This window comes from Devosia chinhatensis, assembly GCF_000969445.1.
GTDB classification, from domain to species: domain Bacteria; phylum Pseudomonadota; class Alphaproteobacteria; order Rhizobiales; family Devosiaceae; genus Devosia; species Devosia chinhatensis.
This window is the reverse complement of the sequence record NZ_JZEY01000061.1, coordinates 716,588-826,275: the sequence shown is the minus strand read 5'-3', so window position 1 is coordinate 826,275 and position 109,688 is coordinate 716,588. Positions and strand designations below refer to the sequence as shown.

The window sequence follows — 109,688 nt, the reverse complement described above, 5'->3', positions numbered from 1 at the left end:
CGGCGGCGCCGATCTCGTCGGGCTTGATATCGCGCTCGTTCAGTTCGTGGCAGGCACCGAGATAGGTATTCATCGTCCGCTCGCCATCGGGAGAGACGAAAATCATCGACCGTGCGGTCAGCGCGCCATTCTTGAGGCGGGACGTGGCATAATGGACGCCGATCTCGGCCAGATCGGTTTCGAAGACATCGCCGAGCGGATCATCGGCCACCTTGCCGATAAAGGCCGCGCGGCCGCCCAGGGAGGCCACGCCGGCTGCCGTGTTGCCGGCCGAGCCACCCGACACCTGCTGGCGGGACAGGGGCATCTTGCCATAGAGATCTTCAGCCCGGGTGCTGTCGATCAGGTGCATGATGCCTTCCTGCATGCCTTCGCGCTCGATGAAACCGGGTTCGACCGGAGCGATGATGTCGACGATGGCATTGCCGATGGTCAACACGTCGAAGCGGGTCTGGGTCATGGCGGGCAGGTCCGGCACTGATGGAAGGGGCGTGGCCGGTTTAGAGCAAGACGACAGGCCGGGCAATCATTTCGGGGGGCTAGAGCGAGCCGATGATCTCGGCCACCAGGGCCTCGCTGTCCTCGCCTGCCTGGATGGCGATCTGCCCGTCGAGCAAGAGCACGGCAAGCCCATGGACCTTGGCCCAGGCCGCCAGCGCCCGGATGCGCTGCCGAGAGCCCACGCCATCAATGGCCTGGCGCAGGGCGTCGAACGCCGTGTCGGCGGCGATGCGCAGGCCGGGGCGCGCCTCCTTTTTCAGCTGGGGCGAGAACATGAGCCGGAAGAGATTGGGATTGTGGAGGGCAAAAACCACGTAGGTCTTGCCCGTGGCGGCAAGCGGATCCTCGGGCCGACCGGCCATGACCGCCTGCATGCGCGCGGTCAATCGGGTGAAGCCGGTGACGGCCAGAGCTTCGAGCAGGGCGGCTCGGCTGTCGAAGTGACGATAGGGCGCGGCAGGGGACACGCCGATCGCGCGGGCCAGATCGCGGAGGCCAAGCCCGGCCTCACCCTGCTTTTCGAGCAGGATCAGCGCAGTTTCCAGCAGGGCCTGGCGCAGATTGCCATGATGATAGGGCGCGTTCTGAGGTGATGTAGACATTGCTTACTTGTGCAATCGCTATGTGATCGATGTCAACATCGAGGATTGCCACCCGCCGGGAGCAGGGTCTGCGCGGCGGAGCGATCGTCTAGACGTGCTTGGGCAAAAGGGTGTTGGGCGGGGGCGTCTTGGGTTCGAACCGGCACCATTGCGCGATCGGACAGCGCCAGCATTCGGGCTTGCGGGCCTTGCAGATATAGCGCCCATGCAGGATCAGCCAGTGATGCGCGTGCAGCATGAAGCGGGCCGGCACCTTCTTGTGCAGCGCCTTTTCCACCTCCAGCGGGGTCTTGCCGGGGGCAAGGCCGGTGCGATTGCCGACGCGGAAGAGATGGGTATCGACCGCGATGGTGGGCTGCTTGAACCAGATATTGAGCACCACATTGGCGGTCTTGCGGCCCACGCCGGGCAGGGCTTCGAGGGCGTCACGCGCCTCGGGCACCTCGCCACCATGCTGGTCGATCAGGATCTGGCTGAGCGCGAAGACGTTGCGGGCCTTGCCGCGAAACAGGCCGATGGTCTTGATATGGTCCTCGATGCCCTCGACGCCCAAAGCCACCATGGCGGCGGGCGAAGGCGCCAGCGCAAAGAGCTTTTTGGTCGCCTTGTTGACCCCGGCATCGGTGGCCTGTGCCGAGAGCACGACGGCCACCAGAAGGGTGAAGGCATTGACGTAGTCGAGCTCGCCCCGGGGCTCGGGCTCGATCTCGTGAAAGCGGGAAAAGATCGCCTCCGCGTCTGCCCGGCTGAGAGCCTTCACTTTTTTTGGCGGCACCATTCTCTCGCTCTCGATTCTCTGCCAGTATTTCGACCAAGAGAGTCCGTGATGCAAGCCACCAAGACCACACCATTGTTTGCGGCCACGCTGCGGCCCGACCGATCGCTTCGCGCGGCCGGCGGCTGGATCGGGCTCGTCGTGGCGGGCTTGCTGGGCGCACCCCTCCTTGTGGCTATGCCCGAATTCGTCGTGCCGGGCCTGGCGGCCTATGGCATGGCAGGCGGCGGGCTCGTAGCCTTCGGCCTGCGCCAGCGCCGCCGCGGCAGCCAGTTCCAGCAGGTGACGCTCTGGACCGACCAGCTCGAAATCACCGCAGCATTGCCGGGCAAGGACAAGGTGCTCCAGCGCTTCGAACCCGCAACAGTGCGGCTGCGGCTCAGCCGGGATGGCTTCGAACGCACGACCGGAATTTTCCTGCGCCACGAGACCGGCGAGATCGAATTGGGCAGCTTCCTGTCCCGGGATGACAAATCCAGTTTCGCGCGTGCCTTCGGCGCCGCCTTGCGCAAGGCGCGCCGCAGCGCCTGATCGGCGTCAAATCCGGGTCGTCCGCGCCCGCCTTGCCGGGCTAAGAAGAGCGCGATCAAGAGAAGGGAAGATCCGGACATGAACCAGCGTCCCATGCTCGCGCCCGAAAGCGATTACGACATTGTCCGCGCCGCCATCCGCTATCTCAGCGAGACCGGACCGGACCATACCGACCTTGCCGCCTTCGCGCGGGCCATGGGCCTCAGCGAGCGGCAATTGACCGATCTCTTCCGGCGCTGGTGCGGTCTGTCGCCCAAAAGCTTCTCCCAGGCCGTGGCGCTCGATCACGCCAAGAGCCTTTTGCGTGACCAGGCCAGCGTGCTCGAGGCGACCTATGAGGTGGGCCTGTCCTCGACATCGCGGCTGCACGACCTGTTCGTCACCTATGAGGCCATGCCCCCGGGCGCCTTTCGCGCCGGCGGGGCCGGCATGGACATGGTCTGGGGGGTGGCGCCCTCGCCGTTCGGCACCGCCGTGGCGACGGCAACCGAATATGGTATTTCGGGGCTGGGTTTTGCCGATGCCGAGACCAGCGTCGAGGCGGCACTGGCGGACCTTGCCAATCGCTGGCCGCAGGCACGCTTCAGTCGCGACGATGCCCGCATCGCCCCCCTTGTCCAGCCGATCTTCGATCCGGCGCGATGGTCGGCCGAAAGGCCGGTGCGGGTGGTTCTGATCGGCACCGATTTCGAGGTCAAGGTCTGGGAAACGCTGCTCAAGATCCCGGTGGGCCGGGCCACCACCTATGCCAGCGTGGCCCGCCATATCGGACGACCCTCGGCCTCGCGCGCCGTGGGGGCCGCGGTGGGCAAGAACCCGATCAGCTTCGTCGTTCCCTGCCACCGCGTCGTGGGCGCGTCCGGGGCGTTGACGGGCTATCACTGGGGCGTGCCGCGCAAGCGCGCCATTCTGGGCTGGGAAGCGGGCGTGATCTCCACGGCGACATGAGGCGACGGCATTTGGCTCTGGCATGGAACCCTCCGCCCATGCGAAGCTTTCGCATGGGCCATTAAAGCAGTGGAGGGCATATGCCGGCAGATACACGCGCCATCGTCACCGGAATCGTTCTGGCCGCTGGCCTCATTCTGGCCTGGTACCTGTCCCACACCCTGCTGATCATCTTTGCCGGTGTTTTGATCGCCTGCGTATTGGACGCGGCCGTGCGCGGATTGCGGCTGATCCTGCCGGCGCCGCGGCCGGTGCTCCTGGCCATTGTCAGCATCCTCGTCCTGGTCGTGGTGCTGGTCGCCCTGTCGCTGGGCGGGGTGAGCCTCATCCTCAGCCTCCAGGACCTCTGGCGCATGCTGGTGCGCGAGGTGAGCCGGCTTTATGGCCTCGCCGTCGAAAGCGGGGTGGTGGACGAACTCGACCGCAGCCAGATCGAGGCGATGCTGCAGAATTTCTTCCCCGATCCGGGCGGCATCTTCAACGAAGCCCGCTCGTTCTTCGGCAGCACGATCGGGGTGGTGGGCGACGTCGTGGTCATCCTGTTCCTCGCGCTGTTCTTTGCCATCAATCCCACCGCCTATCGCGATGGCTTCCTGCTGCTCATGCCGCAAAAGCACCGTCCGCGCCTTCTCGAGGCTCTGGGCGCCACCGGCGAGGCGTTGCGCGGCTGGATGGTGACGCAATTGGCGATGATGGTGCTGATCGGCTCACTGATGGGGCTGCTGCTCTGGGCGCTGGGCGTGCCCAATGCCCCGATCCTGGCGCTGCTCTCGGGTGCGCTCAACTTCATCCCGTTCCTGGGGCCGATCTTTTCGGCTGTACCGGTGCTGCTGACGCTGGCCGCGCAGGATACCAATACGCTGATCCTGGGCGCGATCGGCCTGCTGCTGATCCAGAATCTTGAGGGCTATATCCTGACCCCGATGCTGCAGCAGCGCATCATCAAGCTGTCTCCGGCCTGGTCGCTGAGCATCATGGCGATCATGGGGAGCCTGTTCGGCATTGTCGGCATCGCCTTGGCGACGCCGGTCTATGCGGTGTTGCGCGTGCTGACGCTCAAGCTCTATGTCGAGCCGCGCGAGGGCAGGGCGGTGCTGTTCGAGGACAAAAGCCCCGCCCCGCGCCTCGAAGGCTAGAGCGTGACGGTTTCGGCCAGGGCGCCGTCGGCACCGATCCGGTAGACGGTGGGTTCGCCGGTGGCGATCTCGCGGGCGAGGATCTGCTCGGGGGTAAGGCCCTCGATGGCCATGACCAGAGCGCGCAGCGAATTGCCATGGGCGGCGACAAGCACGGTCTTGCCGGCCTTGAGCTGGGGCAGGATCTCGGCCTCGTAATACGGCAGCGTGCGGGCCGCAGTGTCCTTGAGCGATTCCCCGCCCGGAGGCGGCACATCATAGGACCGGCGCCAAATCAGCACCTGGTCTTCGCCCCATTTGGCGCGGGCGTCGTCCTTGTTGAGGCCGGAGAGATCGCCGTAATCGCGCTCGTTGAGCGCCACGTTGCGGGTGATGGTGACGTTCTGAATCCCCATTTCCTCGAGCATCAGGTCGAGCGTGTGCTGGGCACGGCGCAGGCCGGACGTGTAATAGAGATCGGGCACGATGCCGGCGGCCTTGAGCGCCTTGCCGGTGGCACGGGCCTCGCCCTCACCCTTTTCCGTCAGGTTGGGATTGCGCCAGCCGGTGAAGAGATTTTCGAGGTTCCATTCGCTCTGGCCGTGGCGAACGAGAATGAGCGTGCCGGTCATGTCTTTGTCCTGTGGTTCAATCGGAAAGGCCGAGCACATCGGCCATGGAATAAAGGCCCGGCTTTTGCCGGTGGGCCCAGAGCACCGCCAGGACGGCGCCATTGGCATAGATGGTGCGATCCTGGGCACGATGGGTCAATTCGATCCGCTCGGAGGGTCCGGCCAGGATCACGCTGTGGTCGCCGATGACATTGCCGCCGCGCAGGGTGGCAAAGCCGATCGTGCCGGCCTCGCGCGGGCCGGTATGGCCGTCGCGGACGCGCACCGCATTATCCTTGAGCGAAATCTGGCGACCCCGGGCGGCCGCTTCGCCGAGCATCAGCGCCGTGCCCGAAGGGGCATCGACCTTGAGATTGTGATGCATTTCAAGAATTTCGACGTCATAGGACGAGAGGGCCGCGGCAGCCTTTTCGACAAGGACCGCCAGAGCGACCATGCCGGGCGAGAAATTGCCCGACTTGACGATTCGGGCGCCATCGCGGCCGGCCTGGGCGATGGCTTCGTCCTCCGCCTCGAGGCACCCGGTGGTGCCGATGACATGGACGAGCCCGCGCGAAGCGGCTTGGCGCGCCAGGGCCACGCTGGCGACGGGAGCGGAAAAATCGATGATCGCGTCTGCCTGGTCGAGCAGGGGGACCACATTGTCGGTCAAGACAACGCCCAGCGCCTCGATGCCGGCCAGCGTGCCGGCGTCACAACCCAGCGTGTCAGCGCCGGACCGATCCAGGGCCCCAACCAGTTCAAGCCCGGGATGGGCCGCCACGGCCCGGATATTGGCCGCACCCATGCGCCCGCCGGCACCGGCAATGATGATGCGCAACTGGGTCATGACACAAACTCCCTCGACATGCCCCCGCCTATAGCAGTGCAGGGGCCTTCCGCCAACAGGACTGGCCACGGCGACCCACTGTGTTACTCTCGATCAAAAGCAAGAAGAGAAAGTGGACCTGTCCATGACCCTCACGAACGTGCTGGCCGGGATCGCCGTCGAAGATCTCGGCAATTCCCTGGTCTGGTATGAATATCTGTTCGGGCGCACCGCCGATGCGCGCACCATGACCGACGTGGCCGAATGGAAACTGCCCGGTGGTGGCTGGGTGCATGTGATGAGCGACGAGGACCGGGCCGGCGCCAGCGTGATCATGCTCATCGTCGACGATATCGCCGAAGAGCTGGCCCGGCTCGAAATGCACGGCATCAAGCCGGTGGCCAAGGCTTTCGGGGATTTCTTCAAGACCGCCAAGCTGCGCGATCCGGACGGCAACCTGATCATCCTGAGCCAGCCACAGCCGGGGACATATTAGCAGAAAGGCGAGGACGCTATTGCCGGCCCAGCCGAGCAATGACGGTGGTCTTGAAGCACGGCCTCCATTTGAGCCTCGCACATCCTTGTGGTCGAACGCCTATAGTCTGCGGAGCTTGACGTCCTCGACGCGGTGATCCTTGCCCTTCTTGAGGATGAGGTCGGCCCGGCCACGGGTGGGCAGGACGTTTTGGAGCAGGTTGGGGAGGTTGATGGTCTGCCAGATATTGCGGCCGAAGGCACCGGCCTCTTCCTCGCTCATTTCGGAGAATTTGCGGAAGAAGGACGTGGGATCGCGAAAAGCGGTTTCGCGCAGCCGGAAAAAGCGGATGACGTACCAGTCGCGCAGGTCCTCGACATCGGCGTCGATGTAGATGGAAAAATCGATGAAATCGGAGGCGAAGAGGATGGGGGTGCCATCACGTGGAAGATCGCCCGGCTGCAGGATATTGAGCCCTTCGACGATCAGAATGTCCGGCCGGTCGATGAGCACTTCCTCGCCTGGAACCACGTCATAGACGAGGTGGGAATAAACTGGCACCGACACCTTCGCCTTGCCGGACTTGATATCGGCGAGAAACTTGACGAAGCGGGCGCGATCGTAGCTTTCGGGAAAGCCCTTGCGCTGCATGAGCCCGCGCTCTTCGAGCACGCGATTGGGATGCAAAAAGCCGTCGGTGGTGACGAGGTCCACCTTGGGGCTGGAGGGCCAGCGCGACAACAGCGCCTGCAGGATGCGCGAGGTGGTGGACTTGCCCACCGCAACCGACCCGGCGACGCCGATGATGAAGGGCACCTTGTCGCCCGGCGTATTGAGAAAGCGCGTCGCGACCTGGTTGAGGCCCTGGATGGCCTCGACATAATAGGACAGGAGCCGGGAGAGGGGCAGATAGATTTCCTCGGCTTCCGCCAGGGAGATCGGATCGGTCAGGGCGCGCAGGCGCTTGATGTCGTCCTCGTTCAGGGTCATCAGCTGGCCGTCGCGCAGCTTGGCCCATTCGGCCTTGGTGAAGTGACGATAGGCGTCGGGGGCGGGAGCGCGCTTGGCCATCATTGTTCCTTGCGGGCAGCTTTTTCGGCCAGGCCCGACTGGGCGGTGCGGGTATCGAGTTCGGCCATAATTTCGGCAAGGGGCACATCGGCCGCCCGCAGCACGACCAGGAGGTGATAGAGCAGGTCAGCGCTTTCCTTGACCAGCTCGGCGCGGTCATTGCTGACCGCGGCAATGACCGCTTCGGTCGCTTCTTCGCCCAGCTTTTGTGCCGTCTTGGCGATACCGCGCGCAATCAGCCTGGCCGTATAGCTCTCTTCGGGGGACGCAGCCGCGCGCAGCGCGATACGGGCTTCAAGGTCTTCGAGTGTCATTGTCGTCCCACCCTCTGGGCGTACCCCGGCATGAGCCGGGGCCCAACTTGTCTTGTCACGGCTTAGAGCAAAAAAACCGGGCGGCGTCACTCAGACTTAAGCGGCCGGCCATTCGTTAGTTGAGCGGACCGTCCGCGAAGTCCATGCGCATGGCAATGCCATGGTCGGCCATATAGGTCTTGGCCTGGGGAATCGTGAAGGTACCGAAATGAAAGATGGACGCGGCCAGAACCGCGCTGGCGTGGCCCTGGGTGACGCCCTCGACCAGATGCTGCAGGGTGCCGACGCCACCGGAGGCGATGACCGGGACTTCGACGCTGTCGGCAATGGTTCGGGTCAATTCGAGATCGAAGCCCGACTTGGTGCCGTCGCGGTCCATCGAGGTCACCAGCAATTCCCCGGCCCCCCGCTCGACCATGCGGGCGGCGAATTCCACCGCATCGATGCCGGTGGGCTTGCGGCCGCCATGGGTGTGGATTTCCCAGCCATTGGCGCCATTCGCACGCCGCTTGGCGTCGACCGAGACGACGATGCATTGATTGCCGAACTTGTCGGCGGCGCGCGCGATGAAATCGGGGTCGTTCACGGCAGCGGAATTGATCGCCACCTTGTCGGCTCCAGCCAGCAGCAGCTTGCGAATGTCCTCGACGGTGCGGACACCGCCGCCCACCGTGACCGGCATGAAGCAGTGCTCGGCCGTGCGGGCGACCACGTCGAATATGGTGTCGCGTCCCTCATGGCTGGCAGTGATATCGAGAAAGGTCAATTCATCGGCGCCGGCCGCGTCATAAGCCATTGCCGCCTCGACCGGATCGCCGGCATCGACGAGATCGACGAAATTGACGCCTTTGACCACACGGCCGCCGGCGACGTCCAGACAGGGAATGATGCGGGTCTTGAGGCTCACCGGCGGCTTCCTTTTGCGTTGTGCGCGTCCTCGCTGCGCTCCGGGCGACGCGGGCGGGGAACGTCCAGACGGGGAGTGATGCGGATCTTGAGGCTCATGGCGTTCGGGCTTTCTGCCGCCAGGCGAAATAGTGAATGAGGAGCATAACCAGCCAGACGATCAGCGCACCGCCGCCAAGCGGAATGGTGGCAAGCATGAACCAGCCGAAGACGCCGGTTGTATAGAGCAGACCACCCCAATCCATGCCCAGAACCATGCATGTATGGATGGTCGCCTCATTGACGGTGCAGCCATTGGCGTCTGCCACCAGATAGGTGAAATAGACCGAGATCAGCGGCGCCAGGGTGAAGAGCACGATCAGGGTGAAAAGGACGACATAAAGGCGCCAGGGAAAGGGCTTGGCGTTCATGGGCGCTCCCCCTTGCGGCGAAAATAGACCAGGAGATGGATGGCAAAGATCGCCGTCCAGAAGAGGAAGAGCAGCGGGCCGAGCGCGACCGGCGCCATGACCAGCCAACCCATCACACCCCAGCCGGCCATGAGATCGGTCAGACCGATCTGGGCGCCCGGCTGCTGCGCATTGGCCAAAGCAACCCAGATGACCGGCGACATGGCGAACAACCCGATCAGGCAGAAGACGACGATGTGTCCCAGCAAGGGAAACCGCTTCTGCCGCTCGCGCATCAGGCAGCGGCCCTCAGCATGGCCAATGCTTCACGTGAATCAATGCGCCCGTCATAGAGGGCCCGGCCGGATATGGCGCCCTCGAGCACCTGATAATCGGGCCGCGTCATGCGCTCGATGTCCTCCATCGACGCCAAGCCTCCAGAGGCGATGACCGGGATCGACGTGGCGCGCGCCAGCTCGAGGGTCGAATCCCAGTTGATGCCGGCCAGGACCCCGTCGCGATCGATATCGGTATAGATGATGGCAGCGACGCCGGCGCCTTCGAAGCGCTTGGCCAGTTCAATGACCGACAGCTCGGAGGTTTCCGCCCAGCCCTCGACGGCCACCATGCCGCCCTTGGCATCGGTGCCGACGGCGACCTGCCCGGGCCATTTGCGCGCCGCTTCCTTGACCAGGTCCGGATCGCGCACCGCCACGGTACCCAGGATGACGCGGGCCAGGCCCCGCTCGAGCCAGGATTCGATATGGGCGAGGGTGCGGATCCCGCCGCCAAGCTGCACCGGGAATGTCACGCTTTTGAGAATGGCCTCCACAGCCGCGCCATTGACGCTTTCGCCGGCAAATGCGCCGTTGAGATCGACGACGTGGAGATAGTCAAAACCCTCGTCCTCGAAGCTCTTTGCCTGGGCGGCAGGATCGTCGTTGAAGACGGTGGCCTGCTCCATGTCGCCCAGCTTGAGGCGCACGCACTGGCCGTCCTTGAGGTCGATGGCGGGAAAAAGGATCATGGAGACCATCCCAGAAAGTTTTCGATCAGCTTCAATCCCAAAGCCTGGCTTTTTTCAGGGTGGAACTGGGTGCCGAAGATGTTGTCGCGGCCGACACAGGCGGTCAGAGCCCCGCCATAATCCGTGGTGGCCACGAGGTGGGCGGGATCGGCGGTCCTGAGGTGATAGGAATGGACGAAATAGGCATGGAGCCCGTCGGGACCATCGGCAATGCCGGCCATGAGGGCATGGGGGCGGGTCACGGCAATATTGTTCCAGCCCATATGCGGGATCTTGAGCGCCGGATCGGCCGGGGCGATCTTCTCGACGGCACCGGGAACCCAGCCAAGGCCTTTGGTCACCGTCTTTTCGCGGCCCTCGCTGGCCAGAAGCTGCATGCCGACGCAGACCCCCAGGAACGGCGTGCCACCCTTGATCACCTTTTCATCGAGCATGTCGATCATGCCGGGCACCGCGTTCAGCCCCGCCATGCAATCGGCGAAGGCCCCGACGCCGGGCAGCATGATGCGATCGGCGTTGCGGACCATTTCGGGATCGGCGGTGACAACAATCTTGTCGCCCTTGCCGCGCTCATGGGCCACGCGCTCGAAAGCCTTGGCGGCTGAACGCAGATTGCCCGCGCCGTAATCGATGATGGCTATGGTGCTCATGGCATATTCTCCACGACCCCGATGTCATCCCAGCCCGCGCCGGGGTGACGATCCAGTTCCCGGCTGACTTAGTGCAAAAGCACGTCCAGTGAAAGCCTTAGAGCGTACCCTTGGTGCTGGGCACCGCGTCGCTCATGCGCGGATCGATCTCGATGGCGTCGCGCAGGGCGCGGGCCACGGCCTTGAACATGGACTCGGCCAGATGGTGGTTGTTGTCGAAGTAGAAGTTTTCGATGTGGAGCGTGATCCCGGCATTGACCGCGAAAGCCTGGAAGAATTCGCGGAACAGCTCGGTGTCGATATCGCCGATCTTGCCCTGGCTGAACTCGGCCCGGAAGACGAGGAAGGCGCGGCCCGATACGTCCAGCGCCGCGCGGGTCAGTGTGCCGTCCATGGGCAGGTCCGAGGAGGCATAGCGGCGGATGCCCTTCTTGTCGCCCAGCGCTTCCCTGATGGCCTGGCCGAGCGCGATGCCGACATCCTCGACCGTGTGGTGGCTGTCGATGTGCAGGTCGCCCTTGCAGGTGACCTTCATGTTGATCAGCGAATGACGGGCGAGCTGGTCCAGCATGTGGTCGAAAAAGCCAACGCCGGTCTTCATCTCGTGCTTGCCGGTGCCGTCGAGATCGATCGAGACGGCAATCTCGGTCTCGTTGGTCTTGCGGGCGATGGTGCTCTTGCGCATGGCTTTGTCTCCGGCGGTCGGCGGGTGACTAGCAGATAGGCACGACGGCGTGAAGATTGGGTTAGGGCGCACTTGGTTGCAATCGTGGGCCGGGCCCCTAAATATCACTCAACAGTTCGGAGTACTTCCCCCAATGAGTGAACACACAAATCCCGGGTGGCACGGGACGACGATCGTTTCCGTACGCAAGGGCAACAAGGTCGTGGTGGCCGGCGATGGCCAGGTTTCCATGGGCCCTACGGTCATGAAGCACGGCGCCAAGAAGGTGCGTCGCCTGGCCGATGGCAAGGTGATCGGCGGCTTTGCCGGCTCCACTGCTGACGCCTTTACGCTGTTCGAGCGGCTCGAAGCCAAGCTGGTGCAATATCCCGACCAGCTGATGCGCGCCGCGGTCGAACTGGCCAAGGACTGGCGCACCGACCGCTATCTGCGCAAGCTCGAAGCCATGATGATCGTGGCCGACAAAAAGGACACCTTGGTCCTGACCGGCAATGGCGACGTGCTGACGCCGGACCATGGCGTCATCGCCATCGGCTCGGGCGGCAATTACGCCCATTCGGCAGCACTTGCCCTGCACCAGGCGACCGAACTCGATGCCGAAGAGATCGCCCGCCGGGCCATGAAGATCGCCGAGGAAATCTGCGTCTATACCAATGGCAATGTGACGGTCGAAACCATCGAGCTCAGCTAAGGAACGGCGTGCCGGCCAATTGGCGGCACCCAGAAGGACCGGCTCGATGAGCGGTCCGGAAAGACGAATAATGACTGAAACCAATTTTTCCCCGCGCGAGATCGTTTCCGAGCTCGACCGCCATATTGTCGGCCAGGCCGACGCCAAGCGCGCCGTCGCCGTGGCGCTGCGCAATCGCTGGCGCCGCCAGCAATTGCCGCCCGAATTGCGGCGTGAGGTCAGCCCCAAGAACATCCTGATGATCGGACCGACGGGCGTCGGCAAGACCGAGATTTCACGCCGCCTCGCCCGCCTGGCCCAGGCACCTTTCGTAAAGGTGGAAGCGACCAAGTTTACCGAGGTCGGCTATGTCGGCCGCGACGTCGAGCAGATCGTGCGGGACCTCGTGGAAGCCGGCATCACCGTCCTGCGCGACAAGCGTCGCCGGGACGTGCAGGCGCAGGCTCACCATAATGCCGAAGAGCGGGTGCTCGATGCGCTGGTGGGCACTTCGGCCACGCCGTCGACCCGCGACAGCTTCCGCAGGAAGCTGCGGGAAAACGAGCTCGACGACAAGGAAATCGAGATCGAGATGCAGCCGGCGGCCAATACCGGGGGCTTTGACATTCCCGGCATGCCCAATGGCGGCATCGGCATGATCAACCTTTCCGACATGTTCAAGCAGGCCATGGGCGGGCGCGGGGTCAAGCGCAAGATCAAGGTCAAGGACGCCTATGAGCCGCTGGTGGCCGAGGAGGCCGACAAGCTGCTCGACCAGGATCAGCTCAAGAGCGAAGCCATCGAGCTGGTGGAAAACCACGGCATCGTCTTCATCGACGAAATCGACAAGGTGGCGGCCCGCGAGGGCGGCGTGCAGGGCGGGCCCTCGCGCGAGGGCGTGCAGCGAGACCTGCTGCCACTGATCGAAGGCACGACAGTTGCCACCAAATACGGACCGGTCAAGACCGACCATATCCTCTTCATCGCCTCCGGCGCCTTCCATGTGAGCAAGCCAAGCGACCTGCTGCCCGAATTGCAGGGCCGCCTGCCCATCCGGGTAGAGCTCAAAGCGCTGACACGCGAGGATTTCATCGGCATTCTCAATGACACAGAAGCCAGCCTCATCAAGCAATATGTGGCGCTGATGGGCACTGAAGGGCTGACGCTCGAGATCACGCAGGATGCGATCGAAGCAATCGCCGACGCGGCGGTGACGGTCAATTCCAGTGTCGAGAACATCGGTGCCCGGCGTCTGCAGACGGTGATGGAGCGGCTGGTGGAAGAAATTTCCTTCGATGCGCCGGACCGGGCCGGCCAGACCGTCAAGATCGACGCTGCCTTCGTGCGCGAGAAGGTCGGCGTCCTGGCCGGAGATACCGATCTCAGCAAGTTCGTGCTCTAGGCTGACGCAATGCACCCGGCCCCCCTTCTCCCCCTTGTGGGCGAAGGCGGGCCGGGCACGACGCAAGACGGATGAAGCGTGGCTTACCGGCGGCGGCCGGCGCGTTTGACCAGTTCGTCGCGCAGGAATTTGAGATCTTCCGCTTCAAGGCGGTTGATGCCGTCGCGCAGGCGATTGGCGAGTTCGGTGGCTTCGGGGGTCAACCCGCCGGTATCGATCGTGACCTTGGGGTCCGAAATTTCCGCCAGGCGCTGGAGTTCTTCGGCCTCGTCCCAGATGACATTGAAGAACGCGATGATGCGATGCAGGAGGAAGCTTGTCGGCTGCCCGCGCTTGCCGTGTTCGAGGGCGGAAAGATAGGCGCTCGAAACGTTGAGCGCCGCCGCCATTTCCTTGAGCGAGATGCCGCGCGCTTCCCGCATGGCCCGCAGCTTGGCGCCGAGTGGGGTCATGCGCGTCGCAGGCGTACGTAATACGCCCCCTCGCCACCATGGCCGCGCGCCGCCGGGCTCCAGCCGGAGACCAGATGCGCCAGCCCCGGCTCGGACAGCCAGATGGGCAGCATGGTACGCAGGATGCCCCGCTCGGTCATGGCCGCAATATAATCATTGTCGGTCTTAAGGCCCTTGCCGGTGATGACAAGGAGCGTGCGTGCGCCGCTCGCGGCGCGGGTCGTGACATAGCGGTGCAATGCCTCGCGCGCCTCGATCTGGGTCATGCCGTGCAGATCGATGCGGCCATCGATCTCGATCCTGCCGCGGCGGACTTTTTTGTGGATGGCCGGATCCACCGCTTTTTCCGGAACCCGGGCCATGGGCTTTGGTGCCTGATAGGGGGGCAGGAAAGGCTTGGCGGCAGAGAGCTTTTTTGGCGGGGCCTTGATCTGCGGCGCCGGCTCGGCGACCGGCACAGGCAGGGTGCCGCTCCCCAGCGTCAACAAGGGCTTGCGCCGCAGGGGCTCCACGCTCTCGGTGACATGCGTCCAGAGATGGAAATCGGGCGGCAGGCGCTTGGGGTCGCGCTTGGACATGGAACAAGGGCCTGCCGCAGGGTCTTAATCGAGCTGGGAGGTGCTGACGACCTTCCAATTGGGATCGCGGGACTTGGGATTGCGCGCGAAGGTCCATTCGTCGGCAATGGTCTGGACCTGATCGGCATTGCCCTCGACCAGATTGCCTTCGGCGTCCCGGGTGGCGGACACCACCTCGGCATGGAAGTCGACCGTGACGTTGACGTTCTTCTTGTCATAATCGGCGTAGACGATGGCGATCTTGGGCAGGCCGACAAAGGTGAAATCCACCTTCTGTCCGGCAGCTTCGCGATCGGCGATGGCGCGCTGGAAACCTTCGAACACATCCTTTTCGAGAAGGTTGCGCAGGGTCTGGCGATCGCCCTCGGCAAAAGCGGTGACGATCATCTCGTAAGCCTGCTTGGCGCCTTCGAGGAAGGACTTGGGTGTAAAGGTGGGGTCCGCTTCCGCTACGGCGCGCAGACCAGCGGCAAGCTCGGCATTGCCGGCGGAAGCCTGCTCGATTTCGGCCTCCAGCTTGCGGGCGCGCCGCTCGTCATCCAGTTCGGGCTGGGCGACGCTGGGCCGGGGCCGCAGCGGGACGACGGTTTCATCGGAATTATTGGTGCTTTTCTCGGCCGGCGTGGAGCGGGTGCGATCCACCGGAGGGCGCTCGTTACCCGTCCGTGTCCCCAGCACCGAGCGGAGCCGGAACAGCACGAACACGGCCACGACAATGGCAATCAGGGTTGGCAGGTCGAGAAATTCGTCCATGAATGGGGCACCTTGCGCGGGAGGCGTCGACAAAAAAGGGCGTTACGGCGCTCGTCTGGCGCCAATCCGGTCCTATATATAGGGAAAGCTTTAGCTCAAAACCAGTTCACGATGGGGCGAGTTGCATTTTGCCGCGCCTGCCATCCGCCTAACCCGAGAAGGACCTGCCCTTGGCCCGCTTTTTCGCTCTTGGTTTCTTCCTGCTGCCGCTGGTGGAAATCGCGCTGTTTATCCTCGTGGGTCGCGCCATCGGATTGCTGCCGACGCTTGGCCTGGTCGTCCTGGGCGGCGTGGCCGGGGCCATGCTGTTGCGCCAGCAAGGGCTGGGCGTGGTGGCGCGGCTGCGGTCCAATGTCAGTGCCGGCACATTGCCGGGCAAAACCATGTTCGACACCATGCTGATCGGGCTGGCGGGCGTGCTGCTGATCCTGCCCGGATTTTTCAGCGATGCGATCGCGCTGATCCTGCTGATACCTGCCGTACGCAATCGCTTGTTCGGCGCACTGGCCGGTCGTGTGCGGGTGGTGCAGACCACCACAACCTATCGCCGCCATGACCCTGCAGGCGAAGAAAATGGCGACGAGTCACCGCCCCTGATCATCGATGCCAGCAACGACGACTGGCGCAAGGACGGCAAATAAACGGCCCGTGCTTGTTCGGCAGGGGCAAAAATGGTAGCCACCCCGCCAGAATTCTTTGAAATTCCGCATCGAAAAGGACCAATCAATGGCCGATGATACTCAGGGCGCGGCAGCGCCGCAGCCTGCAGCCGCACCGAGCATGAACCTGGTGGGCCAGTATATCCGTGATCTCTCGTTCGAGAATCCGGGTGCTCCCTCTGCCCTGCTGGCCGGCGGCGGCAACCCGGCCTTCAACGTTTCCATCGCCGTCGGCGTCAAGAAGCAGAATGACGAAATCTACGCGGTCGAGCTGACGCTCAACGCCAAGGCCAATCGCGACGAGACCGTCCTGTTCAACGTCGAACTGGTCTATGGCGGCATCTTCCGCCTCAAGAACGTTCCCGAGGCCCAGCTCTCGCCGCTGCTGATGATCGAATGCCCGCGCCTGGTGTTCCCGTTCGCGCGTCAGGTGCTGGCCAGCGTGACCCAGCAGGGCGGCTTCCCGCCGCTGATGATGGAGCCGGTCGATTTCTCCGCCATCTATCGCCAGAACCTGGCCAAGCTCGCCGCTCAGGGCAATGCGCCCGGCGCCCCGGCGGCTCCGGCCAATGCCGAAGGCGAAAAGCTCAACTGAGCCTTGGACCGAACCGAATAAAGAAAGCCCCGGTCGATCCGGGGCTTTTTCGTTTCTACCCGGCGGCCTGGGACGGGGCGTAACGCCCCCAGATGGCGCTGTCGCCCATTTTGGCGATGAAGGCGGCATGCGCATCGGCTTCCGCCGCGGTAATCCGATTGGGCAGGGGAGCAGGCCGGGGCCTGACGGGAATGCGATCGGCCACGATCGAGCCGGCATTGGCGCCTTCATCGGCCATCAGTGCCAGGCTAACCTGCTTGCCGCCGATGAGCTCAAGGTAAACTTCGGCCAGGATCTCGCTATCGAGCAAGGCGCCGTGAAGGGTGCGGCGGGAATTGTCGATGCCATAATGCTTGCAGAGCGCGTCGAGGCTGACCCGGGCGCCAGGATGTTTCTGGCGTGCCACCATGACGGTATCGATCACCGGATTGGCGAGCGCCGTGCGGCCGGCATTGATCAATTGGGCGTTGAGAAAGCCCATATCGAAGGGCGCATTGTGGATGACCAGGGTCGCGTCGCCGATAAAAGCGAGGAAATCATCGATGATGGCGGCAAAGAGCGGTTTGTCGGACAGAAACTCTTCGCTCAATCCATGCACGCGAAACGCCTCTTCGGGCATGGAGCGCTGGGGATTGATGTAGACGTGGAAATGCTTGCCGGTCGGGATGTGATTGATCAACTCGACGCAGCCGATTTCCACCAGCCGATCCCCGCCCTGGGGGGACAGGCCGGTCGTTTCGGTGTCGAGCACGATTTCCCTGATCATTGCACCTCAGCCCTTATGCCGGCGACCAAAGCGGCGATGTCGCGGTCGATGTCATCCTGGGGTCTGGCCGTATCGAAATGCCAGGTGGCCCGCTTGATCTTTTCGGCCTGCGGCATCTGCCGGGCAAGCAAAGTCTGCATCTTTTCCACGCTCATGCCCGGTCGCGCCAGAATACGCTGCCTCTGGATGGCCTCGTCGACATGGGTCACGGCGATGCCGTCGAAGCCGTAATCGTGGCCACTTTCGAACAGAAGCGGCACTTCAACGGCAGCGAGCGCTGCGCCTGCACGCTCGGCATCGTCAAGGAAATCGGCGATGCGTTGACGGACAAGCGGATGCACGATGGCTTCGAGCTTGGGGAAAAGACCTGGATCGGCTGCAAGGCGTTGCGCCAATGCCTGACGGTCAACGACGCCATTGGGGGCAATGCCGGGAACAAGCGCTTCGAGCGGACCGACGGCCGGACCTGCGTAAAGCGCCGCGACCGCCTCGTCGGCGGAAAGGACCGGCACACCACATTTGGCGAAAGCCGCCAGAAGGGTCGACTTTCCGGTGGCGATGGAGCCGGTGATGCCGACGCGACGCATGCTCAATGATCCAATGTGGCTTCGATACGCGCGCGCAAATGCGGTGTCACATCCGGCTGGACGCCGAACCAGGCGGAAAAACCAGGCACGGCTTGGTGCAGTAGCATGCCCAGACCATCGACCGTCCGCAGGCCACGCGCCTGCGCCGCGGCAAGGAGCGGGGTGACGAGCGGAGTATAAACAATATCGGTCACGAGCGCCGTTTGCGGCAGCAGGCCCAGATCAAGCCCCTCGAACCGGGTGCCATGCATGCCTACCGCGCTGGTATTGACCAGGAGGGCGGCTCCGGGGGCAAGGGTCGCGAAAGCGTCCAGCCCATGTGCCGCGAACGGCCCCTCGATTTCAGCAATCAGGGCCTCGGCATTGGCGGGGGTGCGGTTGAGGACATGGATCGTGCCCGGAAAGCGCTCGCGCAGGGCGACAAGGATGGCGCGGGCAGCGCCGCCGGCACCGATCACCACAGCGTCGCCGGGAATTTCCGCCCAGGACGGCAAACCGGCGTCAAGATTGCCGAGGAACCCCAGATAGTCGCTGTTGCTGCCCTCTACCCGGCCATCGCGCACCACAAGGGTGTTGACTGCCCCGATAGTGCGGGCCAGGGCGTCGACGCTGTCGCAGAGGGCAAAGACCGCCTCCTTGTGCGGAATGGTGACATTGCCGCCCACGAACGCGCCGCCGCGCAGGCGGTCAAAGAATTCCGGCAAGGCATCGGGCGCGACGTCGATCGCCTCGTAGGTGCCGTCGATCTTGTGCTCGCGCAGCCAGGTACCATGGATAAGCGGGGAGCGCGAATGGGCGATGGGGTGCCCGATGACGAAGGCCTTTTGGGTCACGATCTCAGTTTCCGGGAGACAGAAGTTGGGGGGCATGATCGCGCAGCGCCTCCAGGAGGGGCAGGAGCGGCAGGCCCAGAATGGTGAAATAGTCGCCATTGACCGTCTGGAACAGCCGGATGGAGGGGCCTTCGAGCCGGTAGGACCCGACCGAAGACAGGATGGCATCGCCCTCGAGATCCAGAACCTCATCCCGCTCGGACGGGGTAAAGGCGCGCATGGTCAATTCGGCCGTTTCGATTGTCGACCAGATGGCCTGCCCGTTTCGGGCCAGAGCGACCGCTGCGTGAAGGCGGTGGGTCTTGCCACGCAGGCGCTCAAGCTGGGCTCGGGCGGCGTCGCGACCAGCAGGCTTGTGCAAAAGGTCCCGCCCCAGGGCCAGGGTCTGGTCGGCGCCGATCACAACATCGTCCGGGCGCTGACGCGAACCGGCTTCTGCCTTGGCCTGCGCAAGGAGCAAGGCCAAATCCCGTCCATCGGCGCCGGCAGCCAGCGCATCGGCTTGCAGCCCGCGTTCATCGAGACGGGGCGAGACGATGTCAAACCGCAATCCGGCCTTGTCCAGCAAGGCTTTACGGGTGGCGCTGGTCGAGGCGAGAACGAGCATGGGCTCATGTTTTCCACACACTCATCCCCAGCTCAAGGCCGATCTGTGCGTAAGACTCGCAAGTTTTGCCCGACGCCGAGTTTGTTCGACATAGCTAATAAATCATTAACAGCTTGAGCCCGGGGGTCCCCTCGCAGGGGCAGGGGACAGCTCTGGGGATAACCGGATTTGGCCACGTGAGGTTATTGAGCGCGCCATCCACAGCCGGAATCGAATCATTGACTCGGCAAGTGCCCGGTTAAGCTTTTGTTAATGATTTGGGCAGAGGGACGGCAGGAGGTCGGCCGGTGCGAGTTCACACATCATTAACCAAGCTGCTGCGCGCAAGTGTCACCGAGGGCGGCGATTGTTAACGGCCGTGAATTGCAGCTAAACACCGCTATGAAGATAAAGATACTAAGACAGAAAGACTCCTTTAGGGGTTTGGAAGGGTCGAAACCATGAGCCCGGTGGCACAACGTAAACTTTTGGCGACAGTGCTCGGCGACCGTCAGGATCGCCCCCCTGTCTGGATCATGCGCCAGGCCGGACGCTACCTTCCCGAGTATCGCGAAACCCGGAAACAAGCCGGGACCTTTCTCGACCTCTGCTACACGCCCGAGCTGGCGGTGGAAGTGACGATGCAGCCGCTCCGCCGTTTCGACCTCGATGCGGCAATCCTGTTTTCCGACATTTTGGTCATTCCCGATGCGCTGGGACAATCAGTTCGCTTCGAAGTGGGCGAAGGCCCGATCCTTGAACCGCTCGATGTTGCCGGGATCGACCGTCTCGATCGCAGCCGCGCCTTAGAGCATCTCCAGCCGGTGCTGGAAACCGTGCGCCGGTTAAGGGCTGCTCTGCCCATGGACAAGACCCTGATTGGCTTCTGCGGCGCCCCCTGGACAGTTGCGACCTATATGCTCAATGGACGGGGATCGTCCGACCAATGGACGGCGCGTCGATTTGCGCTCGAACATCCGGAGGCTTTCGACAAGCTGATCGACATTCTGGTCGAGACCAGCATCGATTATCTTGCGGCCCAGTTCGAAGCCGGTGCGGACGTGGTGCAGCTTTTCGAAAGCTGGGCGCTCAATCTCGATGAAACCTCCTTTGGCCGCCAGGTGATCGAACCCAATCGGCGGATCGTGGAGGGATTGCGCAAACGCATCCCCAATGCCCCCATTATCGGGTTTCCGCGCGGGGCTGCAGGCAATCTCGAGCGCTTTGCCAGGATCACCGGTGTCAATGCACTGGGGATCGACTATTCGACGCCGCGGGACTTCGTGACTGCCAACCTGCCCCGCACGTTGCCGGTGCAGGGCAATCTCGACCCGCTGCGGCTGGTGGTGGGTGGCGAAGGCATGGAAAAAGAAGTGCGGCAGATCATCGAGGCCTGGTCGGATCGCCCTCATATCTTCAACCTCGGGCATGGTATCGTGCCGGACACGCCCATTGCCCATGTGGAACGGCTGATCGAACTGGTCAAAAGGGGCTAGGAGCAAGACGATGATCGAATGGTTCAAGGCATTGCACGTGATCTCGGTGATCGCCTGGATGGCCGGCATGCTCTATCTGCCACGGCTTTTTGTCTATCACAGCGTGGCCGAGACAGGTTCGGTGCAGTCCGAGACCTTCAAGATCATGGAACGCCGGCTGTTTCGCGCCATTACGACGCCCGCGATGATCGCAACCTGGGTGTTCGGCCTGGCCATGGTAGGCCACGGTATCGTCGATTGGGGTTCGATCTGGCCCTGGGTGAAAGCGGCCTTCGTGATCGCGCTGTCCGGCGTCCATGGACTTTATGCCCGCCACCTCAAGGCGTTCGCCCAAGATCGAAACGACAAGCCGCAGAAATATTTCCGCATGCTCAACGAGGTGCCGACGGTGATGATGATCGTCATCGTCATCATGGTGATCGTCAAACCGTTCTAGCGGTTCCGGTTTCACGTGAATCCGTCGCCGGGTCTCGAGACGTCACAATTGCGGCGAGACAGAAACAGGCGGGGCCGGCGATAAAAATGCCTGCTGGCACCGCTCTTTCCGCGTTTCAATCTTGAACAGTCGCGCGGATCAGGCTACATGAAGGCAAGGACACCCCTGTTTTGCGCGACCGCCCGGTTGCAGCGCGGTTCCGAACCTTCCCCACCTAGACGTTCTTATTTCGATATTCCCTCAAGGGTCCGTCGCATACATGCAGAATATCAAGCTCAGCGAGCTCAAGGCCAAATCGCCGGCCGAACTCTTGGCCTTTGCCGAGGAATCGGAGGTCGAAAATGCCTCCACGATGCGCAAGCAGGAATTGATGTTTGCCATTCTCAAGGAATTGGCGGCACAGGACATCAACATCGTCGGCGAAGGTGTCGTCGAGGTCCTGCCTGACGGTTTCGGTTTTCTGCGGTCGCCGGACGCCAATTATCTGCCCGGTCCGGATGATATCTATGTCAGCCCCAGCCAGATCCGTCGTTTCGGGCTGCGCACGGGCGACACGGTCGAGGGGGAAATCCGCTCGCCCAAGGAAGGCGAGCGCTATTTCGCGCTGCTCAAGGTCTCGACGATCAATTTCGAGGATCCTGAAGCGGTTCGCCACAAGGTCAACTTTGACAATTTGACGCCGCTTTATCCCGAAGAGCGGCTGCGCATGGAGCTGCCCGATCCCACCCTCAAGGATCGCTCCGCACGGCTGCTTGATCTCGTGGCGCCGCTGGGCAAGGGTCAGCGCGCCTTGATTGTTGCGCCGCCTCGTACCGGTAAGACGGTATTATTGCAGAATATCGCACAATCGATCGCGACGAACCATCCGGAATGCTACCTGATCGTCCTGCTGATCGACGAGCGGCCCGAAGAAGTGACCGACATGCAGCGCTCCGTGCGCGGCGAGGTCATTTCATCCACGTTCGACGAACCGGCCTCACGTCACGTGCAGGTGGCCGAAATGGTCATCGAAAAAGCCAAGCGCCTTGTCGAACACAAGCGCGACGTGGTGATCCTGCTCGATTCCATCACCCGCCTTGGCCGTGCCTACAATACCGTCGTTCCGAGCTCCGGTAAGGTGTTGACCGGCGGTGTGGATGCCAACGCGCTGCAACGCCCCAAGCGTTTCTTCGGCGCTGCCCGCAATATCGAGGACGGCGGCTCGCTGACCATCATTTCGACGGCGCTGATCGATACCGGTTCGCGCATGGATGAAGTGATCTTTGAAGAATTCAAGGGCACCGGCAATTCTGAAATCATTCTCGACCGCAAGGTTGCAGACAAGCGCATCTTCCCCGCGCTCGACATTACCAAGTCCGGTACCCGCAAAGAAGAATTGCTGGTGGAAAGCGACATCCTCAAGAAGATGTATGTGCTCCGCCGCATCCTCAATCCGATGGGCACGATCGATGCCATGGAATTCCTCATGGACAAGGTTCGCCAGACCAAGACCAATTCGGATTTCTTCGACTCGATGAATACCTGATCGAGCGGGCAGGGCGTCTTCATGCAGGTGGGCGACACTATCATGGCGCTCTCTTCGGGCGCCCTACCCGCCGGCGTGGCGGTCATCCGGTTATCCGGCCCCTTGGTTCGTGCGGTGCTGCCCAAGCTCGTCGGCCCCCTCCCAAAGCCTCGCACCATGGCCCTTCGCCATATCGGGCAGGACAAAAGGCTTGATCAAGGGCTCGTGGCATTTTTCCCCGCGCCGCACTCCTTCACCGGCGAGGACTGCGCCGAGCTGCATGTCCATGGCTCGGTCGCGGGCGTCAAAGCCATTCTGGCAAAGCTGAGCCAGGACGGGCTGCGTCTCGCGGAACCTGGCGAATTCACAAGGCGCGCCTTCGAGAATGGCAAGCTCGATCTTCTCGCCGTCGAGGGGCTGGGTGATCTTCTCCTCGCGGACACCGAAAAACAGCGCCAGCAGGCCCTCGCCCGCTATGATGGCGGCCTCACAAGGCAAATCGACACTTGGCGAGACACCCTTCTCAACCTCCGAGCTGAAATCGAGGCGCGCCTTGATTTTTCCGATGAAGGCGATGTCTCCGACGCCTTGCCGGAAACCTGGCATCACGATCTAGCGGACCTGGAAATTGCGCTTGCCGCGACGCTGGCTACTTTCGAAAGCGGACGGATCGTTCGTGAAGGTATTCGGGTGGCGCTGGCTGGCCCACCCAATGTCGGTAAGTCCAGCCTCATCAACGCCCTGGCACGATCGGAGATAGCCATCGTCTCCGATGAAGCCGGCACGACCCGCGATGTCCGGGAGGTCCCGCTCGATATCGGTGGGCAGCTTTTCATCTTGCTCGATCTGGCAGGTCTCAGAGAGACGGAAAGCCGGGCGGAAGCAGAAGGCATTCGCCGCGCCACGGAAGCTATCAAGCATGCCGATATCCTGCTCTGGTTACGCGCACCTGACGTGACCGACATGGCGCTGCCGCAGACACACGCAAGGATCATTACAATCGGAACGAAAGCGGATTTATCGCTTGTCCCCGATACTGACCTGTCCGTGTCGGTGGAGCATTCATCGGGGATCAAGGACCTGATCCAGATACTGCAGGCCGCCGGCGAAAGTTTTGCTACGGGGGAGCCCGTACTGGTCAGCCATGAACGGGATCGGAACGCGTTAACACAGGCGCTTGAAGCGCTTGTCGAAACCCGAGAAGCGCTGCGCGATTGGGAACTAGCGGCGGAATCACTGCGCCGGGCATCGGCCGGGCTCGAGCGAATGATTGGCCGGCTAGACTCCGAAAAGATTCTGGATCGTCTGTTTTCAGGCTTTTGCATCGGCAAGTGATTCACGTGAAACGCGCAAGGCGCCCGACAGGGATCTCAATTGATTCACGTGAAACATTGGCCTATGGGAACAGCCATGGAGTCCTATCATGAGTGATTACGCTGTCATCGTCGTGGGTGGCGGACATGCGGGCACGGAAGCCGCAGCGGCGGCCGCACGTCTCGGCGTTCCCACTGCGCTGATTACCCACCAATTCGCCACGATTGGCGAGATGAGCTGCAATCCGGCTATCGGGGGCCTGGGCAAAGGCCATCTCGTGCGTGAGATTGACGCTCTCGACGGCTTGATGGGCTGCGTCGCCGATGCTGCAGGCATCCAGTTTCGAGTTCTCAACCGCCGCAAGGGCCCGGCTGTCAGGGGGCCGCGCGCGCAGGCCGACCGCAAACTCTATCGCCAGGCCATGCAGGCCGCCATCAAGGCCCAAACCAATCTGGAGGTCATCGAAGGCGAGGTTGACGATCTCGAGGTGACCGCGGGCGCCATTACTGGTGTGCGTCTCCTGGACGGCCGTCGGTTCGGGACCAAGGCCGTCGTCTTGACCACTGGCACATTCCTGCGTGGCCTCATTCATCGGGGCGACGAAACGATCCCAGCCGGGCGGCTGGGCGAAAAGCCGGTGCTGGGCCTCTCCACCCGACTGGAAGGCCTTGGCTTGCAGCTTGGACGGTTAAAGACCGGCACTCCGGCGCGCCTTAATGGCAAAACCATCAATTATAGCGTGCTTGAAGAGCAGCAGGGCGATGATCCGCCGGAACCATTCTCCGCCCTGACCCGCGCCATCACGACTCCGCAGATTTCATGCCACATCACGCGGACCATGGCGGAAACGCATCGCATCATCAGCGATAATCTGCATCGCTCGGCCATGTATTCCGGTCGCATCCAGTCGCGGGGCCCCCGCTATTGTCCATCGATCGAGGACAAGATCGTGCGGTTCGCAGACCGCGACAGCCACCAGATTTTCCTCGAGCCCGAGGGCCTGGATGATCATACGGTCTATCCCAATGGGCTTTCCACATCGTTGCCGGAAGAGGTGCAGGCGCAGTTTCTGCGATCTATGCCCGGGCTCGAGCAAGTCGACATCATCCGGCCTGGCTACGCCATCGAATACGATTACGTTGACCCGCGGGAACTTCGGCCGACACTTGAGGTAAAAAGGCAGCCCGGTCTGTACCTGGCGGGCCAGATCAATGGCACGACCGGATATGAAGAGGCTGGGGCGCAAGGCCTGTTGGCAGGCGCCAATGCCGCTTTGTCGACCACGGGAGCCAAGCCGCTGATCCTGTCGCGGACCGACAGCTATCTCGGTGTGATGATCGATGATCTGGTGACGCGGGGGGTGAGTGAGCCCTATCGCATGTTCACGTCACGCGCCGAATTTCGGTTGCACCTGCGTGCTGACAACGCGGACCAGCGACTGACCCCGATCGGGCTGGAATGCGGATTGGTCGCGCGGGAGCGTGCGGCGCTTTATCGAGAGAAATCGGCCAAGGTGGCCCATGCGCGTAGCCTGCTCGACACCCTGACCACATCACCGAGCGAAGCCCGCAAAGCTGGTCTCGCTGTCAATGAAGACGGTCGCCGCCGCACAGCATTCGAGCTATTGTCATACCCTGAGTTGGGCGCCAAGGATCTCCATACGCTCTGGCCTGAACTTGCCGAAATCGATTCGGCGGTGTTTGAGCAAGTTGGCATTGACGCGCAATATGCGGTCTACCTCGACCGACAGAAATCCGATATCGACAGCATGCGACGGGATGAGCAACGCGCGATACCCGATGATCTGGACTATGCTGCTATCCCCGGTCTTTCGATGGAATTGCGCAATAAGTTGTCGCAGCACCGGCCGCAGACCATTGCGCAAGCGCAGGCCATCGATGGGATGACACCAGCCGCGATCACCCTATTGCTGGCTATCCTGCGGCGTGGAACGCTGCGCAAGGCTGGGTGATGGCTGTCGCTGACGTTATCAAACCCTATAGCCCGTATTTCAGCCGTCCCTATGAAGACGTGGCAGCGGACTTGGAATCCTATGCCAAACTGCTCGAAAAATGGCAGAGCGTTCAGAATCTTGTTTCACGTGAAACATTGAAGGATGTCTGGAGCCGGCATTTCGCCGACAGCTTGCAGTTGTTGACCCTTACACAAGCGAGCGACCGGCTTTTTCTCGATCTCGGCAGCGGTGGGGGCTTCCCGGCATTGCCGTTGGCCATAGCGTCAAAGGGTTCAGACAGGAAGTTTGTCCTGGTCGAACCAATTGCGCGCAAGGTCAGCTTTCTACGGACTGTGGCTCGCGAACTTGATCTCAATGTCAGCGTGATCGGGCGCCGCAGCGACCAAATTGATTCACGTGAAACAGGCGTCCCTGACGTGATCACCTCCCGTGCCCTGGCGGCATTGCCGCAATTATGCGCCTGGATGGAACCGTTCTTCGCCGCACATACGCGCGCCTTGCTACACAAAGGCGCGGAACATGTTGATGAGCTCTCCGAATCGGGTGCGCATTGGCTTTATGATGTGTTAATACAGCCCAGTGACACCGACGTGCGCGGCGTGATGCTAACCCTCACGAATCTGCGGCGCAAATCAGTGAGTTAGCGGCACACGGAGGCCAATTTGGCACCCCGGATTTTGACTTTGGCCAATCAGAAGGGCGGCGTTGGCAAGACCACGACCGCCATCAACCTTGCCACGGCACTTGCTGCCATCGGCGAGCGGGTTCTGATTGTGGACCTCGATCCTCAAGGCAATGCTTCGACGGGATTGGGAATCTCCCGAACGGATCGCAGCGTATCGGCCTATGACGTGCTGGTGGGGGAATCCGATGTTCCGTCAGCGGCAATCATGACCAGTGTACCAAATGTAGCCATCGTGCCATCCACCATGGATCTTCTGGGTGTCGAACTGACCATTGCCGGCCAGCAGGATCGCGCCTTCAAGCTGCGCAACGCGTTCAAGGATTTAAGTGGTCTGCTGATCAATGATCAGGCGGTGAGCTATATCCTGATCGACTGCCCACCATCCCTCAATCTGTTGACGGTTAATTCGCTGGTGGCGGCCGACGCGGTGCTCGTGCCCTTGCAATGCGAATTCTTTGCCCTCGAAGGATTAAGCCAGCTGTTGCAGACGATCGAGCAGATCCGCTCGACGCTCAATCCGCGCTTGTCGATACAGGGCGTCGTGATGACCATGTTCGACAAGCGCAACAATCTCAGCGAGCAGGTTCTGGCGGATGTGCGCAGCGAAATGGGAGAGCTGGTCTATGAGACCGTCATCCCCAGAAATGTGCGACTGAGCGAAGCGCCATCCTATGGCAAGCCTGCTCTGCTCTATGATCTCAAATGTGCCGGCAGCCAGGCTTATCTGCGTCTCGCCACCGAAGTGATCCGCCGTGAGCGGCGGCTCAATGCAGCTTAGGAGCCTGACATGACCGATAAACCAGCACGCCTTGGGCGGGGCCTTGCGGCATTGATCGGCGACATGGCCGTTATGGAAGGTGCGCGCGTCACCGAATCGGCTTCTGGCAGCAAACGTCTGCCAGTCGACTTCATCATCGCCAATCGCGCCAACCCGCGGCGAACCTTCGATCCAGATCAATTGGAAGAACTGACCAATTCGATCCGGGAGAAGGGGGTGATGTCGCCGCTTCTCGTGCGGCCTACGGATGACCCCAACATCTTCGAGCTCATCGCCGGAGAGCGGCGCTGGCGGGCAGCGCAGAGAGCCGGCCTGCACGATGTGCCGGTGATCGTCCGTGAGGTCGATGACAAGGAAGCCCTGGAACTTGCAATTATCGAAAACGTTCAGCGTGCCGATCTCAACCCACTTGAAGAAGCGATGGGATATGGGCAGCTGATCGAGCAGTTCGATTACACACAGCAGGACTTAGCCCAGGTCATCGGTAAGAGCCGGTCGCATGTCGCCAACACACTGCGGCTGCTGCGTCTGCCCGAGGATGTTCGCGGCATGGTGGCGAGCGGCACACTCACGGCGGGCCATGCCCGCACCCTCATCACCGTAGAGGATCCTGCGGGGCTGGCTCAGCAGATTGTCGACAAGGGCCTTTCTGTGCGCGAAGCCGAAGCGTTGAGCCAGCAAAGGGATTTGCCCAAGCGCAAGCCGACTATTGGCAGCAGTGAGTCGCGGGACGCCGACACGGTCGCACTCGAGCGTCGTTTGTCGGATGCCTTGGGGCTGAGCGTCGCACTTAATCATTCAGAGCGCGGGGGCAGGCTCGAGATACGGTACAAAACCCTTGAGCAATTGGACGATATTTGTGTTCGCCTGACCGGACGCAGCAATTAGGGCCATGATCGAACAAGTGTTCCACGTGAAACCGCCCCGGTAAGCAAGTCAGCTTGCCGCAGCCATCATGCAGAGAGCGAGGGTCGTGCGACGTAGTACGGCTTCGGCCAGGACTGGCCGCCGCCGTGTATCCGACGTCGCCTGGAGAAGCCGGTCGCTAGCTGTTCCCAAGGCGCGATCGCCCCATAGTCGCAATTGCTGCTCAAGAGATGCCATTCGTGAAAAATGCGGCCGCGGCTTGGTCGCCTCAAGAACCGCGCGAGCGCTTCTGCCCGCATCCACATCCGTGCGCCAACGCCGCAGATTGGCAAAATGGTTAGTCAGCATGGCCAGCAGCTGCTGCGGATTGACATTGGCGGCCAAAGCCCGATTAAGCGCCAATTCGAGCTTTTCGGCATGCCCATTCCCTGTTGCGTCCAAGATGGCATCGATCGCCAGCACGCCATTATCCGCACACAGCAGCAGAACGTCATCGCGCGTCAGGAGTTTAGTATTCGCTGCATAAAGGGTAAGCTTTTCGAGCTCCCTGCGGGTGATTTCACGGTCATTACCCAATATTTCCCGCAGTGTGGGAACAACATCATTATCGATGCGAATAGCGGCCTGATTGAAGGTTTCGCGCATCAGCGCCATCAGCGTTTCATCACTGTCCGGATAGCACGGGAGGGCGCGGCCGAACTTTGCTGCTTCTACCAAAGCCCGCAAGGCATCCCGCGGCGCCAGGTTGTCGGCTTCCAGAACAATCGCAGCGCCGCCCGGGTCATCCCGCAGCTCGGTGAGCGGCATGACCAGAGCCTTGGTGGCGTTACGCACACGAATGATTCGCTTACCGGCGAAAAGCGACCCGGAGCGCGCCTCGACCAGCAATTGCGACGGATCTGAGGACAGGTCCGCCCCCTCCAGCACAGAAATATTGGCGGATGCGGGATCGTCTCCGCTCAGGTGGCGGATCAAGCGTTGGGCGGTCTCGCGTACAAGACCGCCATCCGGGCCATAGGCCAGAAAAATGCCCTCGTCGAGATCGGGGCGCACCAAGAAGCGCGCCACCTCGTGAGCCTTGAGCGCCGTCACTGGCTAGACGACCACATTGACGATGCGGTCAGGAACAACCACGATCTTCTTGGGAGCCTTACCATCGAGCGCTTTTTGCACCTCTTCCAGCGCCAGAACGAGCGTTTCGACTTCGGCAGCGGCCTTGCCTTTGGCTACGACAATCTCTGCCCGACGCTTGCCATTGATCTGAATGGGCAAGGTAACGTCGTCGTCCACGAGGAGCGTTGCATCGACGTCGGGCCAAGGGGCATCGGCGGCAAGGCCTTGTTTGCCCAGAAGCTCCCAGCAGCTTTCAGCGAGATGGGGCATCATCGGGTTGATCAGCAGCACCAGTTTTTCCGCGCCTTCGACAAGAGCGTCGCGGAGTGCCGGTCCCTTTGCCACATCCCTTGCCTTGGCGAGGGCATTGGTCAGTTCATAGATCCGCGCCACGGCACGATTGAAGCCCAGCCCTTCGATGTCCTGGGCGATGCCGGCAACGGTTCGATGAATAATCTTGCGCAGCGCCAGCGCGTCCGCGTCATCTGATTGAACAGAATTTTCTGATTGTTCGGTGATTGCGACTGTGTCCTGAACGAGGCGCCAGACGCGTTGCTGAAAACGGCTTGCGCCTTCAACCCCGGCTTCAGTCCATTGCACGTCACGTTCGGGCGGAGAGTCCGACAGCATGAACCAGCGTGCCGTATCGGCCCCATAGCCGGCGACGATCTCGTCAGGGTCAACGACGTTCTTCTTGGACTTGCTCATCTTCTCGACGGAGCCGATCTGAATCGGCGCGCCAGTCCTGGCATGGCGGGCGGTGCGCTGGTCACCATCGGTATCGAAGACAATGTCGGTCGGCGGCACCCATTCGCCGGTCTGCGACCGATAGGTCTCGTGCGTGACCATGCCTTGGGTGAAAAGGCCCTTGAACGGTTCGTCCAGCCCGACATGGCCGGTGGCCTTCATGGCGCGGGTGAAGTAGCGCGAGTAAAGCAGATGCAGGATCGCGTGTTCGATACCGCCAATGTACTGGTCGACGGGTAACCAGCGATCCGCAATGGCCGGAATGGTCGGCGTGTCGGCATCCGGCGCGGTGAAACGGGCAAAATACCAGGACGAGTCCACGAACGTATCCATCGTATCCGTCTCGCGGCGCGCCGCGCCGCCACATAGCGGGCAATTGACGTGCTTCCAGGTCGGGTGATGGTCGAGGGCGTTCCCGGGCTTGTCGAAGGTGACATCCTCGGGCAGCACAACGGGCAGGTCCTTCTTGGGGACGGGGAGGGTGCCACAGACCTCGCAGTGAATGACCGGGATCGGACAGCCCCAATAGCGCTGGCGGGAAATACCCCAATCGCGCAGGCGGTAATTGACCTCCACCTTGCCCTGAACCTGGCCATCGACCGAACGAGCGCCGAAATGCTCGGCGATCCTGGCCTTGGCCTCGTCGATGGACAGACCATCAAGGAAGCCCGAGTTGAAGATGCTGCCAGCATCGACATAGGCATCGTCGCCAATCTCAAAGTTCGCTGCATCGGCGCCGGGCGGCAGAACGACCGGCTTGACCGGGAGATCGTATTTGTGAGCGAAATCGAGATCGCGCTGGTCGTGGGCCGGGCAGCCGAAGACGGCGCCGGTCCCGTAGTCCATCAGGACGAAATTGGCGACATAGACGGGCAGGGTCTCGCCCTTGAGTACCGGATGTTTCACGCGAAGCCCGGTGAAAATGCCTTTCTTTTCGGCCTTTTCGAGCGTCTCGGTCGCAGTGCCCTGACGATGAAATTCGGCGACGAAGTCAGCCAGTTCCGCATTGTTTGCGGCCAGGCCCGCGGTCAGCGGGTGATCGGGCGAAAGGGCAATAAAGGACGCCCCGAAGATCGTATCGGGCCGAGTGGTGAATACTTCGACGGCGGTCGCGTTGGTCACGTCGCTGGGAACCAGTTCGAACAAGAGGCGCAGGCCTTCAGACTTTCCGATCCAGTTGCGCTGCATGACGCGTACTTTTTCCGGCCAATCCTTGAGGCCATCAAGGGCACCCAGCAGGTCCTCGGCAAAGTCGGAAATCTTGAAGAACCATTGCGTGAGCTCGCGCTGCTCGACGGGCGCGCCGGAGCGCCAGCCCTTGCCGTCGATTACCTGCTCGTTGGCCAGCACGGTCATGTCGACCGGGTCCCAATTGACCTTGGAGGATTTGCGCGTGACTAGACCGGCGGCAAGCATGTCGATGAACATGGCCTGCTGATGCCGGTAGTAATCGGGCGAGCAGGTGGCGATCTCGCGCGTCCAGTCGATGGACAGGCCCATCGACTTGAGCTGCTTCTTCATCGCTTCGATATTGGCATAGGTCCAGGTGCCGGGATGGGTCTTGCGCTCGATGGCAGCATTTTCTGCCGGCAGGCCAAAGGCGTCCCAGCCCATGGGGTGCAGCACGTTCTTGCCGCGGGCGCGGTGATAGCGCGCCACGACGTCGCCCATGGAATAGTTGCGCACATGGCCCATATGGATGCGGCCGGAGGGATAGGGGAACATTTCAAGGACGTAGTAGGGCTCGCGCGGATCCTCGTTGGACGTCACGAAGCTCTGGCGCTCGTCCCAGACCTTCTGCCATTTCGGTTCGCTTTCGCGCGGATTGTAGCGTTCACCGCTCACTTTGATCGTCCTTGCAAGATTAACGCAGGCACCAGCGCAACAGGCGGCGCAGCTTGCGTTTTCAGGGGTTTTTGGCTACCGGACCATCACCAGAAATCCCCCATCAGGTCAACAGCAACGGGGCCGACACATGGCCAACAGCGCCGCCAATGCGCAAACAGCGCTCGACTATATCCGCTCGCGCATGGAAAAGGCGCGCCGCCGCTTCGGGGCGCCGCCCGAGGACGTGGAACTGGTCGCGGTCTCCAAGACATTTTCGGCGAGTGACATCGAGCCGTTTCTCGAGGCTGGCCAGACAGTGTTCGGTGAGAACCGGGTGCAGGAGGCCAAGGATAAATGGCCTGAGCTTCGCCAGCGCTATCCGGATGTTCAGCTGCACCTGATCGGGCCTTTGCAGACCAACAAGGTCCGGGACGCCGTGGCGCTGTTCGATGTGATCGAAAGCGTGGATCGCGACAAGCTGGCGGGTGTTCTGGCCCAGGAAATGCACCGGCTCGGCCGATCGCTCCCCTGCTTCGTACAGGTCAATATCGGCGCCGAGCCGCAAAAGGCAGGCATTGCCGTGGACGAGACGGCCGACTTCGTCGCGCGGTGTCGGGACGTGCACGGGCTCGATGTCGTGGGGCTCATGTGCATACCCCCGGACGGGCAACCGGCGGGGCCCTATTTTGCGCTGCTCTCGGCTCTGGCAAAGGCTGCCTCTGTCGAGAACCTCTCCATGGGCATGAGTGGGGATTTCGAAACCGCTATTGCCATGGGCGCTACCCATGTGCGCGTCGGATCGGCACTTTTCGGTCGTCGCCCGGCGGCCTCGGCCTAGCGTCATTGCAACTTTTGCCCATTTCTTGCGTTCCCTGACGTTGAATGACGCCGATGTGATTTTTTGACCAAATTGGGGTCGCAATATCGTGATCTTGGTCGATGTCGGAGCCAAAAGACCGGAGAAAACAATGAACAAGCGACGCATCCTGGTCGTGGACGACGACGCGGATCTGCGCCAGACCCTGGTTGATCAGCTCAAGAACGAGCCGGACTTCGATGTGCTGCAGGCCTCGACGGCCAATGATGCGCTGCAGGCCGTTCGCGACAACAATATCGAACTGACCATTCTAGATGTGGGCCTGCCGGACATGGACGGCCGGGAAGCGGTCAAGGTGATGCGCCAGGAGGGCTACAAGAGCCCTGTGTTGATGCTCACTGGCCACGATACCGATGCCGATGAAATCAAGGGGCTCGAGGCCGGCGCAAACGATTACCTGACCAAGCCGTTCCGCTATCCGGTGCTTCTGGCGCGCATCAATGCGGCGCTGCGCCAGCGCGACCAGAGTGAGGACGCTGTCTTCACGATCGGTCAGTACAGCTTCCAGCCAGCCGCCAAGGTGCTTGAGACCAATGATGGGATCAAGGTAAGGCTGACGGACAAGGAAACCTCGATCCTCAAATTCCTTTACCGGCAGGGACCCAAGACAATCACCCGCGACATCCTGCTCAAGGAAGTGTGGGGCTATAATAATCGCGTAACCACCCATACGCTCGAGACCCACATCTATCGCCTGCGCCAAAAGATTGAGCGTGATCCCTCCAATGCGCGACTGCTCGTGACCGAGGATGGTGGATATCGGCTTGTCCCCTGATTATGGGATGATCCTGTTCATTTTCGTTGCGAACTCACTTATAGAATCCTGAAGCTGCTCGCATGATGCGGGTGGCTTTGGCGCATTGGGTCGGGTTCTGATGAGAATGGATGATGCGGCCGGGGTGCTGACCCGGGCCGATTTCTTCGACATCTGCGATGACGAACAATTGCGCATGCTCGGATTTGCCGGAGACCGGCAGTATTTCGAGGTTGGATCGGTCATCTACAAGGCTGGCGACATTCCGCTTGGCGCACATGTGCTGGTGTCGGGCAAAGTCAAAGCGCGGCACGAGGGGCCGGAAGCCGGAGAGCCCTATACGCTCACAGAGCCCGGAAGCGTCATTTCTCCCACGGCTCTTATCCTCGACAAGCCGCGACCGGTTACGTTTATGGCAATCAGCGACTGCGAAACGCTGTTCGTGCCGCGCAATGCCTTCCTCAAGCTCGTTCGACAGAATCCCGACCTTGCCGCACGGGCGATCAGCCGGATCGAGGAGGATCTGGGGCGGTATATGCATGCGCTCGAGCCGTTGCGCACGCGAATGAAGGGCAATTAGGGCAGCCGAAAACGCGCGATCACCGGGACGTGGTCCGAGGGTTTGTCGGTCCAGCCACGGGCCGGGCGAATGATTTCGGCACCCACAGAGCGCTCGGCGATGTCGGCGGTGGACCAGATATGATCGAGCCGGCGGCCCTTGTCCGAATTGTCCCAATCGGGGCTGCGATAGCTCCACCAGGAATATAGCTTCTGATCAAGGGGTACGTGCTTGCGCACCAGGTCCACCCAGCCGTGGCCACCTGAAAGCAGGGCGTTGAGGGCTTCGGTTTCAACGGGCGTGTGGCTGACCACCTTGAGCAATTGCTTGTGGCTCCAGACATCGTTTTCATGCGGAGCGATGTTGAAATCACCGGCGATCAGGTGGCCGCGCTGGAAGATGGGGTCGCCGAACCAAGTCCTCAGCTCATCGAGAAAGCCCAGCTTGTGCTTGAACTTGGGATTGATCTCCGGATCGGGCTCGTCACCGCCGGCGGGAATGTAGAAATTGTGGAGAGTGAAGGGGCCATGTCCAAGATCGACCAGCGCCGAGATGTGACGCGATTCGGGGATTTCGCAGAACACGCGGCTCGATATGTCGGTGAGGGGAAACTTCGAGACGATGGCAACGCCGTGATAACCCTTCTGACCATGAACGGCCTGATGCGGATATCCGGCCTCGGTAAAAGCGTTGCGGGGAAATTGATCATTGGTGCATTTGATCTCCTGCAGCATCAGCACGTCAGGCTGATATTGCGCGAGAAAATCGAGCACCATGGGGAGGCGCAGACGAACCGAGTTGATGTTCCAGGTGACGATGGAATGGGTCATGGCGAACGTCCGGTGAATCGGCAGGCGGGAGGCCTGTTATCGCCAAGCTGGGGGCAGGGGTAAAGCCGGAAATGTCGGCGGCGCGACGGTGTCCGAGAGGACGCTCCAACTGGCGCTGCGCGCTTGCTTTACCCTCGTCTCCCTCGCCCGAAGAATTGTCGGACGCGAAAGCGCAAATAGCCAGGTTTCACGTGAATCCCTCATCTCCGCTGCCAACAAAAAGCCCGGCGCGATGGCCGGGCTTTTCAATTCAGGGCTTGCGCAGAGCTTATTCGCTCTTGGCTTCGCCTTCAGCAGCTGCGGCCTGTTCGGCTGCCTTGGCAGCGGCAGCGGCTTCAGCATCCTTGGCGGCCTGTTCGGCAGCAAAGGCCTCTGCGGCAGCGATCTTTTCGGCTTCGCGGGCTTCACGAGCGGCCTGAGCGGCTTCGCGCTCGCCAGCTTCGATCTTGCGGGTACGGGCGCTGGTCGATTCGAAGATACGAGCCGATTTACCGCGACGATCGCGCAGGTAGTAAAGCTTGGCGCGACGGACCTTACCGCGCTTGATCACTTCGATGGACGCAATGTTGGGCGAGTAGATGGGGAACACGCGTTCTACGCCTTCGCCGTACGAGATCTTGCGCACGGTGAAGTTTTCCATCAGGCCGCCGCCGGAGCGGGCGATCACGACGCCTTCATAGGCCTGAAGACGTTCCTTGTCGCCTTCGCGGATCTTGACCCACACCTTGACGGTGTCGCCATGGGTGAAATCGGGGAGTTCGCGCTTTGCGGCAAGCGCGGCAACCTGCTCGGCTTCGAGCTGTTCAATAATGCTGCTCATATTCGATCCGTTCGATCTTTTCATAGGGGCAATTCATTGGGCCTTATGGCCCCTCGCCCGGTCTTGGTTGGTAACGGAGGGTCGTCTTCTTGGTCTTGTCGCGCATGGGTCCGATACGCCCGACGCGCAGATGGGCGGCTCATAGGGGAAAATGACCGCAGAGTCCAGAGGAAAGGGGCCTTTGGCATTCCCGCGATCCAGATAGTCTGGGCTAGTCCAGGAGATCGGGTCGCCGGGCTTTGGTGAGGGCGAGGGACTGTTCATGTCGCCAACGGGCGATGCGTCCATGATCGCCCGAGGTCAACACGGCGGGAATATCCTGGCCCTCGAAATGCTGGGGACGGGTATAATGGGGATATTCGAGCAGGCCGTTCTCGAAGCTTTCCTCGTCGCGACTGTCGAGTGCTCCAAGCACCCCCGGGATCAGGCGGACGACCGCCTCGAGCAGAACCATCGCCGCCACTTCACCACCGGCGAGCACGTAATCGCCAATGGAGATTTCCTCGAGATTACGCGTGTCGATCACCCGCTGATCCACACCTTCGAAGCGACCGCAAATGATGACGGCGCCCGGCCCCTGGGCCAATTCGTGGGCCCGAGCCTGGGTCAGCGGGCGTCCGCGGGGCGACATCAGAATGCGGGGGCGCGGGTCAGCCGGCGGGGCGATCGTATCGACCGCCTTGGCCAGGATATCGGGCTTGAGCACCATGCCGGCGCCGCCGCCCGAAGGAGTGTCGTCCACGGTGCGGTGGCGATCGGTGGCGAAATCCCGCAATTGGGTGGCCCGCAATTGCCAGCGGCCCTCGCTCATGCCTCGACCGAGGACGGAGGCTCCGAGCGGGCCGGGAAAAAGGTCCGGGAACAGGGTGATGATATCAGCGGAAAAGGTCAATCTGGGTCTTCCTCGCCCGGCTCGGCATCGAGCGGCGGCGCGATGGTCAGATAGCCTTCTGCAATCCGGATATGGGGCACGACGGCCTTGGTGAAGGGATAAAGGAACGTGTCGCCAGAACGCGGATCCTGGATTTCGATCAGATCGCCCGCCCCGTAATTGTGCAGTGCGATGACCGCGCCGATGCTAACCCCCGTTTCCTCGACCCGGGCATCGAGACCGATCAGGTCGGTGTGATAGAAATCGTCTTCGTCTTCAGTCTGGGGCAAGCGGTCGCGCTCTATGTAGAGAGCGGTGCCGTTGAGGGCTTCGGCAGCATTCCGGTCGGCGATGCCTTTGATCCGGGCAATCAGCACTGTCTTGCTGAGACGGGCGGCCTCAATGGTGACAGTGAAGCCTGCCCGGCTGGTCAGAAGTGGCCCATAGGAAGCAATGGCCTCGGGGTCCTGGGTATGAGAGGCGATTCGCACCTCGCCCTTGATCCCATGTGCGGCCCCGATCGTGCCCAAAAGAATGAGATTGGTCTTGTCTGACATGGACATGTCCCGAATTGGCTTCTGGCTCCATAGCAGGACGGCGCTCTCACGCAAATGGTCAGTCGCGCGCGACGAGCTCGATCACGTCGTGGGTCGATTCAAATTGGGGGCGCGGCAATTCGAGGCGGTAATGGCCGGGAATGCCGTCTTCGATCTGGTAGAGACATCCGACCTGGTCTCGTTCCCTGTCCGCACCATAGACTATCGACCCCTCGTTTCCGTAGTGAAGGGCGCCGCGGTAAAACAGGGCGCTGCCGGTGGCCGCGAGCGTGCCTGAAAAGCGCTGGGAGCCGCTGATCTTGTCTATTTTCGTACCATCCTCGGAAATCCGGCACTGGAAGAAATCATAGACAATGAGCGGCAGGTTGCCGCCGAGCTTGATGGTGCGGCAGCGATAATCGCCATCGGAGATAGCATTGGCGGCACCATCCGGCCGGTCGAAAAGACCGCTGACGATGGATCTGTCGCTGTTGGACGTGGCCATCAATGCCTCGGCGAGCCCCTGGCTGCGTGATGTCGGGAAAATGGCCATGCGCGCCTGATCAGCGGCGCTGATTTCCGCTGCCGCCGGAGCCTCGCATGCTAAAGCGGAAAGGGGATGGAAGGCCACAAGGCCTGCAAGGACAAGGCTGGCGAGGTGCAGAGGGCGATGGGGCATGGCGAGACGTCTCTTGTTTTGGATCAAGGAACCTTGGTCCGCAAATGTGCTTTCTCAAAGACAATTGAACCGGAGGTTTTCATGTCCCAAACACTCACCGACCGCGATGCGATCCGCCAATGGGCCATTGCCCGGGGTGGCAATCCCGTTCTCATGGAGGTGCCCGATGGCAGCAGGAGCCGCACGGTATTGCAATTGTCCTTCGGGCAGGACAGCCTGAATGCCGATGGCAATGAAGGGCCCGACCGCATCGGCGGTTTCGAGCTGGTCAGCTGGGAAGACTGGTTCGCCGCGCTCGAAGCCAACAAACTGGCCCTGATGGTGTCGGACGACCCCGCCGGCGGCAACGAGGCCGAATTCAGCTTCGTCGAACGCGCGTAAAGAGGTCCGGGACGAAACGCCGGGCTTGGGCCCGGCTTGTCTCGATCCCGGTCTAGTCGATCAGTTCGACGGCGCCGGCAATGAATTGATGCCGGCTTCGTAGAGGCGCATGGTGGCCTCGATGTCTTCGATATGCATGTTGAGGCCCTGTTCGACAGCGTCGGCCTGACGGCGCATCAGGTCGCGGCGCGAGATCAGCTCAAACCGCTCGCTTTCCAGTTCCTTGATGGCCAGGTCGATGCGGTCGCGATGGGTGGCCAGGCGTTGCACCATGGGCGCGGTCTGCTTGGCAGCCTGTTGGATGACCTGTTCCAGTTCTTCAAGTTGCTCGACTTCGGGCTTCACGATCTTGAGCGAAGTCTTCGCCCGGGTTGTCATTTCGGGATCTCCTAATTGCTGCCCTGTGGAAGCCTCATGCTTCCTGCCAGAGTGCTAATGTCTTAGGATATTTCCGTAATTCCCCCCAGCTTTACCACTTGTTTACCTTAACCGCTAAGCACGTTGGCGGCGCGGCGGTCACTCTTCCCCATCGGCGGCAGCCTCGATGGCTTCCATGTCTTCGTCGGAAAATCCGAAATGATGACCCAGTTCGTGGATGAGCACATGGGTGACGATTTCACCCAGAGTGTTGTCGTCATGCTCGGCCCAATAGTCCAGAATGGCGCGGCGATAGAGAAAGACGGTATTGGGCATCTGTCCGGTTTGTGGCACGGCGCCGTCCTCGGTCAATCCGATGCCGTGGAACAGCCCCATCAGTTCGAAGGGGCTTTCCATGCCAAAGCCTTCGAGAACGTCGTCTTCGGCATATTCCGCAACCGAACAGGTGACGTCAGCAGCCAGAGAGCGAAACGGCTCCGGCAGGTTGGCAAGCGCATGGCTTGCCAACGCCTCTAAATCATCAAGGGTCGGGGCACGATATTCCGACCAGTCGGTGCCGCTTACTGCCACTCGCGGATATCGACGAAGTGGCCGGCGATTGCGGCTGCGGTGGCCATGGCGGGCGACACCAGGTGGGTACGCCCCTTGAAGCCCTGGCGGCCCTCGAAATTGCGATTGGACGTCGAGGCGCACCGTTCGCCGGGGGCCAGCTTGTCGGGATTCATGGCCAGGCACATCGAGCAACCGGGCTCGCGCCACTCGAAGCCGGCATTCTTGAAGATGACATCGAGGCCTTCTTCCTCGGCCTGAGCCTTTACGAGCCCCGAGCCAGGCACGACCATGGCCGAGACGTGGCTGGCCACCCTGCGGTCCTTGATCACCGCTGCGGCAGCGCGCAGGTCTTCGATGCGGCCGTTGGTGCAGGATCCGACAAAGACCCGGTCGAGCTTGATGTCGGTGATGGGGGTGCCGGGCTTGAGGCCCATATAGTCGAGTGCCCGCCACTTGGACGCGCGCTTAGTTTCGTCGGCAATATCATCAGGGTTAGGGACCACGCCCTGGACGGAAATGACGTCCTCGGGCGAGGAGCCCCAGGAGACGATGGGCGGGAGCTTGGCGGCGTCCAGGATCACCACCTTGTCGTAATGGGCGCCCTCGTCGGTATAGAGGGTCTTCCAATAGTCCAGCGCCATGTCCCAGGCTTTGCCCTGGGGAGCGCGAGGACGACCCTGGACATAGGCGAAAGTCTTTTCGTCGGGGGCGATCAGGCCGGCGCGGGCGCCGCCTTCGATGGTCATGTTGCAGACCGTCATGCGGCCTTCCATGGACAGCGAGCGGATGGCCTCACCGGCGAACTCGATCACATGGCCATTGCCGCCGGCCGTGCCGATCTCGCCGATGATGGCAAGGATGATGTCCTTGGCCGTGACACCCTCGGGCAATTGGCCATCGACACGCACCAGCATGTTCTTGGCCTTTTGCTGGATCAGCGTCTGCGTCGCCAGGACATGCTCAACTTCGGACGTGCCGATGCCGTGGGCCAGTGCGCCAAAGGCGCCATGGGTCGAGGTGTGGCTATCGCCGCAGACGATGGTCATACCCGGCAGGGTAAAGCCCTGCTCCGGGCCCACGATGTGAACGATGCCCTGACGATGATCGAACGGGTCATAGTATTCGATGCCGAAATCCTTGGTGTTTTCGGCCAGGGCCGCAATCTGGATGGCGCTTTCCGGATCGGGATTGGGAAGGGAACGATCGGTCGTGGGCACATTGTGGTCAACTACCGCCAAAGTGCGCTCGGGATGACGCACCTTACGGTTGTTCATGCGCAGGCCTTCGAAGGCCTGGGGGCTGGTCACTTCATGCACCAGATGACGGTCGATATAGAGCAGGCTCGTGCCGTCCTCGTTGTTCTGGACCAGATGGTCGTCCCAGATCTTGTCGTAGAGCGTGCGGGCCTTGGTCATTTCCGTGCTTCCGAAGGATGAAATTTGGATCGGTTCTAATGCCAAGCCGGGCCGAGGGTCAAGCATAACCGTACTCGTGGGTACGGTTCAGGCGGGTAGGCGTCGCAATGCCAGGAGGCCGATCAGGCTGGTATCGAGACCGATGCGGTAGCGGCACCAGAAAGCGATCGCCATCTGCGCCAGGATCCGTGCGCCCATATTGACCAGGGCGGCGCCCAAAATGCCGTAGATGGGGATGAGCGCGACCTGAAGCGCAACGCCCGCGAGGGTAATGGCGCCATAAATGGCCACATAGGCTCGCTCGTGCCCGGTCATCATCATGACGATCTTGGATGGGCCGGTGGCAGCGTCGAACAAAAGCCCGAAGGCGAGGAGGATGAGGATGAGCCATCCCTGCTCGTAGCTCGGGCCGAATAGGCTCAAGACGAGATCACCGAAGAAAGCGAAGCCGGCAAAGATCAGGAGCGAGAATATAAAGCCTGCCCAGGCGCAAAGCGTCGTCACGGCCTGCGCCTTGCGCATATTGCCGGCGTAATAATGCTCGGCCACCATGGGCGCGATAACCAGCTCGATGGCAAAGGTGAAAAGCGTCATCAGCCCGGCGGTGCGAAAGGCGTTGAAGTAGAGCCCGGCGCTTTCGAGGTCGAGCATCAGCCCGACAAGGATGACATCGATATTGAGTGCCAGCGTTTCGATCAGGGCGCCCATGAGCAGCCAGAAGCTCAGCCGTCCCCAGCGGCGCAGATGCGATCGTACAGGGGCCATCGCGGGCCAGATTGCGTAGCGGCGGCCACCAACCTGCATCTGCAGGGCCAACATCAGCATCAGAATCCCGGCCGACAGCACCAATGCATCGGGGCCGCTCAGCACATGCCCCTGAAGGAAAAGCAGAATGACGGCTACGGGCAGGAGAAGGCGCCAGAAAATATCGCGCGGCAGGAGCGCCGTCCACAGAGAACCCTGGGCGCGAAGGGCCGCAGAATTATATTCGGACAGGGCCAGCGGCAAGATGAGGATGGCCGCAGCATAGATGTGGTTGGCCGTATCTCCTGGCGCCAGGAAGGGCAGATAGGCCAAGGTCAGAAGACAGAGAACAACACCCAGGGCGATGCTGGCCAAGAAAGTGATGGTCGATCCCGCCGCAATGGTTTCGCGCGCTGCTGCTGCATCGCCGTTGCCGCGCTGCTCGGCCCATAGACGCATGGCAGCCAGGGGTTGACCGACACCGGCAACGATCGCCAGCACCGTGGCGAGGGCAAGGCCGAAGGCAAAGTGGCCATATTCGTCCGGCGTCTGCGTCCGCGACAGCACAACATAGGTGAGATAGGTCAGCCCCGCCGTCCCCACCTTGATGCCCAAGGAGGCGAGCGAGCGCCACATTCCGGCTTGCAACAGGCTGGAGAGATCACGAGGAATAGGGACGCGCATGAGCCTGCCTTGCCGCCACACGATTGGGTTCGGCGGCGGCTAAACTGGCATGGCGGGGGTCAAAAAGCCCTTAAATTCCCGATGCGTAGAAATTACAATTTCGTAATGTGGCTATCGAGGATTAGTGCCGGAAGTGGCGCATTCCGGTCATGACCATGGCAATGCCTGCGGCATCCGCGGCCGCGATCACTTCGTCGTCGCGCATGGACCCACCGGGCTGAATGACCGCTGTGGCGCCGGCAGCGACGAGGGCCTCAAGGCCGTCGGCAAACGGGAAGAAGGCGTCCGAAGCGACCACCGAACCCTCGGTCAGTGCGCCTTCCAATCCAGCGGCCTGGGCAGCGTCGATCGATTTACGGTGGGCAACGCGCGCCGAATCCACGCGGGACATCTGTCCGGCGCCGATGCCGGCCGTCGCGCCGTCCTTAACGTAGATGATGGCGTTGGACTTGACGTGTTTTGCGACCTTGGCGGCCAGTTTCAAGTCGATGAGCTCCTGCGCGCTGGGCTGGCGCCGGGTGACGACCCTGAGGTCGCAATCATCGACATTCTTGTTGTCGCGACCCTGTACCAGAAGACCGCCGGCCACCGACTTGACCAGGAGGCCATCGGCCTTGGGGTCGGCCATGCCGCCGGTCAGCAGCAGGCGCAGGTTCTTCTTGGCAGCGATGATGTCCTGCGCTTCCTGGGTGGCCGACGGGGCGACGATGACTTCGGTGAATACCTTGACGATCTCGGTGGCGGTTTCAGCGTCGATCTCCCGGTTGGTGGCGACGATGCCGCCAAAGGCGGATACAGGATCGGTGCGCAATGCCTTGAGATAGGCGGTCTTCAGATCGCCCGCCACGGCGACGCCGCAGGGATTGGCGTGCTTTATGATGGCAACGGCCGCCGTTTCTGCGGAATCGAATTCGGAGACCAACTCGAAGGCCGCGTCGGTATCATTGATATTGTTATAGCTGAGCGTCTTGCCCTGCACCTGGGTGGCGGTGGCAACGCCTGGGCGATTATCGCCATTTTTGTAGAACGCCGCCCATTGATGCGGATTTTCGCCATAGCGCATCACTTCGCTCAGCGTGCCGGCGAAGCTGCGATAGCTCACATCGGCAAAGTCGATTTCCCTGGCAAACCAGGTCGAGATGGCGCTGTCATAGGCGGCGGTTCGGGCATAGGCCTTGGCGGCCAGCTTCTGGCGCATCTCGAAGGGAATACCGCCAGCCTTCATGGCCTCAAGGATCGCGGGATAGTCTGCTGGATCGACGACGACCGTCACGAAAGCATGGTTTTTGGCGGCGGAGCGCACCATGGCCGGTCCGCCGATATCGATGTTTTCGATGATCTCATCATAGGAGGCGCCGGAGGCGACGGTCTTTTCGAACGGGTAGAGATTGACGGCAACGAGATCGATAGGGCCGATTTCGTGCAGGTCCATGGCGGCCTTGTGTTCCGGATTGTCGCGCACCGCCAGAAGCCCGCCATGGACCTTGGGATGGAGCGTCTTGACCCGGCCATCCATCATTTCGGGAAAGCCGGTCAGGTCAGCAATTTCCCGCACCGGCAGACCGGCTTCGGCGATCAGACGCTGCGTGCCACCGGTCGAGACCAGCTCAACACCAGCGGCGGAGAGATCCCGCGCGAAATCGGCCATGCCGGATTTGTCGAATACCGAAAGCAGTGCCCGCCCGACCTGTACCGTCTTGCCCATGGAATGTGTCTCGCCGTCAATTGATGAGGATTGAGCGGCTCGCTAGCACGAAGAGGGCGAGAGGCCAATGGGGTATGGACTAGGCGAGCCTATCGAGCAGGCCGCAAAGTCATGGCTCCGGCGGTCCTATTGTTGCTCGAGCGTGAAGATCCAGGCGACTTCCGCGCCGGGCGTCACATCGGTTTCGAGAACCAATTGAGTGGTGCGGTGAAACCCGAGATAGGACGATTGACGCACGCTGTCTTCCTCATGGACGCTCGCCCCTTCCCAAAGAAAACTCCAGACCATGCCGTTGGGCAGGATCAGACGGGCCATGCCTTCGCCGCCGCTGCGCCGGACCTTGATGCCGGGGGCAAGATGGAAGCGTATGGCCATGCGGCCGGTCTGTGTCTGGCCGGTGGCAAGGATGCGGTCCTGGCCGACAAGGGTCGTGCCATCGGCGAGCAAGGTCAGACGGCGCTCGATCTCGGCGCCGAAGGCCGGGCCGTATCCCACCGAGGTCAGCGACAGCATATGTTGCGCAGTATCGAGCGCGAGGGCAGGCGTGGCCTTGCCCCGTGGGGCGTGGTCTTCGTCGTCTATGGTCGGCGCCGAATGAGCGATGGTCTGGCGGAACAGGTCGCGGCTCTCAGGCATATCGGAGGGAGCGGGGCCACAGGAGCCCACGATCAGTTCGCTGCCATGAGAAAATTCGAAGGCAAGGCCGCCGGCATGACTCTCCTGATCAAAACCGGGGGGCGGGCGCAGTCCGGAATCGGCGATCACCACGCTTGCGCCGGCCCGCACGATCCCATAGCCGCCCAAAAGGGCGGAATGGCGTGAAGCGGTGGGACCGTTGGACTGCACTGCCACAAGGACATCGTGCGGCACCTGACCACAGCCATTGAAATAGACCGGCTCGCCACTCGATAGCGTCAAGGCATCGAGGGCCTCATGCATGCGGTCGATGCGGTTCGACAATTCGGCCGTGTTGGCATTGCCATGCCGTCCCAAAGCCCGCTTGAGGCTGGTCAGCTCGGTCAGAAGCGACAATTGCAACCTGGGGTTGCGCGAGAGATGAAGGCCCTCAGCGTCCAGCTGGCGGGCCAACAGCGTATCCAGCCGGGTGACGGCCGCATCGATATCGGGCAAGTCGAGGGTGATGCACAGTTCTGCGCCCAGAAGTCCGATGGCCGCAAAGAGCGTTTCCACCGGATCGGCTGCCAAAGATCCACGGACCTTGAGGCTTTGTACCTGCGTTCCCAGGCTGCGCTGGATGGTCCGGGCCTGGTCGGGCGTCGCCCCGTCAAGCAGGAATGTCAGGTGTCGCAGCCAATTGAGCACACGCTGGGTGGTCAGGGTCAGCGTCCAGCTGTCGCGCTCGAACTGGCCCTCACGACCAATCCAGTCCAGCACCAGCGTACGCGCGAAGAGGCGTTCTCCGGTGTCGCGCACGTCACGGAAATGACGGAGCCAGGAAAAGGAATGCAGATTGTTCCACCAGTCGGGGTGATCGACATCGAGGGAAAATGGCGATGCGCCGCCGGTTTCGAAAAGTTTGGAGGCCAGCAGGTACCGACCCGACATCATCTCGCGGACCGCCTCGCGGTCGGCCGGCCGGAAATCGGGCAGGTCTCCCGCAAACGCTGTTTCGCCCTGTCCGCGCCATGTCCAGCGCAGCAGCGGCATTGTCACCAGCGAATCGGCCAAGCCCAAAGCAAGCTGGCGACCGCTATCGATCAGCCGCCCGCTCAACTCGCCTGTCCCAGGGTGATTGCCTTCTTGGTCACTACGCGTCCTCGCCGGTGCCTTCCCCGCATCGGCTTCACGCTTTCTTTACCGTGTTCGGCGGAATCGCGCCACGAAGAACCCGTCCATTCCTGGTTTTCCACCGCCCGGATTCATCCCGGGATGGGTGCGCACCAGACCATCGGCTGTCACGGCCTGTTCCAGACCAACCAGTTCGGCGGGTGCTATCGGCGCGAGCTCCAGGCCCGGCAAGGCATGCAAAGCCCAATCCACCTGCGCCTCGCCCTCTTCAGGCTCAAGCGAACAGGTGCAATAAATCAACGTGCCTCCGATTTCGAGGCAGCGGAAGGCGTTGGTCAGCAACGCCTGTTGCAGTCTGACGCGGCCGGCAATGTCATGGGCGCTGCGATGGCGCAGGACTTCGGGGTGGCGACGAAACGTGCCCGTGGCCGAACAGGGTGCATCGAGCAGGATGCCCTGGAAAGGCGTGCCCGGCGCAAAGGTCGCGGCATCAGCCTCGACGACGTAGGGCGTGTAGCCTAGCCGCGCCATATTGGTGTTGAGCCGTTCAAGCCGCGCACCGTCATTGTCGAGCGCGGTGACCGCATAACCGGCCTTGAGCAATTGCGCTGTCTTGCCGCCTGGAGCCGCACAAAGATCAAGAATCGTGCTTCCGGCTGGCAATCCGAAGAGGCGGGCCGGGATGGCGGAAGCGGCGTCCTGCACCCAGAACCTGCCAGTGTCGTAGCCGGGAAGAGCCTCGACGGGGCGATCCCGGCTTTCAATGCGCGCGCTGTCGGCCAGCAGGTGGTCCGCGCCCAGCGCCTCGACCAATTCGGGATCGTCATCGCGCAAGGTCAGGTCGAGCGGCGCTCCATCCACCAAGGCGTGGGCAAATTGCGTGACAGTTTCGGCCCCATAGGCTCGGGTCCAGCGGTCACGGACCGTCTCGGGCAGGAGCAGATCGTCATCCATCAGGCCATAGCGCGCCGAATTGGACTGCGCCTTGCGCAAGACGGCGTTCATCAGCCCGGACAGGTGTCGGGCCTTGTTGTCGCGCTTGATGGCTTCGACGGCGAGAAACAAAGCCGAATGGGCGCCGAGCTCGGGCATAAAGACCAGTTGCACCAGAGACAGGCGCAGAACCGCCTCGAATGTGCCGGCGCGTGGTGGCAATCCCTTTTCCAGCAATTCGCTGATCATGGCATCGATCTGGCCGTGCCGACGCAAGGCCATCGTGATCAACCGATTGGCGAGCGCGCGGTCGCGCCCGTCCGGAAGGTCGAAGCTGGAGAGCGGCACAAAATGTTCACCGCCCAGAACGGCCTTCAACCGTTGGGCGGCAATGAGACGGAGCTTGAGGCCCGCCGGATCGGGTTTATACGCCACTTATCAATTCTATCCCCAAGGACCGCGCGCACCGCCATCGTCTTCGGTGCGCCCCACGGTCGGCACGCGCCAACCGCCACCGTTGTCGCGGCCGCTCGAGGCGGGGCGGGGACGGGGCTGTGGGCGGCGCCCCTTATCGTCCAGGCTCATCTCACCTGCAAGCTTTTGCAGCGCGGCAATACGGTTGCCCGTGTCAGGATGCGTGGAAAACAGATTGTCCATGCGGGCGCCGTTGAGAGGGTTGACGATATACATGTGCGCCATGGCCGGGTTGCGCTCGGCCGCAACATTGACCTGGCGGCCAGCCAGCGTGGCGATCTTGTTGAGCGCGGAGGCCAAGGCGAGCGGATCGCCGGAAATGGCGGCGCCATCCTTGTCGGCTTCGTATTCGCGAGTCCGGCTCACCGCCATCTGGACGATCATGGCCGCGAGAGGGGCGAGAAAAACCATGAGCAGTGCGCCGATACCGCCAAGCGGGTTTTCGCGATTATTGCCGCCGCCGAAGAAGAGACCAAACTGCGCCAAAGCCGAAATGGCACCCGCAAGCGTGGCCGTTATGGTCATGGTCAGCGTGTCGCGGTTCTTGATATGGGCCAGTTCGTGAGCCACGACGCCCGCCACTTCGCGCGTATCGAGCTGGCGGAGCAGCCCGGAGGAGACGGCAACAGCGGCGTTTTTCGGATCGCGACCAGTCGCAAAGGCGTTGGGCTGGTCGGTTTCGATCACATAGACGGCTGGGGTCGGAATGCCGGCGCGCCTGGAGAGCGTGTCGACCATGTCGTAAAGTTCAGGCGCGCGGGAGCGTTCGACGGGGACGGCATTCTGCATCCGCAGCACCATCTTGTCGGAGTTCCAATAGGCGAAGAGATTGGTGCCGGCGGCAAAGACCAGCGCCATCATCATGCCGCCCGTGCCACCGATGAAATACCCCACCACCATGAAGAGGGCGGTCATGCCTGCGAGCAGGACAAAGGTGCGGAAGGCATTGAACATGGGTCGAACCCCTTGGGTTGGATCTTTCGAGCAACTATGTTGTGTGTCAGCCGGTTCCGCGCAAGCAGGTGAACAAAGCGTAATGTCCGATTCCGACGAAACTTCCGAACCACAACCTTTGGCCAGAGTGCGCAGCCCTGCCGCCAAGCGGGCTCTGGCCGAGGCCGAGGAACGACGCGACGCTATCGACAAGGCGACGGCAATGGCGCCGCGCGAAAAAGGGGGACGAGGGGGGCTTGAACCCGGCCGTTATGGTGATTGGGAGATCAAGGGTCTGACGAGCGACTTCTGAAGTGAGCGATGCTTACTTGACTTGTCGTAAAGTAAACGTCGTTCACTTAAGCGAATGCGCCTTGGTCTGGGGCGCTTTATGGACATTCAAAACCGCAAATTCGATGCGGCCATCACCCCAGAAGGTCAGTGATGTTATAGCCAGCTGCCGATACCGCGAAGGTCATCGCGACGGTGACGATGGCAGCGATGAGCCCATATTCGATGGCGCTGATACCCTTCTGGTCGATGAAGAATTTCCGGATCAGACGCAAAACGCAACTCGTCACTTATGGGCCAACGGAAGCAAAATGCCCAACCAAAGCTGAACGCACGCTGAATGGCTCAGCTTTGCAGCCTTTCGATGGCAGGCTTGAGCTCGGCTTCGATCGCTGCCGGTGTCAGCGGGCCGACATGCTTGTAGACGATGACCCCCTCGCTATCGACCAGGAAGGTTTCCGGCACGCCATAGACGCCCCAGTCGATTGAGGCGCGCCGGTCGCGGTCGGCGCCGATGGCGTCGTAGGGATTGCCCAATTCAGCCAGAAACGCGCGCGCATTTTCCGGAGCATCCGAATGATTGATGCCAAACATGCGGATGCCGGTCTGGGCCTTGAGCTGTTCGAGCAAGGGGTGCTCGTCCCGGCAGGGGATGCACCAGGAGGCAAAGACGTTGACGATGCTGGGCGCTCCTGAAAGGGCATCTGTGTCGAAACCGGGCACGTCGAGGCCTTCAACCGCAGCAAGCGTAAAATCGGGGGCGGGCCGGTCGATCAGCACGGACCGCACGAGACTGGCGTCACGGTCTATCGAAAAGGCAAAGACACCGACCAAGCCTACAAGCAGCAGAAGGGGCAGCGCGAAAAACAGGTAACGCATCAGCCGCGCTTGTCCCCGAGGGCGGCGAGCCGCTGCCTTACCCGGCGGCTATCGAAGATCGCCCATCCAATAAGCGCCAGAAGGCCCGAAAAAACCCCGATATAGGCGGCGGCAATGAAGCCGGCATGCTGTCCAAGTTCAATCATGCACCGGCCTCCCGGGCGGCTTTGCGTTCCAGCGTTGCTACGCGACGGCGGCGCACTTCGGTGCGCATGGATACGACCTGCAGGGTGATGAAGAGGAGGGTGAAGGCGAAGAACATGGCAAAGAGAGGCGCCAGCAGAGAGCCCGGCATGGTGGGCCCGTCGGCCCTGAACACGCTGGCCGGCTGGTGCAGGGTCGACCACCAATCCACCGAGAACTTGATGATTGGCACATTGACCGCGCCGACAAGGGTGAAGATGGCAATCACACGGGCGGCGCGCAGCTGGTCATCGAAGGCGCGCCAGAGCGCAACGATACCCAGATAGATGAAGAGCAGGATTAGCGTGGACGTCATGCGTCCATCCCATTCCCAGAAGGTGCCCCAGGTGGGCCGGCCCCACATTGAACCGGTGAAGAGCGCCATGGCGGTAAAAGCGGCGCCCAGAGGCGCGGCGGCCTTCATCGATACATCAGCCATGGGGTGCCGCCAGACCAGGGTCCCAAGGGCTGAGACCGCCATGGCGCCATAGACGAATTGGCTGAGCCAGGCGGTCGGCACGTGCACATACATGATGCGGACCGTGTCACCCATCTGGTAGTCGGGAGGAGAGTTGAAGAAGGCAAACCAAAGTCCGAGCGCAAACAGCGCGCCGGTGACGATCGTCAGAGGCCAGACGATGTAGCCGGTCCAGGCCATGAACTGGCCGGGATGGGCCAGCCGGTCCCACCAGCGCATTTTGGGTGTGGTGTCGATTGTCATGGTGCGGCTCTACTCTTCCCCCCAATCTATCGCAAGTGAAGCCGCAAAGGGAGCCAGGCTCACCGAGATGAGACTGAGTGCCGCAAGGAAGAGCAGGGCGGCGCCGGCCTGATCGGGCCCGCCCATCGGCGAAATCGCGCCGACGCCGAAGATCAGAACCGGCACGCAGAGCGGCGCGATGAGGATCGGTGCAAGCAGCCCGCCGCGCCGGATCGCTACGGTTACCGCCGCGCCGAAGGTGCCGAAGGCGGCCAGCGCGGGGGTGCCGAGCAGCAGCGACAACAAGGTTCTCCAAAAGCTCTCCATGTCCATGGCGAGGATCAATGCAAGAAAGGGCGTTGCGAGCAGGAGGGGAAGGGCAGTGGTGAGCCAATGCACGATCACTTTTGCGGCAATGACAGCCCAGAGCGGGAGCTCGCCGAGGCGGTAGAGCGCCAGGGTGCCGTCCTCACGGTCAGGTCGAAACAGCTTTTCAAGTCCCATCAGCATGGAGAGGAATGCGGCAATCCAGACAATGCCGGGCGCAATCCGGGCGAGCAGGACCTTATCGGGTCCGATGGCGAAGGGCACCAGGGCGCCGGTAATGACGAAAAACAGCAGCAAGGTGAGGATTTCCCCGCTGCCCGCCAAGGCCAGCCTCAATTCGCGGTGCAGCGTTCCCGAAAAGCCATTCATTGCCGGGCTCCCAGCATCAGTGTCGCCAGTCCGGGAACGGCGATCTCATCGTGGGTGGCGATGATGGCAAGGCCCCCGTCTTCCAGATGCTCGGAAAGTAGGCTTGCCAGTACCGCCTGGCCTTGGTTGTCAAGCGCGGCGCTGGGCTCGTCGAGAAGCCATATCGGTCGGCGTGACACCAATAGCCTGGCAAGTGCGAGGCGCCTTTGCTGGCCTGCCGAGAGATATCCGGCATCGAGCAGAGCCGTGCTTTCCAGACCGACCCGCGCCAAGGCCGCCGCAGGAGCCAGGCCCGTACGTCCGTTGAGTGCGGCCCAGAAGTCGAGGGTTTCGATCACCCCAAGCCGCGGGCGGACGCCGTTGCGGTGGCCGCAATAATGCTGCACGGGTCCGGTTTCGGGATCATGGCCTTCGTAGGAAACAGCGCCCTCCAAGGGGGGCAGGAGACCTGCGAGGGTAAGCAGCAGTGTGGATTTGCCTGCGCCATTGGGGCCCCGCAGCAAAAGCCCGGTGCCGGGCCGGACATTGAGCGCGAGCGCGGGGGCCAGAACCTGCTCGCCGCGACCGACGCACAGGGCTCGGGTCGTGAGGGAAATTGCTGGAAAGACTTGCCGTAGTGTCATGGCCCCTTCTCGTATTGAACCCATGGTCGTACTGGCAAGGGCCTGTTCGATTGACTATAAGCCCAAGGGAATTGGACTCATTCCAGAAAACGCGCAAATTCGGCGGCCCCAAACGCCCGGATCACCGCGTCAGCAGCAAGAAGGGCGGAGCATCGTGACACAGATAGACAGCTTCAAATCCAAATCGACGCTCACTGTCGGTGGCAAGACCTACACCTATTATTCCATTGTCGAAGCGGAAAAGAATGGCCTTGCCGGTGTTTCCCGGCTGCCCAGCTCGATGAAGGTGGTGCTCGAGAACCTTCTGCGCTTCGAGGATAACCGGACGGTCAAGAAGGAAGACATCCAGGCGATCGCCGAATGGCTGGTTTCCCGCACGTCCGAATATGAAATCCAGTATCGCCCCGCGCGCGTGCTGATGCAGGATTTCACCGGCGTTCCCGCCGTGGTCGACCTTGCCGCCATGCGCGACGCAACGGCCAAGCTCGGCGCCAATCCGCAGAAAATCAATCCGTTGGTTCCGGTCGATCTGGTCATTGACCACTCGGTGATGGTCGACAATTTCGGCACGCCGATGGCCTTCAACCAGAATGTCGAGCTCGAATATGAGCGCAATGGCGAGCGCTATGAATTCCTGCGCTGGGGCCAGTCGGCCTTCGACAATTTCCGTGTCGTGCCCCCGGGCACCGGCATCTGCCACCAGGTGAACCTGGAATACCTGGCCCAGACCGTCTGGACCAAGGAAGAGAACGGCGAGATTGTCGCCTATCCCGATACGCTGGTGGGCACCGACTCGCACACCACCATGGTCAACGGCATGGCCGTTCTGGGCTGGGGCGTGGGCGGCATCGAGGCCGAGGCGGCCATGCTCGGCCAGCCGGTCACCATGCTGATTCCCGAAGTCGTCGGCTTCAAGCTCACCGGCAAGATCAACGAAGGCATCACTGCCACCGATCTCGTGCTGACCGTCACCGAAATGCTGCGCAAGAAGGGCGTTGTCGGCAAGTTCGTCGAATTCTACGGTCCGGGCCTCGACTATCTCAGCCTCGAAGACCAGGCGACCATTGCCAACATGGCCCCCGAATATGGTGCCACCTGCGGCTATTTCCCCGTCGATGCCGATACGCTGAAATTCCTGGCCACTACAGGTCGCGACGCCGATCGCGTAGCACTGGTGGAAGCCTATTCCAAGGCGCAGGGCATGTTCCGCACCTCCGACAGCGAGGACCCGGTCTTCACCTCGACGCTCGAACTCGATCTTTCCACCGTCGTACCGTCGCTCTCGGGCCCCAAGCGTCCCCAGGACCGTGTCGCGCTCAAGGACGTGACCCGCGCCTTCGATGCGGCATTGCCCGAGCTGAGCGGCGGGCGCATCGAGCGTACCCGCCTGCCCACCGACAAGCAGGAAAGCCGCTTCGTGGATGAAGGCGCCAACGGCGTGCACGATATTCCCGAAGAGGCGGCCTATATTGTCAAAGGGGCCGACTATCACATCACCGATGGCTCGGTGGTGATCGCCGCCATCACCTCGTGCACCAACACGTCCAATCCCTCCGTGCTGGTCGCTGCCGGTCTTGTGGCTCGCAAGGCCCGCGCCCTCGGCCTCACTTCCAAGCCCTGGGTCAAGACTTCGCTCGCGCCCGGCTCGCAGGTCGTCACCGATTACCTCACTGCCGCCGGTCTCCAGGACGATCTCGACGCCATCGGCTTCAATCTCGTGGGCTATGGCTGCACGACGTGTATCGGCAATTCCGGCCCGCTGCCGCAGGCCATTTCCGACACCATCAACGAGAACAAGCTGGTTGCTGCATCGGTGCTGTCGGGCAACCGCAATTTCGAAGGCCGCGTGAACCCGGACGTGCGGGCAAACTATCTTGCTTCCCCGCCGCTGGTCGTGGCCTATGCGCTGCTCGGCACGCTCAATGTCGACATCACCACCCAGCCGCTGGGCACGGGCAAGGATGGCAAGCCGGTCTATCTGAAGGACATCTGGCCGACCAACCATGAGGTTGCAGAGATCGTGCGTCAGCACGTGACGGCCGAGATGTTCCGCTCGCGCTATTCGGACGTGTTCAAGGGCGACGAGCACTGGCAGGGTATCGCAGTAGAGGGCAGCGAGACCTATGGCTGGAACTCCTCGTCTACCTATGTACAGAACCCGCCCTATTTCGAAGACCTGACCATCGAGCCCAAGCCTGTGACCGACGTGGTCTCGGCACGCGTCCTGGCCTTGTTCCTCGATTCCATCACCACTGACCACATCTCGCCGGCTGGTTCGTTCAAGGCCGGCACTCCAGCAGGCCAGTATCTGACCGAACGTCAGGTTGCGCCCAAGGACTTCAACTCCTACGGCGCCCGCCGCGGCAATCATGAAGTGATGATGCGCGGCACCTTCGCCAATATCCGCATCAAGAACATGATGCTTGATGGAGTCGAAGGCGGCTTCACCAAGGGTCCGTCGGGCGAGCAGATGCCGATCTACGATGCGGCGATGGCTTACCAGGCGCAGAATACCCCGCTGGTGATCTTTGCCGGCAAGGAATATGGCACCGGCTCCAGTCGCGACTGGGCAGCGAAGGGTACGAACCTGCTCGGCGTAAAAGCCGTCATCGCGCAGAGCTTCGAACGCATCCACCGCTCCAATCTGGTGGGCATGGGCGTCATCCCGCTGCAGTTCAAGGATGGCGAGAGCTGGCAGAGCCTGGGCCTGGACGGCACCGAGACGATCGATATTTCGGGCGTCGAGACCATCGAGCCGCGCGCCATGGTTACCGTCAAGATCACCCGCGCCGATGGCTCGGTGCTCAATGTCGAAACCCGCTGCCGCATCGATACGGCCAACGAACTCGATTATTTCCGCAATGGTGGCATCCTGCATTATGTGCTGCGGAGCCTGGTCGCCGCATAAGGGCTCGCGTCCTACGGAAAATACCAATGGCGGCCTCCGGGCCGCCATTTTTCTTTGGCCGACAGCGTTTTTACCCTCTCACCCGGTTTTGACTAGGCAGGCGGGGAGTGTGCGGCTTACAACCATGACCATGTTTTTTCGCCTTGCCCTCGGTTTCCTGTCCAGCCTTTCGATCTCCCTAGCCCTTGCCGGGGCGCCTGGTGCCGAGTCACGTCCGGCGCCGGCCCGGGCGGTGGTCGAGCTGTTCACGAGCCAAGGCTGTTCGCAATGCCCTCCGGCCGATGCCCTCCTCAACAGCCTTGCCGAGCGCGACGATGTGGTGGCTCTGGCCTATCACGTCGATTACTGGGACTATATCGGCTGGGAAGACACATTCGGCGACAAAGCCTTTTCCGACCGGCAGCGGTCCTATGCCAAAAGCTGGGGATCGACGCGCATTTATACGCCGCAGATGGTGGTGAACGGCTCCGAAGGCGTCGTGGGATCGAAGCGCGATGCCGTTCAGGATGCGATGGCATCCGCGCAATTGCCGCTGGAAGTGGCCTTGCAGCGACATGGCGACATGCTGGCTGTGACGATCCCGCCCGATGCTGACCTGGGGGACGCCAATATCTGGCTGGTGCGCTATCTCGTTCGCGCCGACGTGGCCATCGATGCGGGTGAAAATGCGGGCAAAAAGATGGCCTATACCCAGGTCGTGACCGATCGGCAGATCCTGGGCATGTGGGAAGCCGAGACCGGTGCCCAGATCAAGCTGCCCCTTACCGCCCTGCCCAATACGAGGCCTGGCAATACCGGCTTCGCGGTTCTGGTGCAGAACGAGCGCAACGGCCTTCCCGGACCGATCCTGGGCGCGGGCGTCTACGAGTTCTGATCGCATCATACCTGCTACAATCACAAAAAAACCCGCTCCTCGGGGGAAGGAGCGGGTATATGACTCTGGTCAACTCAATATCAAACGGCCAGCAGAAGACATCAGGTTTGGAAGCTCATTTTTGTCTGCCTGCCGACCATGGGAGGCAATGATTGAAATCCTACCGAGGTATTCAGGCGTCAAGAGGGAGGGTGTATGGCGAAAGTGGGGTTATTTGCACCCCTTGCCAGCCTCAGGAAATGGGTCGATCATGACAGGGTGACGACGAAACGATTGAGGCCGCGTGCCAGGTCCCGGTAACGATATTCGCAATTCCCTTTCGGTGGTGCATGGAGGCCAGTCAGCTGCGCATCCTCAAGGCCCCGCGCCATTGGTCATCGCTTTTGACCGTCGCGAGCTTACGCAGATTCTGGCGGTCTATGGGCGCAAGGTGGGCTGCGGCGAATGGCGCGACTACGCCATGGATTTCCTCAAGGACAGAGCGCTGTTTTCGATCTATGCCCGCGTGTCGGAACGTCCGCTCTATGTGGTCGAGAAGAATCCCAAGCTGCGGAACAAGCAGGGCATGTACATGGTGACCAACCAGCAAGGAATGATCCTCAAGCGTGGGCATGATCTTGCTCAGGTGCTGCGCGTGCTCGATCCAGATCTGGTGGTGGTGAGTTGAGCTTTTTCGCTCGTCCGCGACACGGATGTAGCGCTAGAAATTGCCTGCCAATTCCCGGTCATCTGGGGCTTCGAACAGCTTTGCCCAGTCCCGCAGGTTTTCGAGCGGAATGACGAAATGGCCTTCTTGCATGGCCTGGTTGCGGGCGAGAACCCGTCGCTCCAGTTCGGCCAGCGATGTGGCTTCATAATCGATCCGGCATTGCGCGCCCAAAGCGGCGGCCCGCTGCGCGAAGTTCTGCCGCTCGGCCCGGCTCCAGAAGCCGAAATCGAGAATGACCTCGCCGCCCTGCTTGAGCACGATTGCCGCCACGTCCCACATCAGCGCCTCGATGGCATCGTGACGCCTGTCATGGTCTGGATGGTGCATGTCGTCGTCGAACAGCCGGGTTTGCCATTCGTCCGGCGTCAGCCGCAGGGCGCCGGTCTGTTCGGCCAGGGCCTTGGCCCGCGTCGTCTTGCCCGAGCCGGGCAATCCCACCATGAGGTGGAGAACGGCCATCAGAGCGCCTTTTGCAGGTGCACGATGTCATGCCAGCGGTCGAACTTGTAGCCGACGGCGGAATAATAGCCGACGCGCTCGAAGCCGAATTTTTCGTGAATTGCGATGGAATTGGCGGTGTCGGCAGTGATGACGGCCAGCATCTGCTTGAAGCCGAAGGCCTTGGACTGGACCAGCAGCTCGGTCAGCATGACCCGTCCGAGGCCTTTGCCCGTCTCTTGGGGGTCGAGATAGATCGAATCTTCGCAGGTGAAGCGATAAGCGGCGCGGGGGCGGTAGAAGCTGGCATAGGCGTAGCCGATCACCTTGTTGTCGCGCTCGGCGATGATCAGGGGATGGCCCAGCTTCTGCAGGCCGGCATATTTCTCGGCTATCGCTTCTTCGCCAGGGGCTTCGGTGTCGAAGGTGATGGCGGTGTTATCGACATAGTGCCGATAAATGCGGGTGATTGCCGGAATATCGGACCAGGAGAAGGCGCGCAGAATGGTGTCGGACATGAATCGCGTCGGGCAAAAGAAAGGACCGCAGCTCTTGTAAGCTGCGGTCCCAAAGATCGTCCAACCAAATTGTTTGATCGGACCATCAAGCCTTCTTGCATATTACTCGCGGTTGCCGAAAAGGCGCAGGAGCATCATGAACAGGTTGATGAAGTTCAGGTAGAGGCTCAGCGCGCCCATGATGGCGTTCTTGGCCATGACGTCAGCACCATAATGGTCAGCATAGCTTTCCTTGATGCGCTGCGTGTCATAGGCGGTGAGGCCAGTGAAGATCAGCACGCCGACCACCGAGATGACGAATTCCATCATCGAGGACTGCATGAAGATGTTGACGATCGAGGCAATGATGATGCCGATCAGGCCCATCATCAGGAAGCTGCCCATGCCCGAAAGGTCGCGCTTGGTGGTGTAGCCGTAGAGGCTCATCGTGCCGAAGGTCGCGGCAGTGATGAAGAACACCTTGGCGATGGAGGCGCCGGTATAGACTAGAAAGATCGAGCTGAGCGACAGGCCCATGATGGCCGCAAACGCCCAGAACACACCTTGTGCAGCCGGGACGGAGAGCTTGTTAATGCCGAAGCTGAGCACCAGCACGAAGGCAAGCGGGGCGAGCATGACGACCCAGGACAGCGGGCTGCCGAAGAGCAGGACGCCCCATTGCGTCAGGTAGGTGCCACCATCCAGCTGCGCGACGGCAGCGGACGGATCGGAGGTAACGGCAGCCTGGGCAGCGAAAAAGGCCACGAGGCCCGTGATCACCAGGCCAAGGCCCATGTAATTGTAAACGCGCAGCATGTAACTGCGCAGGCCCTCATCGATGGCCGCGGCCGAGCCGGCCCGCGCATTGAGGGTCTGACGGTCATATTCAGCCATTCTCAGGTTTCCTTTCCCAATAGAAACTGCGGTCTTTGCACCGCCGGGGGCAATTGGCTCTTGCCACTTGGCAGGGAATATGGGGACACAATGGTTGAATGACAAGGATAAATGGCCGCCTGCGGCAACAGGACTGGCCCGATAAATAGATTGTGTTACGCTCAAGACCAGAATCGCGCCGTCCTTGCCTCGTCTCCAGCCAGGGAGAACGCCATGCCCCGGCTTTTTACCGGTCTCGAAGTGCCGCGGGATGTGGCCTTTAAACTCGCACTCAAGCGCGGAGGTCTTGCCGGCGCGCGCTGGATTGATCCGGACAACTATCACATCACGCTGCGCTTCATCGGCGACGTGGATCGTCCTACAGCCGACGACGTGGCCGACAGCCTCGATAAGCTTGCCAATTCGTTGCAATTTCCAGTGCGGTTGACCCACTTGGGCAGTTTTGGCGGCGACAAGCCGCGGGCGCTGTTTGCGGGTGTCGAGCCCTCCGAGGCATTGAGCCGCCTGCAGGCTGCGCAGGAGAGAGTGCTGCAACGGGTGGGCCTCCCCCCGGAGGGCCGCAAATTCGTGCCACATGTGACACTGGCGCGGCTGCGCGGTGCGGGGGCAGGAGAGATTGCGCGGTTCCTGGCCGAAGCGAGCCGGTTCGAGCCACTTACATTCGTCCCGGCGCGCTTCGTTCTCTATTCGAGCCGCGACTCCGTGGGGGGTGGGCCGTACCTGGTCGAGCAGGCCTACCCTCTGGCCGCCTGAACTTCACGATCACTCAAGTGTTAGCTTCCTCTTAACCCTTGCCGCGCAAACCGGGCCGGGCGGACCCGTTCCGCCAAAATGCCGCCGCGATTGGCTTTCATTTGAGGCAAATGCAGTCAAATGCAGGCGGGTTTGACACCTTGGTAACCATGTTCGGGGCATGCTCAGCGGGACGTGCAATGCCTCCGACGGCAGCAAGACAAGAGGAAGAATTGGCGATGACGATGAAAACCGGTGGGCTGAAGCTCGGGCTCGCGGTCGCAGCGTTCATGGCTCTGGCGCCGGCCGCCGCTCAGGCGCAGCAGGCGACGGAGCTTGGCACTTTCAATGCCTGGTCGGCCTATACGGCGACCGATGCCAGCGGGGCCATGTGCTTCATCATCGGTGAACCGACGCGCAGCGAGCCCGCTGGCGCCAATCGCGACCCGATCAAGTTCCTGATCGTGCACCGCAAGGGCATGGGCTCCAAGAACGAAGTACAAACCCAGATCGGTTATCCCTACAACACCACAGACGCAAAGGCTTCGGTCAGCGTGGATGGCAAGAGTTATGTAATGGGTGCCCGCGGTTCCACTGCCTGGCTGGCGTCGGCGGGCGACGAAGCGGGCTTTGTGCAGGCGTTCAAGGCCGGCAACCAGATGGTGGTTCGCGGCACCAGCCAACGGGGTACCGATACGGTGGATACCTATTCGCTGGCCGGCGCAACAGCAGCGATGAACGCCATCGACAGCGCCTGCCAATAGGCTTGCCCCGCAGCGCGAAAATACCATAACTGGGCGCCGGGCCTTTGGGGGCCTGTCGCCCTTTGCCTTTTTTGAAGAGCAGAATCCGATGATCCGATCCGCCTCCCTTGCTATCGCCATGCTGGTCGCTGCCACCGCCGTTCCTGCGCAGGCCCAGTCGGCTCGGGTCCTGGGCGATTTCCGCGACTGGTCGAGCTATGCCGCCGATGACGGCACCGGCACGGTCTGCTTTGCCATGAGCCGCCCGAAGAGCACCGAACCTGCTGGCGCGGCCGGTGGCGACGCCTACGTTTATGTCAGCAACCGGCCAGCCGAGGACGTGACTGCCGAGTTCAACGTGGTGGCTGGCTACACTTTCCAGACAGGCTCTATGGCCAGCGTAACGATCGGTGGCCAAAGCTTCCCGCTCTTCACCCAAGGCGACGCTGCCTGGCTGGACGACAGCGGCCAGGCCGCCAACCTTGCCGCGGCCATTCGCGCCGGCTCGACGCTTGTGGTGACCGGCACCTCCGCGAATGGTACGCAGGTGACCCAGTCCTATTCCCTCTCCGGCGCCACCGCCGCCCAGCAGGCTGTCGGCGCGGAGTGCTGAGAAATCTTCCGCTGACCAGCGGGGAGAATTCGGACGGCGATGCACTGCAACGCTGCCTCCCGCCAGCGTGACTTTGATAAATGCGTGTCTATATGCTAGAGGCCGCACACTTCCCCTATCTTCCGAGCCCCCGTGCCTGCCATGAGCATTGCGCTGAACCTTGACCATTCCAGTGCCGTCCGTCCCACCGGGACGACGCGGCCTTCGCTGATCGGCCTGTCCAAGACAGGTCTCGCCGAGATGCTGGTCAATCACGACGTTGTGTCCGAAAAAGAGGGCAGGATGCGCGCCAGCCAGTTGTGGAACTGGCTTTATGTCAACGGCGTCACCGATTTCGATGCCATGACCAATGTGGCCAAGCCAGTGCGGCAGAAGCTAAGCGATACGTTCAATCTCGATCGTCCGGAAATTGTTTCCGAGCAGGTCTCGGTCGATGGTACGCGCAAATGGCTGTTCCGTTTCCGTGATCCGCAAAATCCCAACATGCCGCCGGTCGAGGTGGAAACCGTCTATATTCCCGAAAGCGATCGTGGGACGCTGTGCGTGTCGTCTCAGGTCGGGTGCACCCTCACCTGTTCGTTCTGCCATACCGGCACCCAAAAACTGGTGCGCAACCTCACGGCCGGCGAAATTCTCGGGCAGATCCTCATGGCCCGTGAGCGCCTGGGCGATTTTCCCGGCGGCTCGCGCCCGGATGACGGTGGTCTCGTACCAGGCGGCGACAGCCGCGCCATCACCAATATCGTGATGATGGGCATGGGCGAACCGCTTTATAATTATGACAACGTCAAGCAGGCCCTACTGATTGCATCGGCGGGCGACGGCATGTCCATTTCCAAGCGCCGCATCACGCTTTCGACTTCGGGCGTCGTGCCCTATATCGAGCCGACTGGCCGCGAAATCGACGTCATGCTGGCCATCTCGCTCCATGCCGTGCGCGACGACTTGCGCGACGTGCTGGTGCCGATCAACAAGAAATGGCCGCTGAAGGAACTGCTTGAAGCCTGCAAGAACTATCCTGGCCTTTCCAATGCCCGCCGCATCACCTTTGAATATGTGATGCTCGACGGGATCAATGACAGCGATGCCGAAGCCAAGGAACTGGTGCGGCTCCTGGCCGGCATTCCGGCCAAGATCAACCTGATCCCGTTCAATCCCTGGCCGGGAAGCAATTACGGGACGTCGCCGTCCAGCCGGATCGAGCGCTTCGCCGATATCGTCAATAAGGCCGGTTATGCCAGCCCGGTGCGGACGCCGCGCGGCCGTGACATCTTTGCGGCCTGCGGGCAATTGAAGAGCGAGAGCGAGCGGCTGTCCAAAAAGGATAGGGACGCGCTCGCCGGGGTCTGATGAAGCCATCGGCCCGCCGGGTCGAGATGGCGATCGCGGCTGCCGAGGCCGCGGCCGCCTCACGCCAGCCGGTAATTTGCCCGCTTTGCGAGCGGCCGATTCCACCTCACGCCAAATCGAGCCGTCATCATCTCGTGCCTCGTCTCAAAGGCGGCACGAACAAAGGCACTGTGCGCCTGCACCAGATTTGCCACAGCGCCATCCATGCCCGGTTTTCCGAGGCCGAGCTGGCTCGTCACCTAGCCGATGTTGAGATCCTGCGCGCAGATCCGGAACTTGCCGCTTTCATCGATTGGGTGAGAACCAAGCCGGCAGATTTCCATGCGCCGACCCGGTTGACCAAAGAGCGACGGCAAAGCCGCAAGAATCGTGACTGAACAGGACGCTCACCGCTCGTGGGTCCACGGGCTCTATTTGCGCAGGATGACCCAGATCGCGTGAATCAGGCCGGGAAAATAGCCCAGCAGCGTCAACAGGATATTGAGCCAGAAGTGAAGGCCGAGCCCCACCTGCAGGAAAACACCGACCGGCGGGATAATGACTGAAAGAATGATGCGGATGATATCCATCTGGGGCCCCTGATTGGTGAGCCGGACAACGCCGTCCATGCCGGGATCGTTCCTCTATTCGCCAGCGACCCAATCGAGGCGCCAACGTCCGCGTTTTTCACGGCCGAGCAAATCGGCCAATACAGGCAGCACTGTCCGCATTTCCTCTTCCAGCACATAGGGAGGGTTGACGACGATCATGCCGGTTCCGTGCAGTCGCGGTGGCGTGGAGGGATTGTCGATATTCAGCTCGATGCGCAGAATCTTGGGGATGGCGGTGGCTTTGAGCGCCTTGACATAGGTGTCGACGTCGCGCGCCTCCTTGATCGGATACCAATAGGCATAGGTGCCACCAGGCCAGCGGGCGTAAGCCTTTTCAAGGCTCTGAGCCATGCGGGTAAATTCGCCTTTTTCTTCAAAAGGGGGATCGACCAGGACAAGGCCACGCTTCTCCTTGGGCGGCAGGTGCGTGCCCATGGCGGCCCAGCCGTCGAGCGTGGTGACACGCACCTGAAAATCGTCGGCGAAGTTCTTGCGCAAGGCCCAGGCATCGGAGGGATGCAATTCGAGCGCAATCAGCCGGTCCTGCGGCCGCAGCATGTGGCGGGTGATCATCGGCGAGCCGGGGTAAAACCGGAGCTTGCCATCGGGATTTTGCCCTTGCACTATGTCCAGGTAGGGGCCCAGCAGGTCTGAAACGGGCGCGGGAAGTTTCACGTGAATCAGCCGGCCGATTCCGGCTTGCCACTCGCCCGTGCGTTCGGCCTCGTTGCCCAGCAAATCATAGAGCCCGATACCGGCATGAGTGTCGATCACCCGAAAGGCGGCATCCTTGCGCATCAGATAGGCAAGGATACGGGTGAGAACGATGTGCTTGACCACGTCGGCGAAGTTGCCCGCGTGAAAAGCGTGGCGATAATTCATTGGACCGTCACGATCATGTTTATTTGCGGCCTTCGGCAAGAAGAATGGTGGCAGCAAATGCCAGAAAAACGGCGGCAAAGCTCCAATTCAGCGCCTTTCCCACCCAAGCCTTTTCCTTGAGCGTACGCGTCAGCCATTCGGCGAAAAGGACGATGGCAATGACGACGGGCAGGGAGACAATGACGAATTCGAGTCCCAGGAACATGAGTTTTCCGGGCGCCGCCGGGTCGGAGGCTGAGACGAACTGGGGCAGGAAGGTCACGAAAAACAGGGCAACCTTGGGATTGGTTAGGTTGATACCCAATCCGGTGAGATAGGACTGGCCCCAGCTGGGCTGTTTGCCGGCGGCGCGGGTGACGAGAATGCCGCCGCCATCGCGAATAGCCTGGATGGCCAGCCAGACCAGATAGAGCGCGCCGACAAGCTTAAGGGCCCAGAAGGCGGCGGGGGCGGTCACGATCAGTACCGAAATCCCGAACGCCACCAATGTGGTATGTACGGCTATGCCGGTGATGGCGCCGAGGACCGTCGCGAAGCCATGACTGCGCCCCCAGTTCATGGTACGCGAGATGAACAGCGCCATATCCGGCCCGGGCGTTACGGCCAGCACAAAGGCAGCCAGCGCGAAGGCGAGGATGACGGGCAGGTCGGGAATGAAGGCGGGCATGGCGGGCTCGATTGGTTCAGCCGGACAATCGCATTATTCGCCCCTTGGGGGTAGGGGCGCCAGAACCCGTTCATCGACGGGCCCTGACCTCACACCGGTAATTCCCGTCCCGCCTTGATCGTCTCCATGGGCACATCGGTTTTGACGCTTTGTACCGAGGGGATTCGCATCAGGTGGTCGGATTGAAACCGCCAATAGGCGTGCAGGTCCGTCGTGACGATGCGCAGCAGCGCGTCGCATTCCCCGGTTGTGAGGTAACACTCTGCCACTTCCGGAAATTTTTGGATGGTCTGGGCGAACAGGTTGGTCGTCTCGGCATCCTGGGTCTTGAACCAGATGCGGGCAAACACCGTCAGGCCGAGGCCGAGGCTGGGGCCGTTGAGCACCGCGACATAGCCCTCGATAACGCCCTTTTCCTCCAACAGCTTAACCCGCCGCAGGCAGGGGGAGGGGGACAGGCCCACCGCACTAGCCAATTCGACATTGGACATACGGCCATTGCGCTGCAATGCTCGCAGAATACGGCGATCGATGGCGTCGAGGGTTTCTGACACGTTATGCGCTCAAAACTACAACAGTTGGCAGATTGTGCCAAATTGTGCGCCAAGCCTGCGATAATCGCAAGTTTATTGCGCTTTGGCTGACTTATCCTGTCACCATCACATTTTAGGATCCTACGCACATGGCGAAAGACATCAAGAAAGTCGTGCTGGCCTATTCGGGCGGGCTCGACACCTCCATCATCCTCAAATGGCTCAAGGAAACCTATGATTGCGAGGTGGTGACCTTCACCGCCGATCTGGGCCAGGGCGAGGAACTGGAGCCAGCGCGCAAGAAGGCCGAGATGTTTGGCATCAAAGACATCTATATCGAGGATCTGCGGGAGGAATTCGTGCGCGACTTCGTCTTCCCGATGTTCCGCGCCAATACGGTCTATGAGGGCCAATACCTGCTCGGCACGTCCATCGCCCGCCCGCTAATCGCCAAGCGCCTTGTCGAGATCGCCCATGAAACCGGGGCCGACGCCATTTCCCATGGCGCCACAGGCAAGGGCAATGACCAGGTGCGGTTCGAACTGACCGCAAATGCGCTCGATCCGTCCATCAAGGTGATTGCACCCTGGCGCGAATGGGATCTGCGTAGCCGCACTGCGCTTCTGGCCTATGCCGAAGCCAACCAGATCCCGATTGCCAAGGACAAGCGCGGCGAAGCCCCGTTCTCCGTTGATGCAAACCTGCTCCATACCTCGTCCGAAGGCATGGTGCTGGAAGATCCTGCCGTTCCCTTCCCCGATTATGTGCCGCAGCGCACCACTGATCCTGAAAAGGCGCCGGACCAGCCCGAAATCATTCGCATCGGCTACGAAAAGGGCGATCCCGTCTCGATCGATGGCGAAAAGCTTTCGCCGGCGGCGCTCCTCACCAAACTCAATGAGCTGGGCGGCAAGCATGGCGTTGGCCGTCTCGACCTGGTCGAGAACCGTTTCGTCGGCATGAAGTCGCGCGGGCTCTATGAAACTCCCGGCGGCACAATCCTGCTGGTGGCGCATCGCGGCATCGAATCGATCACGCTCGACCGCGGCGAGGCTCACCTCAAGGATGAGCTGATGCCCAAATATGCCGAGCTGATCTACAATGGCTTCTGGTATGCGCCCGAGCGCGAAATGCTGCAGGCCCTGATCGACAAGAGCCAGGAATTCGTCACCGGCGAGGTCAGTGTTAAGCTCTACAAGGGCAGCGCCAGCGTCATCGCCCGCACCTCGCCCTATAGCCTCTATTCGATGGACCTCGTGACCTTTGAAGAAGGCGCCGTGGCCTATGACCACAAGGACGCGGCCGGCTTCATTCGCCTCAATGGCCTGCGCCTCAAGACCTATGCGGCCCGCAACAAAAAGGCGCGCAGCTGATCTCTAGAGGGGCGGGCCGGCGTCCGCCCCTCTTGCCGAGCGACAGAGCATGCCTGGACGTATCATTATCCTCAATGGCGCACCGCGCTCGGGAAAATCCAGCCTCGCCCGGGCGGTGCAGCTTCAGGTGCCCGGGCGGTGGATCAATTGGGGGGTCGACGCCTTCAATGCCGGCCTGCCGCCTGCCCTGCTCCCCGGCATCGGACTGAGACCCGGTGGCGAGCGCGCTGATCTCGAAGAAGCGGTCAGGTCCTTGTACCGAGCGTTTTTCGCGCATGCAGCGAAGCTTTCGCGGGCCGGTTTCGACGTGGTGGCGGATCTTGGCCTTCATGCCGACTATGCCGCGCCGTTCGATCCCATGGATGTCCTTGCCATCGAATTGGCCAGCCTGCCGCTCCTGCTGGTCGGTATCGATTGTGACATCGATACGATCATGGCCCGGCGTAATGCCGATCCCCAAGGCGGGCTCTATGAGGGCGGCGCGCATGTGCCGGCTGCCGTGGCGCGCTGGCAGCAGGCGGTCCATATGCGCAAAAGCTATGATCTCAGGCTCGATATGGGTATCATCTCGCCCGAAGCCGGAGCGGAAAGGATTGCCCTGGCGCTTGCTGATCGTGCAATCGATTGCGACCCGGTTTAATCGAGCGTTAAGTGGCGCTGACTAGCTTCTGCGCCTGCGTCGGATAAAATGTAGCGGAACAAGGGGGTTCGATGCGTTCTGACGATGCGGGGAATGTTGCGGATGTAGCCGAGGCGCTGCTGCTCGATGCGGCGCTGGAAAGTATCCCCTATGGATTCTGCGTCTGGTCGCCGCAATTCCGCCTGCTGATGTGGAACAAGCATTACCGGGACTTCTACGGCTTCGCTCCCGATGCCATCCACCGCGGCATGACGCTTGAAGACGTGGTGCATCTGTCGGCGCGCCTAGGCAACCACGCCGGACAGAGCCCCGAAGTCTTTTACGAACATTATACCAGCGACCTGCTCGCCAATCGCAATGGCGCGCGCCACAAAAGCCAGGAAGTGGTCAGCGGCGGCCGCATCATCGAGACGGCGCATATCTATTCTCCCAAGCTGGGTTGGGTTGTTACCCATGAGGACATTACCGACGAGATCGCCAAGGCCGAGAGCCAGCAGAAGCGGAAGCTTGAGCTTGAGCGGCAGAATATCCGGCTCGATGCGGCAGTGAACAACATTTCCATCGGCCTCTGCATGATGGATGCGCGCGGCCGGCTGGTGATCTGCAATGAGCCTTATGCCCGCATCTACAACCTGCCGGTGCAGCTTTTGCGACCCGGGACCCAGCTCGAGGACATCCTGGGGCATCTTTTCGACATGGGCATGTCGACCGGCGGCAGCAGGGACGAATATATCGCCTGGCGGCGCGAGGTGATCGCCAAGCGCGAATATGGCAAGAATGTCCACGAGCTCAATGGGCGGACCATCATGATGCAGCATCATCCGATGAAGGATGGTGGCTGGGTCTCCACCCATGAGGACATCACCGAGCAGCGCCAGGCAGAAGCACGCATCCAGCACCTGGCGCGCCACGACGCTCTGACGGACCTGCCCAACCGCATCGAGTTCCTCGAGCAGATGGCGCGGACGCAGGCCGCACTCAAGCGCGGGGAAATGGCCGCGGTGCTCTATATCGATCTCGATCACTTCAAGGCGGTCAACGATACGCTCGGCCATGCCGTAGGCGACGAGGTGATCAAGCAGGCCGCAGTGCGTCTCTGGGGCACGACGCGCGAGACCGATCTTCTGGCCCGGCTGGGTGGGGACGAGTTCGCCCTTCTCCTCCGACCTATTGACGGCGTGGACATGGCCGCTCGAGTGGCCGACCGCATTGTCAAGGCTATGCGGGCACCGATGAACATTGGCGGACAACAGATCGAGATCGGCGCCTCCGTGGGCATCGCAGTTGGGCCAGGCGACGGCATCACCACCGATCAACTGGTCAAGAATGCCGACCTGGCGCTCTACAAGGCCAAGTCCGAAGGCCGTTCGACCTACCATTTCTTCGAGACCGGCATGGATGCCGAATTGCAGCAACGCCGCTCCATCGAGGCGGGCCTGCGCATGGCCATGCAGCGCGAGGAATTGCGGCTGATGTATCAGCCCCTGCTGGGCCTCGAGAATAACCGCGTCACCTGCGTCGAGGCCCTGCTGCGCTGGGATCACGATGAGCGCACAATTCCCCCCAATGAGTTCGTGCCGGTGGCCGAGGATACAGGCCTCATCGTACCCATCGGAGAATGGGTGCTGCACGAGGCCTGCCGGGCCGCCGCATCCTGGCCCAATGGCGTGCGGGTGGCCGTCAATCTCTCGCCGGTCCAGTTCCGGCAAAAGGATCTGGTGGGGCAGGTGCGCTCGGCACTTGCCGAAGCGCGGCTCGAGCCGACCCGGCTCGAACTTGAGATCACCGAAAGCCTGCTCCTTACCGATAGCGAGGCCACGATCGCGGCGCTGCATGAGCTGCGGGGCATGGGCGTGCGCATCTGCATGGACGATTTCGGCACCGGCTATTCGTCCCTGTCCTATCTCCGCAGCTTTCCCTTCGACAAAATAAAGATCGACCGCTCCTTCATGGCCGACCTCACGAGCCGCGACGACAGCCGGGCCATTATCAAGGCCGTGATCGGACTTGGGCAATCGCTGGGCATGGTAACGACGGCCGAAGGCGTGGAAACCGAAGAGCAATTGAGCCTCGTACGCGATTTCGGCGTGTCGGAAGTGCAGGGTTTCCTGTTCTCCCCACCGCTGCAATCCTCGACCCTTGCCAATCTTCTTCATTCCGAAGCGGTCAAGACCCAGGCCAAGCAGAAGGCGTCATGAGGGTGAGGGCCGGGCTGCACAGGCAGCTTCTCGCCCTGGCCTCCAGACGGGCCCGCCCAGCCGATGCCGAAGATATCGTTCAAGATGCCCTGCTGATTGCCATCGAGGCCGGCCGGCATGATCTCGAAGATCCGGCCAACTTGGCCTGGCTGCGCGGCGTGGTGCGCAATCGCGCGCGGCTGCATGCGCGTGGTGCGTTGCGCCGGCTGGGCCGCGAGACGAAATGGCAATCCGGTCCGCCACCAGAGACGGTGAGCGAGACGCCACCGGCTTCCGAAATGCTGGCCGGCCTGCCTCCCGCGCTCAGGACCTTTGCGGCTCTGGTCCTGACAGGCCATAATCGGCGTGAAATCGCCTATCTGCTCGATCTCCCCAACACGGCTCTGAGGCAAAGGATAAGCGCGCTCAAGCGGCACCTGCGGCGCAAGGGCTTCGCGGCACCTCACGAATTGAGCGGTCTCAGTCTCAATCTTGCGTATGGGAGGATCCGCGATGTGCTGCTGCCTGCCCTCAGGCGTCACGGAGGCCTCTTTGCCGGTCACGATCCCGACGGCCATCTTTTTATCGTGCGGCGCTCACAAACGGGGCTGGCGCGGCAATAGGATCGTGTCACCAAGCAAGGAGGGCTCGCTATGAGCTTCAAGCCGAAAAGCGCCAGCATCGTCTTCTATGTCGCGGACATTGCCCGCACGGAGGCCTTTTACAACGACACGTTCAATCTCGGCCTCATGCGGATGGAAGGGGCCGACCCGTTCTGGCTGCAGGGGCGCCTCGAAAGCGGACTCGACCTCATTTTCTTCGAAATGGAGGGGCGGCGCGGCAATACGCCGGCGGTGGTCTTCGACGTCACCGAGGGCGGCATTGACGATATCGTCGCCAATCTGGCTGAAAAGGGTATCACCATCGTCACTCCGGTGTCCGAAGCCCCCGGCGGCTGGAGCGCCGATTTTCTGGACCCGGATGGCTTTGGCCTGGGGCTTTGGCAATCGGGGGAATTGCCGCGTTCCCTGAAATAGCGGGGCGCAGGGCCATGGATGCAAACCCGCCTTGCATATTGGAACCTTGTGAAATCGAGCCTCTTGCGTTATGGACGCCGCGACCCTGCCGGAGTTCCATTTGATTTTGAGCCCGGCGCCATCATATCGCATGGTTTGTTCTGGCCAGCCCACAAGAGGATGACTCCCGTGGGGCGGTTTCGCGGATCGTGCCAACAAGGCGGACCCTCATGGCCCTGCGCAATATCGCCATCATCGCTCACGTTGACCATGGAAAGACCACGCTGATCGACGTGTTGCTCAAGCAATCCGGTTCGTTCCGCGAGAATGAGCGCGTCGAGGAACGCGCCATGGACAGCAATGACATCGAGCGCGAGCGCGGTATCACCATCCTGGCCAAGGTGACCTCGCTGATGTGGAACGAGACGCGCATCAATATCGTGGACACGCCTGGCCACGCCGATTTCGGTGGTGAAGTCGAGCGTATCCTCTCCATGGTCGACGGCGTTGTGATCCTTGTCGACGCGGCCGAGGGCCCGATGCCGCAGACCAAGTTCGTGCTGGGCAAGGCGCTTGCCCAAGGCCTGCGGCCTATCGTTGCGATCAACAAGATCGACAAGTCCGACGAGCGGCATCTCGAAGTGCTCGAGGAAATCTTCGACCTTTTCATCGCCCTCGACGCATCGCCCGAGCAGCTGGATTTCCCGGTGCTCTACGGTTCGGCCAAGCAGGGCTGGATGGCACTCGAGCCGGAAGGCCCCAAGGAAAGCCTGGCGCCGCTGCTCGACAAGGTTGTCGAACACGTGCCCCAGCCCAGCGTCGAAGAGGGCGCGTTCCGCATGCTGGTCACCACCATCGAGCGCAATCCGTTCCTGGGTCGCATCCTCACCGGCCGCATCACGTCAGGTTCCGTCAAGGCCAACGATCCTATCCACACGCTCAATCGTGAAGGCAAGGAAGTCGAAAAGGGCCGCGTCTCAAAGGTCCTGGCATTCCGCGGTCTTGAGCGTACTCCGGTCGATATCGGCGAAGCCGGCGACATCGTCGCCATTGCCGGCCTGGTAACGTCAACCGTGGCCGATACGCTTTGCGCGACCACGGTGACCAAGCCGCTCGAAGCCAAGCCGATCGATCCTCCGACCCTGTCGGTCACTTTCCGCATCAATGACGGCCCGCTGGCCGGTCGCGAAGGCGACAAGGTGCAGTCCCGCGTCATTCGCGAACGCCTGATGCGCGAAGCCGAAGGCAATGTCGCCATCAAGGTGACCCCCGGCGATGACAATGACAGCTATGACGTGGCCGGCCGCGGCGAATTGCAGCTGGCCGTGCTGATCGAAAACATGCGTCGCGAAGGCTTCGAGCTGACCATCGGCCGCCCCAAGGTGCTGATGCAGGAAATCGATGGTGTTCGTCATGAGCCGATCGAGGAAGTCATCATCGACGTCGATGACGAGCATACCGGCACGGTTGTGCAGAAGCTGACCGAGCGCAAGGGCGAGCTGACCGACATGCGTCCGTCCGGCGTTGGGCGCACCCGCATCCAGTTGCTGGTGCCCACCCGCTCGCTGATCGGCTACCAGCCCGAACTGCTCTCAGATACCCGTGGTACGGCCATCTTCAACCGCCTGTTCCACTCTTTCGTGCCCTTTAAGGGCGAGTTGCCGACCCGACGCACGGGCGTTCTCATCTCGAACGGCACCGGCCAGTCCGTGGCTTTCGCGCTTTGGAACCTCGAAGACCGTGGCCCGATCATGATCGATGCCGGCGTGGATATCTATGAAGGCATGATCATCGGCGAGCATTCCCGCGAGAACGACCTCGAGGTCAATGCGCTCAAGGGCAAGCAGCTCACCAATATCCGCACTACGTCCAAGGACGAAGCGGTGCGCCTGACGACGCCCAAGAAACTGACGCTCGAACAGAGCTTGGGCTATATTGCCGAAGACGAGTATGTCGAGGTGACCCCCAAGTCGATCCGCCTGCGCAAGATCTGGCTCGATCCGAACGATCGCAAGCGCATGAGCCGCGCAGCCAAGTCGGCCTGATCGGGTAAGGCCCTGTTAGGCGCCCTTCTCTAGAATGATGTCACACCATTGCCCGGCTTGTCCGGGCAATGTCGTTTTCAGCAAGCCTTGCAGGAGCACCGCATGACAGACTGGATCATCCAGACCATCACCGAACTGGGATATGTCGGGATTTTCCTCGTCATGCTGGCCGAAAGCTTGTTTCCGCCCATACCGTCAGAGCTCATCATTCCCTTTGCGGGCTTTGCGGCGGCCAATGGCGATCTCAACCTTGCCGGGGTCCTGGCTACGGCCACGATCGGTGCGGTGGTGGGCATGTTGCCCTGGTATTTCGCGGGCCGGTTTTTCGGACTGACCCGGGTGCGCTGGCTGGCCGACCGGTTCGGACGCTTCATGGCCATGAATTCGGACGAGATCGACGTGGCGGTGCGCTGGTTCAAGCGCTATGGCCCGATCATCGTGTTGTTCGGGCGCTTGGTGCCGCTGATCCGCACGCTGATATCCATCCCTGCCGGCCTGTCGCGCATGCCGCTGCCGCTGTTTCTCGTCGCTTCGACCCTTGGCGCGTTGATCTGGAACACTTTCCTGACCATGGCGGGCTTCTTCCTGCACGAACACTACCATGTCATCGAAGTGGTGCTCGATCCTATGAGCTATATCGTGCTTGCCTTGGTGGTGCTGATCTATCTCTTCCGCGTCGTCACCTGGAAGCCCAATCGCCCGGTTTCCGACAAGCCAGCTGAATAACACTCGTTGCATTTTGCATCCGGCTCGCATTCTGCATGGCAAGTAAGCGGTGCAGAATGCGAATATTCAGAACACCTTAACATCCGGCCCCCGTTTTGCGGGACCGGCAAACTGGCACGGTTCATGCATTTGAGTTGATGCCTGGATGAAGTGTGCTGCGTACCGGGCAAGTCAGTCATTTGGGGTCCTGCATCGCGTATTCTGATGCAGGACCCCGAAGCTTTTCTGCCGCACGGTGTCCATGCCACCAAAGGGGCCGGACTTGCCGGTTGGCGCGGCAGTGACTAGATATGCGCCAATTCATTTCCGGAGACGCCCATGCGCGCCGTGCTCGACATCATCCTCATCCTGCTGCAGCTCTATTGGTGGGTGCTGCTGATCATGATCAGCATGAGCTGGCTGATTTCGTTCAACGTCATCAACACGCGCAATCAGTTCGTCGCCGCAGTCTGGCGGGTTCTCAACCAGCTGACCGAACCGGTGCTGGGGCCGATCCGACGTTTCATGCCCAGTTTCTCGGGTCTTGATCTGTCGCCGCTGATCGCATTTCTCCTCATCTTCTTCCTGCAGTCGATCATCGGCTATTACCTCTACCCAGCCGTTGTCCGCGCAGGGATCTAGCTGGTTCCGCGCCAGCGAAACCCGAATTCTTCTCTGTTTGCGCGTCACGCCAAATGCAGGGCGCGACACGATCGGGCCTGCCGAGACGCGGGCCGACGGCTCCTCAGTTTTGCGGGTTCGCCTCGTGGCGGTGCCCGACAAGGGGCAAGCCAATGCGGCCGTTATTGCCCTGATCGCTAAAGCGCTCGGTGTGCCGAAATCTGCGGTTTCCCTGGCCAGTGGCCAGACCAGCCGCATCAAGGTGCTGTCCGTTTCGGGGGATGTAGCGCAACTCTGCGGTAAGGCCCATGCGCTGGAATCCAGCGCTATGTGATCCAGTATGGAGCCCCGCTGCCGAAGGGGTCTGATCATCCCTGGATAAGCCGGGATCGGGCGTCCGCAGCAGGGCCGCGACAAAATAGCGCAATCTCCATTGCTTAAGTCCCCAATCCGGCTAATCTCGACAGCGGGAGGAGCCCGTTGGAGGGCTGGCTGCGGACCGGGCGCAAGACCCGGACGGAACAGCGCGGGTGCCTCGGAGGAGACATTTTAGGGACTGTTCCTATGGATCTGGCACTCTGGCTGATCGTCGCCTGTGGCGGTCTGTCTATCGTTTATGGCGTCGTGACAACCCAAGGCCTGATGCGGGCCGATGCGGGTTCGGTGCGGATGCAGGAAATTTCCGCAGCCGTGCGGGAGGGCGCCTCGGCCTATCTCAAGCGCCAATACACCACTATCGCCATTGTGGGCGTCGTCATCCTGATCGCTGCATTCCTGCTGCTCGGCATCTATGCGGCCATCGGCTTCCTGATCGGCGCCATCCTGTCCGGTGCGGCGGGCTTTATCGGGATGAACGTTTCTGTCCGCGCCAATGTGCGCGTCGCCCAGGCCGCCGTCGGCTCTCTTGCCCGAGGCCTCGATCTGGCGTTCAAGTCCGGGGCGGTCACCGGCATGCTGGTAGCGGGCCTGGGGCTGCTCGGCGTCACGCTCTATTTCCTGATTCTGACCCTTATGGGTTTTGCGCCCACCAGCCGCACGGTCATCGACGCGCTGGTGGCGCTCAGCTTCGGCGCTTCGCTGATTTCCATTTTTGCCCGCCTGGGCGGCGGCATCTTCACGAAAGGCGCCGATGTGGGCGGTGACATGGTGGGCAAGGTCGAAGCCGGCATCCCTGAGGACGATCCGCGCAACCCCGCCACCATTGCCGACAATGTGGGCGACAATGTCGGGGACTGCGCCGGCATGGCCGCAGACCTGTTCGAGACCTATGTGGTGACCATCGTCGCCACCATGGTGCTGGCTGCCATCATCCTGCCCGAGCCGTTCAAGCTGGTCGGCATGGTGCTGCCATTGGCCATTGGCGGCGCGTGCGTCGTGACATCGATTATCGGCACGTTTTTCGTCAAGCTTGGCGCCGACAACAACATCATGGGCGCCCTCTACAAGGGCGTCATCGCCTCGGGCGTGCTGTCGCTGGTGGCACTGCTTCCAGTTTTATGGCTGCTGTTCGGCGACATGAACGTGGCCATCGAGACCGCCGACAAGGTCTTCACGCCCTGGTCGCTGTTCTGGTGTGGCGCGACGGGCCTCGCCATTACCGGGCTCATCATCGTCATTACCGAATATTATACCGGCACCAACCGCCGCCCGGTCAATTCGATTGCCGAAGCCTCGGTGACCGGCCATGGTACCAATGTCATCCAGGGCCTTGCCGTCTCGCTGGAATCGACGGCACTGCCGGCGCTCGTCATCATTGCCGGCATCATCGTCACCTATAGTCTGGCCGGGCTCTTCGGTATCGCGGTTGCCGTCGCAACCATGCTTGCCCTGGCAGGCATCATTGTGGCGCTCGATGCCTTCGGGCCGGTGACCGACAATGCTGGCGGCATTGCCGAGATGGCTGGCCTGGACAAGGAAGTGCGCCACAATACCGATGCGCTCGATGCAGTGGGCAATACGACCAAGGCCGTCACCAAGGGCTATGCCATCGGCTCGGCCGGACTTGGCGCCCTGGTGCTGTTCGCGGCCTATACGGAGGATCTCAAGCACTACTTTACCGACATCAGTGTCAATTTCGACCTCGCCAATCCCTATGTTGTCGTCGGCCTGCTGTTCGGCGGGTTGCTGCCCTTCCTTTTTGGCGGCATGAGCATGACAGCGGTGGGCCGCGCCGCCCAATCGGTGGTGGTGGAAGTGCGCCGCCAGTTCAAGGCCGATCCGGGTATCATGGCGGGCACGTCAAAGCCCGATTATGCGCGGGCCGTCGACATGCTCACCCGGGCCGCGATCAAGGAAATGATCGTGCCTTCGCTCCTGCCGGTGCTTAGCCCCATCGTCGTCTATTTCGTGATCCTGTGGATCGCCGGTCAGGCCAATGCCTTCTCTTCACTTGGCGCCATGCTCATGGGTGTCATCGTCACCGGGCTTTTCGTCGCCATTTCCATGACGGCGGGTGGCGGCGCCTGGGATAATGCCAAGAAGAGCTTCGAAGACGGCTTTACCGACAGCCACGGCGTCACCCACCACAAGGGAAGCGATGCGCACAAGGCTTCAGTCACCGGCGACACGGTCGGCGACCCCTACAAGGACACGGCGGGCCCAGCCGTTAACCCGATGATCAAGATCACCAATATCGTGGCATTGCTGCTGCTCGCCGTGCTGGCGAATAACGGAATGTAATGCAGACGCAGTCTGCACTGGATGGAGCGGGCCCGGTGCGAAAGCTCCGGGCTTTTTTCTATGACCATGTCGAACAGACCGGTTACCGTTCGCTGTCATGTTGTCCAACAAGGAGAGTACAGTATGAGTAAGTCCATCACTGTTCAGGGGATCTATGCCTGCCTTGCCGTGGCCGATTTCGAACGTGGCGTCATTTTTTACACAAGGCTCATGGGCCGGGCGCCCGATGACCAGCCCATGCCCGGCATGGCGCAGTGGCGGAACATGAATGGCGCGGGCCTCCAGCTCTGGCATGAGCCGGAAAATGCGGGCCATGGTCGCACGACCATTGTTGTCCCCGTCATGGACGATGAGCGGCGCCGACTGGCCAATGCCGGTCTGGCGCTCAGTGCAGACATGGTTGGTGATTGGGGAGTGGTCGCCCAGATTGCCGATCCCGATGGCAATCAGATCACGCTAGCCGAGCCACCAAAGGGCTTTGTGGGCTAGGCGCCTGACCGCGGCGCGATCATCTCGGCCAGCCGCGCCAGTACTTTTTCCCTCTCGCGTGTCAGTCCCTTGTAATCGAGCTGTTCGGGCGTCAGCGCTGTCACCTGTTCGATGAGGGCGGTGGCGATCCGGCCTGCCTTGGGGTGGCGCTCAAGCGTATCGAGACCATGCAGCCCGATGCGGATGGTGAAAGCCATGGCTCCGGTCTCAGGCAGCTTGCGCAGGGTCTGCCGTTCGACCCGCAGGAAGACGGGACCGGGGCGGCCGCTATGTCCGAACCGTGCGGTATCGGGGCCTGACACATCGGGATGAAACAGTCTGTCGTCGCCATAGAGCGAGAAATTCCAGCGGATCATCGGCGTTTCCGGCCGCGCCGCGTCGAACATGCGGGCCATGATCTGCGCGGATCTGGTGCCCGGCCCGAAGCCTGGTACCGGCTCGTGGATGGCGTCGAGAACATGCCCCATCTTTTCGGCCAGTATCCATGAGGACGGAAAAGCCAGCGCGCCCGCCGTCAGGCGCCAGCCCTCGGCATTGCGCTCAAGCAGCAGCAGATCGTCCTGCACCAGCCGCGCGGCGGCCAGCAAAGGGCTCTCGTCGGCGCCAAGCGCCACAGTCTGGCCCGTTGGACCAACCTGCATCTCCTGACCATGGCGTTGCCAGTGGGCGGGAAAGCGCTGCGGCAGGTAGTCGGCCAGCAGCGCCAGCAATTCGGCCTGGGCGGGGCGGCTGGCCGGAATTTCGGCAAAGACGGCATCGTGATTGTCGCGCCATAGCCGGGCTTTCTCGATCAGCTGCGCCTCCATGGCGGCATCCGGTTCCAGCCAGTCGGCGGGATCGAGAGGCCTCGTTCCGATCTGGAACAGGCGCGTGGACAGGTCATAGGGCGGTTTGGTCATGACGTCATTGAGACCATGGGGCCCGGATTTGACAAGGGGCAGGGCCTTGACTTGCGACCGGCCTTGCCTGACTGGCTCACACTGTCTGTCGGGGAGAATTTCATGCGTCAGTCCATTGCACGTCTCGTTGCCACGCCGGCCTGGGAGCGGGTTATCGTCGGCATCATCATCGCCAATTCGATCATCCTCGGTCTTGAAACCGATGCCGGCATCATGGCCGCCTATGGGCCGCTACTGCACGGCCTCGATACCATCATCCTGGGGATTTTCGTCGTCGAGATCGTGCTGCGGATCATCGCCTTCGGCCCGCGCTTCTTCCGCGATCCCTGGAGCCTGTTCGACTTCGCCGTGGTGGTCATCGCGCTGATCCCGGCCAGCGGCCCCTTCCAGGTGCTGCGGGCGCTGCGCATCCTGCGCGTGTTGCGGCTGGTCTCGGCCATGCCGGCGCTGCGGCGCGTGGTGGGCGGGCTGATCGCGGCGCTGCCGGGCATGAGTTCGATCATCGTGCTCATGGCCATGCTGTTCTATGTCGCGGCGGTCATTGCCACCAATCTGTTCAGCGCCAGCTTTCCGGACTGGTTCGGCTCGCTGGGGGCGTCGCTCTATACCCTGTTCCAGGTGATGACGCTGGAGAGCTGGTCCATGGGCATCGTGCGCCCGGTCATGGAAGCCTATCCACTCGCCTGGATGTTCTTCGTGCCCTTCATCCTGCTGTCGACCTATGCAGTGCTGAACCTGTTTATCGGCGTCATTGTCTCTGCCATGCAGGAAGAGACAGAGGCCAGCGCTTCGGCCGACCGGCAGGCGCTGCATGACGATACTGCCAACGTCCTGACCGAGATCAGGGCGCTGAGGGCTGAAGTGAGCGCGCTGCGAGAAAAGCTAGACCGATAAGGGTCGCAATAGAGCCCGACCGGCTCCTCTGGCAATCCGCCCGAAGCCAGCCGGACCGGTGCTATTCAACCACCTTGAGACCGGGCAGGTTCTGGCCATTCTGGTGCAGGACCAGCGACTTCACGTCGCCCTCCGTCACGTCGAAGGTAATCTGGGCGTCGACGATCTTGTAAAAGAACTGCGTGTCGCCTTCTGGAAAGATTTCATAGGCGCCCTGTCCGGTGAGCTGAGCAAAAAGTTGCCCATCCTGCTCGGTAACGCTGAGCACCACGCCCGGGGCGAGCACATAGTCGCCGACATAGTCGTCAAAAAGGGCGGGGTCGATTTCCACCGCGGTGCGCAACTGGGGCTGTTCGTTGAGCGGAATGGCGGGATTGAGCAGGTGCATGCCGATATCGTTGACGCCCCGTTGCGCCGCCATATTGGTCAAGACAACCACGCCATTGCCGCTGGCGCGGTCGAAGCCGGCGAAACTGGTATAGCCCCCGGTCATGCCATTGTGCCAGACGATTTCGCTCTGCCCGGTGGTGGTGATGAACCAGCCCAGCCCGATGCTGGTGCCTTGCTCGACCGGCATGGTGCGCGCCAGCATGGTCTCGAAGGCAGGGGCGAGCGACGTCTGCGTCTGACCGCTGGCGGCGGCGACGAACTTGATCAGGTCGGTGCTAGAAATGATCAAGGCCCCGGCGGGCGCAAAAACCTCGAAATCCCAATTGGGTGTGGCCTCGCGGGCGGTGTTGTGCCCGGTCGCCATGGCGGGTAGCTCCTGGCCGGTCATTTCGAGGCTCGATGCATCCATGCCCAGGGGCTCGAGAACACTGGTGGTCAAAAGGGTGACGAAATCGCTCCCTTCGACAGTCTCAAGCGCCAGTCCGAGCAGGGCCGTGCCCAGATTGGAATATTCGAATTGCTCGCCAACCGGCCTGGCGAGTTCAGCGTCGGCAAACCAGACCGCAAGCGCGTCGGCGCCAAAGCCCGAATAAGGGTTGTCGATGCCACGGGAAAGGATTTCCTCAGGCAGGCCGGTCAGGCCGGCATGATGAGTGGCCAGATCGAAGGCGGTGATGGCACGATTTCCGGTCTCCGGCACGGCGAAACCGTCCGGCAGATAATCGGTAATGGGCGCGTCGAGGTCAATCTTGCCGTCGTTTACGGCTTGAGCCAGCAGGAGATTGGTGAAGACCTTGGTGATCGAACCAGCTTCGAACAGCGTCTCTTCGGTCACTGGGTCGGTGCCGTCGACTTCAAGCGTTCCGTGGGAAATGAAGCGGGTCTCGCCGTTTTCGATGATCGCGACGGCAATCCCGACATTGGCCTGGTCGCGGCCGATGCGGTCCCCCAGGATCTTGGCGATATCGGCATCGGATGGCATGGCAGCCTCCTGAGCGGTGGCAGGGAGCACCATCAGGCTTGCAGCAACGAGGGCAACGAAATGCTTCATGAAAATGGCCTCCGGCAGACGATCTGTTGACCGTACAACGCCGAAGGCCGCGATTGGATCGAAAGATCAGGCCTTTGAGGCCATTTCCATCGACTTGCGGATCACATCGCGGGCCTCGTCGATGCCGCCAATCCGGTCGATCCGGGCCCATTTGCCTGGTTCGAGATCCTTGTAATGGGTGAAGAAGTGCTTGACCCGCTCCAGCTGGATTTCCGGCATGTCGCCGATATCCTGGATATTGTCATACATGCGCGTCAGCTTTGAAACGGGCACGGCGATGATCTTTTCGTCCTGGCCGCCATCGTCTTCCATGAACAGCACGCCGACCGGCCGCGAGCGCACGACGGCACCGGGCACCAGGGGGCGCGAGTTCATCACGATGACGTCAAGCGGGTCGCCATCGCCGCACAGGGTATGCGGAACGAAGCCGTAATTGCCCGGATAACGCATCGGCGTATAGAGAAAACGGTCGACGAACAACGCGCCCGAATCCTTGTCGATTTCGTACTTGATCGGTTCGCCGCCAAGGGGAACTTCGATGATGACGTTGAGATCGTCGGGGGGGTTCTTGCCGGTGGGGATGGCGTCGATATTCATGTCTTGCCTTGTCTCGCCGTGGGGAGGGACGGAATGGGGGTGGTTCTGCCCACAATGGTCTGCAAAGGCAAGCCACAAATCAAGAGCGACCGCCCGCTGGCACGGCCCAATCTCCCGGATTAACTGCCCAGCCTCTTACTTGACGATCAGGACTGGAATGGGCGAACGGGCCAACACTTCCGCGGCCTGGCTACCCAGCAGCAAGCGTGCCAGGCCGCGCCGTCCATGCGACCCCATGACGATGGTGTCTATGCCGCGATCGACAGCGGTGGACAGGATGGCTTCGGCCGGTCTCTGGTGTGGAACGTGCAAAGTCTGCGTCGCAATTCCCGCGGTTTCCGCCCGAATGTGTGCGCTGGCCAGCAGGGTCTGGGCCGCCTGGGCATAGCTCTCGTCCAGCTTGGCCAGAATTGGTCCTGCATCGATAGTGCCGAACCCACCCGATCCATATCCGCTGCCCACAGGGTCGGTCGCGGTCACAATGAGAAGGGGGGATTTTTGGGCCTTGGCCAGACCGATTGCGGCATCAAGAGCCTTTTCAGCGAGGTCCGATCCATCGATGGCAACCAGAAGCGACGTGAACATGACGATCCTCCTTGTTCCACCCATCTTCCCATGGCCATGATGGGAGCACATTGATCTCGATCATATGCGCGACGAGGAGGAGCCGTTATGAAACCACCAAGGATCAAGGCAGTCCTGGCCGGATCGTTGCTCACGCTCGGAGCAAGCGCGGTGCCGATTCTGGCCCTATCCGGGGCAGTGAGCGCCTATACCGATCTTGATCTCGATCAGTGCCTCGTGCTGGATGCCGATGATTTCGGTGCCAGCTGGGCCTGCCCGGGCTACAAGGGATACCCGGTCATGGTGCAGGAAGGCGACCTGCGATTCTCACTGCGCTATGGTTTCAATGTCGACAAGAATGATGCTGGCTTCCAGACTCTGCCACCCTTCAACGAACTGGGGTCGACGCTGGAATGGCGCCTGTCCAATGCCTCGGGACGGTGGATGCCCATTGCCACCATCGTACGCTACCACACCGCCGACCCAGAGACCGGGGTCAACAAGGGTCAGGTTCTGGTCGTAACCCAGATCAAGGAAGGCGATACTTGTCACATTGCCTATGTGGACGCACTGGCCAACGAAGATGCCAATGAACTGGCCCGGCAAGCGGCAGACAAGGCGGGGGATTTCAGCTGCATGACCGACGAGGTCGAGGTGATCGGTGCCTTCGAGGCCTATTGACCGGGTTCGTCCTCGGCGACGCGACCCCGGATCTGGTTTCGTAGGATCGTCCGGTCTCGGCTCGAGACGCCGATCAGTTCGGCGATGCGCCAGACCATGTTGTCCTCCAGCTCATGATTGGTGCGGTCGGCAAAGACCACGGTCCACATCATGCGAATGATCTCAATGCGGTCGCTCATCTCGAGCTGGATCAGGCCGCTGGTGAATTTATAGAAATCCACCGCTTCGGCATCGTGCCGCGCCGCATCCTGGATCAGCTTGTCGACGCTGGTCGACGTCAGGTCATAGTGATCCATCAGCGCGCCGCGAATGGCCTGCCGCTCGGTTTCCTGCATCACGCCATCAACGGCAGCCAGATGCACAAGCAGCGCGGCGACGGCCAGCTTGGGGTCGGAGAGATCGGCTTTGGCTTCGGGCTTGGCAAACAAGCGGGTCAGGGCGTCGAACAGGGCGGTCTCCATCACGGCATCGGGCTCATTCCCGCAGAGGCCAGTAACGCGAAGTCTCGGGCATTCGTGCCAAGGGCTCAACGCATTAGGGTTCCCATCACGCGCTCTTGAGCAGAGCTGATGCACACCGGCCACACCAAGATCGATGAAAAGGGACTCGACTCCTGGCAGATTCGGAGTCTAGATGTTCCTGTTTTGTTCATGCAGCGGTTGCCAGATGCAGGCCCCCAATCATCAAGAGCGCCTTACCGCGCTACGGGACGTCATTGCCGATATCGAGCGCAAACCAGCCTTGCTGGAGGCGGCGCGTCGCTCCGACCTCAATGATAAGGGCGATTTTCCTGTTCTGCCCGGAGGCCTGGTGCAGGAGATCTTTGCCGATGATCTGCGCATGGGGGGCGCCAGCCTGGGTTTTGCCCTGACCCAGGCCAAGGGATTGCTGACCCCTAAACGCCCGGTCGTCTTTTATCTCTGCCTGGCCGAGGACGGGCAAAGGCAAGGCATGCCCTATGGGCCGGGTCTGTCCTGGTTCGGGCTCGATCCGGCCCGTCTGGTCATCATCCAGGCTGGCGACATGACCGAACTGCTCTGGGCGGCCGAGGAGGTGATGGCCTGCCGCGCCGTGGCGGCGCTGGTGGCCGAAATCCGCGGCGAGCCCAAGCTTCTCAATTTTACCGCCAGCCGCCGCCTCAGCCTGCGCAGCGCCAGCAGCCACGTCTCGCTGTTCCTGCTGCGCTATGGCCATGGCCGCGCCAGCAGTGCCGGCCATCTGCGCTGGCATGTCCAGCCGCAACGCAGCGGACGGCTGGCTCACGACGACAGGGCACCAGGCGCCTCACGCTGGCATGTGCAGCTCGAAAAGGGCCGTATTGCCGGCAATCGAACGCAATGGGTGCTGGAGTGGACCAAGAATGGCTTTGCAACTCTCTCTCAGCCCGCATCGGAACGGCGTCCCGCATCGCCGGTTCCTGGTTCTCTATCTGCCGTACTGGGCCACGGATTATCTCAAGCGGGCTGATGCCCGATTGCAGGATGTGCCGCTGGCGCTCTACGAACGCATCAAGGGCGGGTTGCGTCTTGTGGCGCTCGATCCGCATTTAAGGCAGGACGGTTTGCGGATCGGACAGAACCTGGCCGATGCCCGAGCCATCCGACCCGACATGGTGGTTCAGGAAATCGACCGCGCGCTGCTCGAAAGCGCCTTCGGGACCTTTGCCGACTGGCACTCCAATGCCAGCCCGCTGGTATCGGTCATGACCGACATGGCTGCCTATGGCGATCTCGTACTCGACATTACCGGGGTCAGCCATCTTTTCGGCGGGGAGGCAGCCATGTTGCGCCATGTGCTCACCCGGCTCAGGGTGCTGGGCTATACGGTTTCGGGCGCCATTGCGCCCACGATTGGTGCCGCTTGGGCTGTCAGCCATTTCGCTCGCAGCCAGGTGGTAAGTGCGGATAGTCTTGAAACGGTTCTGGATGATCTGCCGGTGGCCGGCCTGCGCCTGTCGGAAAGCCAGAATGCCACGTTTCTTCAGATGGGACTGGTCACGATCGGCCAGGTTCGGCAGCGGCCCCGCAAGCCGCTGCAGGCCCGCTTCGGCGCGCAGCTGCTCCTGCGGATCGATCAGGCCTATGGGCAGATCCAAGAGCGGATGGCGCCCCGCCTGCCGCCGATCGAGCATCATGCAGAAAGGCGTCTGGCCGAGCCGATCAGCCTGATGGACGATGTGCTGCTGATCACCCATGACCTGGCTGTCACGCTGGGTTTCAAGCTCGAAGCCGCAGGGCTGGGGGCGCAGACATTCCATCTTTTTCTCTATCGCGTCGATCACAAGGTGATGACGCTATCGCTCAACGCGGCGCGGCTAACCCGTGATCCCGGGCACGTCACCGATCTCTTCCGGCATCGCGCCCAGCGGCTGGCGGGGGAATACGACGCCGGCTTCGGGATCGACATGGTGCGGCTGGCCGCGTCCAGTCTCGAGCCTCTCGATGCGGTCCAGACGGGAGCCTTTTCCGTCGAGAACGGGCTAGAGGATATCGATCGGCTCAACGATCGGCTGTCCAGTCGGCTGGGACCCCAGGCGGTCTTGCGCAGCATGCTTGTCGCCTCACGCCTGCCCGAAAGGGCCGAGCAATTCGTGCCGGCGCTCGTGGCCGGAGAAGCAAAAATTGCCATTCCCGATCTTCGGCGACCCTTGCGTCTCCTGCCCAAGCCGGAGCGTATACAGATCATGGCCGAAGTTCCCGATGGCCTGCCCGCCTCGATGATGTGGCGGCGTCAGGCCTATCGGCTGGTCAGGGGCGAAGGTCCCGAGCGGCTGGGAGCGGAGTGGTGGCGCAAGCCGATGCGGCTCGAGCTGGTGACGCCGCCCGTTTCTAAACCGTCCGAGCCGGGTGAGGAGCCCCAAGCCTACATTCCCGATCTGGTGCGCTTCGAGCCCGATGCGGCCACGCGGGACTATTATGTGGTCGAGGATAATGAGGGGCGCCGCTTCTGGGTCTTCCGCCAGGGCTTTTACACTGGCCCGGTGGCGCCGGTCTGGTATCTGCATGGATTTTTCGCATGAGCGAGCGCCCACAGCACCAGCCCGAGGGCATCGATCCGGCAGAGCCGTCATATGCCGAATTGGTCACCACCACCAATTTCTCCTTCCTGCGCGGCGGGTCGCATCCCGAGGAGCTGGTGGCCCATGCCATGGCCATGGGCATGACCGCCTTGGGCGTATGCGACCGCAATACCTTTGCCGGAGTGGTGCGGGGCTATGTGACGGCGCGCGACAACAAGTCGGTCAATCCGCGTTTTCGCTATCTGGTCGGGGTCAGGCTGGCCTTTGCCGACGGCACGCCCGAGATCATTGCCTATCCCACAGACCGGGTGGCCTATGGCCGGCTCTGCAAACTTTTGACCCTGGGCAACAGGCGCGGCGAAAAAGGCGAGCCCGTTCTCTATTTCGAGGACCTGTTCGGCTCGGGCCATCCCGCTGATCTCTCGGTCCAGGGTCCACCGGAAGATTTCTCGCAAGGACAACTCTTCATCCTTGTGCCGGAGGAGGCCGACTGGGGCAGGACGGAAAGAACGCTCGACCATCTCAGCCGACAGGCACCCGACCGGGTCTGGGTGGCGGGCGTCCCCTATTTCGATGGACGCGATCGGGCCCGCCTCAATCGGGTTGCGGCCCTTGCCAGGCGGCATGGCGCCCGCATGCTGGCCAGCAATGACGTGCGCTATCACCGTCCCGACCGGTCCATCGTCCTCGATGTCGTGACCTGCATTCGTGAACATGTGACGCTGGAGCAGGCCGGGTTTCGTCTTGGCGCCAATGCGGAGCGCCATCTCAAGCTGCCCGAGGAAATGGCCCGGCTTTTTGCCGAACATCCCGACGCCATTGCCCAGACACAGGTTTTCTGCGCCCGGATCGGCTTTTCGCTGGACCAACTCAAATACAATTACCCCGAAGAAACCATAGGCAATGGAGAGACCGCCCAGCAGACGCTGGAGCGCCTGACCTGGGAGGGGGCGGCAAGGCGCTATCCCAATGGGGTGGTCAACGCCGTCAAGGAAAGCCTTTGGAAGGAGCTCTGCCTCATCGCCTATAAAGGCTATGCCGCCTATTTCCTCACGGTGCACGACATCGTCGACTATGCTCGATATGAGCGCAAGATCCTGTGCCAGGGACGGGGTTCGGCGGCCAATTCCAGTGTGTGTTTCTGCCTGGGCATCACCGAGGTCGATCCCACCAAGCGCACCTTGGTTTTTGGGCGGTTCATCTCCACCGAGCGGGACGAGCCACCCGATATCGACGTCGACTTCGAGCACGAACGACGCGAGGAGGTGATGCAATATGTGTACAAGAAATATGGCGGCCGGCGTACCGGGCTGACTGCCAATGTCATCACCTATCGCTCCAAGGGCGCCATTCGCGAGACAGCCAAGGTTTTCGGAGTGTCGGACGACGTGGTGGCAGCCTTCAACCAATTGCACTGGGGCTGGGGCAGCAAGCTCGACCTGCGCGATCTCAAGAGTATTCGGCTCAATCCCGACGATCCGGTCCTGGCGCAGATGTTCGAGGTGATCAAGGTGCTGCGCGGTTTTCCGCGCCATTTGTCCCAGCATGTGGGCGGCTTCGTCATCACCCGCGATTCGCTGGAAAGCCTGGTGCCGATCGGGCAATCGGCCATGGACAGCCGCGCCATCATCGAATGGAACAAGGACGATATCGATGCCCTGGGCATTCTCAAGGTCGATATCCTCGCCCTGGGCATGCTGTCCTGCCTGCGCCGAGCCTTTGAATTGCTGCGCGTTCATTACCGCAAAACCTATACCCTGACCGATCTTCTGGCCGAGGAAACCGGGGAGGGGCCCATGGACAAGTCGCGGGTCTATGCCATGACGCATCGCGCCGATACGCTGGGGGTGTTCCAGATCGAGAGCCGCGCGCAGATGACCATGCTGCCCCGGCTCAAGCCTTCAAAATTCTACGATCTGGTGATCGAGGTGGCCATTGTACGGCCAGGACCCATCCAGGGCGGCATGGTCCATCCTTATCTGCGCCGCCGCGACGGTACCGAGTCTTGGGAGCCAAAGCCCGGCGATGCCTTGGACGAGGTTCTGCGCGAAACGCTGGGTATTCCGCTTTTTCAGGAGCAGGCCATGCAGATGGCGATCAAGGGCGCCGGGTTCACCCAAGGGGAGGCCGATCAGCTGCGGCGCGCCATGGCGGCATGGCGGCGGACCGGCAAGATGGAGATTTTTGAACAGCGCTTCATCGCTGGGATGGTGGGCAATGGCTATGACACTGAATTTGCCGAACGCTGCTTCGCCCAGATCAAGGGCTTTGCCGAATACGGGTTTCCAGAGAGTCACGCGGCCAGCTTTGCCCTGCTCGTCTATGCGTCCTGCTGGTTCAAGTGCCATTATCCGGATGTGTTTGCCTGCGCCCTGCTCAATTCGCAGCCGATGGGGTTCTACGCGCCCAGCCAGATCGTGCGCGATGTGCGCGAACACGGCATCGACGTGCTTGAGGCCGACGTCAATCTTTCCGACCTCGAATGCGTGCTCGTGCCGACAACCCGCAAGGTCGGCGACCATCTCTGGGTCCGCCATGCCGACATGACCCAGGATATTCTATCCGACAGGGCCATCCGGCTGGGCCTGAGCTTTGTGGAGGGACTGGCGCAGAACGATATCAACCGCATCGTGGCGCGACGGGGATCGGGCTATGCCTCCATCCGCGACCTCTGGCTGCGCACGGGCGTGCCTGTGGCCAGCCTCGAGAAGCTGGCCCGTGCCGATGCCTTCGCGTCCATGGGTCTCAATCGTCGCGAGGCGCTCTGGGCCGTCAAGGGCCTGGTCGGCCAGCACGGCGCCGAAACACTGCCACTCTTTGCCGCCTCCGACCTGCCGGCTGATCTGCCGCAAGAACAGCAGGCGGGTTTGCCGCTGATGGCACAGGGCGAAGAGGTTATTCATGATTATTCGACGCTCTCGCTTTCGCTCAAGGGCCATCCGGTGCAGTTCCTGCGCCCCATGCTGATGCAGCGGGGCACGACCCGGTCCGAAAACCTGGCCTCGGTAGCGCCTGACATCGTCGTCGAGGTCGCGGGGCTGGTTCTGGTGCGTCAACGGCCCGGCACAGCGAGCGGGGTCATCTTCGTGACGTTGGAAGACGAGACGGGTGTGGCCAACATCGTTGTCTGGCCAAAGCTTTTTGCCGATGATCGTCTGCGTAAAATCCTGCTTTCGAGCCGTATGCTGGCGGTGCGCGGAAAAGTGCAGTCCGCCCATGGCGTCATACATGTGGTGGCCGAGGACATGGTCGACCTGACCCCCCAATTGCTCGATCTTTCCCATGGCAAGGATTTCGGCGATCGCATTCTGGCCCGCGCCGATGAAGGCAAGTCGGGGCCCGATCGGCCTGAAAGCCGCAACCGCGAAGCGTTGCGGGAAATCGAACTGGCCCGTCGGCGGGCTTATGCCGCGCTGCCGGGGGGGCGCAATTTCCACTGAACAGCGATCAGGGCATCAGCCGGTCGATCTCCAGGGCCAGCGCGATATCCTTTTCGCTCAGCCCTCCGGCATCGTGGGTGGACAACGCGATCCGCACCCGATTGTAGCTGTTGGACCAATCAGGATGGTGCCCGGCCTTTTCCGCCAGCATCGCCACCTGGGCCATGAAAGCAAAGGCCGTGGAGAAATCCTTGAACCGAAAGTCCCGCGCAATGGAGTCGACGGCCTTGTCATGGACCCAGCCCGGCAGGAGCGCCAAGGCAGCTTCGCGATCTTCGGCATTGAGCCGCTCTACCATGTCTGCACTCCCAAAAACGCCCGTGACCGTCGACAGGAATCCCACCTGAACCGGCCAGGCTGCGTTCAAAGTCGGGGGAGACATTAACCCGCCATTTAGCCTGAGGCCACCTCGACACCGGCCTCGTGGGCCGAGGCAAGGGCTTGTTAATGGCTTGAGCGCCCAATGGGACGGCAAAAGGAAATTTCCGTGCTGACGTCAGCCAGAAAAACGATGCCGCCGCTGGACTACGTGTCCATTATCCGATCGGTCTATGCCGACCGGCGCGAAATGCTGCTCGGCGCCTTTGCGAGCGCTGCCGTTGCCGCCGTGTCTGCGTTTCAGGCCCAAGCGCCAATTCTGTTCGTTGTCGCCGCAGCGATCCTCTTCGTCGGCCTCATCCGTTTTTTCAGCATGCGCGCCTTCTGGCGCGCCGGTATCGGCGACGACGATGCCGAAGGCGCCGAATACTGGGAAAACCGCGCGCTGATCGGCGGGGCGCTGGTCGCGTTCGTGCACGGCATCTGGTGTCTTGTCGCCATCCTGATCGTACGCGACCCTTTCGCCGAGCTGGCCAGTTGCACGCTGACCATCGCCGCGACCGTAGGGCTTGTGGCCCGTAATTTCGGTCTCGACCGGCTTTTGACCATCCAGATCATCTCGCTCTCGGTACCGCTGTGGATCGCCATGGTCTTCCGCGGCAATTTCTATCACCAGATGCTGGCCGCGATGATGATCCTTTTGCTGATCAGCTACCGCAAGCATGCCGCATCGATCCGCTCGCTGCTCCTCTCCGCCGTGCACGGCCGGGTCGAGGTGTCGCGGCTGGCCGCCGAATTCGACATTGCCATCACAACACTTGAGCATGGCCTGTGCATGCTCGACGAAAATGGCACCATTACCCTCGCCAATGACCGGGCCGTGCGCATCTTTGCCGCGCTCGATGTCGGCAAGCTTGCCAACCAGCCCTTCGAGAGGGTCCTGGCAGCCCTTGCCGGCGCGGGTGGCGCGCCCAAACCGGCAATCGACAGGTTGCGCGCCATTATCGAGAAACATGGCTCGGGCAAGATCCAGTTCTCTCTTGTTTCCGGTCCTACATTCGAGGTTACGGTCACGTCCGGCCAAAAGCGGACCGTTCTGCTGTTCGAGGATATCACCGAACGGGTGATGGCCGAAGAGCGCATCCATTTCATTGCGCGCCACGACGCACTGACCGGCCTGCCCAATCGCAGCCATTTCAGCACCCTTGCCGTGGAGCAGTTGCGCTGTCGGGCCGATGTCGGGGCATCGAGTACCGTACTGATCGTCGATATCGACGAATTCAAGCACGTCAACGACGGCTTCGGCCACGTCATCGGCGATGAATTGCTGCGCCAGAGCGTCAGCCGTTTGCGCGAGGCACTGCCCGCCGATGCGCTCCTCGCGCGCCTGGGCGGGGACGAATTCATCGCGCTTTTTGCCTCCGCTCAGGACGAAGGCCAGGCCATCGCCCAGGTCATCATGCAGACCTTCCAGCCATCGTTCACTCTCAACGGCATTTTGCTGCCCGTGCGCGTCAGCATTGGTGTCGTGCTGGATCCAAAGAGCCAGAGCGATCTCGAAGAGCTGATGACCAAGGCGGATCTGGCGCTCTATTCCGCCAAGGCTGAAGGCAAGGGTCGCAGCCAGATTTTCCATGCGCAGATGGATACCGAATACCACTATCGCCAGCGCCTCAAGGCCGACCTGCGACAGGCCGTGGTCGGGGGGCAGCTTCATCTCGCCTTTCAGCCACTCGTCGATCTCGAGACGCGCAAGGTCGTTACCTGTGAAGCACTGGCGCGCTGGACGCACCCCGAATTCGGGCCTGTGCCACCCGCAGTCTTCATCCCGCTGGCCGAGGAAATGGGACTGATCTCGCAGATTACCGCATGGGTCCTGCACAAGGCCGTAGAGGAATGTGCCCGCTGGAGCTGGCCTGTCGCGGTGGGCGTCAATGTATCGGCGCGCGATTTCCGCGGCATCGATCTGCCGGTTCTGGTGGACCTGGCTCTCGAGCGGTCCGGGTTGCCTCCCGACCGTCTCGAAATCGAGGTGACCGAGACGGCAGTCATCGAGGAACGGGATCGCGCGCGCAGCGTGCTCAAGGCGCTTGCCGATAGGGGCACGGCTATCGCGCTCGATGATTTTGGCACGGGCTATTCCTCGCTGAGTTACCTCAGTGCTCTGCCGTTCACCAAGCTCAAGATCGATCGATCTTTCGTCGCCGACATCTCGGTTAATCCGCGAGCACTGCGGCTGCTGTCCAATGTGGCCCGCCTCGGTCGCGATCTGGATCTCAAAGTTGTTGCCGAAGGCGTTGAAACCGAAGCGCAACTCGACGCCATCGCCACCCAGACAAGCGTCCAGCAGGTTCAGGGCTATTTCTTCAGCCGGCCACTGTCAGCCAAGGATATTGCCGAGCTGATCGAGCGTTTCAACGGCACCGGCACATCGCAGGCGACGACAAAGCGGATAAATGGTTAATCGCCATTAACCATCTGAGTTTACAAATCAATTAACGTCGTACGGGTGCTTGCAGGCACAAAGCTGGAGAATTTCCCGTTCCGCAAATCGGGCACTAGGGGTTACGCTCGCCTCCAGACTACGGGGGCGTGTCTATGACGGAATCCAAATCTGCCGAAAGTGGCGCCAGTTCGCGCTTTGCCTCGACGCTGATTGATCTGCTTGATCAGGTGCGGTATCGCCGGATCGATCCTGCCGAGCAGTTCGATCCTGTGTACAGGCTGCGCTACGAGGCCTATCGGCGCGAGGATTTCATTCCGGTCAATTCGCAGCAGGTCACGCGCGACGAGTTCGACGATCTGCCCAATTGTTATTGTTACGGCGTCTACGTATCGGGGCAATTGGCCAGTTCGCTCCGCTTCCACGTGGTAACGCCCCAGCATCCTTATTCGCCCTGCATGTCGGTCTGGCCCGACGTTCTTGCGCCGATCCTCGAGCGGGGACAATCCTTCATCGATCCAGGCCGCTTCACCGCCGATTTTGATCTCTCGCTGGCCTATCCCGCCTTGCCGTACCTGACGTTGCGCCTGGCTGCCATGGCGTGCGAATATTTCCCGGTCCGCTATTGCATGTCCGCCGTCCGGCCCGAGCACACGGCATTCTATAAGCGCATATTCGGCGCCAGCCCGCTGGGCGAGCAGCGCAGCTATGCCAACCTGGCCTTTCCCATGCAACTTTACACGGCCGATGTTCCGGTCATCCGCGATCGCGTCGCCGAGCGTTACCCCTTCTTCATGTCGCGCCCGCAAGAGCGAGAAGCGCTTTTCGGAGCGGAGAAGGCCGATCTCAATGCCATCGCTCCCACCGCGCGGATGGCACAACGCCTTGAAATGATGGACAGGGCAGGATGAGGGAAGTGGTGCCGCTTAGGTGACTCGAACACCTGACCCCATCATTACGAATGATGTGCTCTACCAACTGAGCTAAAGCGGCGCTGGAGGCCCATGGGCCTCTGCAGATGGCGGGTCTTTTACTGGGCGTTTTCCGCCGATGCAAGGGGCAAGGCGACCGGACTTGCCGGCAAGGCCACAACGTCATTGCCAGATGTCGCAGAAATGGCGGCAGGACGGGCCGCCACAGCCACCGGAACTTTCCATTCGAAGGCATCGAGCCGTCCGGTCAGGGGAGAAATGGGTTCCCATTCGTCACTGACGATGCCGTCGGCAGTCCAGGCCGGATCGCGCGGCGCATGGACGGCGCGGGCCAGCCATTCGCGTGCCTTGCCCTGGTCACCGTTCTGGCCTTCCTCGATCTCGGCCATCAGGCTGGCCACGCCCTGGGTTGCCTCGGTACCGATATGAGGCAGGAGCGCGTCACGGGCAAGCGGCCAGTCATAGGCATCGATGGCGGCCCGGGCCAGCACCATCGCAGCAGCTCGGTGGTTCGTGGGCAATTCGACGATTTCACGGATGCGCTTGAGCCGTTCGACGGCCGATGCGCCCGGCTGGGAATGGGCATAAAGCGCGGCAATGTCGGGATGGCCATTGGCGCGCCAGATGCGGCGCAAAAGGCTCTGAGCTTTGCGGGTCTCGCCGCGATTGATGTAGATGCGCGCCGCAATGAGAGCGGCAGGAACGAAGTCGGGCAGGAGCTTGAGCGCTGTCAGGGCATGGTCGAGCGCTGCATTGGGCTGGCCGGATTCGCTGTCGCGGGCGCGGGCCGTCTCTATGACGGCCTGGCGACGGCGCTTGCGCGCCTTGTCCTCGCGGGTTGATGGCGTCTCGGCATTGACCATCGCCACCGCTTCGGCCCATTGGCCTCGGCGAGCCAGATCGCCGAACACGGCCTCGGCCGCCCAGTCTGTGGACGGGGCGAGCGCAAGGGTCTTGCGGGCAAAGGTCAGCGCGGCTTCCTGGCGGTTTTGCGTACGCGCCTGGTCGTAAAGGCCGGTCAGGGCGGCAATGGCGGTCTTTTCGCTGGCGATCAGCGCACGGTAATGCTCCCGTGCCGCCGGCATGTCGCCAAGCGCCAGGTCGGCCCGCGCTTCGATGAGCTTGGCCGCGCCGCTCTCTGGCAGCCGGGCCTGGGCTTCGCGGGCCATGAGACGTGCGCGAGCCGGATCTCCAGCCTGAAGAGCGATAATGGCGTCGGACAGCGCATCGACGCCCTGTTCCCGCCGCCTGGCGGCACGGCGCCGAGCCATGGCCTTGGGCGCGCCGATAATGCGCCTGACCAGAGCCCAGAGCGCGATGATGAAAGCTGCGGCCAGAAGCAGGATCACCACTGCAGTTCCCAGGCGCGGCTGCATGCGCTGGCCGGCAATTTCGAGCGTCAGCGTGCCGGGCAGGGAAATGACCCAAGCCGCAATGCCGGCGATGATAAGGCTGCCGATAATCCAGGAGGCAAGGCGGATCATGCACCGGTCTCCGCGCGTAGCGCGGCATCGCGCAGGTCATCGAGGAAGGTTTGGGAAGTCGCCAGCAGCGCCAGGTCGCCGGCAAGGCCTTCCCCTACCGCCTGCATGCTGGCCGGCAGTGCCTGGAAGATGGCCAATGCCTGCGCATAATCGCGCCGCGCCATTGCCGCCTCCAGCTGCGAGACCTGTGCCTCGGGGCTATCGCCTTCGATGGCCCCGGACGGCCGCATGGCGATCACACCGCGAAACCAATCCATTGCGCCGTCCTGGAAGGAGGCATCCGCGTTGGCAGGACGACCCGCCAGCATGTCGGGAATGATGCCATTGAGCCGGCGCGCCACAATATCGGGCTGGGGTAGGCCGACACTGGCCGCTGCCGAAACATTTTGCGGAATGGTCACGTCCGGTAGAACCCGGCGCAGCGTATCAAGTTCGGTTTCGAAGGTTCGCCCGGACGCGAAAGCGCTTTCGAGGCTTGAAAACACCAGCGGCAGGCGGCTTGCCTGATCGCCGGCAGCGGAGAGGGCAGCGGTTGTTTCAGCAAGGCCGCTCACAGTGCTGCGGGTTTCGGCCAGGTCTGTCACGCTTGTTTCGATGGTTTGGCGCAATTGTGCCAATTCCGTTTCAAGCGCCGCGATCTGCTGGTTGAGTGCCGGGACCGGGCTTGTCTCCGTCGACGCGGCGGGGCGAGCCGCCAAGTCTTCGAGCTGGGCCTGCAATGCCGCGACCTGTTCCACCAGTGCAGCATCGGCCGTATCGCCCGCGGGCACGGACGCGGCTTGGTCTTCAAGCGTGCTCAAGCGCCCGGTCAGCGCTTCGACTTCGGAGCGGACATTGGCAAATCCGGTTTCAAGCTCGGGAATGGCTGTAGCGAACTGTGCCAGCCGGGGATCGGCCGGCGGATTAACCGGCTGCTGCGCGGGCCACAGTCCGGCAGAAGCCAGTCCATAGGCTGCGCCCAATCCCAGAACAGCGCCCAGGAGCCCGGCCAGCCAGGGAGAGCCGCCGCTTGATCGGGTCTGCTCGGTAGGCGGGGCAGAGGGAGGGCGCGCGGTTTTTGCCGGGTCCAACTTCGCCTGCTCCGGTTTCGTCTGGTCAGATTTGGGCGGTTCCGGCCGGGATGGTTGCGGCTTGCCGTCAGCCGGCTTCGCTCCCGTGGCCGGGCGCGCCGTGCCCTCGAGCACCGGAGGGCGCACCGGGCCCTTGTTGTCCTGGCTCTTGGGATCGGTCTGCGGCACGTCCTTGCCGGAATTCTCAGCCATGGGCCTTCCTTTTCTCGGGTTCGATCATGCCCCAGTTTGCTCGCGGGCAAAAGCCAGGGCCAAAGCCATCATTGCGTCTTCGCTGGGATGGTCCGCCAGAAGAATGCGGCTGAAGTGATTTTCGATCAGGGCAGCCGCGACATTTTCCGACAGGCAGAGCATTGGCAGTCGGCGCTTCTGGATTTCCGGGAGCCGAGTTGTTGCCAGTTCTGCAAAGATTTCCGCACTGCGGCGCGAATACAGCAGCACGCCGCCGAAGCGATCTTCGGTAAGGCCGGTGAGCACATCCTTTGGCAGGCTGGTCTCGGCGATCATCTCGTAGACCGGGCTCGTCACCACCATCAGGCCGTGCGGCGCCAGGGCCTGGGCGAGGTCGCCGCTGAGGTGCTTGCCTGAGGGGTAAAAGAGCGGGCCGGGCAGCCGAGCCAGAGCGATCCGGGTCACAAGCGATGCCAGTGTGCCGTCGGCGGCCTCGACCGAGGTAAAGCCGAGCAGACGCGCCTCATGTGCCGTCCGGTCGCCAACTGCGAAGGCGGGAATGGTCCGGAACGCCTCGAGCACGCCGAGATCCTCCATTGCCCGCAGCGCATTGGTGCTGGTGATGGCAATGCCGGCAAACCCTCTGGCTGGTGGCAGGTTGGGGCTAAGGGTCTGGCGGCTCATGACCGGGGCGAGCGTTGAGTCAATCCCGAGCGCGGCCAGGCGCTCGGCCGTAGCCTGGGCATCCGGTTCGGGTCGCGTCACCAGCAGATGCATCATGCGAGAAACCGGGTCTGCCAGTCGGCCCCGGCCTGGGCCAGAAGATCACGTCCGACCTGTTCGCCCAAGGCAACTGGATCGGAGCCAGTGGCCTGGGCCTGGAAACTCGTCTGTCCGTCAAGTGAGAGAATTTCGCCGCACAGTTCGTAGCCCGCGCCCGTGCGGGTGCTGAGGGCGCCTACGGGGGTACGACATGAGCCGTCGAGCACGCTGAGCATGGTGCGCTCGGCAAGAATGCCGGCATGGGTCGGGGCGTGGTCGAGCGGCGCAACAATCCCGGCAAAGCGCGCGTCGGCGTCGCGAATGGCAAGCGCGATCGCGCCTTGCGCCGGCGCGGGCATGAACGCTTTTGTGTCGAGAATGGCGGTGGCGCGATGGGCCTCATCCAGTCGGTTGAGCCCGGCCAGGGCGAGCAAGGTGGCATCGGCCACCCCATCGAGCAGTTTCTTCAGGCGCGTGTGCACATTGCCGCGGAACGGCACGATGCGCAGGTCCGGGCGCAGCCGCAGGGCCTGGGCGGCCCGGCGGATGGATGACGTGCCGAACCTGGCGCCTTCAGGCAGGGTGTCGATGTCCCGTGCCGAAACCGAAATGAAGGCATCCCGGACGTCCTCGCGTTCGAGGAAGGCGGCCAGAACCATTCCTTGGGGCATGCCCGTCGCTACGTCCTTGCTGGAATGCACGCCGATATCGATGCGTCCCGAGAGCAGCGCCTCGTCGATTTCCTTGGTGAAGACGCCCTTGCCCCCGATATCGGACAAGGTGGTGTTTTCGGCCTGGCTACGATCGCCGCCAGTGGAGAAAACCTCGATTTCGATGTCGGCCTGCCCAATTCCATGAGCTTGGCACAACAGCTCGCGCACCAGTCTGGCCTGGGCCAGTGCCAGCGGGCTGCCGCGTGTTCCGATCCGGGCGAAGGGGATGGGCGATTGCATATCCGGGCGGTCCTAGTGTAGGCGGTAGGCTCCCCTGTGGGAGTAGACCAGTTCGTTATGACCGGGCAAGCACCAGTCCTCATTCTCGGCATCGAGACAAGCTGCGACGAAACCGCCGCATCCGTCGTGCTGCGTGATCAAAGCGGTCAAGGAACCATTCGTTCCAATGTGGTGCGCAGCCAGCTCGATGAACATGCGGCATTTGGCGGCGTGGTCCCGGAACTGGCAGCGCGCGCCCATGTCGAATGGCTCGACCATATCATCGCGCAGGCCATGCGCGAGGCCGATATTGCGCTGACCGATATCGATGCGGTGGCCGCTACGGCCGGGCCAGGCCTCATCGGGGGGGTACTGGTGGGGCTGACGACCGGCAAGGCGCTGGCCGCTGCTCTCGACAAGCCGCTGATCGCGGTCAATCACCTCGAGGGGCACGCGCTGACTGCGCGCCTCACCAATGGAGTGGCTTTTCCTTATCTCATGCTCCTCGTCTCCGGCGGTCACAGTCAGTTTGTCCTGGTACGCGGCGTGGGTGATTACCAGCGCTGGGGCGGCACTATCGACGATGCATTGGGCGAGGCATTCGACAAGGTTGCCAAGCTTCTCTCGCTGGGGTCGCCGGGCGGTCCGGCCGTTGAACGGGCGGCCCGGTCGGGCGACCCCAAACGCTTCCGCTTTCCCCGACCGCTCTTGCGCGAAGACCGGCTCGATTTTTCATTTTCCGGGCTCAAGACAGCGGTGCGCCTGCAGGCTGAGGCCCTCGCGCCTCTCAGCGAGCAGGACGTGGCCGATATCGCAGCCAGCTTTCAGGACACGGTGGCCGCCATCGTCGAAACCCGCTCGCGACAGGCACTGGAGCAATTGGCGCGTGACTATCCCGGCCTTCCCCAGCGGCTGGTCGTGGCTGGAGGCGTGGCGGCCAACCGAAGGCTCGCTACAGCGCTTGAAACCATGTGCGCGGCTGCCGGCGCCGAACTCGTCGTTCCACCCATCGCACTCTGCACCGATAACGGGGCCATGATCGCCTGGGCCGGGGCCGAGCGGTTCGCCCTTGGGGCGCGAGACGGGTTTGACGTGGCGGCGCGGCCGCGCTGGCCGCTCGATACGCCGGGTATGAAGGTTGACGACGATGCCGCTTGAAACCGTTTCGGTCATTGGGGGCGGCGCCTGGGGCACGGCTTTGGCGCAGGCGGCCGCCATGGCCGGCCGCTCGGTGACCCTGGTGGTCCGGAACTCCGACCATTCTGCTGCAATCAATCAATCTCATGTCAATGCGGCTGCCCTGCCCGGGCAGGTGCTTCTGTCGCAAGTGGTCGCATCCGCTGAGTTTACCGGTGCCGACATCGTCGTGCTGGCCGTTCCCGCACAGGCGACGCGTACGCTGCTGGCCTCGATCGATCCCGCCCTGCTCGCCGGGCGACCGGTCGTGCTTTCAGCGAAGGGGCTCGAGGCGGGAACGCTGGCGCGCCAGAGTGAAATCCTCGCGGACATGGCGCCGCACGCCATTCCCTACGTGCTGTCGGGTCCCAGCTTTGCCGCCGATGTCGCGGCGGGCCGACCCACCGCCATTACTCTTGCCGGGGACGACGCTGACCAGACGTCTGCGCTGGCGACCGCCTTGGCCGGACCCAGCTTTCGCCCCTATGCCGCCGATGACCGGATTGGGGTCGAAATTGCAGGTGCCCTCAAGAATGTCTATGCCCTGGCTTGTGGCGCCGTCGAGGGTGCGCAGTTGGGCGCTTCGGCTCGGGCCGCCCTGATTGCGCGCGGCTATGCCGAAATGGCGCGCATGGTCACCGCCATGGGCGGGTCCGCTCATACGCTGACCGGCCTTGCCGGGCTGGGCGACCTGACGCTGACCTGCACTTCGGTGCAGTCGCGCAATTATCAGTTCGGCATGGCTTTGGGCGCCGGGCGCGCCGCCGCCGAAATCCTCGGCTCTGGCGCCAAGCTGGCCGAGGGAGTCACCACCGCGCCGGTCGCTGCGGCTTTGGCCCGGAGCCTGCATGTCGACGCGCCGCTGATCGATGCCGTCGATGCCGTCGTCGCCGGCACCGCCGATATTGCCACAATCGTTGCGGGGCTGATGTCCCGCCCGCTCAAGAGGGAACATTGACAATGCTCTATGCCATGATCGCCAAGGACGCGCCCGGTGCGCTGCAGACCCGGCTCGACACGCGTCCGGTGCATCTCGATCATCTGAACAGCCTAGGCAAGAAACTGGTCTTTGCCGGTGCGCTGCTCGATGCCGAGGACAAGCCGGAGGGTTCGATCGTAGTCTTCGAGGCCGAGAACCTCGCGGAGGCGCAGGCGATGGCCGATGCCGATCCCTTCGTGGCGGCTGGGGTGTTTTCGAGCTACGAGGTCAAGCGCTGGCGCGTGGCGATCAACACAACCGGGGTGGAGTTCTGAGCTCATGGCCTATTGGCTGATGAAGTCCGAGCCGGACGTCTTTTCCTTCGATGACCTCGCCGCCAAGACGGCCAAGGGGGAGGCCGAGGAATGGCATGGCGTGCGCAATTATGCGGCGCGCAACAACATGAAGGCGATGAAAGTCGGCGACGAAGCCTTCTTTTACCATTCCAATATCGGCAAGGAGATCGTGGGCATCATGAAGATCGTGGCGCCTGCCCATCCCGACAGCACCGGTGAGCTCAATGGCAAGGGCGAAGTGGTTTGGGAATGCGTCGATGTGCAATCGGTCAAGCCGTTCCCCCGTCCGGTGACCCTGGCCGAAATCAAGGCCACCGAGGCGCTGTCCGAGCTTGAGTTGGTCAAGCTGTCACGCTTGTCAGTGTCCAAGGTCTCGTCTTCCGAATGGTCACTTCTGTGCAAGATGGGCGGTCTCTGACCGGGCGAAGCGATCCGCACGAACAAAGTGAACTGTGGCTGCTTGAACGGGAAAAAATCGGGGCCATCTATTGGTCATGATGAACAGGCTCCTCCCCCGCATTTTTCTTTTCCGCAAGGAAGTCGTGCAGCTCTGGAAGGCTTTCTGGGCGCGCGAGACCCCGCTCTATCTCAAGGTGGCGACGCTGTTTGCCGCCTTCTATCTGGTCAATCCCCTCGATATCATCCCCGATATCGTGCCGTTTTTTGGCTGGGTAGATGATCTCGTGCTGATCCCGCTGATGGTGAGCTGGATCGTGAGCCGCCTGCCCATTCCGCAGCCGGCCTATGCTCGCACGGTCAATGGCCGGGCGCGTAGGCTCTAGCTTCGGCTTCTGGCCCGGCAGCTCTGCCGGGCTTTTTCTTGCGATAAGTGTCTTAGAAGCGCTGACCGGTCAGGAGCGCCACGAGCGCGAGCGAGGCGAGGCCGACCCAGGCGATCACCGGAAAAAGCAATAGGGCGGCGAGGCGCGAAGCGGGCCATAGCCGCAAGATTGCGAGCGCGGCCACAGCGATCACCACGCCATTTCCTGCCAAGGCGATCTGCGGCACGTTGAGGCTGCCGGTATAGACGGGATAGAGCACGCAAAGCGCAATCAGCAGGATAACCAGCCAGGCTTGGCGTGGCATCTGGCGCTGCTCGCGCACAATTAGCCAGAAACTTGAGCCCATGCCGGCAAAGAGAAAAAGCCACACATAGGGTACGATCGCCCCGATTATCGCTCCGATCGGCCCTGTCTGGTCAATGGGTATGCCCTCGGTCGCGCCGAATGGCCGCGCCAGGAGGATGTAGAGATTGGCCAGAACCGCTAGCGCCACGGCGCCGAGGGCACAGCTGGCCCAGCCGATTCCATCCCGACGCGACAAAAATGCGTACATTGCACAGCCTCCCGTTCGGCAGAGACTACGCCTTGATCGGCGGGCCGGTTCAGCATCTTTCCAAAGAAGGGCCCGGATCGCTCCGGGCCCTTGCGGGTCAGTCCAGCCGGACCAGCAGGTCCTTGGCGTCGATCTGGTCTCCTGGCTTGATCAAGAGCTCGGCCACCACGCCATCCACTTCGGCGTGGATGGCGGTTTCCATCTTCATGGCCTCGATGGAGCACAGAACGTCGCCGGCCGAGACCGTCTGACCCTCCTTGACCGCCAGCGTCGAGATGACGCCCGGCATTGGTGCGCCCACTTGCTTGGGATCGCCCGCTACCGCCTTGGCGCGCACCTTGATGTCGCCGGCCTTGAGCCGATCCGGCACGGTAATGGTGCGCGGCTGGCCATTGAGGTCGAAGAACACGCGCACTTCGCCCTTTTCGTTGGTTTCCGCACGCCCCTGATAGGTGACGACCAGCGTCTTGCCCTTTTCGATATCGACGAGCAGTTCGTCGCCCTCGGCCAGGCCATAGAAATAGACCGGCGTCGGCAGCACTTCGGTCGGGCCATAGCGATCCTGGGTCTTTTCGAAGTCCGAATAGACCTTGGGATACATGAGATAGGAGGCCAGACGGAAATCGTCGATCGGCTGGCCGACATCCTCGGCAATCTTGGCGCGCTCGGCCTCGATATCGACATCCTTGAGATAGGAGCCCGGCCGCTCGGTCAGCGGTGATCTGCCCTTGAGCACCTTCTTTTGCAGCTGATCGGGGAAGCCGCCCGGAGGCTGGCCCAGGTCGCCAGCAAAGAAGCCCACCACCGAATCGGGAAAGGCGATGTCCCGCTTGGGGTCTTCGACGTCAGCGCGGCTCAGTCCGGCCGACACCATAGCCAGGGCCATGTCGCCGACCACCTTGGAGGATGGCGTCACCTTGACGATATCGCCGAACATCTGGTTGACGTCGGCATAGGTCTGGGCAACCTCGTGCCAGCGCGTCTCAAGCCCGAGCGAGCGTGCCTGTTCCTTGAGATTGGTGAACTGGCCGCCCGGCATTTCGTGAAGGTAGACTTCCGAGGCGCCGCCCTTGAGATCGCTTTCGAAGGCGCGGTACTGCGTGCGCACGGCTTCCCAATAAAAGGAAATCTGCCGGATCGCCTTGGCGTCGAGTTCGGGGTCGCGCGCATCGCCGTCCAGCGCGGCGACCAGCGAGCCCAGGGTCGGCTGGCTGGTGGTGGAGCTCAGCGCATCCATGGCCGCATCGACGGCGTCCACGCCCGCCTCGACTGCCGCGAGTACGGTGGCCGCCGAGGCGCCCGAAGTGTCGTGCGTGTGCAGATGGATCGGCAGTCCGACTTCCTGCTTGAGTGTCTCGACCAGTTTTTTGGCCGCGGCGGGCTTGAGCAGTCCGGCCATGTCCTTGATGCCCAGCACATGCACGCCGGCCGCCTCGAGCTCCTTGGCCAGCCCGACATAATATTTGAGGTCGTATTTGGAGCGGTCGGGATCGAACAGATCGCCGGTATAGCAGATGGCGCCCTCGGCGATCTTGCCTTCCTCGGCCACAGCGTCGATGGAGACGCGCATGTTCTCAACCCAGTTGAGGCAGTCGAAGATGCGGAAGACATCCACCCCGCCTTTGGCGGCCTGTCGGACGAAGAACTTGACCACATTGTCGGGATAATTGGTGTAGCCGACGCCGTTCGAGCCGCGCAGCAGCATCTGCGTCAGGATATTGGGGGCGCCGTCGCGCACCTTGGCAAGACGCTCCCACGGGTCCTCGTTGAGGAAGCGCATGGAGACGTCGAAAGTGGCGCCGCCCCAGCATTCAAGGCTGAAAAGGTTGGGAAGACCACGGCTATAGGCCTGGGCAATGCGCGTGATGTCGAAGCTGCGCATGCGCGTCGCCAGCAGCGACTGATGCGCATCGCGCATGGTCGTGTCGGTGAAGAGAACGCGTTTTTGTTCCTTCATCCAGCGGGCAAGGCCCAGCGGCCCGTCGCGGTCGAGCACCTGGCGGGAGCCTTCGACCACGATCAGCGGTTCGAATTCGGGCAGGACAGGCGCCGCCGCATCGGCAGGCGGGCGCGGCCGGTCGCGCACTTCGGGATGGCCGTTCACGGTTACGTCGGCAATGTAGGACAGGAGCTTGGTGGCCCGGTCCTTGCGCGGCTTGAAGTTGAACAGATCCGGCGTCGTGTCGATGAAGCGCGTCGTGTAGCGGTTCTCGAGGAAATCGGGATGGGTGATGATGTTTTCTAGGAACGCCAGATTGGTGGCAACGCCACGAATGCGGAATTCGCGCAGGGCGCGGTGCATGCGGGCAATGGCCTCGTCGGCGCTGGGCGCCCAGCAGGTGACCTTTTCGAGCAGTGGATCGTAATAGCGGGTGATGATGGCGCCGGCATAGGCGGTGCCGCCATCGAGACGAACGCCGAACCCGGTGGCGCCGCGATAGGCGGTGATGCGGCCGTAATCGGGGATGAAGTTCTGCTCGGGGTCTTCCGTTGTTACGCGGCACTGGATGGCATTGCCGTTCAGGCGGATGTCTTCCTGTTTCGGCACGCCGGACTCAGGGGTCCCGATCACGGCACCGTCGAGCAGGTGGATCTGCGCCTTGACGATGTCGATGCCGGTGACTTCCTCGGTGACCGTGTGCTCGACCTGGATGCGCGGGTTCACTTCGATGAAGTAGAACTTGTCGTTGTCCGCATCCATGAGGAATTCGACCGTGCCGGCGCCACGATAATTGGCGGCCTTGCCCAGACGCACGGCAGCGTCGGTCAGCGCCTTGCGAACCTTGTCATCGAGATAGGGGGCGGGGGCACGCTCCACCACCTTCTGATTGCGGCGCTGCACCGAGCAGTCGCGTTCATAGAGGTGGACCAGATTGCCGTGATCGTCGCCGATCAGCTGCACCTCGACATGGCGGGCGCGCTCGATCAGCTTTTCGAGATACATCTCGTCCTTGCCGAAGGCTGCCTTGGCTTCGCGCTTGCCTTCCGAAACTTCCGAGACCAGCGATTTCTCGTCCATGATGCGCCGCATACCGCGACCGCCGCCACCCCAGGAGGCCTTGAGCATCAGCGGATAACCGATCTCGGCGGCCATCTTGCGGACCTGGTCCATGTCGTCGGGCAGGGCCTCGGTGGCCGGCACGACCGGTACATCGGAGGCAATGGCCATGTTGCGGGCGGCAACCTTGTTGCCCAGGTCGCGCATGGTCTGGGCGCGCGGGCCGATAAAGGTCAGCCCCGCTGCCTCGCAGGCGTCGACGAATTCGGGGCTTTCCGACAACAGCCCATAGCCGGGATGGATGGCATCGGCGCCGGAAATCCGGGCAATGCGGATATATTCGTCGATCTGCAGATAGGCCTCGACCGGGCCCTTGCCCTTGCCGATCAGATAGGCCTCGTCGGCCTTGAAGCGGTGCAGGGCCAGCTTGTCTTCCTCGGCATAGACCGCAACGGTCTTGAGGCCGAGTTCATTGGCGGCGCGAAACACGCGGATGGCGATTTCGCTGCGATTGGCGACGAGAATTTTCTTGATGGACATCGATCGAGGTTCCGAGCGGAAGGGGTAGGGGACCGTTTCCGGTCCGGCTCAGCAAATCGACGACAGGACGGTTGCCCGTCCAACCGTCTAAAAGTTCAGATCCTAGTTCTGGCCGAGATATCCGGCCAGATGGCTCATGTCATAGCCGGCCTCCGCCGCCTGGGCGATGATGGCCTCTGCCGGTTCCTCGCCGGCCTGGCTCAGCGCCCAGAGCGTGGTCGAGCGCGTACCCGACCGGCAATAGCAGAACACCTTGCCGTCGCTCCCCTCGAGCACGGCCTTGGTGCGGGCCACCATATCGGGATTGACCCCGTCGCGGCCCAGCGGAATGGCATGATAGGCAAGTCCGGCCGCCAGCGCAGCCGCTTCGATTTCAGCACCGCCAGGCTGGTCGGGAGCTTCCCCGTCCGGCCGGTTGTTCACGATGGTGGTAAAGCCAAGCAGCTTGAGCGTCGCCACATCTTCCGGCTGGATTTGTCCAGAGACGCTGACGTGGTCGTTGATCCGCTTCAAATCCAAGGCCTGGCTCCTCGTGCCGAATTGGCGATGGGTCCGTTATAGCCAGCGGCATCGCTCCGACGCAACTGGCAGGCGCGCAATGCCATCATCATGCCGTGTCGGGCAGGCTGGTCCGAGATCGTGAACGCTGTGTTCAATGCCGGTCAGGCGCCGATCCCACAGGCAGAAATTCCAGTATCGGCCAGTCTATTTTGCCATTTTCCGCCCTTGTCCTGATTTAACATGAATTGATCGAGAATGGAACCAAATGCCAATTTGGGCCTTTTTGCGGTTGAACTGAGGCGTAATTCTCCCTATTGTCCCAATCGAAAGCGAGACAATTGGTGATTAGACCGCGCTAGAACGGATTTCGTTTTGGCGTGGCACTCTGTTGTTCTGAACTATCGCGCCGATAGTGTGGCTTGATGTTGCTTTATTCGGCTGCGACTTACTGATGAGGACACATGACATCCAAGTTAAAGGTCAAGGACGTCTATAAGATATTCGGGAAGGAGCCCAAGAAGGCCCTGTCCCTCCTGAAATCCGGGAAAAGCAAGGAAGCCATTTTTGAGGCGACCGGCCAGACGATCGGCGTGCAAGACGCCAACTTTGAAGTCGAAGAAGGCCAAATTTTCGTGGTCATGGGGCTCTCGGGCTCGGGTAAATCCACCCTGGTGCGCATGCTCAACGGACTGATCCGTCCTACCAGTGGCCAGATATTGATCGACGGCGACGATGTCGCCAATTGTACTGCGGGCAAGCTCAGGGAAATCCGGCGTCAGAAGATCGCCATGGTGTTCCAGCATTTCGCCCTGTTCCCGCACCGCACAATTGCCGAGAACGCCGCTTATGGTCTCAAAGTGAAGGGTGTCGGCGCTGAGGAACGGCGCGCCACCGCGCTTAAGGCGCTGGAACAGGTGGGTCTTGCAGCCTGGGCCGACAGCCTGCCCTCCGCGCTCTCAGGCGGCATGCAGCAGCGCGTGGGTCTCGCCCGCGGCCTGGCCACCGATCCGCAGATCCTTTTGATGGACGAGCCGTTCGGCGCGCTCGATCCGCTGATCCGCCGCGAGATGCAGGATGAACTTCTGGCGCTGCAAAAGACGCTGAAAAAGACCATCATCTTCATTACCCACGATCTCAATGAGGCTTTGCTTCTGGGCGACAAGATCGCGATCATGAAGGACGGCAGCATCGTGCAGGTGGGAACCGCCCAGGACATCGTTTCGGCACCCGCCGACGAATATGTCGCCGCCTTCGTCGCCGACATCGATCGGGGTCGGGTCTTTACTGCGGAAACCGTCGCGAGTGAACCGTCCGTGGTGCAGCTTGAAACCGACACTGCCGGTGACGCGATGCGCACCATGGAAGATCAGAACCTCAACGCCGTCTTCGTGCTCGATGGCGAGGATATTGCCGGGGTCGTGACCTATCAGCAGGCCGCCGCCGCCGACCGCGAGAGCGGGACGGATGCGGTTCCGCTGTCCGATGTGCTGATTACCGATTTCTCCACGGCCGATCCGGACACGCAATTGGCTGACCTCTATGGCCCGGCCAGTTCCGGCCTGCCCATCGCGGTTACCGATGCCGACAACAAGCTTGTCGGCGTGGTCGAGCCCGAAGCGGTTTTCGCCCAGCTTTCGTCCGAACCCGCCGTGGCCGAGGCAGAAATCGAGTCCGATCCGGTACCCGATACCCGTCCTGCACCCGCGCTCGTCCCTGCGCCTTGAAGCCGGCGACAACGAATAAGAAACAAGGAGACGTGCGATGAGCCCGTCCGATTTTCTCGTCATTCCCTTTGACGACTGGATCAACACATTGGTGCGCGGCTGGCTGGTTCCCAATTTCCGGCCCCTCTTCCGTGCCGTGCAGGTCCCCATCACCCAGGTGCTGAATGGCCTCGACGCCTTTTTCGCCTTCGTCCCCATGCTGGTGACGACCGGCGTCCTGGCGGCGCTGGCCTATAAATATGCCGGCCGCGGCATGGCCATCTTCACCATTGTAGGCCTGGCCTTTATCGACATGATCGGTCTTTGGTCGGAAACCATGACGACGCTGGCCATGATCATCACCTCGGTGATGTTCTGTGCCGTGATCGGCATTCCGCTCGGCATCCTGGCCGCCCGCAACGATGTCACCTGGAAAGTGCTGCGCCCCACGCTCGACGTGATGCAGACCATCCCGAGCTTCGTCTATCTCGTGCCCATCGTGATGCTGTTCGGTGTCGGCATGGCGCCAGGCATCATCGCCACGATCATCTTTGCCCTGCCGCCCATCGTGCGCCTGACCAATCTGGGTATCCGCAACGTGCGCGGCGATCTCATCGAGGCGTCCGAGGCTTTCGGCTCGACGCCGCTGCAAATGCTGTTCGAAGTGCAGTTGCCGCTGGCCATGCGCACGATCATGGCCGGCCTCAACCAGACGCTGATGCTGGCTCTGTCCATGGTGGTCATCGCCGCCCTGATCGGCGCTGGCGGCTTGGGTCTGGTGGTCAATACCGGGCTCGGACGCCTCGACGTGGGCGGCGCGACCGCCGGCGGCGTGGGTATCGTGATCCTCGCCATCATTCTCGACCGCATTACCCAGGGCCTGGGCGAGCAGAAGAAGGTCGAGACCGTCTCGTTGCGCAAGACGCTGATTTCCATGTTCCGGTCCGGTGCCCCTGCGGCATCGGCCGAGACCGGAAAGGTTGCGGGTTAAGACCCGCACCATTCGCCCGGGGGAGCCTCTCTCCCCTTTCGCCTCCGCCTGCCGGCGGACAAACGAAAAGCAAAAAAAGGAGACAAAGACAGCAATGTTCCGTCTCAACACCAAGCCTGCCATTGCCGCCGCCCTGCTCATGACCACGGGCATGACCCTGCCTGCCATCGCGCAGGAACAGCCGGGCAACGGCACCGAGATCATCCTGGCCCAGCCGACCTGGGACACCGGCTGGTTCCACACCGAAATCTTCCGCCAGATGCTGACCGAGCTCGGCTATTCGGTCGGCTCGACGCTGACGCTCGACAATCCGGCCTTTTATCAGTCGGTGGCCTTTGGCGACGTGACCCTGTGGGTCGATGGCTGGTTCCCCATCCACAACCCCTACATCCCGTCCTTTGAAGGCAGCGCCGAAATCATTCCCTCGGTTGTCTCGGGCGGTGCCATGGAAGGCTACCTCGTCGACAAGAAGACCGCCGACGAACTGGGCATCACCTCGCTCGAGGATTTCAAGCGTGACGAGGTCAAGGCGGCCTTTGACCGTGACGGCGACGGCAAGGCCGACATGGTCGCCTGCCCGCCGGGCTGGGGATGCGAACTCAATATCGACCACCACCTTAATGCCTATGAGCTCAACGACCACGTCAACCTGATCAAGGCCGGCTATGCCGCCTCGATGGCCGATGCGGTTGCTGCCTACGAAACCGGCAACCCGATCTTCTTCTACACCTGGACGCCCAACTGGACCGTCAACGAGCTGGTCCCGGGTGAAGACGTGGTCTGGATCGAAGTGCCTGAGGTCAACCTGCCCGAGGACATGGCCGATCTCGCCGATGCAGCCATCCGTGAAGGCGTGGCCGGCTGCGTCAACGATCCGTGCATGCTCGGCTTCCCGGCCAACTCGATCGACGCGGTGGTCAACACCGCCTTTGCCGATGAAAACCCGGCCGTGCGCGCCCTGCTCGAGGCCGTGACGATTCCGATCGAGGACGTCTATGCCCAGAACGCGCTGATGAATGATGGCGACGACAATATCGAAGCCCATGCCGCCCAGTGGATCGAGGACAATCGTGCCGAGGTCGATGGATGGTTGGACGCGGCCCGCGCCGCTTCCTAAGCGGTTCGACGCCTTATGACTTTGGCCGGGGCTCTGCTCCGGCCATTTCTATTCGGGCAGGCCGGGTGTGACCCAGGCGCCCCAGAGATCGCGCCTTTGCGCCACGAAGCGCTCGGCCACGCTTTCGGCGGTAGCGCCGGGCTGGTTCAGCTCGGCGAGCAAGCGGTTCATTTCCGCCAGAGGCAGGGTGGCGCGCTGGATATAGGCGGCGATGACGGGGTTCGACAGGAAAACCCGGTCTGCCACGGCCATCACTACCATTTCAGGCGGGAAGGCGGAGGGCTTTGGATCGGCGCAATTGCGGCCGGCAAGGCAACGGGCCGCCACCTCGTCATAAGCGCCCATGTCGATGGCGACGAAATCAAGCTGGGCCAGGATGGCGTTGGGCTGCCAGTAATAGAACAGGAACGGCTCGCGCCTGTTGACCGCCTCACCGATCGATCGGTCCATTTCCAGCCGGTTGGCCGGCTCGATGATCTCCACCCGGTCAGAAAGGCCATGAGCCGCGATCAGGTTGCGATTGATGATCGAGCAGGCCCAGTCCGTTGGGCAAGAAATGAATCGGATTTTCTCGTCCGGGCCGGGTGCAGCCAGCGTCGTGGCCAGCGCCGAGGCGGTCGGTGCCGGGTTGAGGCCCGCCGCCATATAACCGGGCATGAACCAGCCCTCGAAACTGGTTTCGGTATAGGTGGGTGCGGCGCTGCGTACCATCTGCGCCTCGATGGCGGCATTCCAGACGTCTGCGACCCGATTGACCCAGAGTTCAGGCGCAAGGGCCGGTTGCCCGGTCGAGGCCATGGAGGAAAGGGCAGCGCCCAGATCGGCCTGGCTTTCGCGCACCTCGCAGCCGAACTCGGCTTTCAGGATGCGTTCGTGAATTTCCGACAGCAGCATGGCGGAGGGCCAGTTCATCCGGGCGATAGTGAAGGGCTGGTTGCCGCAGGGCGTCTCGGTTGATGCTGGCTGAGCAGACTGGCCCACCGTCTGGGGCCCATCCTGGGCATCGTCCAGCGTCGTGAACTGGGCCTGGGCCGGCGATACAGTCAACACGAGGGCCAGGCCGGTCAATGCCGCAAAAATCGTCCGCATGGATGGCGTTCTCCCGCAGAAAAGGAGCGCCATCTATGCGGAAAATGATCCTGTTAAGCAACTGCGCGAGGCCGATGATTTTCCGGCCGAATCCCGGTGACTTCTGCCGTTGAAATGTGCAACAGTCCTGGTCAGCGGGGCGCGCGAGGCGCCCCCTTATCCTGTTGCTGCGCCGCAAGAAGGGACCGCAAAGGTCATCCGGCGCGCAACCGAAACAGAGGGACGTCTATGCTGAAGAAAACCCTGACCCTGGCGGCTGCTGCCTCCACGCTGATCCTTGCCGCCCCGGCCCTGGCCCAGGAAGCCAAGATCGGCTTTCTCGCCGACGTGACCGGCCCGATCGCCGGCTTTGCGCCCGGCATGGTGGACGCCGGCAACCTGGCCGTCACGCATGTCAACGACCAGGGCGGCCTTCTTGACGGTCAGACCCTGACCTCCGTGCTCGCCGATTCCGCCTGTGACGGTGGTGCTGCCGGCCCGGCGGCCGACCGTCTGGTCAATGCCGAGAACGTCATTGCCATCTTCGGTGCCTATTGCTCGGGCGCCACCATTGCCGGCGCCAACGGCTCGGCTATTCCGGGCAATGTCGTGATGATCTCGCCCGCTTCGACCGCTCCGGCCGTGGCCGAGCTCGATGACAATGACCTCATCTTCCGCGACGTGGTTCCGGATTCCATCCAGGGCGTCAAGGCTGCCGAGCTGCTGCTTGGCCAAGGCGTGACCGAAGTGGGTCTGACCTATGTGAACAACGATTACGGTTCGGGCCTGGCCGGCGCCTTCGAAGAAGCCTTTGTGGCCGGCGGCGGCACCGTCCTGGCCAATGTTGCCCATGAAGACGGCAAGGCCGACTATCGTCCGGAAATTGGCCAGATCGAAGCTTCGGGTGCAACCACCCTGGTGATCTACGGCTATGAAAATGCCGGCGGTGGCGCGATCCTCAACCAGGCCGTGGAAGCCGGTACGTTCGACCTGTTCGTGGGCGGTGACGGCATGGCCGGCGAAGCCCTGCTCGCCAGCCGCAATGCTGCCGATCTCGAAGGGATGATCCTCACCCAGGCCGCTCCGGCCGAAGGCCCGGCCTTCGATGCCCTCGCCGCCCTCACCGAAGCGGCCGGCCAGGACATCAACGGCACCTATGTGACCAATTCCTACGACGCCGTGTTCCTGCTGGCCCTGGCCATCGAGAAGTCCGGTTCGGCCGATCGTGACGGGATTTCGGCGGCGCTGCGCGAAGTCGCCAATGCTCCGGGCGAAACCATCCTGCCGGGTGAATGGTCCAAGGCCAAGGAACTGATCGCTGCTGGCACCGACATCAACTACGAAGGTGCCTCGGGCTCCATCGAATTCGACGATGTCGGCGATGTGGCCGGCGCCATCAACTACTTCATGGTCGAAGGCGGCGCCGTCGTGAACAAGGGCCTGATCGAGTAGTTCGGAGCCATCCGACACCCCCCTCGCTCAACGCCCTATGGCGCGTATCAGGCAGCGGGGCCATGCGCTCCGCGTGAGGGGCGGTCATCAAACTCATTGCGGCCCGGGCTTTGCCCGGGCCGTTTTATTGAGCTTTGAACTGGAGGCGCCCATCCGCCGTTCTTTCTCCTCAACAGGAGACCGTCAATGCTCAGAACCGAACAGGACCTGCCCGATCTTTCGGGCAAGCGCGCCGTCGTCACCGGTGCAACGAGTGGACTGGGCTTTGAAGCAGCGCGCATGCTGGTCATGGCCGGGGCCGATGTCGTGCTGGTGGGCCGCAGCGCTGAAAAGGGCGACGCTGTGCTTGCCCGCCTCTCAGAGCAAAACCCGACCGGCAAGGCGCGTTTCCAACAGATTGATCTGACGAGCC

The 109,688-nt window shown here is 62.0% G+C and carries 119 protein-coding genes and 1 tRNA gene (2 of these 120 running past the window's edge); 57 read left to right on the top strand and 63 right to left on the bottom strand.

Annotated elements, in window-relative coordinates; genetic code table 11:
* The 3 genes from VE26_RS14410 to nth all read right to left on the bottom strand — a co-directional run.
* A protein-coding gene (locus tag VE26_RS14410; protein WP_046105862.1) for an adenosine kinase crosses the window boundary here: on the bottom strand, positions 1 to 460 show its beginning. The gene continues 545 nt to the left of window position 1, outside the view; only the first 460 of its 1,005 coding nucleotides appear in the window; it begins with the start codon at positions 458 to 460; the stop codon falls past the left edge of the window.
* A 79-nt stretch (positions 461 to 539) separates the two neighbouring features.
* Entirely contained in the window at positions 540 to 1,103 is a 564-nt protein-coding gene (locus VE26_RS14405; protein WP_046105861.1) for a TetR/AcrR family transcriptional regulator, read from the bottom strand.
* An 88-nt stretch (positions 1,104 to 1,191) separates the two neighbouring features.
* Positions 1,192 to 1,881: an endonuclease III gene (gene nth / locus VE26_RS14400; protein ID WP_046105860.1), complete on the bottom strand. Its 690-nt coding sequence runs from the start codon at positions 1,879 to 1,881 to the stop codon at positions 1,192 to 1,194.
* Positions 1,882 to 1,929: 48 nt separating this feature from the next.
* On the opposite strand from nth, the gene VE26_RS14395 reads away from it, so the two are divergent.
* The 3 genes from VE26_RS14395 (at position 1,930) to VE26_RS14385 (ending at position 4,493) form a co-directional block, all read left to right on the top strand.
* Positions 1,930 to 2,409 (top strand): DUF2244 domain-containing protein, encoded by a 480-nt coding sequence (locus VE26_RS14395; RefSeq protein WP_046105859.1) that lies wholly within the window; start codon positions 1,930 to 1,932, stop codon positions 2,407 to 2,409.
* Positions 2,410 to 2,487: 78 nt separating this feature from the next.
* Positions 2,488 to 3,357 (top strand): methylated-DNA--[protein]-cysteine S-methyltransferase, encoded by an 870-nt coding sequence (locus VE26_RS14390; protein WP_052715938.1) that lies wholly within the window; start codon positions 2,488 to 2,490, stop codon positions 3,355 to 3,357.
* 80 nt (positions 3,358 to 3,437) lie between these two features.
* The gene (locus VE26_RS14385; RefSeq protein ID WP_046105857.1) at positions 3,438 to 4,493 is read left to right on the top strand and encodes an AI-2E family transporter; all 1,056 of its coding nucleotides are present in this window, start codon (positions 3,438 to 3,440) and stop codon (positions 4,491 to 4,493) included.
* Here VE26_RS14385 and VE26_RS14380 read toward each other — a convergent pair.
* Positions 4,490 to 5,104 (bottom strand): 2,3-bisphosphoglycerate-dependent phosphoglycerate mutase, encoded by a 615-nt coding sequence (locus VE26_RS14380; RefSeq protein WP_046106393.1) that lies wholly within the window; start codon positions 5,102 to 5,104, stop codon positions 4,490 to 4,492. The genes VE26_RS14385 and VE26_RS14380 overlap by 4 nt on opposite strands.
* 16 nt (positions 5,105 to 5,120) lie before the next feature.
* A complete protein-coding gene (gene dapB / locus VE26_RS14375; protein WP_046105856.1) occupies positions 5,121 to 5,933 on the bottom strand; it encodes a 4-hydroxy-tetrahydrodipicolinate reductase in 813 nt (270 codons plus the stop codon).
* Positions 5,934 to 6,057: 124 nt separating this feature from the next.
* On the opposite strand from dapB, the gene VE26_RS14370 reads away from it, so the two are divergent.
* Entirely contained in the window at positions 6,058 to 6,408 is a 351-nt protein-coding gene (locus VE26_RS14370; protein WP_046105855.1) for a VOC family protein, read from the top strand.
* Positions 6,409 to 6,507: 99 nt separating this feature from the next.
* Here VE26_RS14370 and coaA read toward each other — a convergent pair whose 3' ends face one another.
* The 8 genes from coaA to hisB all read right to left on the bottom strand — a co-directional run bounded on the left by coaA (position 6,508) and on the right by hisB (position 11,429).
* The gene (coaA, locus tag VE26_RS14365; protein WP_046105854.1) at positions 6,508 to 7,458 is read right to left on the bottom strand and encodes a type I pantothenate kinase; all 951 of its coding nucleotides are present in this window, start codon (positions 7,456 to 7,458) and stop codon (positions 6,508 to 6,510) included.
* Positions 7,458 to 7,772, bottom strand: a complete 315-nt coding sequence (locus VE26_RS14360) for a phosphoribosyl-ATP diphosphatase (RefSeq protein ID WP_046105853.1) — start codon at positions 7,770 to 7,772, stop codon at positions 7,458 to 7,460. The genes coaA and VE26_RS14360 overlap by 1 nt, the downstream gene beginning before the upstream one ends.
* A 115-nt stretch (positions 7,773 to 7,887) precedes the next feature.
* Positions 7,888 to 8,679 carry an imidazole glycerol phosphate synthase subunit HisF gene (gene hisF, locus VE26_RS14355; RefSeq protein ID WP_046105852.1) on the bottom strand — a complete coding sequence of 264 codons (792 nt, stop codon included), beginning with the start codon at positions 8,677 to 8,679 and terminating at the stop codon, positions 7,888 to 7,890.
* 94 nt (positions 8,680 to 8,773) lie between these two features.
* The gene (locus tag VE26_RS14350) at positions 8,774 to 9,088 is read right to left on the bottom strand and encodes a hypothetical protein (RefSeq protein ID WP_046105851.1); all 315 of its coding nucleotides are present in this window, start codon (positions 9,086 to 9,088) and stop codon (positions 8,774 to 8,776) included.
* Positions 9,085 to 9,336: a hypothetical protein gene (locus tag VE26_RS14345; protein WP_152658859.1), complete on the bottom strand. Its 252-nt coding sequence runs from the start codon at positions 9,334 to 9,336 to the stop codon at positions 9,085 to 9,087. Before VE26_RS14345 ends, VE26_RS14350 begins: the two co-directional genes overlap by 4 nt.
* Positions 9,337 to 9,362: 26 nt before the next feature.
* Positions 9,363 to 10,094 (bottom strand): 1-(5-phosphoribosyl)-5-[(5-phosphoribosylamino)methylideneamino]imidazole-4-carboxamide isomerase, encoded by a 732-nt coding sequence (gene hisA / locus VE26_RS14340; RefSeq protein WP_046106392.1) that lies wholly within the window; start codon positions 10,092 to 10,094, stop codon positions 9,363 to 9,365.
* A complete protein-coding gene (hisH, locus tag VE26_RS14335; protein ID WP_046105849.1) occupies positions 10,091 to 10,744 on the bottom strand; it encodes an imidazole glycerol phosphate synthase subunit HisH in 654 nt (217 codons plus the stop codon). Before hisH ends, hisA begins: the two co-directional genes overlap by 4 nt.
* Before the next feature lie 97 nt (positions 10,745 to 10,841).
* Positions 10,842 to 11,429, bottom strand: a complete 588-nt coding sequence (gene hisB / locus VE26_RS14330) for an imidazoleglycerol-phosphate dehydratase HisB (protein ID WP_046105848.1) — start codon at positions 11,427 to 11,429, stop codon at positions 10,842 to 10,844.
* Between the two features lie 133 nt (positions 11,430 to 11,562).
* Here hisB and hslV point away from each other — a divergent pair, with 133 nt between their 5' ends.
* Entirely contained in the window at positions 11,563 to 12,120 is a 558-nt protein-coding gene (hslV, locus tag VE26_RS14325) for an ATP-dependent protease subunit HslV (RefSeq protein WP_046105847.1), read from the top strand.
* Between the two features lie 70 nt (positions 12,121 to 12,190).
* On the top strand, positions 12,191 to 13,501 hold the full coding sequence (gene hslU / locus VE26_RS14320) for an ATP-dependent protease ATPase subunit HslU (RefSeq protein WP_046105846.1): 1,311 nt from the start codon (positions 12,191 to 12,193) through the stop codon (positions 13,499 to 13,501).
* A gap of 83 nt (positions 13,502 to 13,584) precedes the next feature.
* On the opposite strand, the gene VE26_RS14315 is transcribed toward hslU, so the two are convergent.
* The 3 genes from VE26_RS14315 to VE26_RS14305 are packed head-to-tail and all read right to left on the bottom strand — an operon-like array spanning position 13,585 to position 15,284.
* The gene (locus VE26_RS14315; protein WP_046105845.1) at positions 13,585 to 13,953 is read right to left on the bottom strand and encodes a helix-turn-helix domain-containing protein; all 369 of its coding nucleotides are present in this window, start codon (positions 13,951 to 13,953) and stop codon (positions 13,585 to 13,587) included.
* Positions 13,950 to 14,531, bottom strand: a complete 582-nt coding sequence (locus tag VE26_RS14310) for a Smr/MutS family protein (protein ID WP_046105844.1) — start codon at positions 14,529 to 14,531, stop codon at positions 13,950 to 13,952. Before VE26_RS14310 ends, VE26_RS14315 begins: the two co-directional genes overlap by 4 nt.
* A gap of 24 nt (positions 14,532 to 14,555) precedes the next feature.
* The gene (locus VE26_RS14305; protein WP_046105843.1) at positions 14,556 to 15,284 is read right to left on the bottom strand and encodes a Tim44/TimA family putative adaptor protein; all 729 of its coding nucleotides are present in this window, start codon (positions 15,282 to 15,284) and stop codon (positions 14,556 to 14,558) included.
* Positions 15,285 to 15,454: 170 nt separating this feature from the next.
* Here VE26_RS14305 and VE26_RS14300 point away from each other — a divergent pair, with 170 nt between their 5' ends.
* A complete protein-coding gene (locus VE26_RS14300; protein WP_046105842.1) occupies positions 15,455 to 15,925 on the top strand; it encodes an FxsA family protein in 471 nt (156 codons plus the stop codon).
* Positions 15,926 to 16,010: 85 nt separating this feature from the next.
* Positions 16,011 to 16,538 (top strand): protein-export chaperone SecB, encoded by a 528-nt coding sequence (gene secB, locus VE26_RS14295; protein ID WP_046106391.1) that lies wholly within the window; start codon positions 16,011 to 16,013, stop codon positions 16,536 to 16,538.
* A 55-nt stretch (positions 16,539 to 16,593) separates the two neighbouring features.
* Here the strand turns inward: secB and dnaQ are convergent, their stop codons facing one another.
* Genes dnaQ through VE26_RS14275 form a run of 4 tightly spaced genes read right to left on the bottom strand, consistent with a single transcriptional unit; the run spans position 16,594 to position 19,331 of the window.
* Entirely contained in the window at positions 16,594 to 17,301 is a 708-nt protein-coding gene (gene dnaQ / locus VE26_RS14290; protein WP_046106390.1) for a DNA polymerase III subunit epsilon, read from the bottom strand.
* Positions 17,301 to 17,891 (bottom strand): dephospho-CoA kinase, encoded by a 591-nt coding sequence (gene coaE / locus VE26_RS14285; protein WP_046105841.1) that lies wholly within the window; start codon positions 17,889 to 17,891, stop codon positions 17,301 to 17,303. The genes dnaQ and coaE overlap by 1 nt, the downstream gene beginning before the upstream one ends.
* A 2-nt stretch (positions 17,892 to 17,893) precedes the next feature.
* Positions 17,894 to 18,760 carry a shikimate dehydrogenase gene (locus tag VE26_RS14280; RefSeq protein WP_046105840.1) on the bottom strand — a complete coding sequence of 289 codons (867 nt, stop codon included), beginning with the start codon at positions 18,758 to 18,760 and terminating at the stop codon, positions 17,894 to 17,896.
* On the bottom strand, positions 18,729 to 19,331 hold the full coding sequence (locus VE26_RS14275; RefSeq protein WP_046105839.1) for a Maf family protein: 603 nt from the start codon (positions 19,329 to 19,331) through the stop codon (positions 18,729 to 18,731). Before VE26_RS14275 ends, VE26_RS14280 begins: the two co-directional genes overlap by 32 nt.
* Before the next feature lie 440 nt (positions 19,332 to 19,771).
* Here VE26_RS14275 and hemE point away from each other — a divergent pair, with 440 nt between their 5' ends.
* The 8 genes from hemE (at position 19,772) to VE26_RS14235 (ending at position 28,386) form a co-directional block, all read left to right on the top strand.
* Positions 19,772 to 20,806 carry a uroporphyrinogen decarboxylase gene (gene hemE / locus VE26_RS14270; protein ID WP_046105838.1) on the top strand — a complete coding sequence of 345 codons (1,035 nt, stop codon included), beginning with the start codon at positions 19,772 to 19,774 and terminating at the stop codon, positions 20,804 to 20,806.
* 10 nt (positions 20,807 to 20,816) lie between these two features.
* On the top strand, positions 20,817 to 21,242 hold the full coding sequence (hemJ, locus tag VE26_RS14265) for a protoporphyrinogen oxidase HemJ (RefSeq protein ID WP_046105837.1): 426 nt from the start codon (positions 20,817 to 20,819) through the stop codon (positions 21,240 to 21,242).
* A gap of 259 nt (positions 21,243 to 21,501) precedes the next feature.
* Positions 21,502 to 22,767, top strand: a complete 1,266-nt coding sequence (gene rho, locus VE26_RS14260) for a transcription termination factor Rho (protein ID WP_046105836.1) — start codon at positions 21,502 to 21,504, stop codon at positions 22,765 to 22,767.
* A 21-nt stretch (positions 22,768 to 22,788) separates the two neighbouring features.
* Complete coding sequence (gene mnmE / locus VE26_RS14255; RefSeq protein WP_046105835.1) at positions 22,789 to 24,081, top strand: tRNA uridine-5-carboxymethylaminomethyl(34) synthesis GTPase MnmE; 1,293 nt, start codon at positions 22,789 to 22,791, stop codon at positions 24,079 to 24,081.
* 88 nt (positions 24,082 to 24,169) lie between these two features.
* Positions 24,170 to 26,032 carry a tRNA uridine-5-carboxymethylaminomethyl(34) synthesis enzyme MnmG gene (gene mnmG / locus VE26_RS14250; RefSeq protein ID WP_046105834.1) on the top strand — a complete coding sequence of 621 codons (1,863 nt, stop codon included), beginning with the start codon at positions 24,170 to 24,172 and terminating at the stop codon, positions 26,030 to 26,032.
* The gene (rsmG, locus tag VE26_RS14245) at positions 26,032 to 26,679 is read left to right on the top strand and encodes a 16S rRNA (guanine(527)-N(7))-methyltransferase RsmG (RefSeq protein WP_052715937.1); all 648 of its coding nucleotides are present in this window, start codon (positions 26,032 to 26,034) and stop codon (positions 26,677 to 26,679) included. Before mnmG ends, rsmG begins: the two co-directional genes overlap by 1 nt.
* A gap of 18 nt (positions 26,680 to 26,697) precedes the next feature.
* The gene (locus VE26_RS14240; RefSeq protein WP_046105833.1) at positions 26,698 to 27,498 is read left to right on the top strand and encodes a ParA family protein; all 801 of its coding nucleotides are present in this window, start codon (positions 26,698 to 26,700) and stop codon (positions 27,496 to 27,498) included.
* Between the two features lie 9 nt (positions 27,499 to 27,507).
* On the top strand, positions 27,508 to 28,386 hold the full coding sequence (locus VE26_RS14235; protein WP_046105832.1) for a ParB/RepB/Spo0J family partition protein: 879 nt from the start codon (positions 27,508 to 27,510) through the stop codon (positions 28,384 to 28,386).
* Positions 28,387 to 28,434: 48 nt separating this feature from the next.
* Here VE26_RS14235 and holA read toward each other — a convergent pair whose 3' ends face one another.
* Both holA and leuS read right to left on the bottom strand, forming a co-directional pair.
* Positions 28,435 to 29,457, bottom strand: a complete 1,023-nt coding sequence (gene holA / locus VE26_RS14230; RefSeq protein WP_046105831.1) for a DNA polymerase III subunit delta — start codon at positions 29,455 to 29,457, stop codon at positions 28,435 to 28,437.
* 3 nt (positions 29,458 to 29,460) lie between these two features.
* Positions 29,461 to 32,070 carry a leucine--tRNA ligase gene (gene leuS / locus VE26_RS14225; protein ID WP_046105830.1) on the bottom strand — a complete coding sequence of 870 codons (2,610 nt, stop codon included), beginning with the start codon at positions 32,068 to 32,070 and terminating at the stop codon, positions 29,461 to 29,463.
* A 130-nt stretch (positions 32,071 to 32,200) separates the two neighbouring features.
* On the opposite strand from leuS, the gene VE26_RS14220 reads away from it, so the two are divergent.
* The 3 genes from VE26_RS14220 (at position 32,201) to VE26_RS14210 (ending at position 34,263) form a co-directional block, all read left to right on the top strand.
* A complete protein-coding gene (locus tag VE26_RS14220) occupies positions 32,201 to 32,890 on the top strand; it encodes a YggS family pyridoxal phosphate-dependent enzyme (protein ID WP_046105829.1) in 690 nt (229 codons plus the stop codon).
* A gap of 130 nt (positions 32,891 to 33,020) precedes the next feature.
* The gene (locus tag VE26_RS14215) at positions 33,021 to 33,704 is read left to right on the top strand and encodes a response regulator transcription factor (protein WP_046105828.1); all 684 of its coding nucleotides are present in this window, start codon (positions 33,021 to 33,023) and stop codon (positions 33,702 to 33,704) included.
* Between the two features lie 100 nt (positions 33,705 to 33,804).
* A complete protein-coding gene (locus VE26_RS14210) occupies positions 33,805 to 34,263 on the top strand; it encodes a Crp/Fnr family transcriptional regulator (protein ID WP_084620530.1) in 459 nt (152 codons plus the stop codon).
* Here VE26_RS14210 and VE26_RS14205 read toward each other — a convergent pair.
* From VE26_RS14205 to VE26_RS14185, 5 genes are all read right to left on the bottom strand, one after another.
* Entirely contained in the window at positions 34,260 to 35,072 is an 813-nt protein-coding gene (locus VE26_RS14205) for an exodeoxyribonuclease III (RefSeq protein WP_046105826.1), read from the bottom strand. The genes VE26_RS14210 and VE26_RS14205 overlap by 4 nt on opposite strands.
* Positions 35,073 to 35,340: 268 nt before the next feature.
* A complete protein-coding gene (gene rplS, locus VE26_RS14200; protein ID WP_046105825.1) occupies positions 35,341 to 35,892 on the bottom strand; it encodes a 50S ribosomal protein L19 in 552 nt (183 codons plus the stop codon).
* A 211-nt stretch (positions 35,893 to 36,103) separates the two neighbouring features.
* On the bottom strand, positions 36,104 to 36,784 hold the full coding sequence (gene trmD, locus VE26_RS14195) for a tRNA (guanosine(37)-N1)-methyltransferase TrmD (RefSeq protein ID WP_046105824.1): 681 nt from the start codon (positions 36,782 to 36,784) through the stop codon (positions 36,104 to 36,106).
* A complete protein-coding gene (rimM, locus tag VE26_RS14190; RefSeq protein WP_046106388.1) occupies positions 36,781 to 37,320 on the bottom strand; it encodes a ribosome maturation factor RimM in 540 nt (179 codons plus the stop codon). Before rimM ends, trmD begins: the two co-directional genes overlap by 4 nt.
* 58 nt (positions 37,321 to 37,378) lie before the next feature.
* Entirely contained in the window at positions 37,379 to 37,978 is a 600-nt protein-coding gene (locus VE26_RS14185) for a DUF4893 domain-containing protein (RefSeq protein ID WP_152658858.1), read from the bottom strand.
* Positions 37,979 to 38,059: 81 nt separating this feature from the next.
* On the opposite strand from VE26_RS14185, the gene VE26_RS14180 reads away from it, so the two are divergent.
* Positions 38,060 to 38,359 (top strand): hypothetical protein, encoded by a 300-nt coding sequence (locus VE26_RS14180; RefSeq protein ID WP_046106386.1) that lies wholly within the window; start codon positions 38,060 to 38,062, stop codon positions 38,357 to 38,359.
* A 60-nt stretch (positions 38,360 to 38,419) separates the two neighbouring features.
* On the opposite strand, the gene VE26_RS14175 is transcribed toward VE26_RS14180, so the two are convergent.
* The 8 genes from VE26_RS14175 to htpX all read right to left on the bottom strand — a co-directional run bounded on the left by VE26_RS14175 (position 38,420) and on the right by htpX (position 47,947).
* The gene (locus VE26_RS14175; RefSeq protein ID WP_046105823.1) at positions 38,420 to 38,737 is read right to left on the bottom strand and encodes a hypothetical protein; all 318 of its coding nucleotides are present in this window, start codon (positions 38,735 to 38,737) and stop codon (positions 38,420 to 38,422) included.
* A gap of 138 nt (positions 38,738 to 38,875) precedes the next feature.
* On the bottom strand, positions 38,876 to 39,307 hold the full coding sequence (locus tag VE26_RS14170) for a metallopeptidase family protein (RefSeq protein ID WP_046105822.1): 432 nt from the start codon (positions 39,305 to 39,307) through the stop codon (positions 38,876 to 38,878).
* Positions 39,298 to 40,704 carry a 3-isopropylmalate dehydratase large subunit gene (gene leuC / locus VE26_RS14165; RefSeq protein WP_046105821.1) on the bottom strand — a complete coding sequence of 469 codons (1,407 nt, stop codon included), beginning with the start codon at positions 40,702 to 40,704 and terminating at the stop codon, positions 39,298 to 39,300. The genes VE26_RS14170 and leuC overlap by 10 nt, the downstream gene beginning before the upstream one ends.
* Before the next feature lie 87 nt (positions 40,705 to 40,791).
* Positions 40,792 to 42,132, bottom strand: a complete 1,341-nt coding sequence (locus tag VE26_RS14160) for an oligosaccharide flippase family protein (protein WP_084620526.1) — start codon at positions 42,130 to 42,132, stop codon at positions 40,792 to 40,794.
* Positions 42,133 to 42,253: 121 nt separating this feature from the next.
* On the bottom strand, positions 42,254 to 43,837 hold the full coding sequence (gene purH / locus VE26_RS14155) for a bifunctional phosphoribosylaminoimidazolecarboxamide formyltransferase/IMP cyclohydrolase (protein WP_046105819.1): 1,584 nt from the start codon (positions 43,835 to 43,837) through the stop codon (positions 42,254 to 42,256).
* A gap of 126 nt (positions 43,838 to 43,963) precedes the next feature.
* Positions 43,964 to 45,571 carry a heparinase II/III family protein gene (locus VE26_RS14150; protein ID WP_046105818.1) on the bottom strand — a complete coding sequence of 536 codons (1,608 nt, stop codon included), beginning with the start codon at positions 45,569 to 45,571 and terminating at the stop codon, positions 43,964 to 43,966.
* Positions 45,572 to 45,652: 81 nt separating this feature from the next.
* The gene (locus tag VE26_RS14145; protein WP_046105817.1) at positions 45,653 to 46,954 is read right to left on the bottom strand and encodes an RsmB/NOP family class I SAM-dependent RNA methyltransferase; all 1,302 of its coding nucleotides are present in this window, start codon (positions 46,952 to 46,954) and stop codon (positions 45,653 to 45,655) included.
* 9 nt (positions 46,955 to 46,963) lie between these two features.
* Positions 46,964 to 47,947: a zinc metalloprotease HtpX gene (htpX, locus tag VE26_RS14140; RefSeq protein WP_084620524.1), complete on the bottom strand. Its 984-nt coding sequence runs from the start codon at positions 47,945 to 47,947 to the stop codon at positions 46,964 to 46,966.
* A gap of 82 nt (positions 47,948 to 48,029) precedes the next feature.
* Between htpX and VE26_RS14135 the strand changes: the two genes are divergently transcribed.
* Positions 48,030 to 48,239 carry a DUF1674 domain-containing protein gene (locus VE26_RS14135; RefSeq protein WP_046105816.1) on the top strand — a complete coding sequence of 70 codons (210 nt, stop codon included), beginning with the start codon at positions 48,030 to 48,032 and terminating at the stop codon, positions 48,237 to 48,239.
* A gap of 112 nt (positions 48,240 to 48,351) precedes the next feature.
* On the opposite strand, the gene VE26_RS17545 is transcribed toward VE26_RS14135, so the two are convergent.
* The 6 genes from VE26_RS17545 to ccmA form a co-directional block, all read right to left on the bottom strand.
* A complete protein-coding gene (locus tag VE26_RS17545; protein ID WP_152658857.1) occupies positions 48,352 to 48,492 on the bottom strand; it encodes a Flp family type IVb pilin in 141 nt (46 codons plus the stop codon).
* Positions 48,493 to 48,562: 70 nt separating this feature from the next.
* The gene (locus VE26_RS14130; RefSeq protein ID WP_046105815.1) at positions 48,563 to 49,096 is read right to left on the bottom strand and encodes a DsbE family thiol:disulfide interchange protein; all 534 of its coding nucleotides are present in this window, start codon (positions 49,094 to 49,096) and stop codon (positions 48,563 to 48,565) included.
* Entirely contained in the window at positions 49,096 to 49,242 is a 147-nt protein-coding gene (gene ccmD / locus VE26_RS17540) for a heme exporter protein CcmD (RefSeq protein WP_084620520.1), read from the bottom strand. The genes VE26_RS14130 and ccmD overlap by 1 nt, the downstream gene beginning before the upstream one ends.
* On the bottom strand, positions 49,239 to 50,000 hold the full coding sequence (locus VE26_RS14125) for a heme ABC transporter permease (protein WP_046105814.1): 762 nt from the start codon (positions 49,998 to 50,000) through the stop codon (positions 49,239 to 49,241). Before VE26_RS14125 ends, ccmD begins: the two co-directional genes overlap by 4 nt.
* A gap of 9 nt (positions 50,001 to 50,009) precedes the next feature.
* Positions 50,010 to 50,675 carry a heme exporter protein CcmB gene (gene ccmB / locus VE26_RS14120; protein ID WP_046105813.1) on the bottom strand — a complete coding sequence of 222 codons (666 nt, stop codon included), beginning with the start codon at positions 50,673 to 50,675 and terminating at the stop codon, positions 50,010 to 50,012.
* Positions 50,672 to 51,298 carry a heme ABC exporter ATP-binding protein CcmA gene (gene ccmA / locus VE26_RS14115; RefSeq protein WP_046105812.1) on the bottom strand — a complete coding sequence of 209 codons (627 nt, stop codon included), beginning with the start codon at positions 51,296 to 51,298 and terminating at the stop codon, positions 50,672 to 50,674. Before ccmA ends, ccmB begins: the two co-directional genes overlap by 4 nt.
* A 154-nt stretch (positions 51,299 to 51,452) precedes the next feature.
* On the opposite strand from ccmA, the gene acnA reads away from it, so the two are divergent.
* The 3 genes from acnA to VE26_RS14100 all read left to right on the top strand — a co-directional run bounded on the left by acnA (position 51,453) and on the right by VE26_RS14100 (position 55,747).
* Complete coding sequence (acnA, locus tag VE26_RS14110; protein WP_046106384.1) at positions 51,453 to 54,206, top strand: aconitate hydratase AcnA; 2,754 nt, start codon at positions 51,453 to 51,455, stop codon at positions 54,204 to 54,206.
* Between the two features lie 124 nt (positions 54,207 to 54,330).
* The gene (locus VE26_RS14105; protein WP_052715934.1) at positions 54,331 to 55,080 is read left to right on the top strand and encodes a DUF1223 domain-containing protein; all 750 of its coding nucleotides are present in this window, start codon (positions 54,331 to 54,333) and stop codon (positions 55,078 to 55,080) included.
* A gap of 283 nt (positions 55,081 to 55,363) precedes the next feature.
* The gene (locus VE26_RS14100; protein WP_084620508.1) at positions 55,364 to 55,747 is read left to right on the top strand and encodes a DUF2794 domain-containing protein; all 384 of its coding nucleotides are present in this window, start codon (positions 55,364 to 55,366) and stop codon (positions 55,745 to 55,747) included.
* Between the two features lie 33 nt (positions 55,748 to 55,780).
* On the opposite strand, the gene VE26_RS14095 is transcribed toward VE26_RS14100, so the two are convergent.
* The 3 genes from VE26_RS14095 to VE26_RS14085 all read right to left on the bottom strand — a co-directional run bounded on the left by VE26_RS14095 (position 55,781) and on the right by VE26_RS14085 (position 57,618).
* On the bottom strand, positions 55,781 to 56,248 hold the full coding sequence (locus VE26_RS14095; protein WP_046105810.1) for a P-loop nucleotide/nucleoside kinase family protein: 468 nt from the start codon (positions 56,246 to 56,248) through the stop codon (positions 55,781 to 55,783).
* Positions 56,248 to 56,745: a GNAT family N-acetyltransferase gene (locus tag VE26_RS14090; RefSeq protein WP_046105809.1), complete on the bottom strand. Its 498-nt coding sequence runs from the start codon at positions 56,743 to 56,745 to the stop codon at positions 56,248 to 56,250. Before VE26_RS14090 ends, VE26_RS14095 begins: the two co-directional genes overlap by 1 nt.
* A gap of 102 nt (positions 56,746 to 56,847) precedes the next feature.
* Positions 56,848 to 57,618, bottom strand: a complete 771-nt coding sequence (locus VE26_RS14085; RefSeq protein ID WP_046105808.1) for a Bax inhibitor-1/YccA family protein — start codon at positions 57,616 to 57,618, stop codon at positions 56,848 to 56,850.
* Positions 57,619 to 57,831: 213 nt separating this feature from the next.
* Here VE26_RS14085 and thpR point away from each other — a divergent pair, with 213 nt between their 5' ends.
* The 5 genes from thpR (at position 57,832) to VE26_RS14060 (ending at position 61,433) form a co-directional block, all read left to right on the top strand.
* Positions 57,832 to 58,371 carry an RNA 2',3'-cyclic phosphodiesterase gene (thpR, locus tag VE26_RS14080; RefSeq protein ID WP_046105807.1) on the top strand — a complete coding sequence of 180 codons (540 nt, stop codon included), beginning with the start codon at positions 57,832 to 57,834 and terminating at the stop codon, positions 58,369 to 58,371.
* A gap of 218 nt (positions 58,372 to 58,589) precedes the next feature.
* The gene (locus tag VE26_RS14075) at positions 58,590 to 59,114 is read left to right on the top strand and encodes an invasion associated locus B family protein (RefSeq protein WP_052715933.1); all 525 of its coding nucleotides are present in this window, start codon (positions 58,590 to 58,592) and stop codon (positions 59,112 to 59,114) included.
* Between the two features lie 88 nt (positions 59,115 to 59,202).
* The gene (locus tag VE26_RS14070) at positions 59,203 to 59,706 is read left to right on the top strand and encodes an invasion associated locus B family protein (RefSeq protein WP_046105806.1); all 504 of its coding nucleotides are present in this window, start codon (positions 59,203 to 59,205) and stop codon (positions 59,704 to 59,706) included.
* Between the two features lie 141 nt (positions 59,707 to 59,847).
* Positions 59,848 to 61,056 carry a dual-specificity RNA methyltransferase RlmN gene (gene rlmN / locus VE26_RS14065; protein WP_152658856.1) on the top strand — a complete coding sequence of 403 codons (1,209 nt, stop codon included), beginning with the start codon at positions 59,848 to 59,850 and terminating at the stop codon, positions 61,054 to 61,056.
* A 26-nt stretch (positions 61,057 to 61,082) separates the two neighbouring features.
* Positions 61,083 to 61,433, top strand: a complete 351-nt coding sequence (locus tag VE26_RS14060) for a restriction endonuclease (RefSeq protein ID WP_046106380.1) — start codon at positions 61,083 to 61,085, stop codon at positions 61,431 to 61,433.
* A 33-nt stretch (positions 61,434 to 61,466) separates the two neighbouring features.
* Here VE26_RS14060 and VE26_RS14055 read toward each other — a convergent pair whose 3' ends face one another.
* The 4 genes from VE26_RS14055 to VE26_RS14040 form a co-directional block, all read right to left on the bottom strand.
* The gene (locus tag VE26_RS14055; RefSeq protein WP_046106379.1) at positions 61,467 to 61,625 is read right to left on the bottom strand and encodes a YqaE/Pmp3 family membrane protein; all 159 of its coding nucleotides are present in this window, start codon (positions 61,623 to 61,625) and stop codon (positions 61,467 to 61,469) included.
* Between the two features lie 54 nt (positions 61,626 to 61,679).
* Positions 61,680 to 62,528, bottom strand: coding sequence for a 23S rRNA (adenine(2030)-N(6))-methyltransferase RlmJ (locus VE26_RS14050; protein ID WP_046105805.1), 849 nt, complete (start codon positions 62,526 to 62,528; stop codon positions 61,680 to 61,682).
* A gap of 19 nt (positions 62,529 to 62,547) precedes the next feature.
* A complete protein-coding gene (locus tag VE26_RS14045) occupies positions 62,548 to 63,195 on the bottom strand; it encodes a LysE family translocator (RefSeq protein ID WP_046105804.1) in 648 nt (215 codons plus the stop codon).
* A gap of 89 nt (positions 63,196 to 63,284) precedes the next feature.
* Positions 63,285 to 63,749, bottom strand: coding sequence for an Lrp/AsnC family transcriptional regulator (locus VE26_RS14040; protein WP_046105803.1), 465 nt, complete (start codon positions 63,747 to 63,749; stop codon positions 63,285 to 63,287).
* Positions 63,750 to 63,877: 128 nt separating this feature from the next.
* Between VE26_RS14040 and VE26_RS14035 the strand changes: the two genes are divergently transcribed.
* The 11 genes from VE26_RS14035 (at position 63,878) to VE26_RS13985 (ending at position 75,473) form a co-directional block, all read left to right on the top strand.
* Positions 63,878 to 65,101 carry an argininosuccinate synthase gene (locus VE26_RS14035; RefSeq protein ID WP_046105802.1) on the top strand — a complete coding sequence of 408 codons (1,224 nt, stop codon included), beginning with the start codon at positions 63,878 to 63,880 and terminating at the stop codon, positions 65,099 to 65,101.
* Positions 65,102 to 65,150: 49 nt separating this feature from the next.
* Complete coding sequence (locus VE26_RS14030; RefSeq protein WP_046105801.1) at positions 65,151 to 65,741, top strand: phosphotransferase-like protein; 591 nt, start codon at positions 65,151 to 65,153, stop codon at positions 65,739 to 65,741.
* A gap of 71 nt (positions 65,742 to 65,812) precedes the next feature.
* Entirely contained in the window at positions 65,813 to 67,939 is a 2,127-nt protein-coding gene (locus VE26_RS14025; RefSeq protein ID WP_046105800.1) for a putative bifunctional diguanylate cyclase/phosphodiesterase, read from the top strand.
* Positions 67,936 to 68,541, top strand: a complete 606-nt coding sequence (locus VE26_RS14020; RefSeq protein ID WP_046105799.1) for an RNA polymerase sigma factor — start codon at positions 67,936 to 67,938, stop codon at positions 68,539 to 68,541. The genes VE26_RS14025 and VE26_RS14020 overlap by 4 nt, the downstream gene beginning before the upstream one ends.
* A gap of 30 nt (positions 68,542 to 68,571) precedes the next feature.
* On the top strand, positions 68,572 to 68,955 hold the full coding sequence (locus VE26_RS14015) for a VOC family protein (RefSeq protein ID WP_046105798.1): 384 nt from the start codon (positions 68,572 to 68,574) through the stop codon (positions 68,953 to 68,955).
* Positions 68,956 to 69,164: 209 nt separating this feature from the next.
* Positions 69,165 to 70,979, top strand: a complete 1,815-nt coding sequence (typA, locus tag VE26_RS14010; protein ID WP_046105797.1) for a translational GTPase TypA — start codon at positions 69,165 to 69,167, stop codon at positions 70,977 to 70,979.
* 102 nt (positions 70,980 to 71,081) lie between these two features.
* Complete coding sequence (locus VE26_RS14005) at positions 71,082 to 71,705, top strand: DedA family protein (protein WP_046105796.1); 624 nt, start codon at positions 71,082 to 71,084, stop codon at positions 71,703 to 71,705.
* A gap of 318 nt (positions 71,706 to 72,023) precedes the next feature.
* Positions 72,024 to 72,326 (top strand): YggT family protein, encoded by a 303-nt coding sequence (locus VE26_RS14000; RefSeq protein WP_046105795.1) that lies wholly within the window; start codon positions 72,024 to 72,026, stop codon positions 72,324 to 72,326.
* Between the two features lie 37 nt (positions 72,327 to 72,363).
* Complete coding sequence (locus tag VE26_RS13995; RefSeq protein ID WP_342018451.1) at positions 72,364 to 72,639, top strand: DUF167 family protein; 276 nt, start codon at positions 72,364 to 72,366, stop codon at positions 72,637 to 72,639.
* A gap of 230 nt (positions 72,640 to 72,869) precedes the next feature.
* Positions 72,870 to 74,984, top strand: a complete 2,115-nt coding sequence (locus tag VE26_RS13990; protein WP_046105793.1) for a sodium-translocating pyrophosphatase — start codon at positions 72,870 to 72,872, stop codon at positions 74,982 to 74,984.
* A gap of 123 nt (positions 74,985 to 75,107) precedes the next feature.
* Positions 75,108 to 75,473 (top strand): VOC family protein, encoded by a 366-nt coding sequence (locus VE26_RS13985; RefSeq protein ID WP_244465708.1) that lies wholly within the window; start codon positions 75,108 to 75,110, stop codon positions 75,471 to 75,473.
* On the opposite strand, the gene VE26_RS13980 is transcribed toward VE26_RS13985, so the two are convergent.
* A complete protein-coding gene (locus VE26_RS13980) occupies positions 75,470 to 76,372 on the bottom strand; it encodes a heme-dependent oxidative N-demethylase family protein (RefSeq protein WP_046105792.1) in 903 nt (300 codons plus the stop codon). The genes VE26_RS13985 and VE26_RS13980 overlap by 4 nt on opposite strands.
* A gap of 102 nt (positions 76,373 to 76,474) precedes the next feature.
* Here VE26_RS13980 and VE26_RS13975 point away from each other — a divergent pair, with 102 nt between their 5' ends.
* Complete coding sequence (locus VE26_RS13975) at positions 76,475 to 77,266, top strand: ion transporter (protein ID WP_046106377.1); 792 nt, start codon at positions 76,475 to 76,477, stop codon at positions 77,264 to 77,266.
* 61 nt (positions 77,267 to 77,327) lie between these two features.
* Here the strand turns inward: VE26_RS13975 and VE26_RS13970 are convergent, their stop codons facing one another.
* From VE26_RS13970 to VE26_RS13960, 3 genes are all read right to left on the bottom strand, one after another.
* Positions 77,328 to 78,707 (bottom strand): serine hydrolase, encoded by a 1,380-nt coding sequence (locus tag VE26_RS13970; protein WP_052715931.1) that lies wholly within the window; start codon positions 78,705 to 78,707, stop codon positions 77,328 to 77,330.
* A 66-nt stretch (positions 78,708 to 78,773) separates the two neighbouring features.
* Complete coding sequence (ppa, locus tag VE26_RS13965; RefSeq protein WP_046105791.1) at positions 78,774 to 79,304, bottom strand: inorganic diphosphatase; 531 nt, start codon at positions 79,302 to 79,304, stop codon at positions 78,774 to 78,776.
* A gap of 135 nt (positions 79,305 to 79,439) precedes the next feature.
* A complete protein-coding gene (locus tag VE26_RS13960) occupies positions 79,440 to 79,889 on the bottom strand; it encodes a universal stress protein (RefSeq protein WP_046105790.1) in 450 nt (149 codons plus the stop codon).
* A gap of 87 nt (positions 79,890 to 79,976) precedes the next feature.
* Here VE26_RS13960 and VE26_RS13955 point away from each other — a divergent pair, with 87 nt between their 5' ends.
* Complete coding sequence (locus tag VE26_RS13955) at positions 79,977 to 80,549, top strand: hypothetical protein (RefSeq protein WP_046105789.1); 573 nt, start codon at positions 79,977 to 79,979, stop codon at positions 80,547 to 80,549.
* On the opposite strand, the gene VE26_RS13950 is transcribed toward VE26_RS13955, so the two are convergent.
* Positions 80,543 to 81,010: a tellurite resistance TerB family protein gene (locus VE26_RS13950; RefSeq protein ID WP_052715929.1), complete on the bottom strand. Its 468-nt coding sequence runs from the start codon at positions 81,008 to 81,010 to the stop codon at positions 80,543 to 80,545. The two genes, VE26_RS13955 and VE26_RS13950, sit on opposite strands and share 7 nt — an antisense overlap.
* 205 nt (positions 81,011 to 81,215) lie before the next feature.
* On the opposite strand from VE26_RS13950, the gene VE26_RS18120 reads away from it, so the two are divergent.
* The 3 genes from VE26_RS18120 to VE26_RS13935 are packed head-to-tail and all read left to right on the top strand — an operon-like array spanning position 81,216 to position 87,008.
* Positions 81,216 to 82,016: an ImuA family protein gene (locus VE26_RS18120; protein WP_052715928.1), complete on the top strand. Its 801-nt coding sequence runs from the start codon at positions 81,216 to 81,218 to the stop codon at positions 82,014 to 82,016.
* Positions 81,910 to 83,568 carry a Y-family DNA polymerase gene (locus tag VE26_RS13940; protein ID WP_160297855.1) on the top strand — a complete coding sequence of 553 codons (1,659 nt, stop codon included), beginning with the start codon at positions 81,910 to 81,912 and terminating at the stop codon, positions 83,566 to 83,568. The genes VE26_RS18120 and VE26_RS13940 overlap by 107 nt, the downstream gene beginning before the upstream one ends.
* Positions 83,565 to 87,008 carry an error-prone DNA polymerase gene (locus VE26_RS13935; RefSeq protein ID WP_046105788.1) on the top strand — a complete coding sequence of 1,148 codons (3,444 nt, stop codon included), beginning with the start codon at positions 83,565 to 83,567 and terminating at the stop codon, positions 87,006 to 87,008. Before VE26_RS13940 ends, VE26_RS13935 begins: the two co-directional genes overlap by 4 nt.
* Before the next feature lie 7 nt (positions 87,009 to 87,015).
* On the opposite strand, the gene VE26_RS13930 is transcribed toward VE26_RS13935, so the two are convergent.
* A complete protein-coding gene (locus VE26_RS13930; RefSeq protein WP_046105787.1) occupies positions 87,016 to 87,306 on the bottom strand; it encodes a 4a-hydroxytetrahydrobiopterin dehydratase in 291 nt (96 codons plus the stop codon).
* A 189-nt stretch (positions 87,307 to 87,495) separates the two neighbouring features.
* Between VE26_RS13930 and VE26_RS13925 the strand changes: the two genes are divergently transcribed.
* Together VE26_RS13925 and VE26_RS13920 are read left to right on the top strand one after the other, a co-directional pair.
* Entirely contained in the window at positions 87,496 to 89,790 is a 2,295-nt protein-coding gene (locus VE26_RS13925) for a putative bifunctional diguanylate cyclase/phosphodiesterase (protein ID WP_160297854.1), read from the top strand.
* 134 nt (positions 89,791 to 89,924) lie between these two features.
* Complete coding sequence (locus VE26_RS13920) at positions 89,925 to 90,680, top strand: N-acyl amino acid synthase FeeM domain-containing protein (RefSeq protein WP_046105785.1); 756 nt, start codon at positions 89,925 to 89,927, stop codon at positions 90,678 to 90,680.
* A 6-nt stretch (positions 90,681 to 90,686) separates the two neighbouring features.
* On the opposite strand, the gene VE26_RS13915 is transcribed toward VE26_RS13920, so the two are convergent.
* The 5 genes from VE26_RS13915 to hemC form a co-directional block, all read right to left on the bottom strand.
* Positions 90,687 to 90,762 (bottom strand) — tRNA-Thr (locus VE26_RS13915).
* 37 nt (positions 90,763 to 90,799) lie between these two features.
* A complete protein-coding gene (locus VE26_RS13910; protein WP_046105784.1) occupies positions 90,800 to 92,185 on the bottom strand; it encodes a heme biosynthesis protein HemY in 1,386 nt (461 codons plus the stop codon).
* Positions 92,182 to 93,447 (bottom strand): COG4223 family protein, encoded by a 1,266-nt coding sequence (locus VE26_RS13905; protein ID WP_046105783.1) that lies wholly within the window; start codon positions 93,445 to 93,447, stop codon positions 92,182 to 92,184. The genes VE26_RS13910 and VE26_RS13905 overlap by 4 nt, the downstream gene beginning before the upstream one ends.
* A 24-nt stretch (positions 93,448 to 93,471) precedes the next feature.
* Positions 93,472 to 94,206 carry a uroporphyrinogen-III synthase gene (locus tag VE26_RS13900; protein WP_046105782.1) on the bottom strand — a complete coding sequence of 245 codons (735 nt, stop codon included), beginning with the start codon at positions 94,204 to 94,206 and terminating at the stop codon, positions 93,472 to 93,474.
* Positions 94,203 to 95,141 (bottom strand): hydroxymethylbilane synthase, encoded by a 939-nt coding sequence (gene hemC, locus VE26_RS13895; RefSeq protein ID WP_046105781.1) that lies wholly within the window; start codon positions 95,139 to 95,141, stop codon positions 94,203 to 94,205. Before hemC ends, VE26_RS13900 begins: the two co-directional genes overlap by 4 nt.
* A gap of 57 nt (positions 95,142 to 95,198) precedes the next feature.
* On the opposite strand from hemC, the gene tsaD reads away from it, so the two are divergent.
* The 5 genes from tsaD to VE26_RS13870 all read left to right on the top strand — a co-directional run bounded on the left by tsaD (position 95,199) and on the right by VE26_RS13870 (position 98,353).
* A complete protein-coding gene (gene tsaD / locus VE26_RS13890; protein WP_046105780.1) occupies positions 95,199 to 96,278 on the top strand; it encodes a tRNA (adenosine(37)-N6)-threonylcarbamoyltransferase complex transferase subunit TsaD in 1,080 nt (359 codons plus the stop codon).
* Positions 96,268 to 97,254 (top strand): NAD(P)H-dependent glycerol-3-phosphate dehydrogenase, encoded by a 987-nt coding sequence (locus VE26_RS13885; RefSeq protein ID WP_046105779.1) that lies wholly within the window; start codon positions 96,268 to 96,270, stop codon positions 97,252 to 97,254. The genes tsaD and VE26_RS13885 overlap by 11 nt, the downstream gene beginning before the upstream one ends.
* A gap of 2 nt (positions 97,255 to 97,256) precedes the next feature.
* A complete protein-coding gene (locus VE26_RS13880; protein WP_046105778.1) occupies positions 97,257 to 97,550 on the top strand; it encodes a YciI family protein in 294 nt (97 codons plus the stop codon).
* A gap of 4 nt (positions 97,551 to 97,554) precedes the next feature.
* Complete coding sequence (locus VE26_RS13875; RefSeq protein ID WP_046105777.1) at positions 97,555 to 97,989, top strand: EVE domain-containing protein; 435 nt, start codon at positions 97,555 to 97,557, stop codon at positions 97,987 to 97,989.
* Between the two features lie 76 nt (positions 97,990 to 98,065).
* Positions 98,066 to 98,353 carry a YkvA family protein gene (locus tag VE26_RS13870; RefSeq protein ID WP_046105776.1) on the top strand — a complete coding sequence of 96 codons (288 nt, stop codon included), beginning with the start codon at positions 98,066 to 98,068 and terminating at the stop codon, positions 98,351 to 98,353.
* Positions 98,354 to 98,405: 52 nt separating this feature from the next.
* Here VE26_RS13870 and VE26_RS13865 read toward each other — a convergent pair whose 3' ends face one another.
* From VE26_RS13865 to VE26_RS13855, 3 genes are all read right to left on the bottom strand, one after another.
* Complete coding sequence (locus VE26_RS13865) at positions 98,406 to 98,906, bottom strand: tryptophan-rich sensory protein (RefSeq protein WP_046105775.1); 501 nt, start codon at positions 98,904 to 98,906, stop codon at positions 98,406 to 98,408.
* 97 nt (positions 98,907 to 99,003) lie between these two features.
* Positions 99,004 to 102,444 (bottom strand): pyruvate carboxylase, encoded by a 3,441-nt coding sequence (gene pyc / locus VE26_RS13860; protein ID WP_046105774.1) that lies wholly within the window; start codon positions 102,442 to 102,444, stop codon positions 99,004 to 99,006.
* A 102-nt stretch (positions 102,445 to 102,546) separates the two neighbouring features.
* The gene (locus VE26_RS13855) at positions 102,547 to 102,963 is read right to left on the bottom strand and encodes a protein tyrosine phosphatase family protein (protein WP_046105773.1); all 417 of its coding nucleotides are present in this window, start codon (positions 102,961 to 102,963) and stop codon (positions 102,547 to 102,549) included.
* A 443-nt stretch (positions 102,964 to 103,406) separates the two neighbouring features.
* Here VE26_RS13855 and VE26_RS13850 point away from each other — a divergent pair, with 443 nt between their 5' ends.
* The 3 genes from VE26_RS13850 (at position 103,407) to proX (ending at position 106,756) form a co-directional block, all read left to right on the top strand.
* Positions 103,407 to 104,669, top strand: a complete 1,263-nt coding sequence (locus tag VE26_RS13850) for a quaternary amine ABC transporter ATP-binding protein (protein ID WP_084620493.1) — start codon at positions 103,407 to 103,409, stop codon at positions 104,667 to 104,669.
* Positions 104,670 to 104,706: 37 nt separating this feature from the next.
* Positions 104,707 to 105,639, top strand: a complete 933-nt coding sequence (locus tag VE26_RS13845) for an ABC transporter permease (RefSeq protein WP_046105772.1) — start codon at positions 104,707 to 104,709, stop codon at positions 105,637 to 105,639.
* Between the two features lie 94 nt (positions 105,640 to 105,733).
* Complete coding sequence (proX, locus tag VE26_RS13840; RefSeq protein WP_046105771.1) at positions 105,734 to 106,756, top strand: glycine betaine/L-proline ABC transporter substrate-binding protein ProX; 1,023 nt, start codon at positions 105,734 to 105,736, stop codon at positions 106,754 to 106,756.
* A gap of 48 nt (positions 106,757 to 106,804) precedes the next feature.
* Here proX and VE26_RS13835 read toward each other — a convergent pair whose 3' ends face one another.
* A complete protein-coding gene (locus VE26_RS13835; RefSeq protein WP_046105770.1) occupies positions 106,805 to 107,845 on the bottom strand; it encodes a glycine betaine ABC transporter substrate-binding protein in 1,041 nt (346 codons plus the stop codon).
* A gap of 228 nt (positions 107,846 to 108,073) precedes the next feature.
* Between VE26_RS13835 and VE26_RS13830 the strand changes: the two genes are divergently transcribed.
* Together VE26_RS13830 and VE26_RS13825 are read left to right on the top strand one after the other, a co-directional pair.
* Positions 108,074 to 109,276: an ABC transporter substrate-binding protein gene (locus VE26_RS13830; protein ID WP_046105769.1), complete on the top strand. Its 1,203-nt coding sequence runs from the start codon at positions 108,074 to 108,076 to the stop codon at positions 109,274 to 109,276.
* A 186-nt stretch (positions 109,277 to 109,462) separates the two neighbouring features.
* Positions 109,463 to 109,688 carry the beginning of an SDR family oxidoreductase gene (locus VE26_RS13825; protein ID WP_046105768.1) on the top strand. The gene runs 695 nt beyond the window's last position, so only the first 226 of its 921 coding nucleotides appear in the window; it begins with the start codon at positions 109,463 to 109,465; the stop codon falls past the right edge of the window.

Excerpts from the sequence above, each read along its gene's own strand:
- VE26_RS14315 (WP_046105845.1), bottom strand. The coding sequence starts at position 13,953 with ATGACCCCACTCGGCGCCAAGCTGCGGGCCATGCGGGAAGCGCGCGGC.
- VE26_RS13830 (WP_046105769.1), top strand. The coding sequence starts at position 108,074 with ATGCTGAAGAAAACCCTGACCCTGGCGGCTGCTGCCTCCACGCTGATC.
- VE26_RS18120 (WP_052715928.1), top strand. The coding sequence starts at position 81,216 with ATGCAGGCCCCCAATCATCAAGAGCGCCTTACCGCGCTACGGGACGTC.
- VE26_RS13880 (WP_046105778.1), top strand. The coding sequence starts at position 97,257 with ATGCTCTATGCCATGATCGCCAAGGACGCGCCCGGTGCGCTGCAGACC.
- hslU (WP_046105846.1), top strand. The coding sequence starts at position 12,191 with ATGACTGAAACCAATTTTTCCCCGCGCGAGATCGTTTCCGAGCTCGAC.
- htpX (WP_084620524.1), bottom strand. The coding sequence starts at position 47,947 with ATGTTCAATGCCTTCCGCACCTTTGTCCTGCTCGCAGGCATGACCGCC.
- VE26_RS14130 (WP_046105815.1), bottom strand. The coding sequence starts at position 49,096 with ATGCGTTACCTGTTTTTCGCGCTGCCCCTTCTGCTGCTTGTAGGCTTG.
- VE26_RS14350 (WP_046105851.1), bottom strand. The coding sequence starts at position 9,088 with ATGAACGCCAAGCCCTTTCCCTGGCGCCTTTATGTCGTCCTTTTCACC.
- VE26_RS14070 (WP_046105806.1), top strand. The coding sequence starts at position 59,203 with ATGATCCGATCCGCCTCCCTTGCTATCGCCATGCTGGTCGCTGCCACC.
- VE26_RS13985 (WP_244465708.1), top strand. The coding sequence starts at position 75,108 with ATGAGTAAGTCCATCACTGTTCAGGGGATCTATGCCTGCCTTGCCGTG.
- VE26_RS14045 (WP_046105804.1), bottom strand. The coding sequence starts at position 63,195 with ATGCCCGCCTTCATTCCCGACCTGCCCGTCATCCTCGCCTTCGCGCTG.
- VE26_RS13990 (WP_046105793.1), top strand. The coding sequence starts at position 72,870 with ATGGATCTGGCACTCTGGCTGATCGTCGCCTGTGGCGGTCTGTCTATC.
- VE26_RS13920 (WP_046105785.1), top strand. The coding sequence starts at position 89,925 with ATGACGGAATCCAAATCTGCCGAAAGTGGCGCCAGTTCGCGCTTTGCC.
- ppa (WP_046105791.1), bottom strand. The coding sequence starts at position 79,304 with ATGAATATCGACGCCATCCCCACCGGCAAGAACCCCCCCGACGATCTC.
- VE26_RS13900 (WP_046105782.1), bottom strand. The coding sequence starts at position 94,206 with ATGATGCATCTGCTGGTGACGCGACCCGAACCGGATGCCCAGGCTACG.
- VE26_RS14360 (WP_046105853.1), bottom strand. The coding sequence starts at position 7,772 with ATGACACTCGAAGACCTTGAAGCCCGTATCGCGCTGCGCGCGGCTGCG.
- VE26_RS14000 (WP_046105795.1), top strand. The coding sequence starts at position 72,024 with ATGCGCGCCGTGCTCGACATCATCCTCATCCTGCTGCAGCTCTATTGG.
- ccmA (WP_046105812.1), bottom strand. The coding sequence starts at position 51,298 with ATGACACTACGGCAAGTCTTTCCAGCAATTTCCCTCACGACCCGAGCC.
- VE26_RS14015 (WP_046105798.1), top strand. The coding sequence starts at position 68,572 with ATGAGCTTCAAGCCGAAAAGCGCCAGCATCGTCTTCTATGTCGCGGAC.
- VE26_RS13980 (WP_046105792.1), bottom strand. The coding sequence starts at position 76,372 with ATGACCAAACCGCCCTATGACCTGTCCACGCGCCTGTTCCAGATCGGA.
- VE26_RS13955 (WP_046105789.1), top strand. The coding sequence starts at position 79,977 with ATGAAACCACCAAGGATCAAGGCAGTCCTGGCCGGATCGTTGCTCACG.
- mnmG (WP_046105834.1), top strand. The coding sequence starts at position 24,170 with ATGAGTGATTACGCTGTCATCGTCGTGGGTGGCGGACATGCGGGCACG.
- VE26_RS14105 (WP_052715934.1), top strand. The coding sequence starts at position 54,331 with ATGACCATGTTTTTTCGCCTTGCCCTCGGTTTCCTGTCCAGCCTTTCG.
- VE26_RS14310 (WP_046105844.1), bottom strand. The coding sequence starts at position 14,531 with ATGTCCAAGCGCGACCCCAAGCGCCTGCCGCCCGATTTCCATCTCTGG.
- rho (WP_046105836.1), top strand. The coding sequence starts at position 21,502 with ATGCAGAATATCAAGCTCAGCGAGCTCAAGGCCAAATCGCCGGCCGAA.
- coaE (WP_046105841.1), bottom strand. The coding sequence starts at position 17,891 with ATGCGTCGCGTCGGCATCACCGGCTCCATCGCCACCGGAAAGTCGACC.
- pyc (WP_046105774.1), bottom strand. The coding sequence starts at position 102,444 with ATGTCCATCAAGAAAATTCTCGTCGCCAATCGCAGCGAAATCGCCATC.
- VE26_RS13960 (WP_046105790.1), bottom strand. The coding sequence starts at position 79,889 with ATGTTCACGTCGCTTCTGGTTGCCATCGATGGATCGGACCTCGCTGAA.
- VE26_RS14405 (WP_046105861.1), bottom strand. The coding sequence starts at position 1,103 with ATGTCTACATCACCTCAGAACGCGCCCTATCATCATGGCAATCTGCGC.
- VE26_RS14090 (WP_046105809.1), bottom strand. The coding sequence starts at position 56,745 with ATGTCCGACACCATTCTGCGCGCCTTCTCCTGGTCCGATATTCCGGCA.
- purH (WP_046105819.1), bottom strand. The coding sequence starts at position 43,837 with ATGGGCAAGACGGTACAGGTCGGGCGGGCACTGCTTTCGGTATTCGAC.
- ccmD (WP_084620520.1), bottom strand. The coding sequence starts at position 49,242 with ATGATTGAACTTGGACAGCATGCCGGCTTCATTGCCGCCGCCTATATC.
- VE26_RS14075 (WP_052715933.1), top strand. The coding sequence starts at position 58,590 with ATGACGATGAAAACCGGTGGGCTGAAGCTCGGGCTCGCGGTCGCAGCG.
- VE26_RS13870 (WP_046105776.1), top strand. The coding sequence starts at position 98,066 with ATGATGAACAGGCTCCTCCCCCGCATTTTTCTTTTCCGCAAGGAAGTC.
- dapB (WP_046105856.1), bottom strand. The coding sequence starts at position 5,933 with ATGACCCAGTTGCGCATCATCATTGCCGGTGCCGGCGGGCGCATGGGT.
- VE26_RS14275 (WP_046105839.1), bottom strand. The coding sequence starts at position 19,331 with ATGCTCGTTCTCGCCTCGACCAGCGCCACCCGTAAAGCCTTGCTGGAC.
- VE26_RS14205 (WP_046105826.1), bottom strand. The coding sequence starts at position 35,072 with ATGACCCATTCCATCGTCACCTGGAACATCAACTCGGTTCGTCTGCGC.
- VE26_RS14175 (WP_046105823.1), bottom strand. The coding sequence starts at position 38,737 with ATGACAACCCGGGCGAAGACTTCGCTCAAGATCGTGAAGCCCGAAGTC.
- hemE (WP_046105838.1), top strand. The coding sequence starts at position 19,772 with ATGAGCCCGGTGGCACAACGTAAACTTTTGGCGACAGTGCTCGGCGAC.
- VE26_RS13930 (WP_046105787.1), bottom strand. The coding sequence starts at position 87,306 with ATGGTAGAGCGGCTCAATGCCGAAGATCGCGAAGCTGCCTTGGCGCTC.
- VE26_RS14050 (WP_046105805.1), bottom strand. The coding sequence starts at position 62,528 with ATGAATTATCGCCACGCTTTTCACGCGGGCAACTTCGCCGACGTGGTC.
- VE26_RS14390 (WP_052715938.1), top strand. The coding sequence starts at position 2,488 with ATGAACCAGCGTCCCATGCTCGCGCCCGAAAGCGATTACGACATTGTC.
- VE26_RS14030 (WP_046105801.1), top strand. The coding sequence starts at position 65,151 with ATGCCTGGACGTATCATTATCCTCAATGGCGCACCGCGCTCGGGAAAA.
- VE26_RS14135 (WP_046105816.1), top strand. The coding sequence starts at position 48,030 with ATGTCCGATTCCGACGAAACTTCCGAACCACAACCTTTGGCCAGAGTG.
- VE26_RS13970 (WP_052715931.1), bottom strand. The coding sequence starts at position 78,707 with ATGAAGCATTTCGTTGCCCTCGTTGCTGCAAGCCTGATGGTGCTCCCT.
- VE26_RS14235 (WP_046105832.1), top strand. The coding sequence starts at position 27,508 with ATGACCGATAAACCAGCACGCCTTGGGCGGGGCCTTGCGGCATTGATC.
- VE26_RS13875 (WP_046105777.1), top strand. The coding sequence starts at position 97,555 with ATGGCCTATTGGCTGATGAAGTCCGAGCCGGACGTCTTTTCCTTCGAT.
- VE26_RS14020 (WP_046105799.1), top strand. The coding sequence starts at position 67,936 with ATGAGGGTGAGGGCCGGGCTGCACAGGCAGCTTCTCGCCCTGGCCTCC.
- VE26_RS14180 (WP_046106386.1), top strand. The coding sequence starts at position 38,060 with ATGTCCCAAACACTCACCGACCGCGATGCGATCCGCCAATGGGCCATT.
- VE26_RS14380 (WP_046106393.1), bottom strand. The coding sequence starts at position 5,104 with ATGACCGGCACGCTCATTCTCGTTCGCCACGGCCAGAGCGAATGGAAC.
- VE26_RS14215 (WP_046105828.1), top strand. The coding sequence starts at position 33,021 with ATGAACAAGCGACGCATCCTGGTCGTGGACGACGACGCGGATCTGCGC.
- secB (WP_046106391.1), top strand. The coding sequence starts at position 16,011 with ATGGCCGATGATACTCAGGGCGCGGCAGCGCCGCAGCCTGCAGCCGCA.
- VE26_RS14280 (WP_046105840.1), bottom strand. The coding sequence starts at position 18,760 with ATGCCCCCCAACTTCTGTCTCCCGGAAACTGAGATCGTGACCCAAAAG.
- hemJ (WP_046105837.1), top strand. The coding sequence starts at position 20,817 with ATGATCGAATGGTTCAAGGCATTGCACGTGATCTCGGTGATCGCCTGG.
- VE26_RS14055 (WP_046106379.1), bottom strand. The coding sequence starts at position 61,625 with ATGGATATCATCCGCATCATTCTTTCAGTCATTATCCCGCCGGTCGGT.
- VE26_RS14125 (WP_046105814.1), bottom strand. The coding sequence starts at position 50,000 with ATGACAATCGACACCACACCCAAAATGCGCTGGTGGGACCGGCTGGCC.
- hemC (WP_046105781.1), bottom strand. The coding sequence starts at position 95,141 with ATGCAATCGCCCATCCCCTTCGCCCGGATCGGAACACGCGGCAGCCCG.
- hisH (WP_046105849.1), bottom strand. The coding sequence starts at position 10,744 with ATGAGCACCATAGCCATCATCGATTACGGCGCGGGCAATCTGCGTTCA.
- VE26_RS14060 (WP_046106380.1), top strand. The coding sequence starts at position 61,083 with ATGGCGATCGCGGCTGCCGAGGCCGCGGCCGCCTCACGCCAGCCGGTA.
- VE26_RS14085 (WP_046105808.1), bottom strand. The coding sequence starts at position 57,618 with ATGGCTGAATATGACCGTCAGACCCTCAATGCGCGGGCCGGCTCGGCC.
- rplS (WP_046105825.1), bottom strand. The coding sequence starts at position 35,892 with ATGAGCAGCATTATTGAACAGCTCGAAGCCGAGCAGGTTGCCGCGCTT.
- VE26_RS14160 (WP_084620526.1), bottom strand. The coding sequence starts at position 42,132 with ATGCGCGTCCCTATTCCTCGTGATCTCTCCAGCCTGTTGCAAGCCGGA.
- typA (WP_046105797.1), top strand. The coding sequence starts at position 69,165 with ATGGCCCTGCGCAATATCGCCATCATCGCTCACGTTGACCATGGAAAG.
- VE26_RS14035 (WP_046105802.1), top strand. The coding sequence starts at position 63,878 with ATGGCGAAAGACATCAAGAAAGTCGTGCTGGCCTATTCGGGCGGGCTC.
- VE26_RS13905 (WP_046105783.1), bottom strand. The coding sequence starts at position 93,447 with ATGGCTGAGAATTCCGGCAAGGACGTGCCGCAGACCGATCCCAAGAGC.
- proX (WP_046105771.1), top strand. The coding sequence starts at position 105,734 with ATGTTCCGTCTCAACACCAAGCCTGCCATTGCCGCCGCCCTGCTCATG.
- VE26_RS14395 (WP_046105859.1), top strand. The coding sequence starts at position 1,930 with ATGCAAGCCACCAAGACCACACCATTGTTTGCGGCCACGCTGCGGCCC.
- VE26_RS13910 (WP_046105784.1), bottom strand. The coding sequence starts at position 92,185 with ATGATCCGCCTTGCCTCCTGGATTATCGGCAGCCTTATCATCGCCGGC.
- VE26_RS13850 (WP_084620493.1), top strand. The coding sequence starts at position 103,407 with ATGACATCCAAGTTAAAGGTCAAGGACGTCTATAAGATATTCGGGAAG.
- VE26_RS14185 (WP_152658858.1), bottom strand. The coding sequence starts at position 37,978 with ATGCCCCATCGCCCTCTGCACCTCGCCAGCCTTGTCCTTGCAGGCCTT.
- VE26_RS13865 (WP_046105775.1), bottom strand. The coding sequence starts at position 98,906 with ATGTACGCATTTTTGTCGCGTCGGGATGGAATCGGCTGGGCCAGCTGT.
- leuC (WP_046105821.1), bottom strand. The coding sequence starts at position 40,704 with ATGACCAAGGCCCGCACGCTCTACGACAAGATCTGGGACGACCATCTG.
- rlmN (WP_152658856.1), top strand. The coding sequence starts at position 59,848 with ATGAGCATTGCGCTGAACCTTGACCATTCCAGTGCCGTCCGTCCCACC.
- coaA (WP_046105854.1), bottom strand. The coding sequence starts at position 7,458 with ATGGCCAAGCGCGCTCCCGCCCCCGACGCCTATCGTCACTTCACCAAG.
- mnmE (WP_046105835.1), top strand. The coding sequence starts at position 22,789 with ATGCAGGTGGGCGACACTATCATGGCGCTCTCTTCGGGCGCCCTACCC.
- VE26_RS13950 (WP_052715929.1), bottom strand. The coding sequence starts at position 81,010 with ATGGAGACCGCCCTGTTCGACGCCCTGACCCGCTTGTTTGCCAAGCCC.
- rsmG (WP_052715937.1), top strand. The coding sequence starts at position 26,032 with ATGGCTGTCGCTGACGTTATCAAACCCTATAGCCCGTATTTCAGCCGT.
- VE26_RS13835 (WP_046105770.1), bottom strand. The coding sequence starts at position 107,845 with ATGCGGACGATTTTTGCGGCATTGACCGGCCTGGCCCTCGTGTTGACT.
- VE26_RS14025 (WP_046105800.1), top strand. The coding sequence starts at position 65,813 with ATGCGTTCTGACGATGCGGGGAATGTTGCGGATGTAGCCGAGGCGCTG.
- VE26_RS13935 (WP_046105788.1), top strand. The coding sequence starts at position 83,565 with ATGAGCGAGCGCCCACAGCACCAGCCCGAGGGCATCGATCCGGCAGAG.
- hisB (WP_046105848.1), bottom strand. The coding sequence starts at position 11,429 with ATGCGCAAGAGCACCATCGCCCGCAAGACCAACGAGACCGAGATTGCC.
- VE26_RS14385 (WP_046105857.1), top strand. The coding sequence starts at position 3,438 with ATGCCGGCAGATACACGCGCCATCGTCACCGGAATCGTTCTGGCCGCT.
- rimM (WP_046106388.1), bottom strand. The coding sequence starts at position 37,320 with ATGTCAGACAAGACCAATCTCATTCTTTTGGGCACGATCGGGGCCGCA.
- tsaD (WP_046105780.1), top strand. The coding sequence starts at position 95,199 with ATGACCGGGCAAGCACCAGTCCTCATTCTCGGCATCGAGACAAGCTGC.
- VE26_RS13885 (WP_046105779.1), top strand. The coding sequence starts at position 96,268 with ATGCCGCTTGAAACCGTTTCGGTCATTGGGGGCGGCGCCTGGGGCACG.
- VE26_RS14005 (WP_046105796.1), top strand. The coding sequence starts at position 71,082 with ATGACAGACTGGATCATCCAGACCATCACCGAACTGGGATATGTCGGG.
- thpR (WP_046105807.1), top strand. The coding sequence starts at position 57,832 with ATGCCCCGGCTTTTTACCGGTCTCGAAGTGCCGCGGGATGTGGCCTTT.
- ccmB (WP_046105813.1), bottom strand. The coding sequence starts at position 50,675 with ATGAATGGCTTTTCGGGAACGCTGCACCGCGAATTGAGGCTGGCCTTG.
- VE26_RS14095 (WP_046105810.1), bottom strand. The coding sequence starts at position 56,248 with ATGGCCGTTCTCCACCTCATGGTGGGATTGCCCGGCTCGGGCAAGACG.
- VE26_RS14210 (WP_084620530.1), top strand. The coding sequence starts at position 33,805 with ATGAGAATGGATGATGCGGCCGGGGTGCTGACCCGGGCCGATTTCTTC.
- VE26_RS13845 (WP_046105772.1), top strand. The coding sequence starts at position 104,707 with ATGAGCCCGTCCGATTTTCTCGTCATTCCCTTTGACGACTGGATCAAC.
- nth (WP_046105860.1), bottom strand. The coding sequence starts at position 1,881 with ATGGTGCCGCCAAAAAAAGTGAAGGCTCTCAGCCGGGCAGACGCGGAG.
- hslV (WP_046105847.1), top strand. The coding sequence starts at position 11,563 with ATGAGTGAACACACAAATCCCGGGTGGCACGGGACGACGATCGTTTCC.
- VE26_RS14370 (WP_046105855.1), top strand. The coding sequence starts at position 6,058 with ATGACCCTCACGAACGTGCTGGCCGGGATCGCCGTCGAAGATCTCGGC.
- VE26_RS14220 (WP_046105829.1), top strand. The coding sequence starts at position 32,201 with ATGGCCAACAGCGCCGCCAATGCGCAAACAGCGCTCGACTATATCCGC.
- VE26_RS13975 (WP_046106377.1), top strand. The coding sequence starts at position 76,475 with ATGCGTCAGTCCATTGCACGTCTCGTTGCCACGCCGGCCTGGGAGCGG.
- VE26_RS14305 (WP_046105843.1), bottom strand. The coding sequence starts at position 15,284 with ATGGACGAATTTCTCGACCTGCCAACCCTGATTGCCATTGTCGTGGCC.
- hisA (WP_046106392.1), bottom strand. The coding sequence starts at position 10,094 with ATGATCCTTTTTCCCGCCATCGACCTCAAGGACGGCCAGTGCGTGCGC.
- VE26_RS13940 (WP_160297855.1), top strand. The coding sequence starts at position 81,910 with ATGGCTTTGCAACTCTCTCTCAGCCCGCATCGGAACGGCGTCCCGCAT.